Origin of the sequence: Bradyrhizobium sp. HKCCYLRH3099, assembly GCF_051167855.1 — a bacterium.
Classification (GTDB): Bacteria; Pseudomonadota; Alphaproteobacteria; order Rhizobiales; family Xanthobacteraceae; genus Bradyrhizobium.
The window spans coordinates 1-97,523 of record NZ_JBNPTW010000027.1 but is presented as its reverse complement, the minus strand read 5'-3'; the positions used below and the strand labels follow the sequence as shown (position 1 = coordinate 97,523).

Genomic DNA, 97,523 nt, shown 5'->3' with positions numbered 1-97,523 from the left:
CTCGATGCCCATGTTGCGGCCTCGCGCCAAAGCCAAAAAGAAGAAATTTGTGACGCAGTAGTACTAATCCGCCCTACGGACCGCGCTCATCCGCCTCACGCGCTACGCGTTAATCTCTGGCAGCAGATTAGCCGTAAATAGTGGCGCCATATCTCGAACGTGTGGCCACTGCGGCGTCAACGCGGACGGCCCATCACGAGCAGGAGCCCGCTGCTCCCAACCGCATTACTCGAACAGACTGGATCTGATCTGGCGCGCGTGATGCAGCACGCCTCGAATCTCGACCACGTCGTTCGACACGGTGTAGTAGATGAAGTGCGCTTGGAAACGAAACCGCCGCAAACCACGCCGGAAATCCTCGGCCGACTGGCCGATGGCGGGAAAATCCGCGAGCAATTCGAAGGTTCGGATCAGTCCGGACGCATACGCTTCCGCCTGATAGGCCCCGAACTCCGCCTCTGTGTAGTCGTAAATCTGCGCGAGCTGATCTCGCGTGCGTATCGTGAGGCGATAGCTACCCACGGCGCACAGCGGCGCGCTGCCGGGCAGCGGCGATGATGTCCTCGGCCGTCTCGTCGGTAAACGTCTCGCAATCGGGATGAGCGAAGAATTCCGCGAAGCGCTCAATTTGCTCTTCGCGTGTCAGGGCATTCCACTCTGCCAACTCCGCCGGGCGCGGCGGCATCGCCGAAGGAAATGCGCGGATCTTTGTTTCAGACATCGGTCGTTCCAGCGAGAGGGAACACGGTAGCATTTGTGGCGAGAGATATAGCATCCATCGGCGGACTTTGCGAGGTCGGCCCTGCCGCAGTCGCGCCAGTCGCAGCGCGGAGCAAGGCGCCCTACTCTGGCTGTCCTGATTTGCCCGACGAGCACCGTTGCGCCTTCCGACGGGTCTGAATCACTGCTGCGCCGTGTCGAAATCGGCTGCGCCGAACACCCGATTTCATCGTCGATCTCAATGAGATCGTCCGTTTCAAGAGGCCCCTCCAAAATAAAAAACTTCCGAAAATCAGCAACTCATGCGTATTCTGTCCGCGTTCCGGTCCGGATGAGGGGCGTACGCGTCGTCACGACACGTTGGATCGGCAATGCGGTGGACGTGAGGGCATCAGCGCGCCGGATGGTGCGGACGAATGATGCGCTTGCGGACGTGAAGTCGCGTGGTCCTGACACCCCGATGCTGGTGTCCCTCGCGCAATGCGCGAAAGCGTGTTGTCGCGACACGGTGGCCAACAAGCCCGGTGCACCGAGGAGATCGCGTATAAGCGTTAAAACCGCCGCGCAGGGAATGCCGGGTCGATCCGGCTGCACCTGTGGTACCTGCCGCCTGCATTTTTGTTCGCAGGCGGGCCATGGGTGAGGCCATCACCCGGCATTCCCTGCGCCCTCATCGTTGTTCGTGAGGGACGAACTAACAGCAGACCTCGGGCAGGATGTGCCGCGAGACTGCAGCCGCATGTCCGTGCTGTTTGAGAATGTGAAATCGACCACAGCGATGCTGCCGTAGGGTGGGCAAAGGCGCGCCTCCGCTTGAGCCACGAGCCCAACGCTGTCGCGCGCCGTGCCCACCGTGGCTGCCGCGCAGGCGGATACACGGTGGGCACGCAACCGCCCTGCGGGCGCCCGCTTTGCCCACCCTACGGACTACAAACTCCGCCGTCGTCCCGGACAAGCCACGACGCGCGCCAGCGCGGCTTGGCGCCGATCCGGGACCCATACGCCGCGGTCGTTGTGATGGGCAAAAAGCCAACGGCCAGCCTGCCTCAAACCGCTCCCTGGGGGTATAGATCCCGGCGTGCGCCGGGACGACAGCGGTGGTTGTTGCGCGAGAGGTGGCAATGGTGGGCACGGCGCGCGCTGGAGCCCAGGACGTGGCGTGCAATATAGCGAGCGCGCCTTTGCCCCAGCCGTCTCCAATCGACGCGCCGCGCCCTACCCGCCCGGCTGGTCGTCGTGCTCGGCTTGCGACAGTTCGGCGATGGCGAGGTCGCCGGTGTCGGCCATGCGGGCCTTCGCGGTGGTGGTGACGTGGGCGGCGAGCGCCGGCATGCGGGCGATCAGGGCGTGAAAGTCCTGCGCGTCGAGCACCAGCAGCCGCGTCTTGCGCGTGGCCCTGACGGTGCCGGAGCGCTTGGTCCGGTGCAGCAGCGCGATCTCGCCGAAGAAGGTGCCGTCGGCGAGCCGCACGCATTGCGTCGGCAGTTCAATCTCGACCTCGCCTGCGGTGATGAAATACATCGACGAGGCGACGTCGCCGCGACGGACGAGAATCTCCTCGGCCTCGATGGTCCGCGCCCGCAAGAGCCGCATGATGTCGGCGATCTCGGACGCCGAGAGATGCGAGAACAGCGGCACCCGCGCCAGCATGCCCCAAGTCACCACAAAGTCGCGCCGCTTCACCTCGTCGGCAAAGGCGTTGGAGATGATGGCGACCGGCAGCGCGATCATTGCGAGGCCGCCGATGATGGTGAACACTGAGATCGCCTTGCCGAGCGAGGTCACCGGCACGACATCGCCATAGCCGACGGTGCCGAGCGTCACGATCGCCCACCACATCGCGTCGGGAATGGTGCCGAACTTGTCGGGCTGCACGTCGCGCTCGACCGCATAGAGCAGCGAGGCGAACAGCAGCACCGCGCCGGCGAGGATCGCGAGGCAGCCGACCAAGGTGCGGCGCTCGGCCTGGATCGCCGCCAGCAGCGAGCGCATCGCCGGCGAATAGCGCACCAGCTTGAGGAACGGCAGCACCACGAGCACGGCGAGCGTGGCGTGGTCGCCGAACGCGAGCACGACAGCGGCCGGCAGGAAGGCCATGAGATCGATGATGCCGAGCGCGGAGAACGCATATTGCAGGCGGTCACGCAGTGGCGAGACATGTTGCGGCGTGTGGCCGGCGACGCTCCAGAGCCGGGCCACATATTCGAAGCCGAACACCAGCACGGCCATGACCTTCACCGCGGTAAAGGTCGGGCCGAACCGCTCGTCGAGATGCGGCACCGAGGCCAGCACCGTTGCCAGCACGTCGGCGAAGATCACGATGACGACGGCGCGCACGAAGCGCGAGCCGACCGAGAGCGGCAGATGGTCGTGCTCGAGCAGCTCGTAGAGCCGGTCCCGCAAATCGGGATCGGGCATGCGATCGGGATCGCGAACGCTCTCGCCCGGCCCGAGCTGCGGCACGATCAGCCGGCCTTGCTGATCGCGCTCTCGATCGCGGCCAGCGCAGCCTCCGCCTTGGATCCATCGGGACCGCCGGCCTGGGCCATGTCGGGACGGCCGCCGCCGCCCTTGCCGCCCAGCGCCTCGGACGCCGCGCGCACCAGCTCGACCGCGTTGAAGCGCGCCGTGAGATCGGCGGTCACGCCGACGACGACGCCGGCCTTGCCGTCCTCGCTGCGGCCGACGATGGCGACCACACCGGAGCCGAGCTGCTTCTTGGCCTCGTCAACCAGCGACTTGAGATCCTTCACCTCGACGCCATCGACCGCGCGGGCCATCAGCTTGATGCCGGCGACCTCGCGGATGCCGGAGGCGGCTCCGCCCGCCGCCGCACCGCCGCCCATCGCGAGCTTCTTGCGCGAATCCGACAGCTCGCGCTCGAGCTTCTTGCGCTCCTCCATCAGCGCCGTGATGCGCGCCGGCACCTCGTCGACGGTGGTGCGCAGCTCGGCCGCGGCGGCCTTGGCGAGCGCGAGATTGTGGTTGGCATGGGCACGGGCGCCACGCGCCGTCAGCGCCTCGATCCGGCGGACGCCGGAGGCGACAGCGCTCTCGGATGTCACCGCGATCAGGCCGATGTCGCCGGTGCGCTTCACATGCGTGCCGCCGCACAGCTCGACCGACCAGCCCATCGCGTTCGAGCCCAGCTCGCGCGCCGCGTTGCCCATCGAGACGACGCGGACCTCGTCGCCATATTTCTCGCCGAACAGCGCGCGCGCGCCGGCCTCGCGGGCGTCGTCGAGCCCCATCAGCCGGGTCGTGACCTCGGCATTCTCCAGCACGACGTCGTTGGCGATGTCCTCGACGCGGGCGAGCTCTTCCGGGGTGATCGGCTTCGGATGCACGAAGTCGAAGCGCAGCCGGTCGGGCGAGACCAGCGAGCCGCGCTGGGCGATGTGGTCGCCGAGCACCTGGCGCAGCGCCTCGTGCAGGATGTGGGTGGCCGAATGATTGGCGCGGATCGCCGAGCGGCGCGAGTGATCGACGTCGAGCTGCAGCGCGGTGCCGAGCTTGAGCGTGCCCTGCTCCACGGTGCCGATATGCGCGAACAAATCGCCGGCCTTCTTCTGGGTGTCGGTGATGCGGACGCGGACGCCCTCGCCGGTCAGCACGCCGGTGTCGCCGACCTGGCCGCCGGACTCGCCGTAGAACGGCGTCTGGTTGAGCACGATCGCGCCGCTCTCGCCGGCCTTGAGGCTGTCGACCTCGGCGCCGTCCTTGACCAGCGCGGTGACGGCGCCCTCGGCGGTCTCGGTCTCGTAGCCGAGGAACTCGGTGGCGCCGAGCTTCTCGCGCAGCGGGAACCAGACGGTCTCGGTGGCCGCCTCGCCGGAGCCGGCCCAGGCCGCCCGCGCCTTCGCCTTCTGCCGCTCCATGGCGTCGGTGAAGGAGGCCTGGTCGACGCTGATGCCGCGCGACTTCAGCGCATCCTGGGTGAGGTCGAGCGGGAAGCCATAGGTGTCGTACAGCGTGAAGGCGACGTCGCCGTCGAACATGTCGCCCTTGGAGAGCGAGGCCGACTTCTCGTCGAGGATGGCAAGGCCGCGCTCCAGGGTCTTGCGGAAGCGGGTCTCTTCGAGCCGCAAGGTCTCCTTGATCAGCCCCTCAGCGCGGATCAGCTCCGGATAGGCCTGGCCCATCTCACGCGTCAGCGCGCCGACCAGCTTGTGCATCAGCGGCTCGCGGGCGCCGAGCAGCTGGGCGTGGCGCATCGCGCGGCGCATGATCCGGCGCAGCACATAGCCGCGGCCTTCGTTGGACGGCAGCACGCCGTCGGAGATCAGGAACGACGAGGCGCGCAGATGGTCGGCGATGACGCGGAGCGACGCCTTCTGCGGGCCCTGCGGGTCGGCGTTGGTGAGGTCGGCGATGGCGCGGATCAGCGCGACGAACAGGTCGATGTCGTAATTGTCGTGCTGGCCCTGCAGCACCGCGGCGACGCGCTCGAGGCCCGCGCCGGTGTCGATCGACGGCTTCGGCAGGGGATTGCGGACCCCGCCCTCGAGCTGCTCGTACTGCATGAACACGAGGTTCCAGATCTCGATGAAGCGGTCGCCATCCGCCTCGGGCGAGCCCGGCGGGCCGCCCCAGATCTTGTCGCCGTGGTCGTAGAAGATCTCCGAACACGGGCCGCACGGGCCGGTGTCGCCCATCTGCCAGAAATTGTCCGAGCCGGCGATTCGGATGATGCGCGACTCGGGAAGGCCCGCGATCTTCTTCCAGAGCCCGAACGCCTCGTCGTCGTCGATATAGACGGTCGCGGTCAGCTTGTCCTTCGGGAGGCCGAACTCCTTGGTGACCAGCTTCCAGGCGAGCTCGATGGCGTTCTCCTTGAAGTAGTCGCCGAACGAGAAGTTGCCGAGCATCTCGAAGAAGGTGTGGTGCCGGGCGGTGTAGCCGACATTGTCGAGGTCATTGTGCTTGCCGCCGGCGCGGACGCATTTCTGCGACGTGGTGGCGCGGTTGTAGGGCCGCTTCTCGACGCCGGTGAAGACGTTCTTGAACTGCACCATGCCGGCGTTCGTGAACATCAATGTCGGGTCGTTACGCGGCACGAGCGGCGAGGACGGCACGATATCGTGGCCGTTCGCAGCGAAGAAATTGAGGAAAGTCGACCTGATCTCGTTGACGCCGCTCATAGCAATCCAATCGAAGAAGTCCGGGAATTCGGCGGCATTGCTTTTAGACAAGCGTCCCTCACGTGTCCAGAAACTGTGCAGAAACATCATGGGGTTGCTGCACGGCTCCTAAAGCTGGTTGAAAGCCATGGTGACGCGTTGACAGCTCGGTTGAGCTGGTGTTTTGTCGCCGCACTGACGTTAGTCGCGTCGGGAGAGATCGGTCTTCTGAGGTTCTGGTTGAACTTCAAGGGATCGGCGCCGAAGGAGCAACCGCCCCGGAAACTCTCAGGCAAAAGGACCCTCGCGACTTCAACTGCATCTGGAAAGAGGCGCTGGCCGGGCCTGGTCCCGGGAGGCGTCCGCCGACGGGATAATACTCTCAGGCACAGCGACAGATGGGGCTTCGATGGCGTTTTTCGGGACTGGTCCCGAGGAACCGCGCGAGGACCCCTGATGGCTGAACCGGCTGCTGCGACTTCTTCTTCCTCTCTCAAGCGAACGCCGCTGCATGCGCTCCATGTGAGCCTCGGCGGCAAGATGGTGCCGTTCGCGGGCTACGAGATGCCCGTGCAATACGCGCCCGGCGTGCTCAAGGAGCACCTCCATACCCGCGCTGCCGCCGGGCTGTTCGACGTGTCGCACATGGGCCAGGTCGCGCTGGTGCCAAAATCCGGCAAGGTGGCCGACGCCGCGGCCGCGCTCGAGCGGCTGGTGCCGCAGGATATCGTCGGCATCCCCGCGGGCCGCCAGCGTTATGCCCAGTTCACCAATGCCGAGGGCGGCATCCTCGACGACCTGATGGTGGCGAATTTCGGCGAGCACCTGGTGCTGGTCGTCAACGCCGCCTGCAAGGAGGCCGACATCCAGCTGCTGCGCGACGGCCTGTCTGACGTCTGCGACGTGCAGCCGCTGACCGACCGCGCGCTGCTGGCGCTGCAGGGGCCGAAGGCGGCAGGCGTGCTGGCGAAATTCTGTGCAGACGCGGAAGCCATGCGGTTCATGGATTCGGGCCCGCGCACCGTCGACGGGCTCGCCTGCTACGTCTCCCGCTCCGGCTATACCGGCGAGGACGGCTACGAGATTTCGGTGCCGGCCGACAAGGCCGAGCAGCTCGCCGAGGCGCTGTTGTCCGACAAGGACGTGCTGCCGATCGGCCTCGGCGCCCGCGACAGCTTGCGGCTCGAGGCCGGGCTCTGCCTTTATGGCCATGACATCGATACGTCGACGACGCCGGTCGAGGCAGCGTTGGAGTGGTCGGTACAGAAGGTCCGGCGATCAGGCGGCGCGCGCGCCGGTGGCTTCCCGGGCGCCGACAAGATCCTGGCGCAGTTCGACAGCGGCGCGGCGCGTCGCCGGGTCGGCCTGCGGCCCGAGGGCCGCGCGCCGGTGCGCGAGGGCGCGACGCTGTTCGCGACCGCCGACTCGACTGAACCGGTCGGCAAGGTCACCTCGGGCGGCTTCGGGCCGACGCTGAATGCGCCGGTCGCGATGGGCTATGTGCCGACCGCCCTCGCCGCGCTGGACACCCAACTATTTGCCGATGTGCGCGGCCAGCGGCTGCCGCTGCGCGTCGCCGCCACGCCTTTTGTCCCCAACACCTACAAGCGCTGAAGGACGTCCATGACCACGCTCTACACCTCCGACCATGAATGGCTCAGCATCGACGGCGATGTCGCCACCATCGGCATCACCGACTATGCGCAGGCCCAGCTCGGCGACGTCGTGTTCGTCGAGCTGCCGCAGGTCGGCCGCGCGCTGAAGAAGACCGAAGCCGCCGCCGTGGTCGAATCGGTCAAGGCCGCCTCCGACGTCTACGCGCCGATCACCGGCGAGGTGGTCGAGGTCAACCAGGCGATCGTCGACGAGCCGGCGCTGGTCAACACCGATGCCGACGGCAAGGCCTGGTTCTTCAAGCTGAAGATCGCCGACAAGGCCGAGCTCGGCGGCCTGATGGATGAGGCCGCCTACAAGGCGCACACGGCGTGAGAGCCGCGGTGCGGCGACACCCACCGCTGTCATCGCCCGGCTCGACCGGGCGATCCAGTACGCCGCGCCCCCTCCGCCTGATCTCGACAGCAGCGATTACTGGATGCTCCGCCTTCGCGGGGCATGACGAGGCATAGAGGATTGCTCATGACCACGCCGCTCAAGCCGCTCGATGATGCCGCCACCGACTTCGCCCGTCGCCATATCGGTCCCTCCCCGCGCGATGTCGCGGCGATGCTGGAGACCGTGGACGCGAAGAGCGTTGCCGAGCTGATGGCGCAGACCCTGCCCGGCACCATTCGACAGACCGCGCCGCTCACGCTGGAGCCCGCCTTGAGCGAGGTCGAGGCGATCGGCCACATGCGCGCGCTGGCGGCGCAGAACCAAGTCTTCACCTCGCTGATCGGCCAGGGCTATTCCGGCACGGTCATGCCGGCGGTGATCCAGCGCAACATCCTGGAGAACCCGGCCTGGTACACGGCCTACACGCCCTATCAGCCGGAGATCAGCCAGGGCCGGCTGGAGGCGCTGTTCAACTTCCAGACCATGATCTGCGACCTCACCGGGCTCGACGTCGCCAACGCCTCGCTGCTCGACGAGGGCACCGCGGCTGCGGAAGCGATGGCGCTCGCCGAACGTTCGTCGCACGCGAAGACCAAGGCGTTCTTCGTCGATCACAACGTTCACCCGCAGACGCTCGCCGTGCTGCGCACCCGCGCCGAGCCGCTGGGCTGGAAGCTGATCGTCGGCGATCCCGCGACGGATCTCGACAGCGCCGAGGTGTTCGGCGGGCTGCTGCAATATCCCGACACGACCGGCGCCTTGCGCGATCCGCGCGGCGCCATCGCCAAGCTGCACGACAAGGGGGCGCTGGCGATCCTCGCCGCCGACCTGCTGGCGGTGACCCTCGTCGCCTCGCCGGGCGAGCTCGGCGCCGACATCGCGATCGGTTCGGCGCAGCGGTTCGGCGTGCCGATGGGCTATGGCGGGCCGCACGCCGCCTACATGGCGGTGCGCGACGCGCTGAAGCGCTCGCTGCCGGGCCGCATCGTCGGCCTCTCGGTCGATTCGCGTGGCGCCCCCGCCTATCGGCTGGCGCTGCAGACCCGTGAGCAGCACATCCGGCGCGAGAAGGCGACCTCGAACATCTGCACCGCGCAGGTGCTGCTGGCAGTGATTGCCGCGATGTACGCGGTCTATCACGGCCCCGAAGGGCTGAAGGCGATTGCGCGCATGGTGCATCGCCGGACGACGGTCCTCGCGGCCGGCCTGCGCAAGCTCGGCTTCGCGCCCAGCAGCGACGCCTTCTTCGATACCGTCACCGTTGAGGCTGGTGGAAAGGCCGATTCGATCATCGCGCGTGCGGAAGGCGAGCGGATCAATCTCGGCCGCGACGGCGGCAAGCTGCGCATTGCGCTCGACGAGACCACGACGGCCGAGGTCGTCGAAGCCGTCTGGCGCGCGTTCGGCGGCGAGCTGTCCTACGCCGACGTCGAAGCTGGGGCGCGCGACGCCGTCCCGGCCGAGTTGAAGCGGCAGCGGCCTTACCTCACTCATCCGGTGTTCCACGCGCACCGCTCGGAGACCGAGATGCTGCGCTATCTGCGCAAGCTCGCCGACCGCGACCTCGCGCTCGACCGCGCGATGATTCCGCTCGGCTCGTGCACGATGAAGCTGAACGCGACGACGGAGATGATCCCGCTCACCTGGCCGGAATTCGCCAGCCTGCACCCGTTCGTGCCGCGCGCCCAGGCGGCCGGCTATCACGCGATGTTCGCCGACCTCCAGGACTGGCTGTGCCGGATCTCCGGCTATGACGCGGTGTCGCTGCAGCCGAACTCCGGCGCGCAGGGCGAATATGCCGGACTGCTGGCCATCCGCGGCTACCACGCCGCGCGCGGCGACAGCCATCGCACGATCTGCCTGATCCCCTCCTCCGCCCACGGCACCAATCCGGCGTCGGCGCACATGGTCGGGATGGAAGTGGTCGTGGTCGGCTGCGACACCGGCGGCAATGTCGACCTCGCCGATCTCAAGGCCAAGGCGGAGGCGCACAGCGCCAAGCTCGCGGCGATCATGATCACCTATCCCTCGACGCACGGCGTGTTCGAGGAGCACATCCGCGACATCTGCGACATCGTCCATGCGCATGGCGGACAGGTCTATCTCGATGGCGCCAATCTCAACGCCCAGGTCGGCCTCGCCCGTCCTGGCGACTACGGTGCCGATGTCAGCCATTTCAATTTGCACAAGACGTTCTGCATCCCGCATGGCGGCGGCGGCCCGGGCATGGGCCCGATCGGCGTCAAGGCGCATCTGGCGCCGTTCCTGCCGGTTCATCCGACCACGGATGGCGCAAGCGCGCATCCGGTCGGCCCGGTCTCGGCGGCGCCCTACGGCTCGGCCTCGATCCTGACCATCTCCTACATCTACATGCTGCTGATGGGCGGCGACGGCCTGACGCGCGCCACCGAGATCGCGATCCTCAACGCCAACTACGTCGCGGCCCGGCTCGATCAGCACTTCCCGGTGCTCTACCGCAACGAGCGTGGCCGCGTCGCGCATGAGTGCATCATTGATCCGCGCCCGCTCAAGCAGACCAGCGGCGTCACCGTCGACGACATCGCCAAGCGGCTGATCGACTACGGCTTCCACGCGCCGACGATGAGCTTCCCGGTCGCCGGCACCTTGATGATCGAGCCGACCGAGTCGGAGTCCAAGGCCGAGCTGGACAGGTTCTGCGACGCCATGATCGCGATCCGCAAGGAGATCGCCGCGGTCGAACAGGGCCGTTTCAAGATCGAGGCCTCGCCGCTGCGCCACGCGCCGCACACGGTGCACGACATCGCCGACGACGATTGGAACCGCGCCTATCGCCGCAGCGAAGGCTGCTTCCCGGAAGGCACCTCGCGCACCGACAAATACTGGTGCCCGGTCGGCCGCGTCGACAACGTCTATGGCGACCGGAATCTGGTGTGCTCCTGCCCGCCCGTCGGCGACTACGCGGAGGCAGCGGAGTAAGCGGCCTCGCAATCGCGCCAATGGACCACCTGCCACGGCTCGCGACAGTCGATGACGTGAGGCGTGTCAGGGTCCGGCGCGATCAGCACGCCGTGCCAGCGCCAGAGATTGGCGTTGGTCAATTCGGTGCCGCCCCACCAGCGCCGGATTGGATTGTGGACCGTAAAATCGTCCTCGCCGGCCAGGATGGCCTTGCCGAGCGGCGTCAGCGAAAGCGTGCTCGCCTTGTAGCGGTCGAGACGTTCACGACCGTGGTGCATCTCGATCGAGAATGGCCATTCGGCGAGGCCTGATATGACGGGCACCGGCGCCAGCGCCAGGCCGTCGAGCAAAGCACCCGCTTCCCAATAATCGAAGACGCGGCGTTGAAAGCGCTCCCGAAAGGGCGGAAGCACATCGAGCGGGTGCTCATAGCCCGCGGACAGCAATTCGAGGATTCGCAATTCCGAGGCTCCGAGGCCGCTCGTGTCGCCAGGAAGCTCATCGAGCAACTCCAGCACGCAGCGCCGAAGCTGCGGCAGCGCGCTGAGATCCTGCTTCAACAGGTCGAACCAAGCCTGCGGCGTCGGAGCTCGAAACGCCCGCCATGCGCGATGACCAAGCTCGAGATGCTCACGCGACACCGCGATGCCCATCGTCTGCTCGGCGATTTGCCAGGCGGGCGCATGAAGGGGGGTGTCGACATGCCGCAACACGATCTTGGTCGCGATCTCCGCGTGATGGCGGAGATAGTCCAACAACCAGATCAGGACCAACTGGTCGTTCGGTCGGGTGTCCATCCAGAGCTCGATACGATCGCAACGATCGACGATCTCGAGCAGACCCTTGCCGCGCACGCCGGCGGCCATCAGTTCGCGACGCGAGGCGAAATCCAACCAATGCGCCGCCTTCTGTCGCGGCGGGCGCGCGCCGAGAAAATTCGACAGCTCCGTATCGCACGGCAAAGGCCCCCACACGAAACGATGGAAAATCGGCACCACGAGATCGGCAAAGCCTCCTCTCCGCAGCGCACCGGCGCCGGGGTCATCGGCCGTGAGAATGAGGCTCGTCATCCGCTTGGCTCCGTCATCGCGCGATCGGCGCACGGCGCAGTCTGGCCGCCTGCAATCGGTCTAACCAAAAGTCGACGTCAGGCTCCTCGCGCCCTATCGGCCTCCCCGGTCCGGCGGCCGGCACACGCGCTTTCACCTGCTTGAACCCAGGAGGAAAGGACATCCATCAAGGCATGCGCGCTACGTCGATTGCCTCCGCCGGAGCCAGGCCAATCCACCAGAGCGCGAGATTGGGAAGCGTCGGGCGCCGGAACGTCGTCAAATCGACGTCTGCGGCGCCCGCGATGCTCGCTCTACTCCTCCGCCGGCTCCTCACCGTCGCCGTCGGCATCGCGCTCGGCGTTGCCGGCCAGGATCTGCTCGGCGATCAGACCGGAGTTCTGGCGGATCGCAGCCTCGATCTTCGCGGTCATATCGGGGTTGGCCTTGAGGAAGGTCTTCGAGTTCTCACGCCCCTGCCCGAGCCGCTGGCTGTCATAGGAGAACCAGGCGCCGGATTTCTCGACGATGCCGGCCTTGACGCCGAGATCGAGGATCTCGCCCATCTTCGACACGCCCTCGCCATACATGATGTCGAACTCGACCTGTTTGAACGGCGGCGCCAACTTATTCTTGACGACCTTGACGCGTGTAGAGTTTCCGATCACCTCGTCGCGCTCCTTGATCGCGCCGATGCGGCGGATGTCGAGGCGTACCGAGGCATAGAATTTCAGCGCATTGCCGCCGGTCGTGGTTTCGGGCGAGCCGTACATCACACCAATCTTCATGCGGATCTGGTTGATGAAGATCACCATCGTGTTGGACTTGTTGATCGAGGCCGTCAGCTTGCGCAGCGCCTGACTCATCAGGCGCGCCTGCAGGCCAGGTAGCGACTCGCCCATCTCGCCCTCGAGCTCGGCCTTCGGCACCAGCGCCGCCACGGAGTCGACGACCAGCACGTCGACCGCCCCCGACCGCACCAGGGTGTCGCAGATCTCCAGGGCCTGCTCGCCCGTATCCGGCTGCGAGATCAGCAGCTCGTCGATATTCACGCCCAGCTTGCGCGCATAGACCGGATCGAGCGCATGCTCGGCGTCGATGAAGGCGCAGATGCCGCCCTTCTTCTGCGCCTCCGCCACCGTGTGCAGCGCCAGCGTCGTCTTGCCCGAGGATTCCGGCCCGTAGATCTCGACGATACGTCCCTTCGGCAGGCCGCCGATGCCGAGCGCGATATCGAGCCCGAGGGAGCCGGTCGAGACCGTCTCGACATCCATCGAGCGGTCGTTCTTGCCCAGCTTCATCACCGAGCCCTTGCCGAACTGGCGTTCGATCTGGGACAGCGCAGCAGAGAGCGCCTTACTCTTATCCATGGAAGAACCTTCGACGATACGCAGGGCGGTGGCGGACATTGGCGCTCCTTATGGCGGGGATTCGCGGGATGGACAAACGGTTAACGAGGCCGGCCAGCAATCTTGAGATGAATGTACCCGATCTGTTCTTTGTTCGCAATATGTTCTTTCGCGCGTTTGCAGCCGTTCACAGCTTCCGCCAGAGGCAGCCCACATTGCCGCAGGAAAAAGTGGCTCAGCTCAAGAGCCGAGCCATGCGCAGCAAACGCGCCGCCAGGCAGCCATCCGGCACGCAGCGAGCTCACGATCGGGCACCAGCCTAGCCACGCGCGAACCGGCAGAGCACGCGCCAAGGAGGCCCTGACCACAACCAGACCGTGTTCCGGCACGCGGGAGCTGGACTGCGACAACACGCGCCTTGATGATGAGTTTGGAGATGGCGCCAGACACTTGCGCCGCCTGCCAGGTTCTGCCCTATCGTGGGGCATCTGCTCGCTCCTCGGACAGCTTCGAGCCGCATGACCATCTCCCCCGACACCATCACGCTGTGGCGCCCTGTCGGCCCCAAGGAACTTGCCTTGATCGAGGCGTCGGGCATGCGCGCGTTTCCGCCGCGGCTGCCGGAGCAACCCATCTTCTATCCGGTACTGACCGAGGACTACGCGGTGAAGATCGCGCGTGACTGGAACGTGCCCGCCAGCGGCAGCGGCCATGTTGTACGCTTCGACGTGCTGCGGGAGTTCATCGATCGCTATCCGGTGCAGCAGGCCGGTGGACGCGATCATCTCGAGTATTGGATTCCGAGCGAGGAGCTCGATGACTTCAACGCAGCCATCGTCGGCGCCATCACGCTCGTCAGAACATTTCCCTGAAACTATCAACTTCCTACACGCGTGCGCAGATCGCACATCCGTGGTTCTCCTGAGGGGAACGAAGTTCCATCGCCTCTTCTGCTTTTGTTCGGCTCATCTCGCAGGCAAACGCACGTCCAGAATGCAATTGACGGCGTGCACGGCGGCCGAAGCGCTTATGTGCGATGAGTTCCCATCGTCGTCGCCGCTGCAACTCCGCGGGCCTGCGACATCAAGACGGCGAGGACGTCCGCCGCTCGCACGTTCCCGAAGATGCCGCATGCGGCGCTCGTCTTATGTAGGTGATCGACCTCACTGATCCCTTGGTGCTCCCGAGATATTCAAGCAACCACCATTGTCATAAACTTGGGGTTGCGTTATAGCGTTCAGGTTGTCGGATCGTCGGAGCAAATTTTCACCAGCCCCGAATTTGTTTGTTCGTTTCGATAATGGTCGGAGCACATCCATCGGCGATGTGCTGCGGACCTGCCGCCTGCAACATCATTCCTTTGCAGGCGCCGTCACCGTAGGCGCAGGCCCTGAAACCATCAGCGCTGAAAGAAAGCCCCGGACGATGTCCGGGGCTTTTGACGTGATGCTCTGTGTCCCAAGAACATCTTGTCCGCAGCGACTGCGGCGCGCGCATGTCGATGCGACGAGCACACGACGCTGAGCGAGCGGCGATACAACCCTTGATTTGCCGCAAGGCGGGCAACCAGGTCGCGCGCTAAGATGAGCTGTCATTGCCGAACTGCCCTCGCCGGGAAGCTACGACGTTGACGCCGAGCCTCGGACCGCGGCGGTCCGAGGCTCTTTGCTCGCCTTCGGCTGCCGCTGGCGGCAGGTGGCCCGACTGTACAGCCTCGCTGCCCGTCCGGGTTGCGGCCGGGCCTCGGCCGGCCGTCCACCGTATTCTACCGGAATTGATCCAGGAGGGTTTTGCGCTTGAACTTGCGGTGCGTACATCAAACCCAGCGGCCTGGGGCGGTCAGGGCTCACCGGTTTTGGCAATGCCGCTCTATTTCTTTCGTATCCGCAATGGCCACTTCTCCGGCGCGTCCGAGTATGGGACAGAATGCGCCGATCGCAATGCAGCCTGGAAAGAGATGACCACGGTCTGCGCCGATATGGCCAGCAGCATCTCGCGCAAGCTCGCCGAAAACTCCGAGTGGCAGATGGAACTGCTCGATGAGACGCGACAGCCGGTGTTTCGGATCCGGATCGTCGCCGAGTCGCTCGATTAGGTCGTTCGGCGGGAGGCTTTTGCGCCGGGCGTGACACCTTGGAAGAGCTCCTCCGGAGCAGCGCAATTGAGGATTGCGCCGCGCCTCGCGGCGGGCTGTGATTTCCCGCGTGGTCTTGATTCAGATCAAATTGCCTGCCCCGGTCCTGGCAGAAGCTTGAATCTGTATGGGTAATCTGATCTTCAAATGTCCACGGACCGGGATGAACGTGCAGCATTGGCTGGAAGAGCCGAGGCCGGGCGATCCCACGAGCGCGTATGAGACCGTGGTCTGCAAGGCCTGTACGCGGCTTCACTTCATCAATCGCGATACCCGCAAGCTGCTCGGCGAAAAGGAATGACGCGCTGAGCCTTGGCGGTTCAGTCGGCGCTCGGCAGCCGCCGCATGGTGAACTCGATCGCCCCATCGGGAAGCTCGCGCCAGCTTTCGACGGCGCTCATGTACCCCGCCTTCGGGTACCGGGTCAGATAGTCGCGCGCCTTGGCGCGCGCCTCTTCCCGCGGCAGCGTGAAGGTGTCGCGCACATAGCCGTCGCCTCTTTGGCGCCGGGCTGCCATCCGGCTGGCAAGGTCCCGCGGGCGCAACCCCATCGACGAACTCCTCGGCGTTGCCACCCCGTCAATATAGACGAGGCGGCACGGAATCCGAGTCCGATGGTCCCGATTCGAAGTGCTAGGCTCCTGGCCTAGTTGGTGGTGGCGCCGGTCTTTGGCTTCTTGGCTGCCGTGGTCTTCACCGGCGGCGCCTTCGGCGGTTCCGCGGTGCGGACATTGCCCCAAGGATCCGCGGCGGACTTGGCGTCCGGAATCTTGCGCATCGTCTCCCTGTAGGCCTTGTCGCGCGCCGCTTCGGCCTCCTTTTCCTCGGGGGTCTTGGAGGGGGCGTCGGCCAGCAGATTGATATTGGGCATCTGCGCCACTGCGGGAACGGCCCAGCCGGTCAGCAAGGCGACCGTCATCGTCACGATCAGCTTCTTCATTGATTACTCCCCGGTATCGGGCCGCCTTATACCATCGCTCCACGGCGAGCCAAGGGCGGGCCACTCCCGCCGGGTCGGGCGCCATGTCGCACGATCGGCGTGCCGCCTGACCTCGCGCATGCGCCGCCTGTCCCCCGGCGCGCATTCATCATAGGTTCGCAACTCCGGCCTTTTCAAGCCGCCGGCCTGTCGCACGATGACCCGCGCCGCTGCGCGAACAGCAGGCCGGCCAGAACATGAATCAAAAGATGGAGGAGCCTGCCCGTGCCGAGCGATGCCCCGACCTTCACCATCGATGCGGCGCGCCGCATCCTCGATGACGTGTTCGCCCCCTGGATCAAGGATCTCGACCTTCGCGTCGAAGACATTGCGCCTTCTGCTCAGGGCGAGGCCGGGGCCATCCTGCGCCTGCCGTTTTCGCCACGGCTCTGCCGCGACAACGGCGTCGTGTGCGGCCAGGCACTGATGGCCTTCGCCGACACCGCGATGGTGATTGCGATGGTGACGGCGAGCGGCGGCTACCGGCCGATGACCACCGTCGATCAGACCACGCATTTCATGCGCGCGGCGGCGTCCTCCGACGTGCTGGCGGATGCGCGCGTTGTCCGCATGGGCCGCACCATGAGCTTCGGCCGGGTGACGCTGACCAGCGCCGGCGACGGCAAGCCTGTCGCGATGGTGTCGAGCGCCTTCGCGATGCTCTGAGCGCGGCTTCGGTGAATGCGGGGGTTAACAGAGCGTGAAAATGGCAGCTCTGGCCTCACGGATCGCATTCATTCCAACGAAACGCGGGCCTGATTTATTTTATCTGCTTTTGACGTGAAAGGTGACGGCATTCAGCACCGGGTTACAGGCCATGATCGAGACAGACAACAAACGCATCGCCCCCAGGCATCGTGTGCTCAAGCAGGGCAGGCTAGCGTTCGACGGTGGCGGCGCCGTGGACTGCATGGTCCGCAACATGTCGGACACCGGTGCGCGCGTGGAGGTGGTCAATCCGGTGGGCTTGCCCGGAGCCTTCACGCTGGTCATTCCGGCCGACAAGTTCACGCGGCGGTGTCACGCGGTCTGGAGCCACGACAAGCGGATCGGCGTCGCCTTCGATTGATGAATGCGCCGCCTACGCTTGGCGGCGCCGGCGCCAGCGCAACCATGCCAGCAGCAACGCCACCAGGACGACGAAACCTGCGCTGAGCGCACCGCCCGCAAACCTTCCGCCGGGACGATTGATCGTCCGCGACCACAGCGAGGGCGCTTCGCCGTCCCGCGCCAGGCGGAACGCCACGACCGCATCGCCCAATGAGGTGCCCGCCTCGGAATGGCCGCCGGCGGCGATCACGACATATTGCTCACCCTTCCATTGGTAGGTCATGGGATTCGCGACGCCAGGCGCCGGCAGGCGGCCCTGCCATAGCTCCCGTCCCGAGGCCGCATCGAACGCCCGCAGATAGGCATCCATCGCTCCGGTGAAGACGACACCGCCGGCGGTGACGACGACACCGTTGACGAGCGGCGTGCCCCATTTGAAGGCCAGCCCGAGCGGCGCACGATCCTCGGTGGTGCCGACCGTCGATCGCCACAGGATCCTGCCGGCCTTGAGATCGACGGCGACCATCTCGCCCCACGGCGGCCGGTTGCACAACAGACCGAGCTTCGACATGGCTACCGACCGCGTCACGGCGAACGGCGCGCCGCGCTGCAGTCCGAGATCCACGCCGCGATGCGGCGTCATCCGCTCGGCCTGGGCCCGCGGGATCAGCCTGACGATCTGAAGCGCGCGGCTGACATTGGCGTAGAGGATCTGGTGCACGGGATCGAAAGCCGCCCCGCCCCAGTTCACGCCGCCGCCGGTCATCGGAAAGAACAGCGTGCCCTGGGTGCTCGGCGGCGTGTACAGGCCGTCATTCCGCAACGGCGCGAGCTGATCGTCGCAGGAGGAATCGATCGCGCGCGGAACGGCCCTGAAAATCTCGTCGAGCGCGAAGCGCTGGTCCAGCAGCGGCGGCACGTGGGTCGGAAACGGCTGCGTCGGCGACAACGCTTCGCCCTCCGCGGCGCCCTGCGGCACGGCGCGCTCTTCCACCGGCCAGACCGGCTGTCCGGTGTCGCGGTCGAGCACGAACACGAAGCCCTGCTTGGTCGGCTGCATCACCACGTCGCGCGCGCCCTGCCCGGTCTCGATCCGCGCCAACGTCGGCTGCGCGGGAAGGTCGTAGTCCCAGACATCGTGATGGGTGGTCTGGAACGACCAGGCCAGAGTCCCACTGTCGGCGCGCAGGGCCACGACGGAATCGGCGTGCTTGTTGTCTCCGGGGCGCGCGCCGCCGAAGAAATCGGGGCTCGGCGAAGACGTCGGGAGGAAGACCAGGCCGCGCTCGTCGTCGACCGACATCGGCGCCCATACGTTGGCGTGCCCCGCCTGGATCCCATCATGGATCAGCGGATCGAAACTCCAGCGCAGCACGCCGGTGCGTGCGTCGAAGCCGCGGACCGTCCCCTTCGGTGCATCGAGCCTTTGATTGTCGGCGATCGACGAGCCGACCACCACGACGTCGCGGCCGACCACCGGCGCCGAGGTGATCTGGAATTCGCCCGGCCACAGCAAGTCCTTGGCGACGTCGATCCGGACCTCGCCCCCCTCGCCGAAGCCGGCACAGGGACGTCCGGTCCGCGCATCCAGCGCGATCAGCCGGGCATCGACCGCGCCCATGAAAAGCCTGCTGCGGCAGGGAGCATCGGCCGGCGCTGTCCGGTCGACCCAGGAGGTCACGCCACGGCAGGCATAACGATTGGCCGGACGCCGCCCGTCGCTGACCTTGGGATCGAAACGCCAGCGCTGCGCCCCCGTGCCGGGATCGAGCGCCACCACCTCGTTGAACGGCGTGCAGAACACCAGGCTGTCTTCAACCAGGATCGGCGTCGCCTCGAACTTGATGCGGAACGCGGCTGCCGGCGTCCGGCTCTCGAGATCTCCCGTGCGATAGTCCCAGGCGCGCAGCAGCCGGTCGACATTGGCCGGCGTGATCTCCGACAAGGGTGCGAACCGTGTCCCTCCGGCGTCGCCACCCCAATGCTGCCAGGACTGGGCCGGCGCCACCATGAGCTGGCTGCAGATGACCCCGATCCGGACCCGTTTTGGCAGCAGCGGCATGACCTCTTTCCCCCTCGGCTGTTCGCGTCCCAAGCGACGCACCGAAGGCATGAAACGCAGCGTTCCCAAGCCGATCCAGGCGGATGGGATGGACGGCGGTCCCGGTGGGACGAGCGGCCGGCGGCAATGACGACCGGCGGATAAGGGAAGACGAGCCCAAAGGCCGCAACCGCCAAGCAAGACGGCCGCCCTCAGGGCGGCCGCTGCGGGAACTCCGGTCGATGTAAGCAGTCAGTAGCCGTAGCCACGTCGCGGCGGGTAGTTCGACGGCCCCCGGCCATAGCCGCCGCCACCGTAGCCGCCACCAACACTGACGCCGAGGTTCACCGGCGGCACCACCCGGACCGGAGGTGGTGCATAGTAGGTCCGCGGCGGGGGCGGCGGCGCATAGACCACGACGTCGTCGCCGGGGTCGCGGCGAGTTGGGCGGCTGGCACGCTTCGGCGGATCTTCCTCGCGCTTTCGGGCCGGCTTCTCCTCGACGCGCTTCGGGGTTTCCGTCTTCCGGGGCGGCGGAGTCTGCGAGCACGGACAGGTCGGCCCTGCCGCGAGGTTGGCCGGCACCACCGGCGGGATCGCGGGGGCCGCGGCCACCACGGGCGTCACGACCGGACGATTGCGCAGCCGCTCGATCAGCTTGCGCGCGGTCGGCGTCAGATCGCTGTTCGGATAGCGGTCGAGAAAGCCCTGATAGGCCGCCACGGTGTTGATCAGCACAGCCTCGTTCCAGGCGGCCATCCTGTTGTGAAGGTCGAGCCACTCCCGCGCCTGCCGGCCGTAGGGCGGAGCGGTGTAGAGCGCCACGAAAGCCTCATAGGCTTCGACGCTGCCGTCGCCGACGATGATCTCGTTGGCGGACTCGATCGGCTTGCCCTGCAGGCTGCGCTTCCACTCGTCGACGCTGAGCTTGGCGACCGTGGGGCGCGGCCCGGCATTGGCGGCGTTCGCATCCGTCGACACCACGAAACGGAAATCTTCCGTCAGCGACGACGAATCCCATGGCGTCTGGCGGCCCTCGGTCGCCTTGTTGACGGCCACGCGGACCCGTTTGAACGCCTGTTCGATCGGCACGCCCGGCTCGCGCGCTGCCTGCAGCAGCGCGGTCGTGTAGGGGCTGTTGGCGCCGTTGCCGTCCTCGGCCTCGGCGCCGGGCGACGTCGAGTAGGACAGGAAGGTGCCCGGCGCGCCCGTCTTGGTGTCGACCAGCGCAAGGCCCCTGCCCGCGTTCTGATTGATGGACGGGAACGGATTGTTGCGGCACGCATCGAGCATCAGGATGCGCATCCGGCTCGGCACCGAATTCAGCGTGTTCAGGACATCGTTGAGGCGAACGGCCTGCAGGGGGATGTCGGCCTCCCGGCGCGGATCGACATCGACAGGCACGAGATAGTTCTCGCCGTCGATCTGCAGGCCATGACCTGCATAAAAGACCAGGGCCACCGTATCCGGTCCCTTGGCGGCGATCTTGGCGGCGAAGTCCCCCACTTCCCGGTTGAGGTCGCGCTGCGACAGGTCGGCGGCCGTCGTCACCTCGAAACCGGAATCGCCGAGCAGTTTCGCCATCGCCTTGGCGTCGTTGGCAGGGTTGGGCAACGGCGTCACCGCGCGATAGGACGACTGGCCGATCACCAGCGCCAATCTGCTGGTTTCGGCGGATGCTGCTGAAGCGAGGCCGGCCAACAGGCCGCCGGCCAGCAATGCGGCCCTGAGAGCGTGCCGAAACATGGGATCTCCAATCTGCTCATGCTATTGCCCATTGGTCGAGACGATCAACGGCGCGGTTCACTCATCCCGTGGCCAGCATCGAGCGGCGCAAACGAAACCGGGCGAGTTCCCGGCCTGATCCGCCGAACAACGCCCTCGTCCGAACTCTCCGCGTCACGAGGTGGCCATCGGACCTCTCTTGTCCGATAGATGCGCCAATCTGGATGTGATGTTCGTCACTTGACAACAAGCGGGACGGCAGCCGATGGCCGCGCATTTCGTCGGGGGAATGAGCACCGCCGTCGCATTTTACCGCACGCCCGTCAGGCTCTTTGAACTAAGGGACCCTGGTACCTTCAACGTGGACATTGTTAGTTCTTAGCTAACGCAAACACGGAACCGGCTAGCGAACGAATGGGTCAAATTTAACGTTTCCTGGGGATCATCTATCCGACTACGTGCATATTGCCCTGGGACTTGGTTCTTTCATGAACGTTCATCTCGTCGGCGATGACTCGGCCAAGCTCGCGCTGCTGCGAGGCATGCTGGCTGAACGCTGCTCGCTTACAACCGAGTTGATCTCGGATGCCGATCTCAAAGGCGGCAATATCGATGCCATCGTCGTTGCCGCGGATTTGCGCGACGTCGACAACATCACCGCATTGAAGGAAATCTCCGACCGGCTGTCGCGCATCCCGCGTCGAATTTTCCTGACCAACAACAAATCGCGCCTGTCGACCGTACAGGCCTATGCGCTCGGCGCCACGAGCGTGCTGTCGAGCACACCGAGTCGCAATCAGTTGCTGGGCAAGCTGCTCGATGCGCGGCCGAGCCCGGCTGCCAAGAGCGTCGTCGTGGACGACCGCCAGGCCGCGTTTACGGGTGCGGGCTGCATCGCGTCGATGTTTGCGGCGGTCCTGGGCGGTGCGGAGATCGACATCGAGGAGACGCGCCGCGCCGGCAAGCGGATCGCCGATTGCATCGCGGAAAACGGCCTCTCCGACTGGCTGGCCACCGTGCGCCGCCATCATGAAGGCACCTATCAGCATTGCCTGCTGGTCACCGGCGTCACGGTCGATTTCGGCCTGAGCCTCGGTGTCAACAGCACCGATCTCGAGCGGCTCTACATGGCCGCGATGTTTCACGACATCGGCAAGGCCAGGATTCCGCTCGCCGTCCTCGACAAGCCGGGCAAGCTCGATGGCAAGGAACGCGCGCTCGTCGAAACCCATCCGGCGGCCGGCTACGAAGCGCTGAAGGACAACACCGCGATCACCGAGGAAGTGCTGAAGGCGGTGCGCCATCATCACGAATTTCTCGATGGCAGCGGTTATCCGGACGGGTTGATGGCCAACAACATTCCCGACCTGACGCGCATCCTCACCATCTCCGACATCTTCTCGGCGCTGATCGAGTATCGCAGCTACAAGCCGGTGATGGCGCGCGAGAAGGCCTACGAGATTCTCCAGAGCATGGAGGGCAAGCTCGAAAAGCCGTTGATCGGCGCCTTCCGCGAGGTAGCGCTCATCCGCTGAATGCCGACGTGCTGAACGGGCCGTTAACGCAACGGCTCGAATTGTCGGGCGGCGACAAGCGTCTCTTGTGGGCTTTGCGCTAGTCTCTGCCGCACGCCGCGCGCGCAATCGCGCGCCGCCAGGGGACTTCGGGACGTGGCAGACATCATCGATCGCGCAATTGGGCCTGCTTCGACCAACATCAGGGAGCGGCACACGGAGCCGCTCGTGCGCGGCCTGGTGCCGCTCGAAAGTGCCTCCGAGCAGGCCTGGCGCGATCTGGCCGACCGCGCGCTCGAACCCAACGGCTACTATCTGCCCGGCTGGGAACGCGCGGTGAATGCCTCGGCCCGCGGCCGCACCGGCACCTCGGCGCTGTGCGCCTTCGACACGGACGAGCCGTCGCGCCTGATCGGCCTGATGCCGGTCACCTCGTTGTGGCGCGCCTACCGGCTGCCGCTGCCCGCTCTCGCCAGCGGCCATCCCTATGGCACCCTGTGCACGCCGCTGCTTGACGCCGACAGCGCGGAGGTGGCGGCAGCGCACCTGCTCGCCGCGGCCCGGCGCACCGGCGCACGTGCCCTCCTGCTGCGCGACATGTCCATCGCCGGCCCGGTCATGCAGGCCTTCGACGCCGTACTGCGCCGCGACGGCTTGCGCCCGCGAGTCCTGCAATCCTACGAGCGGGCGTTGCTCGATGCGACGGGGGATGGGGAGACGGTGCTGCAGGAAGCGCTGGGGGCCAAGAAGATGAAGGAGCTGCGCAGGCAGCGTCATCGGCTGGCCGAGCATGGCGAGATCAGGTTCGAGGTCGCGCGCGCGCCCGATGAAGCCGCTGCTGCGCTCGAGATATTTCTCGCGCTGGAGGCCGGCGGCTGGAAGGGACAGCGCGGCACGGCGCTGATCCAGCATGACGGCGACGCGGCGTTCATCCGCCGCGCGGTGCCGGCGCTCGCGCAGGAGGGCGCCTGCGAGATCATCCGTCTGCACGCCGGCGAGATCGCCGTGGCCGCGGGCGTCGTGCTGCGCCATCGCAGCCGCGCGTTCTTCTTCAAGCTCGGCGTCGACGAGCGCTTCGCGAAATACTCGCCCGGCGTCCAGCTGACGCTGGATCTGACGCGCCATCTCTGCAGCGATCCCGCGATCCGTTCGGCGGATTCCACCGCCGGCCCCGATCATCCGATGATCAATCCGATCTGGCGCGGCCGCCTGGCGATCGGTGACGTGCTGATCCCGCTCCACCAGCGCGATGCCGCCGTCGAACTCGTTCACGCCGCGCTGGCGGCGCGCCGCGAAGGATTGGCGCTGGCGCGTCGCGGGGTGCATCTGCTCCGCGCCCTGCGAAAAGGCCGGGCCGCTACTCGGCCGCCTCGGCATTGACCTCGGCCGACACCTGGCGGATGGCGCGCGCCAGCATCTGCGGGTCCTGCGCGCCGGACACCGCGTATTTCTGCGCGAAGACGTAGGTCGGCACGCCGGAGATGCCCTTCTCCGCCGCCTCCTGGGCCTGGGCCGACACAAGTTCGACGTCCTCGTCGGTCCCCAGCATCTTGCGGACGACATCAGGATTGAGCCCGATATCCGCGGCGGCCTGCACCAGCACCTCGGTGTCGGTGAGATCGCCGCCGTCGCGGAAGTACAATTCCATCAGCCGCTGCTTCATCTCCGGCGCCTTGCCGATCTCGCCGGCCCAGCGGATCAACCGGTGGCAATCGATCGTGTTGGGCTGGCGCGCGACCAGATCCGGCCGGTAGCTCAGCCCCTCCTGCTCGGCGGCCGCGACCACGCGGCCCGCGATGCCCTTGTAGGCCTCGACCGAACCGAACTTCGTCGTCAGATACTGCTCGCGGCTGATGCCCTCGCGCGGCACCCAGGGATTGAGGAAGAACGGCCGGTAGTTCAACGCGACCGGGACGTCCGGCACGAGCTTCAGCGCCTCCTCGATCCGGCGCTTGCCGATATAGCACCAAGGGCAGACGACGTCGGACACGACGTCGATGATCAGCGGCTTCAAGGTGCTCATGCCTCGCTCCGAGTTTGGCGTGCGGTTCACCCAAGATAAGGCCATACGCGGCCAGGACAAGCGGGAGTCACGGCGGGGTAACCATCTCCTTCAGCCTGCCGGCGGTGAGCTCATCGGCCGGGAAGAAGGTCTCCAGCGCCAGCTCCGACAGCGTGATGTCGACGGGCGTGCCGAACACCATGGTCGTCGAGAAGAAGCTCAGGACATCATCGCCCATCCGCAGCCGGAACGGGATCGCCACGCTATCGGCGGCGAGCGGCGCGGATCGCGCCGGCAGCGGATAGGATTTCAACTCCTGATACAGTTTCAGCAACTCGGCATCGGCGGTGGCCTCGCATTGCCGGTGCAATCGCTCCAGCAGATGTCCGCTCCATTCGGCGAGATTGGCGGTGCGTGAGGCGAGCCCGTCAGGATGCAGCGCCACCCGCAGCACGTTGAGCGGCGGCGCGAGCAGCCGCTCCGGAATGCCCGCGAGCAGCGGCGCAATCATGCGGTTGGCCGCAACGAGGTTCCAATGACGATCGACCGCGAGCGCAGGGTTCGGCTCATGCGCCTTGAGCACAAGGTTCATCGCCTCGCGCGCCGGCTTCAGCGCGGGATCGTCGAGGGAGCGCTGCTGGAACGCCGGCGCATAGCCCGCAGCGACCAGCAGCACGTTGCGCTCACGCAGGGGCACGTCCAATCGCTCTGCCAGCTTGAGGACCATGTCGCGCGACGGCGCGGCGCGGCCAGTCTCCACGAAGCTCAGATGTCGCGCCGAGATCTCCGCATCGAGCGCGAGGTCGAGCTGGCTGAGATGCCGGCGCTGCCGCCACTGCCGCAGATGCTCGCCGACATGAACGGGTTTGGCGCGGTCGGCACGCGCCGAAGCAAGCTGTGTCATGGACGGAAGACCTATCACGCAGACGTCAGCGCCACCATGACGTGCGAGGTAATCGAAATGCCTCCTCCGCCGGGCCATCGTCATCACCACAGGAGATGACCGATGAGCAAACCGGGCAAGTCCACGACCTTTCCATTCGGCGCCGTCAGCCGCTGGATGGCGGGACTTGCCACCTCGCTCCTGGCGCGCTCGCTCAACCTGCCGGAGCCGCTGCTGCACGTCACCGGCAGCCTCGTCTTCGCGCAGGTCACCGAGATCGAGATCCGGGCCGCACGCTCGCTGCGCCCGGCGCGCCTGCGCCGTCAGCTCCTCGCCTGGTTCCGTTGAACCGTCCACCGCCCCAAACGAAGGAGACCCGACATGATCACCTCGTCCACCCTGCTCCGCCGCGCCCTCATCGCCGATGCCGTGTTCAGCGGTGTCGCCGGACTCGCGCTGACCTTCGATGCATCGCCGCTCGCTGCGCTGATGCAACTGCCCGAGGCGCTGCTGCGGGAGACCGGCCTGTTCCTCATCGTCTATGCAGGCTTCGTCGGCTGGCTCGGCACGCGCGCAACAGTCGCAAAGCCGTTGGTCATGCTGGTGATCGCCGGCAATGCCGCATGGACGGTCGGCAGCATCGCGCTGTTGTTCTCCGGCCTCGTCACGCCGAACGTCCTGGGCGAGATCTTCATCGCGGCGCAGGCGGTCGGCACCGGCGTGTTCGCCGAGCTGCAGTATATGGGCCTGCGCCGCAGCGCCGGCGCGGTCGCGGCCTGAGGCCGATCGGTGGTGAGCGCCGGCCGGCCGTATCGACCGGCCAGGCGCTCGCCTCCGAACCGAAATGAGGACATGCGTGCCCGGCGTATCTCCTGCATAGTCGCGCATCGACAGGAGATCGCAGCGATGCAGCCGCAGGTCAGCGGAACGGAAGGCTACGCCGCCGAGGCCGATCAGTTGTTCGTGCGCTACGAAAACATTCCGCCGCAACAGGTGCACGCGGCGGTGCTTCATCTGCTGCCGAGGACGCCCGCCCGCGTGCTCGACATCGGCGCGGGGACCGGGCGCGACGCTGCCTGGTTGGCAGGCCTTGGACATCGAGTGGTCGCTGTCGAGCCGACTGAGGCGCTGCGAATTCGCGCGATGCGGCTTCATGCCTCGCCGGCCATCACCTGGATCGATGACAGCCTGCCCGACCTTGCGGCGCTGTCCGCCCGTGACGAGCCGTTCGATCTCGTCATGTTGACGGCCGTCCTCATGCATCTCGACGACGCGCAGCGGCGACGCGCGCTTCCCAACATCGCGACGCAGGTCGCGCCGGGCGGCACGCTGATCATGACTTTGCGGCACGGACCGATCCCGCCGGGCCGCCGAATGTTCGAGGTCGATGCGGCAGCGGTCGTTGCGCCGATGCGACAGCTCGGCCTGGACCTCGAGCTCAAACGTCAGACTGCATCGGTGGGCGTTGCGAACCAGGCCGCTGGCGTGAGCTGGACGACGCTGGCTTTTGCCAGACGGCCCTGACAGGCCGGCAAACCCCGCAAGCGGGATCAGGCCGCTTTCGCGGTGCTGGACTTGGTCTTGGGACGCTTGGTGAGACCGCCTGCGGCGCGCTTGGTCTTGCCACGAGTTTTGCCGCGGCTCTTGGCCGCCTTGTCCATGCTGGCCTTGGCCTTCGCCCGCTGCTTGGCCTTGTCCTTGGCGAGCTTCTCCGACTCTTTCCGGGACTTCTTCTCGGCCTTGCGCGCGTCCTTGGCCTTTTCCTTGGCCTTCTCCTGCGCCCGCTCGGCACGCGCCTCGGCCTTCTTCTTCGCGCGCTTCTTCTCGCAGGCCTCGCACTTGCAGCCGATCGGCTTCAGATAGGCTTTGAAATAGTCGGTGCCGTAATCGTAGTTGATCTCGTCGCCCGGCGCGATGTTCTTGATCGCCCGGATGAAGATCTTCTTCTTGCGCGGCTTGACGTCGGACTCGGCGTTCGGCTTGCAGGAGTGATTGATGTAGCGGGCGACGTTCTCGCGGATCGAGCCGTCGATGGTCCAGCGCTTGTCGAGCTCGAACAGATATTTGTTCTCGATCGCGTCTTCTTCCGCCTTTTTCGAGTCCAGCAACGGACCGAAATAACGGATGATCTTGGTGCCCTTCTTGATCGGCTGGGTGGCGAACAGGCCGAGCCCCGTCTTGGAGCGGCCGATGCGATAGGGTTTGGACGGCGGGATGACAGGCATGAGCGATGAGTTGAGATGGACCTCGCGAGGGGGCCGTTCTAGGATAAAATCGCGGCGCTGTCAGGTGTTTCCCACCGCTGCGGCGCGCCGTCCCCAGCTTGCAGCGTCGACTGCTCGACGAGTTCCTGACTTCACGGGCCCTCACATGTCCAAATGTCTCACCCTTGGCGCGGCGCTGCGAATCAGTGCTGCAGTCATGTTCTGCAGCGTGTGGATGAACCAGGCCGCGGCCGAGACCATCGCGAGCGCCTACACGTCCGCGGCGGAGAAGGATTGCCGTACGGTCGGCAAGCCCGAGGGGGACAGCTCGACCCAGACCTGCCCCGGCAAGGACGGCCTGATCGTCCTCGTCAACGAGGACGATCTGCGCCAGACCGTCTCGGTCGGTCGCAACGCCCGTGCCGCCGCCAAGGAGCCGGCCGCGGAGACCTTCTTTGGACCGTTCAACTCGGCCGGCCCCACGATCGAATGGCGGATGGCCGACCGCAAGCCGTTTGCGATCATCCAGCGCTGGCAGATCGCGGACAATGACGATCAGGGCAAGGCGGGTCCGACCAACAAGCCGATGCTGATCGTGACGCGGCTGCCGCCGGGCCCAGTGTGCCACGTCGCCTATATCGATGCCGCCGCCAATCCCAACGCCAACGAACTGGCGCGGCAGGTCGCAGATGAGAGCGCGCGCGGCTTCGCCTGCGGCAAGGACAAGGTGAAGGTCGCAGGCAACCGCGGCCGCGCCGTCGATCTGGCGCTCCCAAAGCGCTAGCCCTTCGTGAGTCAGGCACGCTTGTCCTTGAGCCGGTGATAGCGGGCGAGCAGCCGCTCGCCTTTCGCAGCGATCCGGCGGGCCGCCGCGACGGTCCGCGGCACCGGCTCGCCCCAGGCATGCGCCGACAGCGCAAGCCGCGTCGGCTGTCCGTCGGCATCGACCAGCGGCGGCAACTTCTCGCGCCCGTAGAACCGCACCGCCCAGCTGCCCTTGCGGCGCATCTCCTGCGGCGTCATTTCGGATGCCTTCTTGGTGACGCCCGGCTTGAGATGCGCGCCGTCGCGCTTCGCGAAGGCCTTGCGCCCGGCTGCCGTCAGTCCGCCGCGCGGATCTTTCTCGCGCGCGCGGCTCGCTGTCTTGCGCTTCGTCTTGCGTGCCCCGGAGCGGCCTGTGCTGCGCTTTGTCGCCCGCTTCGCGGTGTGCTTCTTGGACGACGCTGCCGCGCGCGTCGTCTTCGCTGTCTTCGACTTCGCGGTGCGCTTGCGACCGCTGGTCTTGGTCTTCGTGGCCTTCTTGGCTGCGACGCGCATGTTGTCGACTAGATTGGGATAGCGCCGGCCGGCGCGCTTGGCGCGCGCCTTGGCCTTGGCCTTTTCGGCCGGCGTCAGATGGGTGGAGGCCTTGCCGGCGCGCTTGCGCGGGTTGGCCTTGCTCCAGGGAGCGCGCGGTGTTCGTGCCATGCGCCACCAACGCATGACCCCTGCCCCGGTTTCCGCTGCGTCGAGCTACGCGCCCGGCGGCAGCTTCGGTACCGTGGCACGCAGCATCGCCTCCAACAGCGACTCGGCCGTCGTGCCCGCGGGCGAGCGGCGCAGGATGTCGGCGAGACGGCCATCGAGCAGCAGCATCGTATAGCCGTGCACAAGCGACCAGGCGCGTGCGATGGCGGCGGATTGTTCGAGCGACAATTCCTCGTCGCCCACATGGCCTTCGCCGCGCGACGCCACCGAACCGGCGAGGCCGGCGAACGAGGCTTCCGCCGCCTCGTGCAGCGAAGGCCGGGAATAATCGAGCCGCTCGGTCCGGAACATCAGCCCGTACATGCCGGGATTGGCCTGGGCGTAAGCGACATAGGCGCGCGCCCGCCCCATCGCGCGCTCGATCGGCGTGCCCGGCTGCTCGCCCGCCGCCTTCATGGCCGCGTTGAAGCGCGTGAAGCCGATCGCCGCGAGCTCGCTGACGAGACCGGTGAGATCGCCAAAGTGATGCGTCGGCGCCGCATGCGACACACCGGCCTCGCGCGCCACCGCCCGCAACGTCAGTCCGGCGAGCCCGTCGCGCTCCAGCACGCGCTCGGCCGCTTCGAGCAGCGCATCGCGCAGCGCGCCATGATGATAGGGCGCGCCCTGCTCGCCCGGGCTCGACGTACGGCGCGTTCGCGTCCGGACCTGTTCTGTCGCTATTCGGCGGCGCTGCGCCCGCACCTGATCGATCTTCGTGGTCATGAATCTCCTTATACAAACAATTTTGACAGCGTAAAGATTCGACTTGACCTGCCCCGGCCCTGTCAGTAGCTTTATCTTGACATCGTAAAGATAACTGCAAGAACCGGAGGAAGGCCGCGCCATGACCATCCAGTTGCAGAGCACGGCCCAGCGCCATACGCGGCGCGACAACATCGCGCCGATCCCGTTCGAGTGCGACGCGCCATTTCTCAAGATCACCGGCGAACTGCCGCGCGAGCTCAACGGCACGCTCTATCGCAACGGCCCGAACCCGCAATTCGACTCGCCCGGCGCTCACTGGTTCGTCGGCGACGGCATGCTGCACGCCTTCCATATCGAGAACGGCCGCGCCTCCTATCGCAACCGCTGGGTCCGCACGCCGAAATTCGAGGCCGAGCGCAAGGCCGGCCGCGCGCTGTTCGGCGGCTTCGGCCGCCGGCTCGCCGACGCGCCGGCCGACGTGACCGATGGCGGCGTCGCCAACACCAACATCATTTCCCATGCGGGCAAGCTGCTCGCGCTCGAAGAGGCGCACCTGCCGACCGAGATCGAGCCCGTCACACTCGCAACCAAAGGCTATCAGGATTTCGGCGGCCGCCTGCGCGGCGCCTTCACCGCGCATCCGAAGACCGATCCGGTCACCGGCGAATTGCTGTTCTTCGGCTACAACGCGAGCGGTCCGCTCACGCCCGCCCTGACCTACGGCACCGTCGATGCCGACGGCACACTCACACGCCTCAGCCGCTTCGAGGCGCCCTATGCCAGCATGGTGCATGACTTCATCGTCACCGCGAACCACGTGCTGTTTCCGATCCTGCCGCTCACCGGCAGCCTGGAGCGCGCGATGTCCGGCAAGCCGCCTTACGCCTGGGAGCCCGACAAGGGCGCCTATGTCGGCGTCATGAAGCGCGGCGGCGACGTCAAGGACATCGTCTGGTTTCGCGGCGATGCCTGCTACGTCTTCCACATCATGAATGCTTGGGACGACGGTGACCGCATCACAGCCGACGTGATGCAGTTCGAGGAGGCGCCGCTGTTTCCGCATCCCGACGGCCGGCCGACCGATCCGACGAAAGCCGTTGCGCGGCTGTGCCGCTGGAGCTTCGACCTCGCCGGCAACAGCGACCGCTTCACGCAGACCTATCTCGACGATCTCACCGGCGAATTCCCGCGCATCGACGACCGCAGGGCCGGGCTCGCGAGCCGCCATGGCTGGTACGCCTGCGCCAACCCGGACGGGCCGTTGTTCGGCGGCCTCTCCGGCCTTGCGCATGTCGACGGCGCCGGCACGCGGCGCGCCACGCATCTGCTGCCGGACGGCGACACCCTGTCCGAGCCGGTGTTCGTCCCGCGCAGCGCCGACGCCGCCGAAGCCGACGGCTGGCTGCTCAGCGTGGTCTGGCGCGCTGCGACCAACACCAGCGACCTCGCCGTGTTCAACGCCACCGACATCGGCCGCGGTCCCGTCGCATTGGTCCATCTCGGTCATCGGGTGCCCGACGGCTTCCACGGCAATTGGGTCGGAGCCTGAGATCATCGACAGAGCCTCCATTCAACCGGGCCTCACGTTATTTTGACACTGTCAAGATTCAGCTTGACCGCCTCACCGTCACCCCATAAGGTCATCTTGCCACTGTAAAGATTGGCTCGGGAGGAGCCGTCGATGACCCTGTTCCTGATTCTTGCGCCCTACGGCGTCTACGCCGCGCTGATGATGATGGTCTCCGCCACGCTCAGCCTGCTGGTCGGCGCCGGACTGTGTCTGGCGATCGTCGCGCTGGACATCGCCAAGGGACGGTCGATCAAGATTCTGGGACTCGGCTCGGCCGCGATCTTCGCGGCTGTAGCCGCCTACCTCACCGCCATCGAGCCGGCCATGAGCACCTCGGCGGTGCGGCTTACGGTCGACTGCGGCATTTTCGCGCTGTCGCTCGGCTCGATCGTGCTGCGCAGGCCGTTCACGCTGCAATACGCGCTGGAGGTGGTGCCGCCGGAAACCGCGGCAATTCCAGGCTTTCTGCGCGCCAATTACATCATCACCGGCGCCTGGACGGCGTCGGCGCTGTTGATGATCGTCGGCAACCTGATGACGCTCTATGTCCCCGGCCTGCCCTATTGGACCGGCCTCGCCATTGCCTTCGCTGCCCGCAACAGTGCACTTTATTTCACGCGCTGGTATCCTGAGTATCGTAGGACAAAGGACATCGCTGCGCAGACTGCCGCCGCAATGTCCGGCCAAGATCGATAAGTGTTGCTCTCCAGGGAGACAGGCGTGAAAGACGTATTCGTGAGGCTGACCGCAGATTTTCTCTCCGCCGCGGTCTTCTTCATTCTCTACCTCGCCACCGACGACGTCGTGCTGGCGACCGCAAGCGCCGTCACCGTCGCCATCGTCCAGGTGGTCTGGGCCCGAATCAAGGGTCACAGCCTCGGCTTCATGGCCTATGCCAGCATCGCCCTGGTCGTGGTGCTCGGCAGCGTCACGCTGCTCACCAACGACCCCCGCTTCATGTTCGCCAAGCCGGCCATCGGGCACTTTGCGATCGGCCTGATCATGCTCAAGCGCGGCTGGATGCTGCGCTACGTTCCGCCGATGGTGGCGGAGACCATTCCCGAATACGTCACCGTGGCCGGCTATGCCTGGGCGGCGCTGATGTTCGCGCTCGGCCTCGGCACGATCGGCGTGGCGATGACCGGCGACGTCAAGCTGTGGGCGATCTACATGGGACTCACCGCCGCCGCCAAGGTCGCGGCGTTCGCGCTGCAATTCATCGCCTTCCGTTTCGTGATCGCCAGCCGCCTGCGGGCGGCGCGGGCCTGATCGCCGCATTGGGCTTATCAGCGAAGATGCGCTATAGGGGCGGCCGAAGGCCCCCTCTAAGGCTGCTTCGGGGCCCGGGATGGCAACGCCAGGAGAACGATCGATGGCTGTGGACGGCAACTGGAATCTGACCTTGAACACGCCGATGGGCGAGCGCAGCGCGACCCTGAGCCTGAAGAGTTCAGGCTCCACGCTGACCGGCACCCAGGCGGCCGAAGGCGATTCCGCCGAGATCTTCGACGGCACCGTCAATGGCGACGACGTTTCCTGGAAGGTCTCGATCACGAGCCCGATGCCGCTGACGCTCGACTTCAAGGGCAAGGTCGCCGGCGACACCATCTCCGGCGAAATGGGCATCGGCTTCATGGGCAGCTTCCCCTTCACCGGCGCGCGCGGCTAAGCCGCGCTTTGTAGGGCGGGCAAAGGCGCGCCAAGCTGCCTGATCAAGGGCGAGACCGCACTCGCGCCGTGCCCACCATTGCTACCGCATGCGTCGACAGACGGTGGGCACACGGCCGCCTACGGCGGCCGCTTTGCCCACCCTACGCTTCTGCGCTCCATCGACTTGCTCCGCCGTCGTCCCGGCCCTGAGCCGGGACCCATACCCCCAGGGAGCCGTTTGAGGCACGCTGGCGATTGGCTTTTTGCCCATCACATCCGCCGCGGCGTATGGGTCCCGGCGCGAGGCCGGGACGACAGTGTTTTCTGCCCCAGGCAATCCTGCTTCACATTTCAAACAGCCCGGACAAGCGTCCGCATTCCCGCAGCGGATAACGCCCGGGTGATGCATCGGCATGCCCCTCGATCAAGGCGAAGGGCGCAGGGAAGGCCAGGCGTCGGCTGACGCCTGCGGCCCGCCTGCGAGAAAGAATGCAGGCGGCAGGTACCACAGGTGCAGCCGGACAACGCCCGGCCTTCCCTGCGCGGTGGTCTTCACGCTTATACGCAGTCTGCCTGGTGCGCCGGGCTTGTTGGCCACCATGCCGCGACAATGCTTGCGCATTGCCGCAGGGGACACCAGCATCGGGGTGTCAGCACGCTGCGACTTCACGTCCGCGCCATGCCGTTCGTCCGCGCATCCGAGGACACGCTGCGACATGATCGCGGCCACCGCTCCCCGCCCCGCGTGTCGTGACGATCGCGCGCAACGCCCCTTCGGTGGGACGGGATGCGGGAAGATAATCATGATTTCCGAAAATTGGCAAGTGATTTTTATTTTTCGGAACAGACTCGCGCATCGCCCGCGTGAGGTTTGATCTGACGGGCGCGACGACCCCTCCGCCGTCATTCCGGGGCGTGCGTCCGCCGCAGCTCGAAGAGCGAAGGCGGAGGCACGAGCCCGGAATCCATTTGGCGGCAGTTCGCGCGGCCTGATGGATTCCGGGCTCGCCGCGCTGCGCGCGCCGCCCCGGAATGACGGCGGAGGGCGTGGCCGCACCAGTGTCCACTAACTCAGAACCAAATCTGCATCGCCACCTCATGCGCATCGCGCGGCGGCTCGCCCTCCGGCACGCAGCCGGCGCCATCGCGGGCAGCGAGCGCCACCGCGCAGGCGTCGAGCACGTCGTCGGGCTTGGCGCCGGTGCCGCGGCGTGCATGGGTCAGCCAGTCGTCGATGGACGCGAAGCCCGCGGCAACCAACAGGTCGCGCCGCAGCCTGGCCCCCTGCTCCGTCTTCTTCGACGGCAGCGGCGCGCCGTTGAGGCGCAGGAACACCAGCTCCGGGTGCGCCTCGCGGATGTCGCGGTCGCGATGCGCGCGGACGAAGGCATCGACCTCCATGATCTTGCGGCCGAGATGCCAGAGCTGCCGCGAGGCGCGCGGCTGGCCGCGACGTGTGGCTTCGAGGTTCGCTTCATCCGGATCGGTGTAGTTCTCCCACAGCCAACGCCGCGCACCGGTGAACACGCGGGAGCGGTGCGGCGCGAGCTTGTCGCGCGCGAGCAGATCGCAGGCGCGGGTGCCGTCGTCGGTCATGCCGATCGGGATGTCGATGGCGGCGCGGGTGAAGGCGGATGCGAGGGCGGTGGCGATGTCAGCGGGGAACGCGATGTCGCGTTGATCGCCGTCGATCGACACGGCGACCCAACCGCGCGAGAAGCCGTCGAGGCCGAGGAAGCGGTCGGGATGCATCGCGTTCAACTATCAAAAGCGTCCTGGCGCGTTGCCTGTTTTTTCCAGCGAAGTGAGCTCAGCCACTCACGAGTTCGAGCCGAGCTCGCCACCACACCGGCGGTGCGCTCCCCTCCCCCTTGCGGGGAGGGGTCGGGGGTGGGGGTCTCCGGGCGATGAACTAGATGGAGGGCACATCGAAAGATCATCGAGAGAGCCTGTCCGTTTCGCACGTCGTGATCTGTTACCCAACGACAGAGCGGGATGTGTGGACCCCCACCCCCGACCCCTCCCCGCAAGGGGGGAGGGGAGCGCACCGTTCGGGCCGCAACATCACGGCTCCTACGCCCAGTTGGAGCATTCGTCACGCGGCACTCAGCTTGCCCACCTCCTCACGCCAACGGCCGGGATCGCTCCCGGCCGCTGCAGCACACACCACCCGAGCCTCGCCTCAGCCGAGGTTCAGCTCCTTGAAGAAGTCGTTGCCCTTGTCGTCGATGATGATGAAGGCCGGGAAGTCGACGACCTCGATGCGCCAGATGGCTTCCATGCCGAGCTCGGGATATTCGACGACCTCGACCTTCTTGATGCAGTGCTCGGCGAGGTTCGCCGCGGCGCCGCCGATCGAGCCGAGATAGAAGCCGCCGTGCTTCTTGCAGGCTTCGCGCACGGCCGGGGCGCGGTTGCCCTTGGCAACCATCACCATCGAGCCGCCGGCGGCCTGGAACTGATCGACGAAGGAATCCATGCGGCCCGCCGTGGTCGGGCCGAACGCGCCGGAGGCGTAGCCGTCGGGGGTCTTGGCCGGACCGGCGTAGTAGACCGGATGGTTCTTGAAGTAGTCCGGCAGCGGCTCGCCACGGTCGAGGCGCTCGCGCAGCTTGGCATGCGCGGCGTCGCGGGCGACGATCATGGTGCCGGTCAGCGACAGCCGGGTCTTGATCGGGTTCTTCGACAGCGTGGCGAGGATGTCCTTCATCGGCTGGTTCAGATCGATCTTCACGACCTCGCCGCCGAGCGCCTGCTCGACCTCCGGCAAATACTGCGCCGGGTGATGCTCGAGCTCCTCGAGATAGACGCCGTCCTTGGTGATCTTGCCGAGCACCTGGCGGTCGGCCGAGCACGACACGCCGAGACCGATCGGCAAGCTTGCGCCGTGGCGCGGCATGCGGATGACGCGGACGTCGTGGCAGAAATACTTGCCGCCGAACTGCGCGCCGACGCCGAGCGACTGCGTCATCTTGTGGATTTCCTGCTCCATCTCGACGTCGCGGAAGGCGTTGCCATCAGCGGAGCCTTGCGTCGGCAGCGCGTCGAGATAGCGCGCGGAGGCGAGCTTGACCGTCTTCATGCACAATTCGGCCGAGGTGCCGCCGATCACGATGGCGAGGTGATAAGGCGGGCACGCGGCGGTGCCGAGCGTCAGGATCTTCTCCTTCAGGAACGCCAGCAGCCGGTCCTTGGTGAGTACCGAGGGCGTCGCCTGGAACAGGAAGCTCTTGTTGGCCGAGCCGCCGCCCTTGGCCATGAACATGAACTTGTAGGCGTCCTCGCCTTCGGCGTAGATCTCGGTCTGCGCCGGCATGTTGTTGGCGGTGTTCTTCTCCTCGTACATCGAGAGCGGCGCGACCTGCGAGTAGCGGAGATTGCGGCGCAAGTATGCGTCGCGCGCGCCTTCGGAGAGCGCGGCCTCGTCGTCACCGTCGGTGATGACGTTGCAGCCCTTCTTGCCCATGATGATCGCGGTGCCGGTATCCTGGCACATCGGCAGCACGCCGCCGGCGGAGATGTTGGCGTTCTTCAGGAAGTCGAGCGCGACGAACTTGTCGTTCGGGCTGGCCTCGGCATCGTCGAGGATGCTGCGCAACTGCTTCAGATGCCCGGGGCGCAGGAAGTGGTTGATCTCACCGAACGCTGCTTCCGACAAGGTCCGCAGCGCCTCGCGCGAGACCACCAGCATGTCGCGTCCCAGCACCTTCTCGACCCGCACACCCTCGGTCGTGATCTTCTTGTAGGGCGTGGTGTCCGGCCCGAGCGGAAACAGCGGCGTGTGCTTGTAGGGCGGGACGGGCTTGGACTGGTCGGGGAAAGCGGTGGGCGCATTCATGGCGAATCTCGCAGGGGTTCTAAAGGCGGCCGCCCAAAGCGGTCTTGACAGGTCTGATATCACCCTGGCGTCGGGGCGCAACAGATGGTTCGGCATGGCCGTTCCGGGGCGGGACCATGCCACCTTTGGTCTGAATGATAGGTGGTTGTCGGGAGAGGACGGGCTCAGCGATCGGCGCGCCGTCGGCAGGAGCGGCCAGCCCGCTATCTCTCATGCGAGCCCTCGGCATCTCCACTTCGATCCTGGGCTCCGTGAAACACGGCAGTGACCAAAACCTATCCGGCGTGCCGATCGAATTCGTAGACTACGAGATACGGGAGCCGTGGAACGACCCACTCGAAGGTCCCAGGATCGCGGCCCAGACGGCCCATCGACGGAAACGAGATCAGCAACTCGATGCTGCCCAGCAATCGATCGACAACGGCCTTTGCTGCCGCAGGACTGTCCTGTGAAATCCAACTGAAGATGCCTTCGATGTCGGCAATGGCCTGATCGTCGAAAACGAGCTTCATAGAGGGATCAGGATCCTAGCCTGCCGAGGCGATCCCGCGCTTCCGCGTGGGACACGATCTTTCGATCGGGATTGGCCCGTCGACGTCGGACTTCCTCAAGCTGGGTATCCGTCAGGCGGACGTCGCGCATGTGCTTAACGTAGTCCAGGAGCGCACCGGCAGCAGCGTTCTGATCGTCTGCGGACAGCCTTTGAACCTCCTGCAAAGCCTGATCGAGTAGTCTTGTCATCATCGAAACATAGCAGCTTCATCAGAGAACGAAAAGCGCGGCCAATCGAACTCTGATGTCGGATCGTCGCGCATCAGCCGAACATGCGAAACGAATTGCACGAGGCTGCTGAATTATGTAACCTCAGATTGTTGTCATAATCATTTTCGTCCTGGAGGCGTCATGACCCGAGGTCTCTGTGTTGCAATCACGTTCGTCCTGGCCTTGATCACCCTGTTCCCCGCTTCGGCCGGCGCCGTCGGTCCCGGGCGCGCGTGCGGCGGCTTTGCCGGCATCCCATGCAATGCTGGCCTGTATTGCGAGTTTCCGGCCGGCCAATGTGGCCGGTTCGACATGATGGGCGTGTGCCGCCGCAAGCCGACATTCTGCACCAAGATCTACATGCCGGTGTGCGGCTGTAACTTCCAGACCTACGGCAACGACTGCGAACGCCGCGCCGCTGGCGTTTCGCTGTCGCATCCCGGCCGCTGCTGGTTCTGAGCGAGCGATCGCGCCGCTGCCGCCCGGCCCCGTGACCGCGGTCCGTCAACACGCGGTCAATTTGGCCGACGATCTTGTGCGGCCGCGGCGCATCGCGCTTGCATGACCTTCGCGCGCAGGCTTCAATGGCGCGGGGGTATTTTGAATGCAGTCTTCTCGTGTGTCCTACGGCCGGTGTTCATTTGGCCGCAACATCATCTTTGCCATTCTCATTGCGCTCGGCGCGATGCTCGCACCGCAGGCGGCGCGGGCCGATCGGTGCGACGACGTCGCCAAGGAGCTCAGGAACGGCATCGAGGGCATCAAGATCGGCCAGACGGCGGCCGGCACCGTTTATCTCGCGCATCCGAAGGCGCGCGAGATCACGCTCGGCTGCTCGTCAAAGAATTTTTCCAACCAGCTGTTCGGGAAAACCGACCGCAAGCCGCCGCCGGCCTTCGTCGAGCTGATGGCGAGCGCGGCGGCGATCGTGTTCACGCTGCCGAAGGACGACATGGTGCGCGGCGTCAACCGCTGCTACCGCCGGCTCGGCATCTTCCGCGGCGACGACGTCCCCAGCCGCTACCGCCGGCTCGATATGCGCTGCACCCGGACCAAGACGGAATCCTCGATCACGATCACCCGCAGCAAGGATCAATAGCCGCGGACCCGGGTGCCGCCGGTTTCTGCGAAGCCATCAGCAAGCCGTTCACTATTGGCGGCCGCCACTCACAGTTGCAGACAATTCGAGCGATCCGGTTGACGCTTCCTTCGCTGGACATGGCCACGCTCGGGCCAACACCAAGCGAGGAGCTGGACCATGTCCGTTTCGAGCGTTTCGTCGTCATCAGCGCCGCCCTCACCGCCGCCGGTCTCGATCGAGACGAACAAGCCTCAGACGCAGCAGGCGCAGAGCCAACAGACGCAGTCGTTCAAGCCGGACAAGACCGGCGACGAAAACGCTGCCGAGAACAAGGCGCAGCGCCCGCCGCTGCCGCCCGGTCAGGGCACGCGCGTCGACATCATCGCCTGACGACCCCACACCCTCAGGCCAACTTCGTATGACGGCGGCGCCTTCGGCGTCCGCCGTCATACGTGCTACGCATCCAGCGCCTTGTAGTGGCGGAAGATGCCGTCCTCGTTGAAGGGGATGCGGCGCTCGCTCTGCAGATAGGCTGCGATGTTCGGCCTGGCGGCGACGCGGTCGTGCAGCGCGACGAGGCCGGGAATGTGACGTTCGAACGCGGCCATCCGGTTGGGGAACGCGTAGCGCAGGCCGGCGATGATCTGGAACAGCGACAGGTCGACATAGGTCAGCTTGCGGCCGGTGACGTAGGCGCCGCCGCTCTTCGCCAGGATCTGCTCGAAATAGCCGAGGAATTTCGGCACCCGTTCATTCCAGAACTCGGCGGTGCGCTTCTTGGCGGGCGCGCGCTGGTCCTCGTAGTAGAGCGTCGGGCCGAGCGGGTGATGCGTGTCGTGGATCTCGACGACGAAGTCGGTGATCGTGAGTTGCAGCTGATGCACCCAGAGCTGGCCCGCCTCGGCCTTCGGCGCGAGGCCATGGCGGCCGCCGAGGAAGAACAGGATGTTGGCGGTCTGGCCGATGACGCGGCGGCCCGCTTTCAGGAAGGGCGGCGCGAAGGGCGGCGTGGCGCTGTCCGCCTCCAGCATAGCGGTCATCGCCGCGATGCCCTCCTCGCGCGCCACATCACGATAGGAGGCGCCCGCCTCCTCCAGCGCGAGCCGGACATATTCGCCGCGGCCCTGGATCATCGGCCAGTAATACAACTCGTAACGCATGGGCCATCCTCGAGGTGATGCGCCCATACGATGCGAGGGAGACGGACGCGCGGTGTCAGTTCGCCGCGAAGCAGTATAGCAGGCCGTCGCCACCGGTGCTCTTCAGATCGGCCTGGGAACAGCCGCCGTCGGGACCGCGCGAGGGATGCGAGGTGTTCCACGATCTCGACGGCTCGTCGTCGCGCAGCCCGATGCGATCGGAATGGCCGACCATCGCAGCGCCTTGCGTGGAGCTCGTCCAGTTGCGGCAGGTGCGGTCCTCGCCGGCCGCAAAGGCCGTTCCGTCGGCCTGGGAACCCGTGAGCACATCGTGGCGGTTCGGCGTGTCGCCGCGGCCGTTGATGACCTCGCCCTTCTCGCTCAGCGCCGTCTGCTTGGTGAGGTTGTTGGATGCGCCGTGCAGGTCCGCGACGTCCTTGGCGACGACCACCCCCTTGGCGTTCTGCCACGGACCCTTGCCGATGCGATCGCGCGCGTTGACCGCGGGCTGGCCATCGGCGGCCTGCGTCGAGAGATAGGCGCGCCAGGTCTTGGCCCCGGCGCCAGCGGCTTGCGCCAGGATCTGGCAGTGCTTGTCGGCGCCGGCGAGGCCGCCGAGATCGCCGCCCTTGCCGGGGCCGTTGCTGGTCAGGAAGAAGCTCATCTCTGCGCTCTGGGCCGAGGCGGTCGCGATCGGGCCGGGTGCTGCGGCGAGCAGCGCGCCCGCGATCATGATGGTGCGGAGCGGTGTCATGATGTCCTCCCTCTTGGACGATGTGTGTTGGACGGTGTTGGCGCATCGCTTGGACGCGATGTCGTTCGTGAGCATGGAACCCGTCGAAGGCCGGATTATTCCGCCTCCGCCAGCGCAAAACAAAAGCGCCGCGGATTGCTCCGCGGCGCGTGATGTTCGTTCCTATCGCTCGGCTCAGCTGACCTGCTGGATCGCCGAGACCTGCCAGTCGGCGCCGGGGTGGCGCAGGAAGGTCCAGATCTCCGTGACCTCCTGCGGCTGGTCGGAGCCGTCGACCACGCGGCCCGAGGCGCGCTCGATAGTCTTGTCGGCGAGCGTGAACCGCATCGCCACCGTGGCGTAGTCGGCACCATCCTCGCGCCAGGACTCGGCGAGGTCGCCCTGCAGCAGCTTCACGCCGGTGACCTTGTTGACCACGCCGCGCGCCTGGTTCTGCTCGAGGTCGCGCTCGAAATACGAGGCCATCTCGGGCGTCGACAACAGGCGGAGGCGGCCGACATCCTCGTTCGACCAGGCCGACTGGATCTCGCCGAGCAGCCGCTCGAACGCCTCGTAGTCGGCCGGCTGGATCTGCAGCGGCGGCTGGTTGCTGCCACCACCGAAGCCGCCGAACCCGCCGCCAAGACCCCCACCGAGGCCGCTCAGGCCCGAGCGCAAGCTCTGCTGACTGTCATTGGAGCCCGGCGCCGGGCCGGCTGCATAGGCCGGCTGGTTGCGGCGCTGCCACCAGGACATCGCGAACCGGACCACCAGCACCACCAGCAGGACCTGCAGGATCAGGCCGATGATCGAGGCAAAGCCGCCGAGACCAGAGAACAGGCCGCCGCCGAACAGCATGCCGAACAGGCCCGCACCGAGGAAGCCGGCGGCGAGGCCGCCCAGCATGCCACCGAAGCGTCCGCCGAACAGGCCGCCGCGCGCGGGCGCCGCCGTGTTCATGCCAGGCTGGCCCGGCTGGGACATGGTGCGATTGAACTGCGACGCCGATCCCGGCGCGGTTGCGGTCGGAGGCGGCGCGGAGAACGTGCGCGTGCCGCGGGAGCCCGAGCTGGAGCCGCCGCCGATCCGGGCGTCGGCCGCCGAGACGGCGAGCACCGTCGGCAGCGCCAAGGAAAGGGCCACGGCCATCGCCTTGAGGAGGCCGCTTTTGCGCTGCATGAAGCTCATCATTGTTTCCCATCAGTCCCCGGAATGGGGATGCCCGTAATGTGGGCACAACCCGCGAAAAGGGAAGGCGGCACGAGGCCGCGCGGCTGCGGCGCTGGGTCGCGGCATGAACGCGCTCGTCCGCCTTGTCCGGGTACCCTGGTAACCTATTGCGGAGCCATGGTTTCCTTCACCGCCGCGACCAGCTGGCTGAGCGTGAAGGGTTTCGGCAGGAAGGCGAATTGCTGGTTTTCCGGCAGGCTCTTCTCGAACGCATCCTCGGCATAGCCCGAGACGAAGATGATCTTGATGTCGGGATTCTTCTCCCGCATCACCTTCAGCAGCGTCGGTCCGTCCATCTCCGGCATCACGACGTCGGACACCACGAGATCGAGCTCGCCGTTGCATTCCTCGAGCGCCTCCATGGCCTCGATGCCGTTCGACGCCTCGATGACGCTGTAGCCGCGCGAGCGCAGGCCGCGCGCGTTCAGCGCCCGCAGGCCCTCCTCGTCCTCGACCAGCAGGATCGTCCCCTGCCCGGTCAGGTCGGCACGCGGCTTCGACGCCTCGGCGGCGGGTGCCGCGTCCTTCGCCGCGCCGTTGGTGGCCTGCGGCTCCGGCTGGACCTCGGGCACGACGATGTGGCGCGGCAGGAAGATCTGGAACGAGGTTCCCTTGCCGAGCTCGCTGTCGACATAGATGAAGCCGCCGGTCTGCTTGATGATGCCGTAGACGGTCGACAGGCCGAGGCCGGTGCCCTTGCCCACTTCCTTGGTCGAAAAGAACGGCTCGAAGATCTTCTCGCGGATCTCGGCGGGAATGCCGGTGCCGGTGTCGCTGATCTCGATCTTGACGTAGTCGGCGACCGGCATGCCCTTGTAGCCGCCCTGCGCGGCCTCGTCGGACGTGACGTTGGCGGTGCGCACCGACAGCTTGCCGCCGTCCGGCATCGCATCGCGGGCGTTGACCGCGAGGTTCACGACCACCTGCTCGAACTGCGAGACGTCGACCTTGACCGGCCAGAGGTCGCGACCGTGCACGAGGTCGAGCTTGACCTTCTCGCCGATCAGGCGGCGCAGCAGCATCGTGAGATCCGACAGCGCGTCGCCGAGGTCGAGCACCTGCGGCCGCAAGGTCTGGCGGCGCGAGAACGCGAGCAGTTGCCGCACGAGCGTCGCGGCGCGCGTCGCGTTCTGCTTGATCTGCATGATGTCCTGGAACGACGGGTCGGTCGGCTTGTGCGCGTTCAGCAGGAAATCGTTGGCCATCATGATGGCCGACAGCACGTTGTTGAAGTCGTGGGCGATGCCGCCGGCGAGCTGGCCGACCATCTCCATCTTCTGCGACTGGTTGATCTGGGTTTCCAGCGCCCGCCGCTCGGTGGTCTCGAGCAGATAGACGATCGCAGCTTCCGTCTCGCGCTCGTCCTCGTCGACCGCGGTGACGAAGAACTGGCCGAAGCGCTCCTTCGCGCCCTCCAGCATCACTTCGACCGGCGGAATGTCCGCCTGACCTTCCGCCGCCTGGTTGATGGCAGCGATCAGCAGATGCCGGTCACGCTGGCTGACGGTGCGGAAGATCGATTTCGCCGCGGCGACGTCGCCGCTGACGCTCTGCGCCAGCTTGGCGTAGCGCGCATTGGCCCGGACAACCGCGCCGCCGCGGTCGACGGTCGCGATCGCCATCGGCGTGTGGTCGAAGAAGCGCATGAAGCGCACCTCGGCGGCGCGCTCCGGATCGGAGCGCTCGTCGCGGGCGCGGCTGATGACCAGGGTGCGCGAGGCGCCCGGCTTGCCGTCGGCGCCAAAGGCGAGCTTGTGATAGAGCCGCGCCGGCATGGTCTTGCCGCCGCGCATCTTCAGGTCGATGTCGAACACCTCGGTGCGGACCTCGCCGGGCACCGCGACGATCGAGGTCAGAAGCGAGGCGCCGTCACCGGAAACGACGTCGGCGAGCTTCAGCCCGCCGGACCCGATCTCGGCGAGATCGTAGTCGAGCCAGTTGGCAAGCGTCGCATTGACGTAGACCAGGCTGCCTTCCGGATTGACCGAGAAGAAGCCGCACGGCGCGTGGTCGAGATATTCGATCGCGTGCTGCAGCTCCTGGAACACGTCCTCCTGGCGCTCGCGGTCCCGCGTGATGTCGGCGATCGACCACACCGCATAGCGGGCGTGGCGCTTGGTCTGGCCGAGCGGGCGCACGCGCATGCGCAGCCAGCGGCCCTGGCCGCCTTCGGCCGCGGTGATGCGCACCTCTTCCTGCTGCCGCTTGCCCTCGCGCGCGGCCTTGAGCAGGCGGAACACGGCCTCCGACACATCGGGATTGCCGATGAACACGCGCTCGACGGGCCGCGCCTCCTGCGGGCTCGCCGCCCCGGTCATGCTGAGATAGGCGGCGTTGGCGTAGACCACGTGACCCCGCGGGTCGGTCACCGCGAGGCCGTCGAAGGCGTGATCGGCGATCGCGCCCATCACAGGATCGTCGGTCGCCTTGTCGGCGAAGCGGACGATGCCGGCGGCGAAGGCGAACAGGTTGAACAGGCCGACGGTCGCGAGCAGCGACAGCAGGCCGAGAATATAGGGCTGCGCCTGGTTGCGGCCGATCGTCATCAGCGCGATCGCCACCGCGACGAGGCCGAACGCGACCAGCAGGATCAGCAGAATGCTGCCGCTGCGGCGCGGCCGCTCCGGCAGGCTCACCTGGTCCGGTGACGCTTCGTTGTCTTTCTCGGCGCTCATGGCTTGAGGACGCGACCTGTCGGCTGGGAGCCCCAGCCCGTTCACGCGGCTCCCGCCCCCAACTGCCTGAATCGACGGGTCAAGCGCAAGCCCGTCAAGCCGATATTCCATGATTTATCCGTATTTTGCGGCCCGTTCCGGGTCCGAATCGGTTGTCATTGCGGGCGCCCCGAGAGGTTGCGCCGCAGCCCCATCACGTAGCCGATGATCTCCGCGACCGCGTGATAATGTTCCACCGGGATCTCCTCGTCGATCTCGACGGTGGCATACAGCGCGCGGGCCAGCGGCACGTTCTCGACGATCGGGATGTCGTGCGCCTTGGCGATCTCGCGGATCTTGAAGGCGATGTTGTCGACGCCCTTGGCGACGCAGACCGGCGCCGACATGCCGCGCTCGTAGGACAGCGCGACCGAGTAGTGGGTCGGGTTGGTGATGATCACGGAGGCCTTGGGAACCGCGGCCATCATGCGCTTCTTCATGCGCTGCTGGCGGATCTGCCGGATGCGGCCCTTGACGTGCGGATCGCCTTCCGACTGCTTGAACTCCTCCTTCATCTCCTGCAGCGACATTTTCTGGCGCTCGTACCACTGCCGGTACTGGAACAGATAGTCGCCGATCGCGACCAGCGCGAGCAGCGCGACGACCGAGCCCATCAGGCGCGTGGTCAGCGAGATCGTCACGCCGAGCAGCTCGGCGACGTCCATGTGCAGCAGCGATTCGAGCCGCAGCCGCTCCGGCCACAGGATCATGACCATGACCGTGCCGAGCAGAATGAGCTTGAACAGGCCCTTGGCGAAATTGGCCGCCGCCTGCTTGCCGAACAGCCGCTTGGCGCCGGCGAGCGGCGAGATCTTGGACAGCGTCGGCTTCAGCGGCTCGCCCGACCAGACCAGGCGGTGCTGCATCATGTTGCCGGCCACGGCCGCCAGCATCACCATCAGGATCGGCACGCCGATCGCGGCGATCACGGCGAACGACAGGCTGCGCGCCAGCGCGAGCAGGCCCGCACCGTCGGTGTGGATCATCCAGGAATTGGCGATCAGGTTGCGCATCGGCACCAGCACGGCGGTGCCGATCGAGCCCGAGAAGGACGACATCACGAGCGTCGCGGCCGCGATCACGAACCAGGTGTTGAGCTCCTGGCTCTTGACGACGTCGCCACGCTCGAGCGCCTGGTCGAGGCGTTTTTGCGTCGGGTCTTCTGTTTTGTCCTCGGTATCGCCCTCGTCCGCCACCGGTCAGGCTCCCCTCACCGCGGCATCAGCTCGCGCAGGACGCCTTCGAAATAGCCGAGAAAGGTCCCCATCATCGCGGCCAGCACCAATCCGAAGATCAGGAAGCCGATCAGGATCGAAAGCGGCGCGCCGACAAAATATACCTGCATCTGCGGCATCAGCCGCGCCAGCACGCCGAGCCCGATGTTGAAGACCAAGCCGAACACCAGGAACGGCGCCGACAATTGCAAGCCGATCTTGAACGACGCCGTGAACGCCTTGGTGGCCAGCGCGGCGACGTCGCCGCTCGGCACCAGGTCGCCCGGCGCGAAGATCTTGTAGCTGTCGCTCAGCGCCGCGATCACCAGATGATGGCTGTCGGTCGAGAACAGCATGGTCACGCCGAGCATGGTGAGGAAGTTGCCGATCAGCACGCCCTGCTGGCCCTGCGTCGGATCCACCGCGGTGACGAAACCGAGCCCCATCTGCTGCGCGATCACGGAGCCGGCGACCTGCAGCGCCGACAGCGTCACGCGCGCGGTCGCGCCGAGCACGATGCCGATCACGATCTCGTGCACCATCATCACGAGCAGCGGCGCCATCGCCTGCAGGTCGATCTGATAGGCCTGACGGTGCAGCGGCATCACGATCATGGTCAGCAGCAGCGCGGTGGCGAGCTTGATGCGGACGGGGATGTTGACCTCCCCCAGGCCCGGCAGCAGCATCACCATGGCGGCGACGCGCGCGAAGACCAGCATGAACACGGCAGCGAGCGCCGGAAGAAAGGAGATATCGATGCGCATCGTCCGCCGTTCCGGCCCTTTCGGCCGCGGGCTGATGCGGCACGACGGTCTTCGAGGAGACAGCCTGCGACCAGGCGGCCTGCGCGCCGGCCCGCACAGCCGACTGCGCACGATCGAAAGCTGCGGCGCCCCCCGCACCGCCTCTCACGACCGCTCGCAGCGACCTCGCACAGGCCAGCTCTGCAGCGCCGGACATTGCCTCATCCGCCGATGATTCGCGACGAGATCCGCATCATCTGCTGATGCATCGCGTCGGCCATGAACGGCAGGGCCAGCAGCAGCGTGACGAAGATCGCGATGATCTTCGGCACGAACACCAGCGTCTGCTCCTGGATCTGCGTCAGCGCCTGGAACAGCGAGACGACCACGCCGACGACCAGGCCGACCACCATGAGCGGCGACGAGACCAGCACGATGGTCCAGATCGCATCGCGCGCCACATCGAGCGTTTCGGCACCGGTCATGTCGTGTCAATCCTCATTGTCGGTCGGTTTCGGCGGATGGCGCGCAGCATCGATGCGCCGGCAGCAACGGACGGCACCTCTCCGAACGGCCCGGGGCGCGCATGGCGGCCGGGCGCGTTCGGAGCAGCGCCTAGATCGTCATCTTCATCACGTCTTCATAGGCCTGGATCACGCGGTCGCGCACCGAGACCAGCGTGGACACCGCAACGTCGGTCTCGGCGACCGCGGTGACGACATCCATCACGTTCGCCTTGCCCGAGGCCATCGCGACCGCCTGGCTGTCGGACTTTCGCCCGGTCTCGACGACGCTGCTGATCGCATCCTTCAGCACCGCGCTGAATGACGGACCACCCTTGTCGCCTCCGGCGCCATTGCCGAGGACGTCACGCACGCGTGCGAGTCCGCCGAAGGCGTTGCTCGTACCACCGGTATCGAGCACGCGGGCGGAGTTTGCATAGGCATTCGCTGCGGAGATTGGGGAGGCCATGACTTTCGTTCCTGTCCTAGGTCTTCAGAATGTCGAGTGTGCGTTGGATCATGCGGCGCGTGGCGCCGATGATGTTCAAATTCGCCTCGTAGGACCGCTGTGCATCACGCATGTCGGTCATTTCGATGAGCGGATTGACGTTGGGGTACTTGACATTGCCGGACGCGTCCGCGGCCGGGTTACTGGGGTCGTATTTGACGCGGAACGAAGATTGATCGGGCACCACCTTGCCGAGCGCCACCACCTTGGCGTCGAGCGCACGGTCGAGCGCCGAGGTGAAGGTCGGGACCTTGCGGCGATAGGGATCGCCGCCGGCCTTGGCGGCGGTGGAATCGGCGTTGGCGATGTTCTCGGAAATGACGCGCATCCGCCCGGCCTGCGCACGCAGTCCCGACGTTGCGATGCTCATCGAGCGCTGGAAATCGCTGGTGTCGTTTGCCATGCTTGTCTGTCTCCGTTAGCTCCGGCTCAGCCCTTGCCGATTGCAGTTTTCAACAGACGCAGGCTCTTGCCGTAGAGCGAGGTCGCGGCGGCATAGTCCATCTGGTTGGCGGAGACCTTCAGCATCTCCTCCTCGAGGCTGACGGCGTTGCCCGCCGGCCTCGTTTGAAATCCGACCTTGCGGTTCTGGTCGAACGTCGCGGCATCGCCCGACGACGGCGTGATGTGCGCCGTGCTGGTGCGCGTCAGCGACAGCGGCGCAAAGCCTCCGACCGCCTGGCCGGCCGAGTTGAACTTCGGCTCAACGAGATCCCGCGGCTTGAAATTCGGCGTATCGGAATTGGACACGTTCTCGGACAGCACGCGCTGCCGCTCCTGATGCCACTGCATCTTGGTCCGCAACGCCGACAGCACGGGGAGATCGTTGATGGACATTGCAACTGCTCGTTAGTGTCCGACTATCGGACGGATTCGGTAGGTAGAAATTGCCGCGCTTATGGTTAACAGGGAGTTAAGAAGTGGTGCGCCGCCCCCCGGGACAATCCCGGGGTTTTGACGATTTCTTAGGAAAGTACCGCCCTTCGAGCGGGAGGCTGCTTCAATCCGGGACGCTGTGCCTCGCCAAGAAGTCGTTTTGGCCCGGCCGATTCATGGGTTATTAAGACACCGCACGGCAGTTCCTGCCGTTATGCGTTAACAGGTTGGTTCCGGTTCTGAAGCTCCGTTCGCTGCCGGCGATGCGTTGGACAGACGAGAGACTTCGAAAGGACGCGGTATTTGCCGGGGACAGAGATGCAGGCACTGACGTTCTTTTTTGCTTTTGTAGCCGTGCTGGCGCTGATCGGCCTGGCTGCCTGGCTGGTCCGCCGATTCGCAGGGAATCGCCTCGGCACCAATCCGAATCGCGGCCGCATGCCCCGGCTCGCCGTCATCGATGCCGCCGCCGTCGATGGCCGCCGCCGTCTCGTGCTCGTGCGGCGTGATAACATAGAGCATCTTCTGATGATCGGCGGACCGACCGACATCGTGGTCGAATCGAACATCGTGCGCGCCATGCCGGCGCGCGAGCAGCTGCCGCAACGGCCCGGCCTCAACGCCGAACCGCCCGCCGCGCGCATCGCGCCACTTCCGGATGCACCGGCATGGAGCGACAACGAGCCGAAGGCCGAGGCCGCCGAGCCGGCGGAGCCGCAGATGCCGGAGCCGCCGGCCCGTCCGCTGCGGCCGTCATTCATCGATGAGGTTCGCCGGGCCGCACCGGCTGCTGCCGAGCGCCGCGAGCCGCCGCCGTTCCCGCAGGAACCGCCGCTTTCCCCGCGCCGGGTCGCGGAGCCCCGCCAGGACATTCGTGGAGAGATGCGAGGAGAGCCACGCGGTGGTGACGAGCCGCGGCTGGAGCCTCGCCCGGAGCGAGCGCCTCGCGGCGAGCCGGCATTGCCGCGCGCGCTGCGTCCGGCCGAGCCGCAGCGCCCGGCGGACGCGCCGCGTCCCGAGGGCCCCCGGCTGCCGCCGGTGCGCGCGGCCGAACGGGCAGAGCGCGCCGAAAGGACCGCCGAGCGCGCGGAACGCGCGGCGGCGGCAGCACCTCCGCCGCCGCCCGTTGCCCAGATGCCGTCGCCGCCCGCCGCTCCGCCTCCGCCGCCGATGGACCAGAGCGCCGAAGCCAATCTGGCGGAGATGGCGCAACGTCTCGAGGCGGCGTTGCGGCGTCCGTCCGCCGAGCCGGCTGCTCCGCCCACGAGCGGCCCGGCCGTGCTGCGCCAAGCGCGCAGCGAGCCGGCTCCGGGTGCTGCCGCTCCCGCCAAGACCAACTTCGAGAACCTGGAGGACGAGATGGCTTCACTGCTCGGACGTCCGAAGTCCTCGCAGTGAGATCGCTGCTCTCCCCGCGTAGAGTTCTTTTCATTGCTGTCCTGATTGGCACCGGCGCTTTCGCGGGGAGCGCGGCCGCGCAGGATATCAGCATCAATCTCGGCGGCGGCACCGGCGGCGGCGTCACCGAGCGGGCGGTCCAGCTGATTGCCCTGCTCACGGTGCTGTCGATCGCGCCGTCGATCCTGATCATGATGACCTCGTTCACGCGCATCGTGGTCGTGCTGTCGCTGCTGCGCACTGCGATGGGCACAGCGACGGCGCCGCCCAACTCGGTGATCATCGCGCTGGCGATGTTCCTCACGGCCTTCGTGATGGGACCGGTGCTGCAGAAATCCTATGAGGATGGCGTGCGACCGCTGGTCGAGAACCAGCTCGGCGTCGAGGACGCGCTCCAGCGCGCCTCCGTGCCGCTGCGCGGCTTCATGCAGAAGAACGTGCGCGAGAAGGACCTGAAGCTGTTCATGGACCTCTCGGGCGAGCCCCCGCCGGCCACTCCGGACGAGTTGTCGCTGCGCATCCTGGTGCCCGCCTTCATGATCTCGGAGCTCAAGCGTGCCTTCGAGATCGGCTTCCTGCTGTTCCTGCCGTTCCTGGTCATCGACCTCGTCGTCGCCTCGGTGCTGATGTCGATGGGCATGATGATGCTGCCGCCGGTCGTGGTGTCGCTGCCGTTCAAGCTGATCTTCTTCGTCCTGGTCGACGGCTGGTCGCTGGTGGCGGGCAGCCTCGTGCAGAGCTACGGCGGGTAGAGCCGGCGACCGACTGCTCATGCTGCCGGCGCGAGCCCCGCTCCGCCGCGTCGATCGATGGATCGTCCGACCTCCCTCCCCGCCCGGCTCGCGCGCACGTCTTCGCGGCGGGGGGATTTCTCATCGCGCTGCTGGCGGCCGGGTGATCGCGCCGGACGATCGACGTATCGCGCTCATCCGTTTCGGCGTTGTCATGCCCGAGATGATTCCGCGACAGACTGAGATTGGTCGAATGCGATCGGCCTGCCGCTTGCGGGGAGAGCGAGCGCGCACCGTCCGTGCCTCCAACGGCATGGCTCCGACGTCGAGATGTGAGGATCAACACATCAGGCGCTGCGCGACGAAGATCGACGCACACGCGCATCGTATCGGCCGCACAACGCACGCACAAAAAGGCACGCACAAAAAGAAAAGTCTCCGGCACTTGGGGAGCCGGAGACGAAGGCGGGTCTTGGAAAGATGATGAATGACGGAATCGTAGTCGCTCGCGCGGCAGCCGTGAAGCCAGAAATTTACGACACGCTCTTGGGATTGAACACACCGAGCAAACCGGGAATTTTTCCGTAGCGAATGAGGAAGGTTCGGACATCGCGGCCACCACGTGGCAACAATTAGTTGATGCAGGCCTTCCCACGCAGCGTCGCGCCTCGTCTTTCTTGACGCTCGCTTTCATCGGACTCTACGATGATCGCAGGATCCGAGAGAGATCCAGGGAGGAACGACATGAAGGTGAGAGAGTATCCGCGGCACGGAGCGCGTGCAGCTCTGGGCGCGGCCATCGCGCTATGCGTGACGCTTGCCATTCCGGCAAGCGGACAGGCTGAGGAGCTGACGCCGGACCGCATCAAGGCGACGATGTCCGCGGTCGACAGCGCGATGATCAAGGCCAATGCCGCGACGTCGAAGGATTGGCCGACCATCGGCCTCGACTACGGCGAGACGCGCTTCAGCAAGCTCGACAAGATCAACACCGACAACGTCAAGGATCTCGGACTCGCCTGGAGCTACAATCTGGAGTCCGAGCGCGGCATCGAGGCGACGCCCGTCGTGGTCGACGGCATCATGTATCAGACGGCGTCGTGGAGCGTCGTGCATGCGATCGATGCCCGCACAGGCAAGAAGATCTGGACGTTCGATCCCGGCGTCAAGCGCGAGCTCGGCTACAAGGGCTGCTGCGACGTCGTCAATCGCGGCGTCGCCGTCTACAAGGGCAAGGTGTTCGTCGGCGCCTATGACGGCCGGCTGATCGCGCTCGATGCCGCGACCGGCCAGAAGGTCTGGGAAAAGGACACGCTGATCGATCACGAGCATTCCTACACCATCACCGGCGCGCCTCGTGCGTTCAACGGCAAGGTGGTGATCGGCCAGGGCGGCGCGGAGTATGGCGCGCGCGGCTACATCACCGCCTATGACACCGAGACCGGCAACCAGCTCTGGCGCTGGTTCACGATCCCCGGCGATCCCTCGAAGCCGTTCGAGGACGAGTCGATGGCCGCGGCGGCGAAGACCTGGGACCCGTCGACCAAATACTGGATCAATGGCGGCGGAGGCACGCCATGGGATACGATCACCTACGATCCCGAGCTGAACATGGTCTATCTCGGCACCGGCAACGGCGCGCCGTGGAATCGCAAGATCCGCAGCCCGTCCGGCGGCGACAACCTCTATCTCGCCTCCATCGTGGCCTTGAACGCCGACACCGGCAAATACATCTGGCACTATCAGGAGACGCCCGGCGATCACTGGGACTACACCTCGACCCAGCCGATGATCCTGGCCGACATCGCCATCGACGGCGCGCCGCGCAAGGTGATCCTGCACGCGCCGAAGAACGGCTTCTTCTTCGTGATCGACCGCACCAACGGCAAGTTCATCTCGGCCAAGAACTTCGTCGATGTGAACTGGGCGACCGGCTATGATGCTAATGGCCGTCCGATCGAGGTGCCCGCCGCGCGCGGCGATGATCCCTACGACTCCATTCCGGGCCCCTATGGTGCGCACAACTGGCACCCGATGTCGTTCAATCCGCAGACCGGCCTCGTCTATCTGCCGGCGCAGAACATCCCGGTGAACCTCACGCCGGAGAAGAACTTCGTCAACAACGCCCCGACGCCCGGCAAGTTCGGCGGCGTCACAGCGTGGAATCTCGGCTTCGCCTTGAACGCGACGCCGCCGAAGGCGCCGGCATTCGGGCGGCTTCTCGCGTGGGATCCGGTACAGCAGAAGGAGGTCTGGCGGATCGAGCACGCCTCGCCGTGGAACGGCGGCACGCTGACGACGGCCGGCAATCTCGTCTTCCAGGGCACCGCGGACGGCCGCTTCGTCGCCTATGACGCCCGCAACGGCAAGATGCTGTGGGAGACCCCGACGGGCACCGGCGTGGTCGCTGCGCCGTCGACCTACATGATCGACGGCGTGCAATATGTCTCGATCGCGGTCGGCTGGGGCGGCGTCTACGGCCTCGCCGCGCGCGCCACCGAGCTGCGTACGCCCGGTACCGTCTACACCTTCGCGGTGGGCGCCAAGGCGAAACTGCCGGAGTTTGTGAAGTACCAGACCGAGGGCCTGCTGCAGGGCGTGAAATATGACCCCAAGGACGTGCCCGAGGGCACCGCGCTCTATGTCGCCGCCTGCGCCACCTGCCACGGCGTGCCCGGCGTCGACCGCGGCGGCAACATCCGCAATCTCGGCTACGTGCCGGCCGAGGAGATCATCAAGCTGAAGGACATCGTGTTCAACGGACCGTTCCGCGACCGCGGCATGCCCGACTTCACCGGCAAACTGAAGGAGGAGGACGTCGTAAAGATCCAGGCCTTCATCCAGGCGACGGCCGACGCGATCAGGCCGAAGAAGTAGCGGGCGCCTGCCAGAGCATGGCTTGATCCCGAGCAAAATGACCGGAGCCTGATCGGGCTCCGGTCACCATCCGCTGATCAGACGCCGACGCATGGCGCGGAGCCGAGCTCATCCGGCAACGTCGTATTGCCTGCTCAGTTCGTCGCCGATCTTCACCAGCATCGCCACGCTCTCCGGATAGCCGGGGCGTGTGGCGGTGCCGGGATCGGCCTTGGCGCGAAACTCCCATTTCGTGCCCCAGCGCAGCACCGAAATCGCCATCCCCGTCGGGCAGTCGGCGCGCGCCTTCAACTCGTCCTTGGCCAGCGCGATCAATTCGGCTTCGGTCTTGGTCGGCTTGGTCATGTGATCAGGCTCCGAAGCTACGTGGTGTGGCCTCAACGCCCGGCAATCGCCTGCTTGACGCCCTTGATCCGCGGCAGGCTGCCCGTCTGGTCGGACTCCAGCTTGGCGGCGTCCTTGCCTTCCGGCTTGCCGGTCGCATCGGGGAAGCGCGCGCGCATGTCGCGCAGAAAGCCGTCGAGCGTATCCACGCTCGCCGCCATCTTGGCGATCTGGGCGAACTCGGCGCTCGAGCCGCTGGCCGGCTTGCTGGCGACGTCGAACGCGAGCTTGTCGGCCTCGCCGGTCATCAGCGGCGCATATTTTTCACGGAAGCGGGCAAGACCGATCGCATCATCCGCCAGGGCGTAGCCGACCACGGCGCGCAGGATGTCGCCGCGCTCGGCCGGATTGAGCGGGCGGAAATCGCGCCAGCGGTCACCGTAATACAGCTCGATCTGCTCGGACGCCTCGCGCCAGCGCCGCGACGCCCAGTAGATGTCGGAGCGCAGCCGGATCGCCTCGCGGCCGCCGACATTGGTGATGATGTCGAGCCCGAGATCGTGCCGGCCGATGTCGCTGTTGGCGCGGGCCTCGAGCAGCAGCCGTTGCTGGCGCAGCTCGCCCGAGAGATCGGCGATGCGGGTGGTGCGCAGCGCCTCCAGCGCGCGATCCGGCTTGCGGTTGGTCAGATAGACCATGGCGAGGCGCGCGGCCACCTGGGCGCGCGCGGCGCCTTCCAGCCGGTGATCGACCTGGTACTGCAGCAGCTCGGCGGCCTGATCGAGCAGATCGATGCCGACCAGGCGGTCGGCGAGCTTGCGGATCATCTCGTCGCCGCGCCGGCCGATCGGGGTCAGCTCGCGGTAGCCATAGAACATGCTGAGCGCATCCACCGGCGGCAGCTCGTCGGCCTTGCCGCCGAGGAACAGCTGCGAGAACAAGCGCTGCGACGCATCCTGCGCCTGCCGCGCCATCTCGGAATTGGGCATCATCCGGGTGGCCTGGCGCGCGGCTTCGAGCGAATCCGCGTAGCGGCCCGCCTCCTCGTACATCTGCGCCATCATCTGCAGGGCCTGGACCTCGATGACATCGCCGCGCCAGATCGCCTGCAGCGTCTCCAGCTCCTTCAGCGCTTCGGCCGGCTTGATCTCGCCGCGCTTCTGCAGAAGCTTGATCTCGAGCAGCTTGGCTTCGGCGGCCGCCATGCGGTCATTGGAGTTCACCGCGAAGCGATAATCGTCGAGCGCATCCTTCTCCTGCGCCATCGCCTCGGCCAGCCGGCCGCGCAGCACGGCGATGTCGGGCTTCATGTCCGCGGGCACGCCGATCACGTCGAGCTCGGCGCGGCGCTTGGCGGCGCCGGCGAAATCCTTGATCTCGAGCGCCGACTTCATCGCGTCCGCGATCACGATCCGCTGCAGGTCGAGCGGCAGCGACGCGATGGCAAACTCGACATTCTTCAGCTTCTCGCGCGCATCGGCGAACTTGCCCTGTCGCGCATAGGCAAGGCCCTTCCACATCTGCGAGTCGAAATTGTTGCCGATCGAGGAGGTCGCGAGATCCTTCAGCCCCTGCTCCGGCCGGCCCATCAGGATGCTCGCCACGGCATGGATCATCAGCATGGCGGTTTCGTCGGTGCGCGGGTCGCTGTCGGAGATCATCAGGTTGGTGATGCCGCGCGCCTCCGGATACATCCCGCGCGCCATGTAGAAGCGCGCCAGCGCCAGCCGCGCCTGGGCGCGGCGTTCGGGCTCGGCATTGGCGGCCGCCTTGATCAGGAGATCGAAGCGCGGCCCGAACGGCTGGGTCTGGTTCTGCTGCCATTCGTCGATGTCGAACATCGGCCTGACGGCGGTCGGCGCCCGCTCCGGCGAGAAGCCGATCGAGGACAGCGTGAGGCCGCCGGGCCGTCCCAGGATCACCTTGTCGGGCGCGATCTCGACGGCGACGTCGTCGGAGTTCGGACGCACCGCGATGCCGTGCACGGAGTCGAGCAGCGACAGGTCGACGAAGTCCTGGCGCTTGATGAAACCGCGGATCGGCGGCGGCGCGGTCACCACCAGCAGCGTATCGCCGGCATCCGGGTCGGTCAGCCGGTGCAGCATGCCGGCACCGGGGTTGGCGAGCGGCACCATCACATTGGCGAGCGCGGGATCGGTGACGTTGCGCATCACCATCAGCGGCTGCTGGTCGGTCTGGCCCTTGTCGGCGAACGACAGCGTCCAGCTGCGGCCGCCGTCGTCGCTGCCGAGCGAATGCATCTGCGGCCGGTTGAGGCGGATGCGGATCGCCTGGCCCTTGTCGAGCGGCATGCGGCTGGCCTCGCCGACGATGGCACCGCCCTTTGCCCGGATCGGCTCGACGTCGAGCGGCCTCGTGGTATCGAACACCATCCACACGGTGTCGCCACGGCGGAACAGCGCCGCCGGCGTCACCTGGCCGAAGCCGAAGGTGAGCCGCAGGCCGTCGCTGTCGCGCAGCGCCTCCAGCGTGGCGGCGCCGTTTGCGGCCTTCTCAACCGGCTTGGCCGCGTCGGGCTTGGCGGCTTCGGGTCTGGTCGCTTGAGGCTTGGCGATTTCGGGCTTCGCCGTCTCCACCTTGGCCGCTTCCATGCTCGCCGGCTCGGCCTTTGCGGCTTCGGACTTCGCGGGCTCGGCCTTCATCGGTTCAGCCTTGGCCTCGGGAGCTGCTTCCGCGTTCGCGGGAGCCGCCGCGGCGGCAGGCTGCGCGGGCTCGGTCGCCGGAGCCGCGATCGCGAGCTTGGGCTCCGGCTTCATCTCCTTGGCGATGGTTTCCGAGGTCGGCGGAACGATCTCGGGCTGCGCTGCCGCCTTCGGCTTGTCGCCATTCGGCTTCTCGCCGTTGGATTTCTCGGCGGCGGCCGCCTTGACGCCCGGCAGCGTGTCAGAGGAGACCGCGGCCACCTTCTTGTCGGGCTGCACATAGGCGATGTCGACGTTGTAGTTCTTCTCCTCGCGGAAGGCACGGACGTCGACCTCGCCGATCAGGCCGATCTCGACCACGGTCTTGCTGCCGTCGATGCGCTGGTTGATCGCGGCGACGTTCGGCGGCGACACGATCTTGGCGTCGGCGAGATCGAAGTTGAGCGGCGCCGAGAAGAACAGCGACATCTTCTGATCGTTCATCACCGAGGAGATACCGACGCCGTCGGGAATCTCGAACACGAAGCGCACGAAGGTCGGCTGCACCAGCGCGCGTACGCGGATCGGCGGCCGCTTCTTGGATTCGGCTTCGGCGCGCTGCAGGCGCAGCGCACGTTCGGCGGCGCGGGCGCGCTCGGCCAGCTCGCGCACGACCTCGGCGGGCAGCGGCGGCGGCGGGCCGGTCCAGCTGTCCGGCAACAGGTCGATGAAGACGCGCTCGCCCGCGACCATCGTGTTGACGCGCACCTTGCGCGACAGCGACAAGCGCAACGCCGACCCGTCGGGATCACCGCGCGCCGAGGAGATGTAGTCCGGCGCCGCATCGACCCAGCGATCGATCGGCACGTTGGCGGCGCGGTCGAACCTGATCAGCAGGATGGAGCCGGCCGTGGTGACGTCGGCGCCGACATCCTCGGTGAATTTCAGCACCAGCCGGGCGTAGCCGTTCTGGGCTGAGAGGCTCGCCTCGCCCGGCACCGGCGCAGCGCCGGCCGCGACCGTCGAGAGCACGAGGCCGATGACGATCGCCGACAGCAGGGCCAGCCCGGCGCGCAGACGCGCGCGGGCCCGGGACCGCAATCCGATGGATGACGTGCGCGCCATGGTCAGAAGTTCCAGTTCGACAGCCGCAGGACGTGACGGATACGCCTGCCCCGCCACGCCGGAAGTCTAGGATCCGGCGTTTAAGGGCGCATTAAACATGCGGTTTCAATTGCTCTTCACCGGCACGATCTTGCCTTCGATCTTCGGCAGCTCCGCACTCGCTTCCGGCTTTTCGGCGCCTGCGCGGCGCGCGAGCTCCACGGTCAGCCGCTCGGCGGCTTCCGGCGTCATCAGGCCGAGAATGTCCGACATCTTGCGCGGCGCGATCTGCGAGGCGATCTCGATCAGCACCGACATCTCGAGCCGGTCAAACACCTTGGCGGCGTCTTTCGGCTTCATGCCCTCGTACATCGTGACGATGCTCTTGAAGCGTGCGTTGTCGGCCTCCGCCTTGGCGGCCTGCGCGCCGGAGATACGCCCCTCGATCGCCTTCATCTCCTCGGTCTTGGACTGGATGCGCTGCTCGGCCGCCCGCAACAGGCTCTCGCGAATGTCGATCTCGCGCTGGCGCGCCTCGAGCTCCTGGCGGCGCGACTGCAGCCGCTCGAGGATCGCCTTCTCCGCCGGCGACACCTGCTGCTGGTTCTCCTCGGGCTTGATGACGATGCCGTCGGGCTTGGTGTCGGGCGCCGCCGGCTTCGGCGCCTCCTCCTTCTTCTCTTTCGGAGCGCCGTGGGTCGAGCCGGTGATGATGTCGTTGTCCTCGCGGCCGGGGTAGCCCAGGTTCTCCTGCGCCCAGGACCGCTTGGAGCTCTTCGGATCGTAGTCGAACACGTAGCCGCCATCGATCACGAGGCCAGCCACCTTCAGCACCGCGAGGCAGGCCACCGCGATCAGGACGACGGGAATGACGCGGATGTTACGGAACGCATTCATGCGGCAAGGCCACCAGTCCTTCGACGTTCAGAGAATGCCTGGGCCGCGGCGGCAACCGCCTTGGCGCCGGAGACGCGGACCGGCTCGGTCGTGATCGCCGGCACCGGCGCCGGCTCGGGCGCGGCCTCAGGAGCAGTGATGGGACGCGCGGCGCTGGCGATGCGCGACAGCCGGCGCACGACGCCGTCGCTCTCGGCGAGCTGCTTGCGGAGCTGATCGGACATCTGCGTCGCGGCCGCGAGCTGATTGCCGAGATTGTCGTTGACGTCGCGCACCGCGAGCTTGAGGCCGCCGATCGCCCGCTCGGCGATCTCGGTCGCGGTGATCAGCTCGGCGATGACGGCCTTCAGCGAATGCTCGTCCGCCTTCAGGCGCTTCAGCCTGGAGTTCAACAGCATGCAATAGCCGATGGTGAGCACCAGAAGGACCGCCACCAGACTTTCGATGATCAATCCGAGCGAGTGGTTCATTGGGCCTCCATCATCTTGTTCTGGCCTTCGGAGCCTTCGAACATCGCAAGCGTCGTATTGGGCTTGCGCAAATTCTTGGTGACACGGATCGCGACGCGGTCGCCGACCCGGCCCATTCGCCCCTCCGTCAGCATCGTGCTGCCGCAGCGGACCGCGACCAGCGCGTCGGGACGAATGTCGAGCGGCAGCGTGTCACCGACCTTCAGCCGCATCAGCTGCTTCAGCGGCACGTCGGCCTCGTAGAGCACGGCGTCGACGGCGATCTCGGCCTGCGCGATCTCGGTCGCGAAGTGGCCTTCCCAGACGGGATCACGGCCGAACTTCTCGCCCATGAACATCTGCAGCAGGACCGGGCGGATCGGCTCGATCGTCGCATAGGGCAGCAGCAGCTCGATATTGCCGCCGCGGTCTTCCATGTCGATCCGGAGTTTCACGAGGATCGCGGCATTGGCCGGGCGGCTGATCGCGGCGAAGCGCGGATTGGTCTCGAGCCGGTCGATGGTGAAGCGCACCGGCGACAGCGGCCGGAACGCCTGCTCGGCGTCGCTCAGCACCACCTCGATCAGGCGCTTGACGAGATTGGTCTCGATCGTCGTGTAGGGGCGGCCCTCGACGCGCAGCTGGGTGTTGCCGCGGCGGCCGCCGAGCAGCACGTCGATGATCGAATAGATCAGCGTGGAATCGACGGTGGCGAGGCCGAAATTCTCCCACTCCTCCGCCTTGAACACGCTCAGCACCGCCGGCAGCGGAATCGAGTTCATATAGTCGCCGAATCGCACCGAGGTGATGCGGTCGAGCGAGACTTCGACGTTGTCGGAAGTGAAATTGCGCAAGCTCGTCGTCATCAGCCGCACCAGGCGGTCGAAGACGATTTCGAGCATCGGCAGACGCTCGTAGGACACCATCGCCGAATCGATGATGGCGCGAATGCCGGAGTGGTCGTCGAGATTGACCTCGCCCGCGGTGAAGCCGAGGAGATTGTCGATCTCCTCCTGCGACAGCACCCGCTCGCCGCCGTTCTTGGTGGCGCCGAAATCGCGGCTGCCGTCCTCGACCATCGCGGCCCATTGCAGGGCCATCGATTCCGTGAGTTCGTTGGCTGCTGCGGCTTCCGCGGCCTCTGTGGGATCCTCGGAATCAAGCGAGGCTTCCCATTGCGCGGCTATCGCATCTTGGTCGACTGGATCGTTGCCCGCCATGGTCGTTGCGCTTTCCGTGCCTTACTGAATCACGATTTCCTTGAACAACACCGCGTTGACCTGGTTGGGCGCCAGCGCGACGTTGACCCGCTTGGTGAGCTCCTCCTTCAGCCGGAACAGGCCCGCCGAGCCGTTGAGGTCGCTCGGCCGGAGCTCGCGCAGGTAGGTCTGGAAGATGTCGGTGACGCGCGGCAGCGTCGGCTTGATCGACTCGACCTGCTTCTCCTCCTTCACCTCGAGAACGATCTTCACTTTGAGATATTGGACGCGGTCGCCGGGATTGCCGACGAGGTTGACCAGGAGGTCCGGCACCTCGACGAAGGACGGCGGCTTCGGCGGCGGCGCCTCGGCGTGATGCTCGTCGGCCTTGTGGCTGAAGAAAAGGAAGTAGGCCGCACCGCCGATACCGAGCAGCGCCAGCACACCGACGACCATGATGATGAGCTTGAGCTTGCTCTTCGGCGCGGCTTGCTCCTCGCCTTCAGCTGCTCCGCCTTCATTCTCAGCCATGGCCTTCGGATCCCCTTCGGAAAGTCGAACCGATGCCGCCAGAAAGCTTACGACGCGAAACAATCGCTCCCAGCGCATCTGCGCTTCGTTGAGTGAACGCTACGGTAACAATGGTTAACGGAAGCTTTCTTTTGGGAACACGGTGGGAAAATCTTGCCGGGCAATTATGGTTAGCGAGACGTTATTGCCGGGCGTTTCGGACCCCATCCAAAATCTAATGAATTGATTTATTTGAGATTTTAGAGTTGGCACGGCTTTCGCTGTACCTCTTGCGAACCCGCCGGCTTGGGAGAGCCGAACGGTTCGCAGAAGACCCGCTTCAGACGCCTTGGGAGAGGCATCGGATGCGGGATTCGTTAAGAGGGGAGATCGACCGGTGGAGAATGCGCTTCTCATCGGATTGTCGCGGCAGATGGTGCTGGAGCGACAACTCGACGTCGTTGCCAACAACGTCGCCAACGTCAACACCAACGGCTTCAAGGCCGATCAGCAGCTGTTCGAGGAGTATCTCTCCTCCGGCGCGCATGAAGACAATTTTCCGGGCGCCGCCCGCAAGGTGGCCTATGTCCAGGATCGTGGCACCTATCGCGACTTCTCGCAGGGCTCGATGGAGCGCACCGGCAACGCGCTCGACGTCGCCATCACAGGCGGCGGCTTCCTGACGGTGCAGACCGCCGCCGGCGAGCGCTACACCCGCGACGGCAGCCTGCACATGAACAATATCGGCCAGCTCGTCACCGCGGCCGGCGACCCCGTGCTCGGCACCGGCGGCCCGATCGTCTTCCAGCCGACCGACCACGACATCAACATCTCGCCGGACGGCACCGTGACGGTGGTCGAGGGCGTCAACCGCACCGACTCGATCCGCGGCAAGCTGCGCATCGTCAACTTCGCCGATCCGCAGAAGGCCCAGAAGCAGGGCAACAACCTCTACGCCGCCGTCGACGGCGCCGCGCCGCAACAGGACACCAAGTCGACCGTCCAGCAGGGCTACATCGAGAAGTCGAACGTCAGCGCGGTCGGCGAGATGAGCAAGATGGTCGAAGTGATGCGTGCCTACACCCAGGTCGCCAACATGCTGCAGGTCCAAAGCGACATGCGCAAGAGCGCGATCGAGAAACTCGCCGACGTTCCGGCCTGACCGCAGAGATTGAAGGAGACATAAGATGCAGGCGCTTCACACCGCTGCGACCGGAATGGCGGCCCAGGAACTCAACGTCCAGGTGATCTCCAACAACATCGCCAACCTGCGCACGACCGGCTTCAAGAAGCAGACCGCGGCGTTCCAGGACCTGATCTACGAGCACATGCGCCGGGTCGGCGCGCAGTCCTCGGACCAGGGCACGATCCTGCCCGTCGGCATCGACATCGGCGGCGGCGTCAAGACCGTCGGCACGCCGCGCTCGATGACGCAGGGCACGCTATCGCAGACCGGCAACGATCTCGACCTCGCCATTTCGGGCGAAGGCTTCTTCAAGATCCTGATGCCGGACGGCACCTTCCAGTACACCCGCGACGGCACCTTCCAGATGGACAATCAGGGCCGCATCGTCACCGCCCAGGGCAACCCGGTGCAGCCGACCATCACGATCCCGCAGAACGCCTCGGGCATCACGGTCAACGCGCAGGGCCAGGTCTCGGTGACGCTGCCGGGCTCGACCACCTCGAACATCATCGGCCAGCTCCAGGTCACCCGCTTCATCAACAAGGCCGGCCTGCAGCCGGTCGGCAACAACCAGTTCACCGACACGCCGTCCTCCGGCGCGCCGCAGGACGGCGTCGCCAACCAGGACGGTCTCGGCAGCATCACCCAGGGCAGCCTGGAGCAGGCCAATGTCGACGTCGTCAGCGAGATGAGCGAGCTGATCGCCGCCCAGCGCGCCTATGAGATGAACGCCAAGGTCATCTCCGCCGCCGACCAGATGATGCAGTCGACCACCGCGTTGTTCCGCTGAGGCCTGGGAGATCATCATGATGACCCGCACCGCCCGTCCCATCCTGCTCGCCGCCGCCCTGCTCGCCTCGACCGCGCTCCAGGCCTTCGCCGGCGAGGCCGACAACCAGATCAAGGCGCCCGTGCTGCGCGCCAGCGTCAATGTCACCGGAGACATCGTCCGCGTCGGCGACCTGATCGACAACGCAGGCGTCGCCGCCAACGTCGCCGTGTATCGCGCGCCCGATCTCGGCACCACCGGCGTGCTGCCGGCCGCGCAGGTGATCGCGACGCTGCGTACGCACCAGGTCATCGGCGTCGAGGTCCGCGACATCAAGGAGGTCGCGGTCACCCGGTTGGCCCGCGCCGTCGACGCCAAGGAGATCAGCACGGCCGTCGCCCAGGCGCTCGATCACCGCAACGGACTTGGTGATGCGGCCAACCTGAGCATCAGCTTCGACCAGCCGGTGCAGGACCTGAAGTTCGACGCGTCGAGCAGCGGCCCGCTGGCGCCGACCAACGTCCGCTTCGATCCGCGCAGCGGCCGCTTCGACATCAGCTTCGAGCTCGCTCATGGCAACGGCGCCAGCCCCACCAAGCTGCGCTACAGCGGTGTCGCGATCGAGACCGTCGAGGCTGTCGTGCTGACGCGCAACATTGACCGCAACGAGATGATCCGTTCCGGCGACCTGCAGGTCGAGCGGCGGCCGCGCGCCGAGCTTGGCGGCGCGGAGCCGGCCTCGCGCGAGCTCGCGGTCGGCATGCAGATGCGTCGCCCCGCCCGCGCCGGCCAGGCGCTGAAGACTACCGATCTCGCCAAGCCGGACCTGGTGCAGCGCGACCAGGCCGTCACGCTGATCTACCAGACCGCAGGCATCTATCTGACCACGCGCGGCAAGGCGCTGGAATCGGGCACCGAGGGCGACGTCGTCAGCGTGCTCAACCTGCAGTCCAAGCGCACCATCACCGGCCGCGTCACCGGGCGCGGCCAGGTCTCGGTCGACATCGCCGTCGCCAAACCGGCGCAGACCTCCGAGGCCGAGATCGCAGCCCCCGTCTCCGTCGCCAGCCGCCTTCCCTCCTCCGCCACTCCGAAAGCCGAGTAAGTTTCATGTCGAAGTTCAAGTTTGATGGTCAGGGCGTTTCGGGGCTGCGGCGGGTCGCGCTGATCTCGGTGTCGTTCGCGGTGCTGTCGGTCGCGGGCGGCTGCTCCTCCATCGACCGCCTCAGCCAGATCGGCGAGCGGCCGAAGCTGACGGAGATCGACAATCCGACCACGCAGCCGGGCTACAAGCCGGTGCAGATGCCGATGCCGAAGCCCGAGACCGTGTCCTACGCGCCGAACTCGCTGTGGCGCAACGGCTCGCGCGCCTTCTTCAAGGACCAGCGCGCCCGTCAGGTCGGCGACCTCCTGACTGTCACGGTCAGCATCTCCGACAAGGCCAATTTCGCCAACGAGACCCAGCGCAGCCGCACCAACAAGGAAGACTCGGGGATCACCGACTTCATCGGCTCGAAGACGCTCGGCGCCACCGGCCAGAACATTCTGCCCGGCCGCATCCTCACCGCCGACGGCACGTCGTCCTCCGACGGCAAGGGCACCATCCAGCGCTCGGAATCCTTGACCACCAGCGTCGCCGCCGTCGTGACCCAGGTGCTGCCGAACGGCAATCTGGTCGTGGAGGGCAAGCAGGAGATCCGGGTCAATTACGAGATCCGCGAGCTGATCGTGGCCGGCATCGTCCGGCCGGAGGACATCCAGAGCGACAACACGATCGACTCGACCAAGATCGCCCAGGCCCGCATCTCCTATGGCGGCCGCGGCCAGATCACCGACGTCCAGCAGCCGCGCTACGGCCAGCAGGTCATGGACATCCTGCTGCCGTTCTAAGGCGAACGCGAACATGACGGACCGGGCGGGTCTCGCCCGGTCGCTCAAGAGGGCCGCCGACGCCTCCCCCGTCGGCCATCGAAACGAGGACGATCATTCACCACGAAATCCTTCCCCCTCGGGAGGGTCGGAAAAGGATTGGCCGAGCGCGACACTGGTCATGACGATGACCTCGCAGCCGCCGCCCCGCTTCCGAGCAACGAGCTCCCACATTGCCCAATGCGAACCTAGGCGCGGCGGGTAATGTATACGCGGCCTCCGGTAGCTCCCCTGCCGGAGGCCGTGTTCGTTTGTGGGGATGGCGCTTCCCTATGGGCGGCCGGCCGCATTCCTCAGGCCGGTGAGGCCGGCTCCGGCATCCCCTGGCGAGTTAGCTGCTGTCCACTCGGTTTCTTGTGCAAGGAGCGCGCAGGATCCCGCTTTTGTAGTTGGCTAAGGGCCAAGTCAGCTGACCGACATGCCAAGCCGGTCCAGCATTCGCTTTCCCATCACGAAGGCCCGAGCATCGCCGCGCTCCATCATGGCCCTCGCTGCAACGCCGACGCGGGACCTAAGGTCCGGGAGTCGATCGAGATCGACATTGTCCAGGATGCGGGTGCCGTAGAGACGCAAGGCATCGTCGAGCCTACGGGCCAACTGGTCATGCCCGCTTTGCCCGGCTTCCTGATCTGGCCGCTCTCCAACCATCTTCATGGGCACCTTGCTTCCGGGGATAACACGCTCGCGTATTGAAAGAGACCAGGCTCGCCAGCTTACCCACCCTTCCCGAGAGGGTGGGTGCGCTGAAAACCTCCGGCCGCGTTGCCAATGTCGTTTAGCACTGCTGGTCGAATAGCGAACCGCGGGCACATTGACGCTCGGTCCACCACGAATTATGTTCTCCATATGTTCCATTGGAGCAGTTTTTGAAACGCAAACCTCTGCAATTGCAAAACGTACCAAAAATGGTACTCTGATGAAGCGTTTGCCGGCCTACTTTTATACCCTTGCATCCGGTCGGGAGCCGGTTCGAGATTGGCTTAAGGAATTGCCGATTGAGGATCGCCGGATCGTCGGCGAGGACATCAAGGATGTCGAGTTCGCGTGGCCGATTGGTCTGCCTTTATGTCGGCCTTTAAGTCATGGACTGTGGGAGGTTAGAAGCAACCTTACACAGGGCCGGATCGCTCGTGTGATCTTCTGCGAGCGCGACGGTCGGATGATCCTGCTTCATGGCTTCGTCAAGAAAAGTCAGAAGACGCCGGCATCAGACCTGACGCTGGCGATCAAACGAATGAGAGACATGTCCTGATGCGGACTCCGAAGACCACCGGCAAGGTCGGCTCCGCCTTCGACGACTTCCTGAAGGAGGAAGGCCTCTACGAGACCGTCACGGCGCGGGCGATCAAGCGCGTGCTGGTGCGACAACTCGAAGATTTGATGAAGCGCGAGGCGATCTCCAAGACGGAGCTGGCTGCCCGCATGGAGACCAGCCGCGCCCAACTCGACCGGCTGCTCGACCCTGACAATGAGTCCGTCACGCTCGCCACACTGGCCCGCGCCGCAAAGGCCGTGGGACGTCATCTGCGGATGGAGCTCATCTAGCTCACGATCAGCAAAGGCGGGGTCGTCAGCCTTCGATCGGAAGCCCGCGGGCATCACTCGAACGCCGCCTCGACCACGCCCAGCCCGTCCAGCTCCATCCGCACCCGGTCGCCGGGCTTGAGCCAAATGGTCTTCACCAAGCTGCCGGTCAGCACCAGTTGCCCGGCCTCGAGCCCGTCGCCGCGCGCGGCAAGATGATTGGCGAGCCAGGCAAGCGCATGCAGGGGATGTCCGAGCACATCGGCGCCGGTGCCCTGCCCGGCCAGAGCACCGTTCACGAAGGCACGGCCCTGCACGGCGGCGAGGTCGCCTGCCGCATCGCGCGGGACGGCGGGGCCGAGCACGCAGCCTGCGGCGAAGAAATCATCCGCCACCAGGGTCGGGGCGCCCATGCTCTCCCATTGGACGTAGCGGTCATCGACGATCTCGATGGCTGCATGGCAGTCGCCGATCGCGTCCCCGACATGGGCGATCGTGAACGGCGCATCCAGCGGCAGCAGGTCCTTGGCGAGCCGCACCGCGATCTCGCATTCGACGCCGACGCGCACGAAATCGGCCGCGCGCAGCGCCACGCCCGAGGCGTGAACGCCGCTGGCAAACACGCCACCGGCACAGGGATGCGGAATGCCAATATAGTCCTGCATCACCTTGCTGGTGCAGCCGATCTTGTAGCCGGCGAAATCGCCGACGTGCTCTGCGAGCAGCCAGTGAACCTCATGCTGGATCTCATAACCGGCCGCTTCATCCTTCGGCTGAAGGTGAGCCGGCAGCGCCGCCAATGGCGTCCTGTCGCGGCGGGCCGCCACGATCAGTTGTGCGGCGGCCAGGACGTCGTCTGCTCCCATGGTCGTTCAACTCCGGCTGCCAGCCGCCCGAAGCGGCCTCTCAGATCTTATGGTTAACAGTCTGTCACGACTTAGCTTTTGCCGTCCAATTCATCTTCTGGCGCGGCAGCTTCGCGCAGCGTTCGAAGCGTCCTCCGCGGTTGAGACGATGCTTGAGCTGCATCACGGCCGCACCAGGCCGAGCCTCGAGAGGCTCTCCGCGGTCGCGATGATGATCTCATCATTCGGTCGCGGATTCCAGCCGAGCAGGCGCCGCGCCTTGTCACTGGTGGCGGCACGGCGGAGGCCCAGCAGCGGCTTGACGTCCCGCAACTGCGGGACGCCGAGCGCCACGATGCGGGCCAGCCAGTTCGGCATCTCGAACCGCGGCGCGCGCCGTCCCGCCTCGCCCATCCGCAGCCGCAGCACCGCGGCAATCTCGATCACCGACAGCGGCGGTCCGGCCACGGCCAGGAACCGTTCGCCGCTCGCGGAAGGCGCGGTCATCGCGCGCAGATGCAGGTCGGCGACGTCGCGAACGTCGACCAGGCCGAGATGGATTTTCGGCGCGAGCGGCGCCCGGCCCTGCATCAACGCCTGCACGAGCGCGATGGACGGCGAAAAATCCGGGCCCAGCACCGGACCAAGCACCGCGACGGGGCAGATGCTCACAAGCTCCAGCCCTGCGCCCTCGCGGGTGACAAAATCCCACGCGGCGCGTTCGGCCAGCGTTTTCGACTTCGGGTAAGGCTGCACGTCAGGACCGGCGAGATCGCTCCAATCGGCCTCGTCGAAGGGTGTCGTGCGCGGCGGATGGCCATAGGCGACGGCGGAAAACGACGAGGTCAGCACCACGCGCTTCACGCCGGCCTCGCGCGCCGCCCGCAACACCCGCAAGGTGCCGTCGCGCGCCGGCACGATCAGCTCGTCCGCGTTGCTCGGCACGTAATCCGGCAAGGGCGAGGCGATGTGGAGGACGTAGTCGCAGCCGGCCGCCGCGGCGGACCAGCCGTCATCGCTGGTCAGGTCGGCCGCATGGAACGCGACCGCCCCGGCATCGGCCGTACCACCGCGCCGCAGCATCGCCCGGACCTCGCTTGCGCGATCGAGGCTGCGCAAGGTGGCGCGGACGCGATGCCGGGCGGCCAGAAGTTGCAGGATGGTGTGGACCGCGATGAAGCCGGAACCGCCGGTGACGAGAACCTCGCTCATCGCAACAGTCTCTTGATCAGCTGCATCAGCCCTGCTCCGCCGCTCGTATCCCGGCGAAACCTCATCGCAGGGTGACGTGGCAGGGCGATGTCAGCGAGCACCGATGCTCAGGTGACGCTGCCGGCCGCGGCGACATCAACGGGCTCGCGCGCATCCAGCCAGGGCAGCTCGAACTGGCAGATGAGACCGTTCTCGGAGAAGGTGCGCTGCAGATGCTTGACGGTGCGGGTGAGCAGCCGGCTGCCGAAGCCGACCACTGCGGGCTCATGGGCCGGCGGCCCGCCCGTCTCTTGCCAGCGAACGTGCAGCGCGTCGGGTCCCAACGACCAGCTGACGTCGACACGTCCGTCCGGCGTGGTCAGCGCGCCATACTTGCTTGCATTGCAGGCCATCTCATGGATGACCAGCGCGAGCTGGGTGGTCAGCTCGACGGGCACCAGGATCGCGGGCCCGCTGGTCGAGAGCTGTTCGCGCGCACTGACGAACGGCGCCACCTGGCCGGCGACGAGCGCGGCGAGGTCGGCGCCCTGCCAGTCGTTCTCCGCCAGGCTGGTGTGAACCGTCGCCAGCGCGTGCAGGCGCAAGGTGAAATCGCGGACCTTGGCGTCGTGCCGCGGCAGCAGCTGATGCGCCAGCGACTGCACCACGGCCAGGCTGTTCTTGACGCGGTGAGCCAATTCGTGGACCAGCAGATCGCGCTTGCGGTCCGCCTCCTTGGCCGCCGTCACGTCGATGTTCACGCCGATCATCAGGTCGGCGCCGCCGTCGCCGCGCAGCAGTCGGGCCCGGCCCTCGATCCAGCGCAGGCTGCCATCCGGCAGCGCGACGCGCCATTCGGAGTCGAGCTTGCCGGTGATCAGCGCCCGCTTGTTGTCCCGGTCGGCGCGCGCCCGGTCCTCGGGATGGACCAGCGCCAGCCAGTCATCATAGGTGCCGGGGAACGTGCCGGGCGCGAGGCCATAGAGCTCTTCGATCTCGTCGGACCATTGGCTGGTCCCGGAGCGACCGTCCCAGATGAAAGTCCCGAGCCGCCCATATTTGGCGGCCAGCTTGAGCTGCTCGGCAGTTCGCGACGCGTCGTCCCTCGCCTTGGCGAGCATCCGGAAGTTATCCTGAATGATGCGCTCGCTTTCGGCCTGCGCCTTTTCCGCCGCGGCCAGCCGTGCGTTGAGCGCGCGGACCTCCGGCGGGTCGGAGGGCGCGGCCTCGCCGGGGATGGCGCGCTTTCGGGCGATGCTGTCGAGCGGGCGCGCAATGCTGCTGGCGATGCCCGCGGCCAGCAACAGCGCCAGCGCGCAGATGCTCGTCGCCGCGATGGTCGCGGTCTTCACGGTGGAAGAGACCGCTTCGGCAAAGGCGCCCTGCTTGATGCCGACGCCGATGGTCCAGTCGCTCAGTTGGGGATGCGCATTGGCGTTGATGATGCTGTCCCCCTCGATCGAGGGGAATTCGGCGATCCCTTCGACCCTGGCATGGGCGCGCCAACCTGCCGATGCCGGCTGGCCGGTGGAGGTCGCGTTCTTCGGGATGCGCGAGACGTAGCGCCCCTGGCTGTCGATGATCCCGACGAGCCAGTTGGCCGGCAACTGCTGCTGCGCCAGCAGCCGCGTATAGCTCGCGGCCGGCATGGCGATCGACAGGCAGCGGAACGGCTTGCCGTCCCTGAACACGGGGACATCGACGGTCGCCACCCACTCGCCCGAGTTCGGCCCCGTGAACAGGTCGGAGATGGAGGGCCGTCCGGTCGCGAAGGCGCGCTCCTGCGAGCGCCGGCCTTCCGGCGTGCGCTCGCCGAGCGGCTTGCCCGGAGGCGCGAGCGTGTTGAGCAGCAGCCGGCCGCTCGCGTCAGACACAATGATCCAGCCGTCCCCGGTCACCAGCCCGACCCGGCGCGCCTCCGCTTCGAAATCCGTGAGGTCGGCGGCAGCGAGGTCCGGCGACTTCGCCAGCACCTCCGCCAGCGCGATATAGCGCCGCAGCTCGGCGTCGACGGCTCCGGAGATGGTCTGTGCCGCATAGGACAGACCGCGCCGGATCGAGCCGTCCGCCGACTGCTGCATGGAGGCGATGACATAGGCGATCAGCCCGACGCAGGGCAGGAACAGAATTCCGGCCAGCAACAGCAGGCGGCCTTTGATGGTCAGGGCCCCATAGCAACGCTGCGCCGTGACGAGCACGCCGCCAAGCAAGGTCCCCGGTCTGTCCAGCTCGCGCATGATCCCCCGCGGCGAGTTCCTGATCGGAACGGCCACCAATTCCGCAAAACGCGAAAAGTTCCTGAAAGGACGGGATGATCTGCGGAACGACAGTGTCCGGCCCCGCAACCGAGGTCGCGTCAACAGTGAGGCCGGCCCTCAGCGCCAAAGCCGCTGGCGCGTCCCCGGCACTTCAGCCAATGCTCGAAGATGCGGCCGCTCCCGGCGGGCGGCCGCAGTCCAGGCTCGGTCAGGTCAGCGCCGCGACTACTCGTCGCGATAGACCTTTTCACGCTTTTCGTGGCGTTCCTGCGCCTCCACCGACAGCGTGGCGATCGGACGGGCTTCGAGCCGCTTCAGCGAAATCGGCTCGCCGGTCTCCTCGCAATAGCCGTAGGTGTTGTCTTCGATGCGCTGGAGCGCGGCGTCGATCTTGGAGATCAGCTTGCGCTGGCGGTCGCGGGCGCGAAGCTCGATCGCCCGGTCGGTCTCCGACGACGCGCGATCGGCGAGGTCGGGATGGTTCACGTTCTCCTCCTGCAGAGCCTGCAGGGTGAGCTTCGATTCGCGCAGGATCTCCTCCTTCCATGCCAGCAGCTTGGCGCGAAAGTACTCGCGCTGGCGTTCGTTCATGAAAGGCTCTTTTTCGGAAGGTTTGTAGTTCTTCAACTTTTCCAAGGTCAGCCCATCTGTACGTGCTGGCGCCGGTCTCGGCACCGGCGGACGGAATACGCCCGTTCGCGGCCGCGTTATATAGCGGCCTCATGTGACAGACAATATTTCCATCGGCACGGACCGCCCGCCGGTCGGCCGGTTGCACAGACAAATTCGGCCCTGCCCGGCGGGACGGCTCCGGGGAGGCTAATAGCCGACCGTGAAACGGGCCCTCCGGTGCGCCGGACGCTCGATTTCGTCGGCCATTGCGACCGCGAAGTCCTCGAAGGTGATGAAGCTCTTGCCTTCGGCATCGACCAGCAACTGGTCCGTTCCGAGCCGGAACTTGCCCGTTCGGGCGCCGAAATCGATCATTGCGGACGGCGACAGGAAGGTCCAGTCGAGCTCGGTCTCCTGGCGAAGGCGATCCAGGAACGCCGCCCCCTTCTCCGCCTCGGCCTTGTAGATGGCAGGAAAGCCCGGCGTGGTCACCAGCCGCACGCCGGGTGCGACCTCCAGCGAGCCGGCGCCGCCGACCACGAGGTAACGAGATACGCCGGAATCCCTGGCCGCCCCGATCAGGGTCTCGACATCGCTGGCGGAGAAATGGATGGAGCTGATCGCCACGTCATGGCCCTTCCAGATCCGCGCCAGTTCGGCCCGATCGTTGGCGTCGCCCTTCACGGCGGTGACGTTGGCGTGCTTTTCGATCTTGTCCGGGTTCCGGGCGATGCCGGTGACCTGATGGCCGCGGCTGGCCAGCTCGGCTGTGATGCGGGATCCGGCACGGCCGGACGCGCCGGCAACGGCGATCTTCATTCGAAACTCCTCTGTTCGAGATTCACGATCCGGACCCGAGGCTCTGGACGAGGCGTCCCAGTATCCGATAGTGACTAGATAGCGGAATGAACGCTGGTGTTAAGAGAGCACTCTGAGATCACCTGGTCACGCCGGAGTAACCGATGAGAGCCGCGAACGTCTATTCGGCCGACTGCCCCACCCGTCAGATCCTCGATCGCGTCGGCGACAAATGGGCGGTGCTGATCCTGATCCTGCTGCGCAACGAACCGTTGCGCTTCAATCAGTTGCGCAGGGCCATTGAAGGCATTTCGCAGAAGATGCTCTCGCAAGTGTTGAAGAGCCTGGAGCGCGACGGCCTGGTGCGACGGCGCGCGATCGCAACCGTTCCAGTGACGGTTGAATATTCGATCACGTCGCTTGGACTGACCCTGGCTGCCGCGGTCGATCCCCTGCGCGACTGGGCCGAGCAGCATCTGAAGGACGTCATGGCCGCACAGCGGCGCTACGACGCGCAAGCGTCGTCGAAGGCCGCTTAGTCGCGTCAGCCCTGTCCCGCCTTGGCGAGCTCGACCTCGACGCGGAGTTCGATCTCCGAGAGGATCGCATCGAGCCGCGTGTCGCCGGAGGTCTGCTTCAGCTCGGCCGCCGCATCGCGCAGCCGCAGCGCCATCGTGGTGTCGAGCTTGCCGGACAAGAGCGACAGTTTGAGATCGTCGAGCACGTCCAGAGCGCGCTTGCCGCGCTGGACCGAGCGCTTGCGCCGCTCGGCCGGATCCTCCTCGATGCCCTGCAACGCCAGCAGCGCGTCGATATTGGCGGTCTGCTTCGGCGCGAGTGTCGCGCGCGTGTCCTGCGTGGTGCCGATGTCTGGCAGCTTGAAGCCGCCGGAGGACGTCTTACGCGTGGAGCTGGTCGACGTATTCAGCGTCGTGCCGTTCGGTCCATAGATGCGCATCGGTCTCTCCCCGCAAGCTCTGCGTGTCGGTGCGGAGATTGGCCGCGTCGTGGTTAACGGTGCGTAAATGGCCCGGCAAATTCTGCCGGGGCGGCAGCTTCGTTCCTCCGGAATAGCCCGGGATCGTGACAAGGCGCGCGATCGATTTCACAATCTATCAATGAGTTAGCCCAGAGCATCGCGCTGGCACGGCCCTCGCATAGTTAACGCCGATCATGCGGTCATGGGAGTGGCCACCTGATCACCTGCAGAGTTCGAGGGGAGCATAGGATGCGACGCGTCCGATCTACGCGCCTGTTTCAGGCCGCTTGCGCCGCCATGCTGGCGCTGGCCTCTACCGTCATGTCCGCGCATGCGACGTCGCGGATCAAGGATCTCGCCAATATCGAAGGCGTGCGCCAGAACCAGTTGATCGGCTACGGCCTTGTGGTCGGCCTCAACGGCACCGGCGATACGCTGAACAACATCCCGTTTACCAAGCAGTCGCTCCAGGCGATGCTCGAGCGGATGGGCGTCAACATTCGCGGCGCCACCATCCGCACCGGCAACGTCGCGGCCGTGATGGTGACCGGCAACCTGCCGCCCTTCGCCACCCAGGGTACGCGGATGGACGTGACGGTGTCCGCACTCGGCGACGCCAAGAACCTGCAGGGCGGCACCCTGCTCGTCACCCCCCTGCTCGGCGCCGACGGCAACGTCTACGCGGTCGCGCAAGGCTCGCTCGCGATCTCCGGCTTCCAGGCCGAGGGCGAAGCGGCCAAGATCGTGCGCGGCGTGCCGACGGTCGGCCGCATCGCCAACGGCGCCATCATCGAGCGCGAGATCGAGTTCGCGCTGAACCGGCTGCCCAACGTCCGCCTGGCGCTGCGCAACGCCGATTTCACCACGGCCAAGCGCATCGCGGCGGCCATCAACGATTTCCTCGGCGTCAAGACCGCCGAGCCGATCGACCCCTCGACGGTGCAATTGAGCGTTCCGCCGGAGTTCAAGGGCAACGTCGTCGCCTTCCTGACCGAGATCGAACAGTTGCAGGTCGATCCGGATCTTGCCGCCAAGATCGTCATCGACGAGCGCTCCGGCATCATCGTGATGGGCCGCGACGTCCGCGTCGCCACCGTCGCCGTGGCGCAGGGCAACCTCACCGTGACGATCTCCGAGAGCCCGCAGGTCAGCCAGCCCAACCCGCTGTCGCGCGGCCGCACCGTGGTCACGCCGCGGACCAGCGTCGGCGTCACCGAGGAAGGCAAGAAGTTCGCGGTGGTGAAGGATGGCGTCTCGCTGCAGCAGCTCGTCGACGGCCTCAACGGCCTCGGCATCGGACCGCGTGACTTGATCAGCATCCTGCAGGCCATCAAGGCCGCCGGTGCGATCGAAGCCGACATCGAGGTGATGTGATGGCCACCTCCTTCGTCGACTCCTACAACGGCCGCGTCGCGCTCGCGATGCCCCGGGCCGCGGCGATCACGACGCCGCGCACCGATCTCGATCTCGCGGAAGCCCTGACCAAGGTCTCGCCCAAGGCCCAGGCCAAGGCCAAGTCGACCGCGACCGACTTCGAGGCCATGTTCCTCAACAGCATGTTCTCGCAGATGACCAACGGCGTGAAGGGCGAAGGTCCGTTCGGCGACACGCCCGGCACCGGCGTCTGGCGTTCGATGCTGACCGAGCAATATTCCAAGAATTTCGCCAAGGCAGGCGGCGTCGGCATTTCCAACGATGTCTTCCGCACCCTCATCCTGCAACAGGCCGGCAACAGCAACGCCGGCAGCAACGGCAAAGCGTAGATGTTCGCGTGACAAGCGCGTGGGCCGCGAAAGGCTCACGCCGAAGGGAGTTATGAATGACCGTACAGGGCCAGGCGAAGAAGACGACCTACACCGCAGCCGCGACCGCCGCGGAGGCACGCGCGCTCGCCGACGAGATGGTCAGCGTCATGAGCGAGCTGATCGCGGTCATCGAGCAGGAGACCGAGCTGGTGCGCGCCGGCAAGCTGAGCGAAGGCATGGCGTTCGGACCGCGCAAGACCGAACTGTCGCGGCACTACGTCACCACGGTGGGCCGCCTCAAGGCCAGCCAGGCCTTCATGAAGCAGACGGCGCCGGAGCTGCTCGGCACTCTGCACCGTCATCACGACACCTTCCGCGCGATGCTGCAGGTGAACCTGACGGTGCTCGCGACCGCGCACGCCATTTCGGAAAAGGTGGTGCGCGGCGTCAATGCCGAGGTTCAGCGCAGGAATGTCCCGAGCACCTACACGGCCGGCGGCCGCCGCGCCACGCCGGGCGCCCGCCATCTGACCCCGCTCGCCGTCAGCCGGACGCTCTGAGCCTCCCAAGCGCCCGGTGATCCCCGGCCGAGCCGCGCCGCCCCGAACGGGCCGCGCGGCTCGCGTCGTTTACGGTCGAATAATCTTAAAACCCCCGGCCGAATCACAACGCGCCGTTCATCCTATTTCCTAACATAACGTTGATTGGTCATCGGCATAGTTGCCAACGGGATGGGTAGGGAATTGACTCGATGGCCATGAGGAGGCTGCCATGAGTTCCGATTTCAGCGTGAGACCGGTGGGGGCGCCTGCGTCCGTCCCGATAGTCCAACCGTCGAGCCCGGCGGTGGTGAGCGCTGTTCCAACGGACCTTCCTCCGAGCCAGACCGTGACCGCGGCCGAGCCCGGCGTGCCCGTGCGAAACGACATTCCGACGAATGTCCCCAACGACCTCTCGGTGTCGCGCCAGGCCTATTACGATCGCGCTGCCGCCGCTTTGGTGTTCCAGGTCGTCAACCGCAAGACCGACCAGGTCGTCGCGCAATATCCGGACGAAGCCGTGCTGCGGCGGCGGGCCTACTTCAACACGCTCGACCTGCAGAAGGATCTGCAGAAGGCCGACGTGCCGCGCGTCACCGCCACCGACCGCACGGCCTGAGTCCCTGTCGGTCCGCTAGATCGATCGCTGCCGCTTGCACGCCGCCCAACCGGGCGGCGTCATTGTGTCGACCGGCAGAATGTCGAATGCCGGGACCAGCGCTTTTTTCAAGAAGCAAACGAATTGCGAGCTCGGCTGATCGGGCCGGCTTGCCGGCGCATCGGTCGCTCCGCTGGCTGCATGCGAGCGGATAGAGAGCCACGGCGCACTCGAGCGGATCATTCGCAATGCCGAGCACGCTCGGCTTACATGATGGAGGGGCCTTCAATCGAGCGGCCCTGCCCGGCGATGGATCGCTTCAGCTGCGGCCCGACAGGCCGGCTGCGATGTGGCAGTTGATATCGATCAGCGACTTCAGCTTCGCCGGATCCGGATCCATCTGCATCTCGATGGTCTGCTTCATGACGAACACGCCGATGTTGGCGATGTTCTGGCGAATGTCCATCGGGTTGGGATTGTCGTCCATCTCCATGGCGCTCATGAAAATCGTCCACAGACGACGATTGAACAGCAGCGCCTTGTACATGTTGCGGTCGGGACCGTTCCAGTTCGCTTGCACTTCCTGCAGCTGCCGCGCGGCCTTCAACAATGCCTGAGCTTCGATCTCCCGTGGTGACGCCGTCGTCTGCGACGTACGGGCATAAGCTTGAGCGGCATATGACATCAACTACTCCGGACTGACGCGGGGACACGACCAAACTGCCCGGATTTTGTACGTTGAGTGCCTTTAAAATATGGTTAGCGGGCGTTAGCGGAATTGGCATCATCGCGTCACGGAACACCGCAAAAAAGCCGTGCTTGCAGCACGTCTTAACGTGTGACGAACGCATGCCGTCAAAATTTCCAGAACGCATTCGCGACGAGGTCATCACGATATCGAACAGCGAATGCGGCCGCGCAAGCTCATCGCGCAACCCGCTCCTCCACCACCGCGCAAGATTTGCGGACAACTCGCCAGCGAGATCGAAAACGAAAGCGGCGGGCCATGCCCGCCGCTTGAGACGCTTGATGAAGCTGATCGCTTAGCGCAGCAGCTGCAGCACGCTGGCCTGCGACTGGTTGGCCAGCGCGAGTGCGGAGACCGCGATGGACTGGCGGGTCGACAGCGCCTGGCTGTTGGCCGCTTCCTCGTTGGTGTCGGCCAGCGTCAGGTTCGACGAACCGGTCTGCAGCACGTTGATCAGGTTCTTGTTGAAGTCCTGACGAATCTGCACGATCGAGAGGTTCGAACCGAGCGACGAGGCTTCGGAGCGGATCGCCGTCGATGCGGTGTTCAACGTCGACAGCACCTGGTTGGCTGAGTTGCTGTCGAGGAAGTCGGTTCCGACCACCAGCGAAGACAGGCCGAGACCGGTGCTGTTGAACGTCACGCCGGTGATGTTCAAGGTCGACCGGCCGGTCTCGTTGAACGTCAGCTTCAGCGTGTCACCGTTGAGCAGGTTGATGCCGTTGAAGGACGCGTCCTGCGCGGTGGTGTTGATCTGCGCCAGCACGTTGTTGTACTGCGCGATCAGGCCTGCACGGGTGGTCTGCGAGTTGGTGTCGGCCACCGGCCCCGAGGCGGTGACGCCGTTGAACGCCGCGCCCACGGTCGTGGAGGAGCCGGCGACCGCGCCGATCGTCGACGATGCCGCCTCGTTGGTGGTCAGGATCGTCAGCTGCCCCGTCGTGCTGAGGCTCGCCTGCAGGTTGTTGGCCGCGAGCGCGGTGTTCAGCTGGGCCAGGGTCGAGATCTGCGAGGCGCCTGTGCCGAATGTGATGTTCGTCGCTACGCCGCCTCCTGTCGAAGCGATGGTCAGCGTCTGGCCTGTCAGCGCCGGTGGATTTCGAGTAACTGGGCTGCCGACGGAATTCAATCCGAGCTTCGCCAGCGCTGTGCCACCAAGAGTGAGATCCTGCGCCGTACCTGTGGCAATGGCTATGGCGCCGCCAGACACCGAGGACGGCGTTGCGCTGGCGCCGGTCACCGAGTCGATCGCAGCCAGCAGGTTGCTGACCGTATCGCCGACGCCGATGTTGGTTCCGGCCGAGACCGAACCGGCGACGAAGGTGAACACCACGCCGTTGACGGTCAGCGTGTCGCCCGTGGTGATGCCGGTTGCGAGATTGTTCGACGTGGAGGTCGCGGTGCCCGACAGCCGGGTCGTGCCGGTGATGGCGACGGCGGTGCTGAGATTGTCGTTGTTGACGACTGTGCCCGTCGCGAATTTGTTCGACGAGCTGCCGAGCAGGTTGTTGGCCGTGGCGCCCGGAATGACCGCGGAGGTCACGCTCGATTTGGTGGTGTAGCCCGTCGGGGCCTGGAGGACCTGGCTCGCGATCGACTTGGCGCTGTCGACCAGCTTCTGGAGCGAGGTAAGACCGGTATTCGCGGCCTGGAGAACCTGGACACCGTTACCAATGCTGTCGAGCAGGTTCGCAATGTCGCTCGCACGGTTGTTGAGCGATTGCGCGGTGAAGAATTCGGTGGGGTTGTCGAGCGCCGTGTTGACCTTGTTGCCCGTGGCCAGGTTGTTTTGAGTCGTGGCCAGCAGCGATGCAGTGTTTTGCAGCGCCAGCAGGTTTTGGCGAACCGAAGCCGAGAGAACAATACCGGACATGTGTGTGAAACCTTCCTAGTTATTCACCAGGCGGTTTTAGTACAGGTACTTTTAAAACATGGTTAATGGCGCTTTAAATTTCTTGCTTAACGACTGGTTGCCACCCTTCCCTATGCCCTCATCCCGTGTCCAGGAGCCGTAATGATACGGTCCGGGCGGCCGGATCAGGCGCAAAAAAAGCGGCGGGGTTTCCCCCGCCGCTTCCGATGTTTGTGTGAGAACGCCGTACCTTAGCGGAGAAGCTGCAGCACGCTGGCCTGCGACTGGTTGGCGAGCGACAGCGCGGACACCGCGATCGACTGGCGGGTCGACAGCGCCTGGCTGTTGGCCGCTTCCTCGTTGGTGTCGGCGAGCGTCAGGTTCGACGAGCCGGTCTGCAGAACGTTGATCAGGTTCTTGTTGAAGTCCTGACGGATCTGCACGACCGAGAGGTTCGAACCCAGCGTCGACGCCTCCGAGCGCAGCGTGGAGCTTGCCGTGTTCAGGAGGTTGATCGTCTTGTTCGCCGAGTTGTTGTCGAGGAAGTCAGTCCCCGCGGTCAGGTTCGACAGACCGAGACCGGTCGTGTTGAACGTGACACCGGTGATCGACAGCGTCGACTTGCCGTTCTCGTTGAACGTCAGCTTCAGCGTATCGCCGTTGAGCAGGTTGACGCCGTTGAACGAGGCGTCAGCCGCGGTGGTGTTGATCTGCGCGAGCACGTTGTTGTACTGCGCGACCAGGCTTGCACGCTGGGACTGCGCGGTGGAGTCGACAACGGGAGCCGCCACGGTGGCGCCGTTGAAGATGCCGCCGGTCTGCGTGGCCGAGCCGCCGAGGGTCGCGATCGTCGACGACGCCGCATCGTTGGTGGTCGAGATCGTGATCTTGCCCGTGGCCGAGTCGAGCGCCGCCTGCAGGTTGTTGGCCGCAAGCTTGGTGTTCAGATCGTTCAGCGACTTGACCTGTCCTGTCCCCAGCCCGAACGTGATGTTCGTTGCCGTACCTCCGCCGGTTGCCGCGATCGTCAACGTCTGGCCAGCCAGACCGTCGCCGATTGTCGACAGACCGAGCTTCGCCAAGGTGCCGGAGCTGCCCGAGACGGTCAACCCTGCGGCCGGAGCCGTCAGCGTGATCGCGCCCGCGCTGAGCGAGGCGGTGACACCGGCCTGCGTCGAGATGGCCGACAGCAGGTTGGAGACGCTGTCGCCGATGCCGATGCTGGTACCGGTCGAGGTCGTGCCGGTGACGAAGGTGAAGGTGGTGCCGTTGACGACCAGCGTTTCACCGGAGGTGATGCTGGAGGCCAGGTTGTTCGACGCGGTGCCTGCCGTGCCGGACAGCTTGGTCGAGCCGGTGATCGCCGAGGCGCTCGAGGTGTTGTCGTTGTTCACGACCGTGCCGGTCGCCGAGCTCGCGCTCGAGCCCAGCAGATCGCTGGCGGTTGCGCCGGTCAGCGCCGAAGACGCCACGTTCGACTTGGTGGAGTAGCCGACCGAGCTCTGCAGCACCTGGTTGGCAATCGACTTGGCGCTGTCGACGAGCTTCTGCAGCGAGGTGATGCCGGTATTGGCGGCCTGCAGAACCTGCACGCCGTTGCCGATGCCATCGAGCAGATTGGAGATGTCGGAAGCGCGGTTGTCGAGACCCTGGGCGGTGAAGAAGTTGGTCGGATTGTCGAGAGCCGAGTTGACCTTCTTGCCCGTGGAGAGATTGTTCTGGGTGGTGGCGAGGAGCTGAGCCGTCGACTGAAGCGAGAGCAGATTCTGACGCACCGACGCCGAGAGAACAATACCTGACATTTTCATACCCTTCTGGTGTGAAACAAACTGCCCGATCCATTCAGGATCCGAGCGAAGCCCGTGGTTGAACTCACCAGCGGGCGACGGGATCAAGGTAAATGGCAGTGGCTAACAAAGGGTGAAGTGGCGGCGGCGGATGCACCTCCCGCAAACCATGATCGGCGCGGCGCCGCGAACTGATTCGCGGCGGATACCATTGAAAACACCTCATATTTGCCCGGCGGGCGCGGCCGTTTACCGGCTGTTAACCATGTTGGGAAAGGATTGGTGCGCGCCGACCGATCGAGCGCGCAGACTCCCCGCGCGACTTCACCAGCAGCCGGGCTGATCACCCGGTCTCGACGGAGCAGGTTCGGCGCCGCGCCGACCGCGGCAACGGAGAAACAGAATGGCCCTGAAAGTCGAACTCAAGCCGCATGAGCGCATCATCATCGGCTCCTGCGTGATCACCAACACCGACCAGCGCGCGCGCCTCCTGATCGATGGCGAGAACATTCCGATCCTGCGCGAGAAGGACATTCTGACGCCGGAGACGGCCGATACGCCCGCCAAGCTCGTCTATCTGGCCGTGCAGCTGATGTATATTTCGCCGGGCGCCGACGCCGATCACGGCACCTATTTCAACCTGCTGCGCGACATCATCACGACCGTTCCGAGCGCCTGGCCGATCATCGAGGCGATCAACGGCCATATCCTCAATGGCGATCTGTATCAGGCGCTGAAGGAGGCCAAGAAACTCGTGGCCTACGAGAAGAAGCTGATCGAACAGGCTGAAGCCGAACAACCCGACCAGGACAAGCCGGTGAGCTCGGCGGCCTGATTGGTTTCAGCTCGACTCTGGAAAGCGAAAGCCCGGCTCGCGGACGCGACGCCGGGCTTTGCTTTGCCTGCGACCGCGACGCACGCTGCACTCCTTTGAGCGATGTCGGGACAAAATAAAAAGAACGGCGGGGTTGCCCCCGCCGTTCTCGATTTCGATCCTGCCGTTCTGGCGGATCAGCGGAGCAGCTGCAGGACGCTCGCCTGCGACTGGTTGGCGAGCGACAGCGCGGACACCGCGATGGACTGGCGGGTCGACAGCGCCTGGCTGTTGGCCGCTTCCTCATTGGTGTCGGCGAGCGTCAGGTTGGACGAGCCGGTCTGCAGCACGTTGATCAGGTTCTTGTTGAAGTCCTGACGGATCTGCACGACCGAGAGGTTCGAACCCAGCGTCGAGGCTTCGGAGCGAAGCGTGGAGCTTGCGCTCGTCAGCACGCCGATCACCTTGTTCGCCGAGGCGTTGTCGAGGAAGTCGGTGCCCGAGGTCAGCGTCGACAGGCCGAGACCGGCCGAGTTGAACGTGACACCGGTGATCGACAGCGTCGACTTGCCGTTCTCGTTGAAGGTCAGCTTCAGCGTATCGCCGTTCAGCAGGTTGACGCCGTTGAACGAGGCGTCGCTCGCCGTCAGGTTGATCTGCGTCAGCACGTTGTTGTACTGCGAGACCAGGTTGGCGCGCGCCGTCTGCGCGGTCGAATCGGCCACCGGAGCGGCGATTGTGGCGCCGTTGAAGGCGTTGCCGCTGACGGAGAACGCCGTGCCGCCGATGGTGCCGATCGTCGACGACGCCGCATCGTTGGTGGTCGAGATCGTCAGCTTGTTGGTGGACGAGTCGAGCGTCGCCTGCAGGTTGTTGGCTGCGAGCTTGGTGTTGAGGTCGTTCAGCGACTTCACCTGCCCCGTCCCTAGCCCGAACGTGAAGCTGGTCGCCGTTCCTCCGCCCGTCGCCGCGATCGTCAGCGTCTGGCCCGCCAAGGCGTTGCCGGTGGTCGACAGGCCGAGCTTGGCCAAGGTGCCGGAGCTGCCGGAGACGGTCAATCCTGCCGCCGGAGCGGTCAGCGTGATCGCACCCGCGGTCACCGAAGCGGTCACGCCGGCCTGCGTCGAGATCGCCGACAGCAGGTTGCTGACGGAATCGCCGATGCCGATGCTGGTGCCGGTCGAGGTCGTGCCGGTGACGAAGGTGAAGGTGGTGCCGTTGACGACCAGCGTTTCACCGGAGGTGATGCCGGTCGCCAGGTTGTTCGACGCCGTGCCTGCGGTGCCGGACAGCTTGGTCGAGCCGGTGATCGCCGAGGCGGACGAGGTGTTGTCGTTGTTCACGACGGAGCCGGTCACCGAGGTCGCGCTCGAGCCGAGCAGGTCGTTCGCGGTTGCGCCGGTCAGCGCCGACGAGACGACGTTCGACTTGGTGGAGTAGCCGACCGCGCTCTGCAGCACCTGGTTGGCGATCGACTTGGCGCTGTCGACGAGCTTCTGCAGCGAGGTGATGCCGGTGTTGGCGGCCTGCAGAACCTGCACGCCGTTGCCGATGCCATCGAGCAGATTGGAGATGTCGGAAGCGCGGTTGTCGAGGCCCTGGGCGGTGAAGAAGTTGGTCGGATTGTCGAGAGCCGAGTTGACCTTCTTGCCCGTGGAGAGGTTGTTCTGGGTGGTGGCGAGAAGCGTAGCCGTCGACTGGAGCGAAAGCAGATTCTGGCGCACCGACGCCGATAGGACGATACCTGACATTTTCATACCCTTCTGGTGTGAAACAAGACCCGATCCCTTCGAGATCGGGTGAAGCCCGGCGGCTTGGCGACCGGAGCGACGGGCGTCACGGTGAAGGGCAGTGGCTAACAAACGCTGAAGCGGTTGTAGGCCGGCGCTGCTTCAATCGGTAGAATAGGCCATTCGGCGTGTCGTATCGTCGCACAGGCGCGCGAAAGCGCCCGTTGAAAAGGTTCAGAGATTCACCAGACGCGCGTGATCTTCACTACGCGTCAACCACCTTTGGAAACCGTAAGACACGCGTCATCGCGCGCTCGCCGGTGGTAATCATCGACCAGCGCAGCGGACTGAAACCATCATCTGCAATCACAGCGAGAGTGGCGGCGCCTCCACCTCGATCAACGGCATCAGGCCCGCGGCGCGCCGGCGGCCGAACATGAGGACCGCATCGACCAACCGATCAATGTCGCGCGCTTCGGTGCGATGGTTGACGATCGCCGCGCGGATCGCCAAGCGTCCGTCGATCATCGTGGTCGACGGCGCGGCCATGCCGGATTCGTGGATATCGGCAACGATCTCGCCGTTCAGCGCGTCGGCCTCATCTGCACGATAGCGGAAACAGACGATGTTGAGATGGACCGGGGCGAGCTGCTCGAGCTCCGGCTCGGCGCGCACCCGCGCTTCGAGGTGGCGCGCGAGCTCACACGTCTTCTCGATCACGGCGCCGAGCGCGTCGGTGCCGAACGTCCTCAACGTGAACCAGGTCTTCAGTGCGCGAAAGCCGCGCGACAGATCGGGGCCGAGATCGCACGGCCATTCGGTGCCGGCGGCAAGCCCGCGCGTCTCGCGACGCAGATAGGCGGCGGGCGCCGCGAAGGCGTCGCGATGCATTTTCCCATCGCGCACGAGCAGGAATCCGGCGTCGTAAGGCACCTGCCCCCATTTGTGAAAATCGAGCGCCAACGAATCTGCCTGCTCGATGCCGGCGAGTTTCGGCGTAAGTGCGGGCGCCAGCATCGCAAGCGCGCCGAACGCGCCATCGACGTGGAACCAAAGCCCTTCGCGACGACAGACTTCCGCCACCTCCGTGAGATCATCGATCGCGCCGATGTCGACGGTGCCCGCGGAGGCCACGACGAGAAACGGATGCAGGCCCGCCGCACGGTCCTGCGCGATCGCCTCGCGCAGCGCCGCGATGTCGATCCGGTGCGCCTTGTCCACCGCGATGCTGCGCAGCGCATCGCTGCCCATCCCGCAGATGTCCATCGCCTTGGCGATGCAGCCATGCGCGGCCCTGGATGTGTAAACACGCAAGCGTCCGCCCTGCCCGGCCAGTCCCGCCGTGCGAACGGATGCGCCCAGCGCCGCGCGCCGCGCAACCAGCACCGCCATCAGATTGGCCATCGACGTACCGGTCACGAAGATGCCGCTCGCGCCTTCGGGCAAGCCGAACAACTGCCGCGTCCAGTCGACGACCTCGCGCTCGACCTCGATCGGCGCATGGTCGCGGCCGCCGAGATTGGCGTTCAGTCCGGCTGCGAGCATCTCGGCGAGCATGCCGACGACGGTGCCGCCGCCATGCACCCAGCCCATGAAGCCGGGATGAACATTGCCGGTGGCATGCGGCACGACGCGTTCGGTGAAATCGCGATAGACGTCGGCGAGTTCGGTCGGCGCATGCGGCAACTCGCTGCGGAAGCTTTGCCGCGTCGCCGGCGACATCGGCTGCCACACCGGCCGGTCGCGGATGCCGGCGACGTAGTCGATCATGTCGTCGAGCATGCGATGACCGAGCGCACGGACCTCGTCCCAGTCCCGCGGGTCGAGCGCAGCTCCCGGCCGCAACGAAGCCTCGTTGCGCAGCTCCGTGGTCACGCAGCCTGCTCCGCGCGCGCCGCGGCGCGCTTCGCGATCATCTCGGCGAATGCCGCGAAGATCTTCCGCATCTGCGGCGGCTTGTAGGGGAAGATATCGGGCGGATCCATGTTGTGGACGACGGCCGTGTTGTCGGCCTCGAACACCAGCAGCGCGCCCTCCTTCGTTTCAGCGCAGTCGATGATGAAGTAGTCGAGGCCGACGCGCGCGGCGATGGCATCGAGCACGCTGCGATGGCGGCGGCCGAAGCCGATGTCGAAGGTCTGCATGAAGGTCGCCTCTTCGAGGCGCTTGCTCTCGCTGCCGGACATGTTGGCGTTGAGGTACCAGATGTCCCAGCGCTTCGCGATCGCCATGTGGCAGGCATAGGCCGTGCCATCGACGAACACGACGCGGTATTTGCGGAACTGGCCGTCCTCGCTGGCATAGTCGACGAAGCGCGACAGGAAGAATTCCTGTTCGTCGCGCTCGTCGAGATAGAGCGAGAGCTCGAGCGGCTCCTCGACCTTCTCGAGGCCGACACCGGCATGCGAGCCGCGCGGACGCACGATGAGCGGAAACACCAGCGAACTGTCGAGATCGGCGATCCATTCGCGTTCCTCGGCGATCTCGACCAGACGGTCGCGATCGACGGGAATCGTCGCCGGAATGACCAGCCCTTCGATGCCGGCCAGGAGCGCGTGCAGCTTGTCGCGATCGAGATGCCAGATCCGCTCCGGCGGATTCAGCAGCGAACGCGGCCAGCGCGCCGCGACCGCGTCGATCTCGCGCAGCGCATGCTGGCAATCCTCGGAGTCGGAGGCGATCACGATGGCGACGTCGTGCGCCGGCAGCGGCGCCATGAGATCCGTCCCCGGCACGACATAGAGCAGCAGCAGCTCGATATCCGTGTCCTCGAGCAGGAATTCGATCGGCGTGTTGCTGCCCATGTCGGTGGACGCCGCGAGCGCCAGCACGCGCAGCCGCGGCGGCGTGTCCTGGCGGATCACGCGGTAGAGCTGCTGCGCCTGCAGCACGTCGTGCTGGATCGCGAGCCCGGATGATTTCTCGCCGATCAGCTGCGCGACGAGCGCGAGGTCGAGGCCTTCGCCCGGCGTGGCCGTGCCGTCGAGCAGCTTGCCGAGCAAGGCCGCCCACATCGGCTTGAGATCCTGGCCGTCGAACGCGGCCTTGGCGAGCTTGGCCATGCCGATGCGGTCGGCACATCCTGCGCCGGGCGCCTCGGCCAGCGCGAGCAGATCAATCGGCATTGCAGATGTCCCTGAGATCCTGGCTGCTCAGCTCCGACACGAGCAGCTCTGTTTTGGCGACGATGTCGACCACGCGGTCGATGTCGGCTTCGAGATTGACGCGCGCGGTGGTGTGGTCGTCGCACCAGGCTTCGGTCACCTGGCGCGCGCCGATGCACAGCCGCAGCGCGGCGGTCGGCGCCGCGCCGGGGCGTTCGATCCTGACGGGCTGACCGACCAGGCACTGGCGCGCGGCGACGTCAGCCATGGAGCCGCTGAAGCGGCTGCCGAGATCGTGTTGGAGCGCGCGATAGACCGCCTGCGTCTCTCCGAGATCGAGCAGTTTGCCGTCGCGCTGAAGCGCGAACGGAAAGATCGTCGGAAAGCCGAACTCGTCGCCGTCTTCGTCCGCCGCGACTGAACCTGCCGCGATCGGCCGCAACACCGGCGACAGCATCAGCAGGCTCGTGATGGTCTCGCCGAGTTGCCGGATCGCCATCCGGCGGAATGCCGCGGGCACGGCATGATAGGCGGCGATCTCGTCGAGCGCGGCCTCCCAGCGCAGCCATTGCCCGATGTTGGCGCGCGGCGCCGAGCGCGCGCGCAGATCCGTCCAGGCGACCGGCCAGTCGCTGCGGCCGACATAGTCGAACAGGCCCGGCGCAACGGGATTTCCCCCGCGCAGCGCCGCCGACACCAACGGCGGAACCAGGAGCGCGCCGCTGAAGGCCGGTCCGCCAAAGAACTTCGAGCCGGAGATCAGCACGAGATGACCGCGCGCCAGATGGTCGCGCAGCCACGCCGCGCCGAGCCGCATCTGGCAGGCGTCGACCACGATCTGGACCCGATCCGGCCAGCGCCGCGACACCTCGTCCAGGCACGCCATGCCCGGCGCGCGCCAGCCGAGCTTGGACGCGTCCATCACCTGGAGCAGCACGCTGCGCCCGTCGCGCACCAGCGCCTCGACCGCGTCGAACACGTCGGACTGAATGTTCCTGCGCGGCTGCAGCGATGCGCCGTCGAGCAGCGGCACCGACACCGCCTCGCCCGCCAGTCCGTCGATCGGTCCGTCCTTCGTCACCGTCAGGCCGCCCGCGGTCCGTGTGCTGAAGTGACGGCCGCGCGCGCTCGCCGCGGTGCCGCTCCCGGTCTGATCGGAGCCGACGACCACGCTGGTGACGGCATCGCCCAGCAGCGCTCGCGCGAGCGCCAGCGCATGCAGCTGCGAGTCGGTGCCGGAGGGCGAGAAGACGATGCCGACGTCGTCGTCCAGGCCGAATTGTTGTCGCAACTCGCACCGCATCTCCTCGGTGCGCAGGTCCAGCGCCGCGTCGAGGCCAAGCGAAATCGCCGCATGCATCAATTGCTCGCGCGCGAGCTCGACGCGGGCATAGGCACGCTCCGAGATCGGCGACGCCGTGCTCGACGAAAAGCACAACAGATCGGGCGCAGGCGATGGTCCGCAGCCATAGGCGTTGCGGCCCCAGGGGCGGTCGAGCGACAGGCGGGCATCGCCGCCATCGATCAGAAGATCGCCAAGCAACGCAAAGAGATCGCGCAGTCCTGTCGCCGCGCCGTCGCGCCGCGCATGACCCGAGAGCCAGGAGACGTCGGGCCGAGTTGCCGCCGGCATCATGCTGATGTCACGCGGCGTCGACAGCGGCAGCGGTCGGAACCGCGATCGCCGAGGCGAATTGCGAGGCGACGTTGCCGTGGAACACGGACGGGCCGACGTGATCGAGACGGCTGTCGAGATCAGCCCAGATCTCGCCGCCGAGATCGGTCCAACGCTTGCAGAACGCGAAATCCTCGCTGAGATAGGTGCCGGTTTCCGGATCGATCAGGCATTCGAACAGCGCGAAGCGGTTCGGGCTGCCAGCCAGCGCATCCTGGGAATGCTCACGGAAGAACTGCAGCGGCGCGTAAGCAGGATGTGCGATCATCGCCTCGATGACGCGACGGCGGATCATCAGGAATCCGGTGCCGGCATAGCGGACGCGGGTGAAGCCGTTGACCACGGCGACATGGTCCGGATTCTCGATCTCGAGCACATAATCCAGCGAAGCGGCCGGCACGTCCATGCGGTTGGACTGGATGGCGCGGCGCGCCTTGGTCCAGTTGACCTTCTTGATCGGATAGACGCCGGCGACCATGTCGCCGCCGGATTCGATCAGGCGAAACACCTGCTTCGGCGTGAATCCGATATCCGCGTCGACGAACAGCAGGTGCGTCGCGGTGGGATCGTTGAGGAACAGCGTGACCAGATTGGCCCGAGCCCGGGTGATCAGCGCATCGCCGTCGCGCATATGCACGGTCAGGCCGACGTTCGACGTCGCGCGCAGCTCGCGCTGCAGGGCGAAGATCGAGCTCGCATAGATGCTCGACACCTGGCCGCCGAAACACGGGGTGGCGATCACCAGGTGAATCCGCTCGTCGGTCACGTCACTCACGTCAGCCTCCAGACAAAGAGGCTCTCGCCCCAGATCTGAACAAAAGCTAAAGAGACGTGGTTAACGAAAGCCTAACCGCCGCCTCCCCCGTCGTTCTACAGGTACTTGACCAGCGTCAGCTGGGCGAGCATTGCCGTGGTCTGATAGGACGCCTGCAGATTGGTCTGCAGCTGCAAGAGCTGGCTCGCCACCTCCTGCTGCGAGATGCCCTCGGTCTGGTCGACCAGGCTCTGCATCGCCGCCTTGGCCTGGGTCTGGCGCGCCGTCGCGTCCTTCATCGTGGTCTGGGCGTTGGCGAAGTCGGTCTGGATGTCCGAGATCGTCTGCTGGCCGAGCTGCGGCGTCAGATTGGCGGCAATGCGCTGGCTCAGCGCGCCGATCTGCTGCCCGGCATTGGCGCCCGCCGGCGGCGTCACGACCGCGGCATAGACCGCGGTCTGCTGCACGAGATTGCGGATCGCATACTCGTTGCCCTGGGCGCCGAACTGGATGCTCTGCGCGGTGTCGATGCGGATGGTCGCGCTCGACCGCGCCGAACCGGGACCGCTGTTGCCGGTGTACCAATTGACCGTGTTGGCCGAACCGTTGACCAGGCTGGTCGCCGACGCCAGCGGCGAGCCGGACACCCGCAACGGCGGCGTCGGAGCCGTCACGGTGCCCGAGAAGCCCAGCGCGGACAGCGCGCCGGCGTTCGAGCTCGTCAGCGAGAAGCTGGCGGCATCGTCGGTCCGCAAGGTGATCACCCCGCCGCTGACCGTCGAGGCCTTTGAGGTGCCGCTCAACGTGTCGATCTTTCCGAGCAGCGTCTGCACACTGTCGGTAATGTTGATCTGATTGTTGCCGTTGGCGCCGGACGCGACGAAGGTCAGCGTCTGCCCGTTCACCGTGAGGGTGTCGCCACTTGCGAAGTTCGTCGCGATCGAGTCGGTGCTGGCCGCGCCCGACAGCAGGGTCGCGCCGGTGATCGGCGCCGGAATCGCCGCCTTGTTGTTGACGGCGGTCCCCGACACGGAGCTCGCGGTGTTGAAGAAATTATCACCCGCGGTGACCGCCGAGGCCGCTACCAGCGAGGTGTTGGCGAGCGTCGTCAACGCCGTGTTCAGCGCCGCGTTGAGATTGGCCGACGTCGCAGCCGGCGTGGCGCCGATCGCAAACGTATTGGCGGGCGCCGGCGTCGTGGTCGACGCCGTCAGCTTGATCGCCTCCGAGGTGCCGTCGGGCAGTTTGAAGGTGAAGCTGATCTGGTCACCCGCATTGGGATTGCCGGCGGTGAGGTCGACCGAGATGCCGGCCGGCGAGCCGGACGGTCCGGTCACGGTGGCGTTGGTCAGCGTCGAATTGACGTTGCTGAGCTTGAAGCCGAAGGGCGAGCCGGCGACGTCCTCCGCAAGCGTGATCGGCATCGTCGCCGAGGCCGACAGATTGAGGCGGCCGAGGCCGTTGAGCCCGAGATCGGCCTGCTGCCGCTCGGCGATGACCTGCTTCAGGCCGGCCTGTGTCGGCGTGCCGTTGAGGATGTCGTCGGCGGACGCGATCGCCGGCCGGTCGGTGGCGGTGCCCGAGAAGATGAAGCGGTCGCCGACCTGGGTGTTGAGGATGCCGGTGATCGCGGACAGGTTCGACGAGGCCGTCAGCTGGCCGGTGGTCTGACCGGTGCTGGTCAGGTTCTGCGGCGTCGCCGCGGCGCCGCTCTGGATCTGGCTGCTGATCTTCGACAGCGACTGCAGCGAGGTGTTGACCGCGCCGATGACCGTATTGACGTGGGTCATCGTCAAGGTGAACGACGAGATGTTCGACAGCTGCGCCCGCGCCGCGATCGCAAACCCCTCGTCCGGACCCATGCCGGCATAGTTGTTCGACTTGACGCCGCTGGAGAGCTGCGTCGAGAGGTCCGCAAGCTGGTTGGAGATGTTCCGCACGGACAGGCCGAGCAGAGACGTTCCGTAATTGACACTGCTGATCGACATCTTACACGCGCCTTACTGATAGGCCTGGAGCAGGCTCTGCATCATGCTTTGCACGACCGACATGATATGGGCGTTGGCCGCGTAGGTGTTCTGGACCTGGATCAGGTTGGACATCTCGCTGTCCATGTTGACCCCGGCGGTGGCGTTGAACTTTTCCTTGAGCGTGCTGACGACGACGCTCTGGCCCTGGCTGAGCTGGGTCGCGAGGTTGGCGGCGCTGCCCTGCTGGCTGACGAATTGCTGCAGATAGCCGGTCACCGTGCCCTGGAACGGCTGCGCGGCCGAGCCGAGCCCGGTAGTCGGCGAGTAGCTGAAGGTGGCCGATGTCAGCTGCGCGAACAGGAAGTCCGGCCGCGTCGCGTCGCCTGCGGGCGTCTGCGGTGAGGTCGAATAGGTCGACAGCTTGGTCGCATCGTTGAGCAGCGCCGGATTGACGTTGAGCCGCCCGGCGAGCCCGGTCATCTGGCTGCCCGTCGAGGTGATCTTGCCGGTGTAGAGCGCGCCGCCGTCGGTGAACACCGGCAGCTGCGCATTGCCACTGGCCAATGTCTGGACCGTGACCGTCGACGACGCCGACTTCACCGTCGCCTGGCTGGTGCCGTCATCGGTGATGCGCAGCGTCGTGCCCGAGGGATTGGAGAATTGCAGATGCGCCGATCCCAGCGCGCTGTTGAGCTGCGACACCACAGAGGCCATGCCGAGCGAGAAGTCGACGCCAACATAGGACGGGTTGGCGCCGGTCGCGTTCTGCAGCGGCAGCGCGGCGGGATCGTTGACGTTGACGATCTTGACCTGGCGCTGGATGTTGCTCGAATCCGTATACGTCAGGTTGATCGTGTTGCCGGCCAACAGGCCGGTGGTCGAGACATCGAAGCCGGCCGGCGGACCCGTGACCGCGGTGCCCGCCGTGGTCTTGTCCGATAGCGCCGACGCCACCGTCGCCGCAAGCTGGTCGACCTGGGTCTGCGCCTGCACCAGGGTCTGGTCGCGCAGCTTGAGATCGGCTGCGATCTGGCCGGAGTTCAGGAGATTGTTGGAGACGACGTCGAGCGACACGCCGTTCGACAGCTTGATGTTGAGCTGGCCGACGCCGGTCTTTGTCGGATCGCTGTTGTAGAGCGAGGTCGCATCGAGCGTGCCAGGCGAGGAGAAGGTGAATTCCGAGGACAGCCCGGCGCCGACGAGCTGGATGCCGGAATTGGTGAACACGCTGACGCCGTTGGTCGAGTCCGACACGACACGGATGTCGACATATTTGGACAGCGTGTCGATCGCGTTGTCGCGCTGGTCCTGCAACGTCGCCGTCAGCGGATCCGACGGGGCGAGACCCTGAAGCTGCGTGTTCAACGTGGCGATCTGCTTGATCGCCGCATTGGCCTGCGTCACCGAGTTGCCGATGTCCTGCTCGACATTGGTGCGCAGCGTCTGGATGCCCTTGGTGGTCGCGTTGAGCTGCTGCGCCACGCCCTGCGCCGCCGACAGCGCCACCGATTGCGCCGACTGATTGCTCGGATTGTTCGACAGCGATTGCAGCGCCGTCGTGAAATTGTTGAGCGCCGTCTCCAGCGTGCCGCTGCCGCCGGGCGTGCCGTACACGCTCTGCAGCTGCGTCAGGATGTTGGCCATCTGATTGGCATAGGCCCCGCCCGAGGTCTCGGTGCGGAGCTGGTTCTGCACGAACAAATCGAGCTGACGGTTGACGCCGGTCGTCATCACCGTCGAGCCGAAGCCGCCAGAGGCGACTTCGATCTGGTTCGGGTTCTGTGCGACGTAGCCGGGCGTGTTGGCGTTGGCGACGTTCGACGAGATGATCGAGAGCGCCGCCTGCGTCGAGCGCAGGCCGGACATCGCGGTGGCGAGGGCTGAACTCAAACCCATGTTCGTTTGCCTTATGTCAATTCAACTGCCACGTGGCCGCGCGTCAGCGCAGCACGTTCAGAAGATCCTGCACCATCGAATTGGCGGTGGTGATCACCTTGGTGTTCGCCGAATAGGCCTGCTGGGTCACGATCAGCTTGGTGAACTCGTCGGCGATGTCGGTGTTCGAGCCTTCCAGCGAGCCGCCCGAGATCTTGCCGGACGCGCCGATGATGGCCTGGCCGGACTGGTCGGTCGCCTCATAGGCGCCGCCGTCGAGCGCCTTCAGGTAGTTGGTGCCGTTGAAGTGCGACAAGGTCACCTGGGCCAGATTGATGGTCTGGCCGTTGGAGAAGGTGCCGGTGACGATACCGCTGTTGTTGACGGCGACCGACTGCAGCTGGCCGGCGGCAAAACCGTTCTGCGAGATCTGGTTGATGGTCGCCGAGCCGATCGTGCTGGCATATTGCGTCAGTGCGCCCGACGAGATGTTCAGGCTCACGGTGCCGAGCGTGGTGCCGTCGACCACGACATTGGGAATGGAAATGTTCGAGCTCGTCGGCGACACCAGCGAGCCGTCGGAGGCGAACACGAAGTTGGTGCCGACGTTCTGCCAGGCCACGGTCGAACCGGTCGCCGTCGAATTGGTCTGATAGAACAGGTTCCAGGTGTCCTTGTGGCCGGTGCCGAGGGTCGCGCTGTCGGTCTTGCCCCAGCGCAGTTGCACGTTCACCGGAGTACCCGCGGAGTTGTAGGTGGTGACCGCGCCGCCCGAGATCGTCTCGTTGTTGAAGTTGGTGAGGTCGTTGCCGATGACGATGCCGGTACCCGCGCTTGCCGTTCGCGTCAGCGACACCGGCGATGTCAGGCCGAGCGCGGTGAAGCCGCCCGATGCGCTGCTCAAGGTCCAGTCCTCGCCGCTGCCCGAGTGCAGCGTAATCTTGCCGGCGGTGATAGTCGGCTGCACGCCAGTGACGGTCGCGATCTTGGCGAGCAAGGTGCCGACGGAATCGCCGACATTGATCTGGTTGCCCGAGGCGCCCGACGCGACGAAGGTGAAGGTGACGACGTCGCCCGCGCTGCCGGTCAGGGTGATGGTGTCGCCGGCGGTGAAGTTGGTGGTGATCGAGTCGGTCGCCGCGGCGCCCGACAGCAAGGTCGAGGTGGTGATGTTGGCCGCGTTCTTGTTGACCGCGGTGCCGCCCGTGGTGGTGGCGTCGGCGTAGAAATTGGTGCCGACCGGCAGCGGCACGTTGGACAGGTCGGCCGAGTTGAGGCCGCCGGCCGCGACCAAGGTGCCGGTCGCCGCGTTGCCGCTCGCGCCGGTCTTCGGCTGCGTCGGCAGGTTGGCGGCGTATTGGATCGCGGTGGTCGCCTGTGCCGGCACGAAGTTGTTGGCGAACTGCAGCACCGTCGGCACGTTGCCGGTGGCGTTGCCGGTCTTGGCGTCGACCGCGACGCCCATCAGATAATAGCCGGCGCCGTTGATCAAATTGCCGTTGGCATTGAGCTGGAAGTCGCCGCGGCGCGTGTAGTTGGTGACGCCGGTGAAGACCGGCACGTTGTCGACGACCGACGAGGCCTTCTGCACGTTGAAGAAGCCGTCGCCGTTGATCGCCATGTTGGTGGCGACCGACGAGGTCGAGACCGTGCCCTGGGTGGTGATCGTCGCCTTGGCGAAGGCGGTCACGCCGCCGGCGTTCTGCCGGGTCGGATTGGTGGCGTTCGGAATGAGGTCTTCGAAGCTGGTGCCGATGCCCTTGTAGCCAACGGTCGAGGCGTTCGCGATGTTACCGGAAATGTTCTGCAGCGCGAATGATTGAGCGGACAGTCCGCTCACCGAGGTGTTCATCGCGTCGAAGATACCCATACCATTCTCTCCACATTGACCCGGCGGCCGGTCCGCCCAAGGCCGCGTTTTCGTGGAGAGCTGTCGCAATCACCGTGCCAGTTATGAATGTGATGCGAAATCAACGGCTTGCGAAATAACAACGTCAAGAAACCGTCGGCAGGAGTGGTGAACAATTGCCGAGCCGGCAGTTCTTGCCGGGCCGGGACGCGCCCCAGCGCGCTCCGGCTCAGCTGAATTTGCACAGCATCCGGCGCGTCGTCAGACCCGCATCTGGAGCCTTGAACGGACGCGCCGGCGAGACCAGGCGGAGATTCTTCAGGTCGACGACGGATTGGCCGGATGGAACACCAGCGACAGTCCGTCCATGCAGTAGCGCAGACCGGTCGGCTTCGGGCCGTCGTCGAAGACGTGGCCGAGATGACCGCCGCAGCGGCGGCAATGCACCTCGGTGCGGATCATGCCGTAGGTCTTGTCCTGGCGGGTGCCGACGGCGTTGTCGAGCGGCTTGAAGAAGCTCGGCCAGCCGGTGCCGCTGTCGAATTTGGTCTCCGACGAGAACAGCGGCAGGTCGCAGCCGGCACAGGCGAAGGTGCCCTTGCGGTGCTCCTTCAGCAGCGGGCTGGTCCAGGGCCGCTCGGTGCCCTCCTTGCGGAGGATGTCGAACTGCTCCGGCGTGAGCTGCGCGCGCCACTCGGCCTCGGTCTTCTCGATCTCGAACTTCTCGGCGGCGCGGGCCGGGGCGGAGCCGCCGAGCCAGCGCAAGGCAGCGAAGCCGAACAGACCGGCAGCGGTGGTGAACATCAGGCGGCGATCGATCATGGACGTCTCCGTACGGCGGTTGTGACCGGATTTACGGGCGAGATGTCGCGAAGTTACGCCAGGCGCGGTCCTGAAGGCTCACTTTCTTGCGAGCTAGCCGCCCTCCCCGGCCTCGGGCCGGCGGTCGAGGTCGGACGGCTGTGGTCGCAGCGGCAGGCGTGAATTGGGTCGCTCGGCTGCCCGGCGGCGCGCTTCGGCAGCCCTGATCTCCCGCGCGCGCTCCTGCGCCCGCGCCCGCTCGCGATGTCGCGCCAAGGTGCCGGCGGCGGCGGCGCGGCCGCGGATCCAGAGATTGACGACCTGGCCGGCGACCCGGCCGCTGACGCCGCCGGCCCAGACCAGCTCGAACGGCGAGAACAGCTTCCAGCGGTCGTCGCCCGCCAGGATGCCCTGCGCGATCAGTTGCCCCGCCATCGCCGAGGTGTTCATCCCCTGCCGGCCGAAGCCGCTCGCGACCCATAGGCCTTTGCGCAATTGTCCGATCTGCGGCATGCCGTGCACGGTCTGCCCGGTGACGCCGCCGAAGGTCTCGGTGATCTCGACCTTGCCGAGCTGCGGAAACACGGTGCGGATCCGGCGCTGCAGCGCCGAGGCAAAGCCGCTCGGCCGCGCATTCCAGGTCGTCTCCGGACTCGCCCACATCAGCCGGTCGCCCTCGACGATGCGGAAATGATCGATGCCGTCGGTGTCCTGCACCGATCCCTGGAACGCGATCGCCTCAGCCAGCCGCTCGCCGAGCGGCGCAGTCACGCCGCCATAGCGCCACACCGGCAGCAGCGTATCCGACAGCCGCTGCAGCGGCGCGCCGAGATGGATGTTGCCGGCCAGCACGATATGCGACGCCCGCATCCGTGCCGACGGCGTCACGATGCGCTTGCGCACACCCGACGCATCGATGCTGACAACAGGCGTATCCTCGAAGATCCGCGCGCCGGCGCGATGCGCCAGCCGCGCCAGCGCGTGGACATAAGCGCGGCCGTCGAGCTGGAACGCCTTCGGATAATGCACACCGTGGAAATAGCGCTCGGTCTTCAGCTCGGTCCTGACCCGCTCGACCTGCCAGCCCTCGACCTCGGTGTCGAAATCCTCGTGCAGCATCTGCAGCCGCCGGATCAGCGCATCACCGGCATCGACGTTGGAAACTTCGAGGGCGCCCTCGCTCAACGCCATGTTCGGCATGGTCGCCGCCTGCGCGCGGAGGAATTCGGCGCCCGACCACGACAATGCCCACAGCGCGCGGGCATGCTTCAGCCCGACGCGCTCGATCAGGTCCGGAAGCGCCAGGTCGAACCCCGGCAGTACGGTGCCGACCATGGCGCCGGAGGCGTTCCATCCGACCTGCCGCCCTTCCAGCACCGCGACGCTCGCGCCCTGCCGGGCGGCGCACAGCGCCACCGTCAGCCCGGCCAATCCCGCCCCGACCACGCAGACATCGACATCGAGGTCGAAATTCAGCCGGCTGCGGACGAATGCCCCTGCGGCATCCGCGTCATCGTTCACGCTTGTGGAAGTCTCGCTCATGGCGTTTTCTTAGCGAACCCTGTGCCGGTCGTCATGACGCTTTTAATGGCGATAAAGAGACGTGGTACAGCCTGACCCAGCCTGAACGATTCGAGACCGGATTCCATGCGCCGATTGATGCTGCTGCGCCACGCCAAGACCGAGACTGACGCGCTATCCGGCCGTGACCAGGACCGCCGTCTCGACGAGCGCGGGCACCAGGATGCCGCCATCATCGGCGACTTCATTGCGAGCCGGCCGCCGGCGCCGGAACTGGTGCTGGTCTCGACCGCGGTCCGGGCGCAACAGACCTGGGAGCTCGCGCGCGCCGCGATGCAGGACCGCGTGCCCGCCCCGCAGGTGGAATCCGTGGCCGAACTCTACGCCGCCGAGCCAATGCAGATCCTGCATCAGATCCGGCTTGCCGCGGCGTTCGATCCGAAACAGCTGCTCGTGGTCGGCCACAATCCCGGCATGCACGAGCTGGCGCTGGCGCTCACCGGCCGGGGCGACGCCGAGGCGCGCCACGAGCTGATGCGCAACATGCCGACCTCCGGCCTTGCCGTGTTCGACTTCGACACCGACGATTGGGGCGATGTGAGCTTCGCCCGCGGCAACCTGCTGATGTTCGTCACGCCGAAGCTTCTCAAGCACGGCTCGGTCGATTGAGCGGCGGCGTCGATTGACAGCGAGGTTCCCTCGGGCGCGTAATGTCGCCGACAGAGAGGAAGCCTTGCGATGTTCAACTCGATCCTGGTTCCGATCGATCTGGCCGACACCGACCTCGCCAAGCCCGCCATCGCCACGGCCGCCACTTTGGCCCAGACCTGGAGCGGCATGGTGCACCTGCTCAACGTGATGCCGATGACGCCGGTGATGCTGGCCGAATACGTGCCAGCCGATTTCGACGCGCAGCAGCGTGAGACCGCCGAGGAGGCGCTGTCGATCGTCGCCCGCGAATCCGGCATCCCCACGGAGCGCATCAGCTACACGGTGCGCCAGGGCGGCATCTATCACGAGATTTTGGAGGAAGCCGCCAAGGTGAAAGCCGACCTGATCGTGATGACCTCGCACCGCCCGGCGATGCGGACGTATTTCCTCGGCAGCAATGCCGGGCACGTGGTGCGGTACGCGAAGTGCTCGGTGCTGGTGGTGCGGCCGTGAGTGTCTGAGCGATGCGCTCGTGCAGGTAGCTACAAACGGGCCTGCTATCTGGCTACGAGTCGCAGCACGCGGTTCAAATGACGACAAGCCTCGTTGTAAGGCAAAACTCGTCCCGCAACGGCGGTGAGCTCCCCTCCCCCTTGCGGGGAGGGGTTGGGGGTGGTCCAAACCGGCTACATAGGTGACAGAACAAACCGACGACATGGGTGACAGGTTGAGGTGATCGGCAGGAGGACTT

The 97,523-nt window shown here is 66.0% G+C and carries 93 protein-coding genes and 1 riboswitch; of the genes, 39 read left to right on the top strand and 54 right to left on the bottom strand.

The window, feature by feature from the left end:
- Positions 1-225 precede the first annotated feature (225 nt).
- The 4 genes from ACQR1Y_RS33235 to alaS form a co-directional block, all read right to left on the bottom strand.
- On the bottom strand, positions 226-522 hold the full coding sequence (locus ACQR1Y_RS33235) for a type II toxin-antitoxin system RelE/ParE family toxin (RefSeq protein ID WP_434860985.1): 297 nt from the start codon (positions 520-522) through the stop codon (positions 226-228).
- Complete coding sequence (locus ACQR1Y_RS33230; protein WP_434860984.1) at positions 515-721, bottom strand: hypothetical protein; 207 nt, start codon at positions 719-721, stop codon at positions 515-517. Before ACQR1Y_RS33230 ends, ACQR1Y_RS33235 begins: the two co-directional genes overlap by 8 nt.
- 1,214 nt (positions 722-1,935) lie before the next feature.
- Positions 1,936-3,183 (bottom strand): cyclic nucleotide-gated ion channel, encoded by a 1,248-nt coding sequence (locus tag ACQR1Y_RS33225; protein ID WP_434879714.1) that lies wholly within the window; start codon positions 3,181-3,183, stop codon positions 1,936-1,938.
- Positions 3,184-3,185: 2 nt separating this feature from the next.
- Positions 3,186-5,861, bottom strand: a complete 2,676-nt coding sequence (alaS, locus tag ACQR1Y_RS33220; RefSeq protein ID WP_434879766.1) for an alanine--tRNA ligase — start codon at positions 5,859-5,861, stop codon at positions 3,186-3,188.
- Between the two features lie 180 nt (positions 5,862-6,041).
- Positions 6,042-6,154: riboswitch (glycine riboswitch) on the top strand.
- Between the two features lie 142 nt (positions 6,155-6,296).
- Between alaS and gcvT the strand changes: the two genes are divergently transcribed.
- From gcvT to gcvP, 3 genes are all read left to right on the top strand, one after another.
- The gene (gene gcvT / locus ACQR1Y_RS33215; protein ID WP_434879715.1) at positions 6,297-7,454 is read left to right on the top strand and encodes a glycine cleavage system aminomethyltransferase GcvT; all 1,158 of its coding nucleotides are present in this window, start codon (positions 6,297-6,299) and stop codon (positions 7,452-7,454) included.
- A 9-nt stretch (positions 7,455-7,463) separates the two neighbouring features.
- On the top strand, positions 7,464-7,829 hold the full coding sequence (gene gcvH / locus ACQR1Y_RS33210; RefSeq protein ID WP_006610141.1) for a glycine cleavage system protein GcvH: 366 nt from the start codon (positions 7,464-7,466) through the stop codon (positions 7,827-7,829).
- A 147-nt stretch (positions 7,830-7,976) separates the two neighbouring features.
- Positions 7,977-10,850, top strand: coding sequence for an aminomethyl-transferring glycine dehydrogenase (gene gcvP / locus ACQR1Y_RS33205; RefSeq protein WP_434879716.1), 2,874 nt, complete (start codon positions 7,977-7,979; stop codon positions 10,848-10,850).
- On the opposite strand, the gene ACQR1Y_RS33200 is transcribed toward gcvP, so the two are convergent.
- Together ACQR1Y_RS33200 and recA are read right to left on the bottom strand one after the other, a co-directional pair.
- Positions 10,829-11,902: a DUF1835 domain-containing protein gene (locus tag ACQR1Y_RS33200; protein ID WP_434879717.1), complete on the bottom strand. Its 1,074-nt coding sequence runs from the start codon at positions 11,900-11,902 to the stop codon at positions 10,829-10,831. The two genes, gcvP and ACQR1Y_RS33200, sit on opposite strands and share 22 nt — an antisense overlap.
- A gap of 293 nt (positions 11,903-12,195) precedes the next feature.
- Positions 12,196-13,290 (bottom strand): recombinase RecA, encoded by a 1,095-nt coding sequence (gene recA / locus ACQR1Y_RS33195; protein WP_315720995.1) that lies wholly within the window; start codon positions 13,288-13,290, stop codon positions 12,196-12,198.
- A 458-nt stretch (positions 13,291-13,748) separates the two neighbouring features.
- Between recA and ACQR1Y_RS33190 the strand changes: the two genes are divergently transcribed.
- The 3 genes from ACQR1Y_RS33190 to ACQR1Y_RS33180 all read left to right on the top strand — a co-directional run bounded on the left by ACQR1Y_RS33190 (position 13,749) and on the right by ACQR1Y_RS33180 (position 15,665).
- Positions 13,749-14,102 (top strand): ADP-ribosylation/crystallin J1, encoded by a 354-nt coding sequence (locus ACQR1Y_RS33190; protein ID WP_434860978.1) that lies wholly within the window; start codon positions 13,749-13,751, stop codon positions 14,100-14,102.
- A gap of 989 nt (positions 14,103-15,091) precedes the next feature.
- Positions 15,092-15,325 (top strand): DUF6894 family protein, encoded by a 234-nt coding sequence (locus ACQR1Y_RS33185; RefSeq protein WP_434861068.1) that lies wholly within the window; start codon positions 15,092-15,094, stop codon positions 15,323-15,325.
- Between the two features lie 166 nt (positions 15,326-15,491).
- Positions 15,492-15,665 (top strand): hypothetical protein, encoded by a 174-nt coding sequence (locus ACQR1Y_RS33180; protein WP_434879718.1) that lies wholly within the window; start codon positions 15,492-15,494, stop codon positions 15,663-15,665.
- A gap of 19 nt (positions 15,666-15,684) precedes the next feature.
- Here ACQR1Y_RS33180 and ACQR1Y_RS33175 read toward each other — a convergent pair whose 3' ends face one another.
- Both ACQR1Y_RS33175 and ACQR1Y_RS33170 read right to left on the bottom strand, forming a co-directional pair.
- Entirely contained in the window at positions 15,685-15,915 is a 231-nt protein-coding gene (locus ACQR1Y_RS33175) for a hypothetical protein (protein WP_434860977.1), read from the bottom strand.
- 95 nt (positions 15,916-16,010) lie between these two features.
- Positions 16,011-16,304, bottom strand: coding sequence for a hypothetical protein (locus ACQR1Y_RS33170; RefSeq protein ID WP_434860976.1), 294 nt, complete (start codon positions 16,302-16,304; stop codon positions 16,011-16,013).
- Positions 16,305-16,568: 264 nt separating this feature from the next.
- Between ACQR1Y_RS33170 and ACQR1Y_RS33165 the strand changes: the two genes are divergently transcribed.
- Both ACQR1Y_RS33165 and ACQR1Y_RS33160 read left to right on the top strand, forming a co-directional pair.
- Positions 16,569-17,009, top strand: a complete 441-nt coding sequence (locus ACQR1Y_RS33165; protein WP_434879719.1) for a PaaI family thioesterase — start codon at positions 16,569-16,571, stop codon at positions 17,007-17,009.
- 151 nt (positions 17,010-17,160) lie between these two features.
- Positions 17,161-17,412 carry a PilZ domain-containing protein gene (locus ACQR1Y_RS33160; RefSeq protein ID WP_434861067.1) on the top strand — a complete coding sequence of 84 codons (252 nt, stop codon included), beginning with the start codon at positions 17,161-17,163 and terminating at the stop codon, positions 17,410-17,412.
- 12 nt (positions 17,413-17,424) lie between these two features.
- Here the strand turns inward: ACQR1Y_RS33160 and ACQR1Y_RS33155 are convergent, their stop codons facing one another.
- Positions 17,425-19,404 carry a pyrroloquinoline quinone-dependent dehydrogenase gene (locus tag ACQR1Y_RS33155; RefSeq protein ID WP_434879767.1) on the bottom strand — a complete coding sequence of 660 codons (1,980 nt, stop codon included), beginning with the start codon at positions 19,402-19,404 and terminating at the stop codon, positions 17,425-17,427.
- A 282-nt stretch (positions 19,405-19,686) separates the two neighbouring features.
- Complete coding sequence (locus ACQR1Y_RS33150) at positions 19,687-21,180, bottom strand: caspase family protein (protein WP_434879720.1); 1,494 nt, start codon at positions 21,178-21,180, stop codon at positions 19,687-19,689.
- A gap of 467 nt (positions 21,181-21,647) precedes the next feature.
- Here ACQR1Y_RS33150 and ACQR1Y_RS33145 point away from each other — a divergent pair, with 467 nt between their 5' ends.
- Together ACQR1Y_RS33145 and ACQR1Y_RS33140 are read left to right on the top strand one after the other, a co-directional pair.
- Positions 21,648-22,694 (top strand): HD-GYP domain-containing protein, encoded by a 1,047-nt coding sequence (locus tag ACQR1Y_RS33145; RefSeq protein ID WP_434879721.1) that lies wholly within the window; start codon positions 21,648-21,650, stop codon positions 22,692-22,694.
- Between the two features lie 135 nt (positions 22,695-22,829).
- Positions 22,830-24,053 (top strand): GNAT family N-acetyltransferase, encoded by a 1,224-nt coding sequence (locus ACQR1Y_RS33140; protein ID WP_434879722.1) that lies wholly within the window; start codon positions 22,830-22,832, stop codon positions 24,051-24,053.
- On the opposite strand, the gene ACQR1Y_RS33135 is transcribed toward ACQR1Y_RS33140, so the two are convergent.
- Together ACQR1Y_RS33135 and ACQR1Y_RS33130 are read right to left on the bottom strand one after the other, a co-directional pair.
- Positions 24,031-24,696, bottom strand: coding sequence for a DsbA family oxidoreductase (locus tag ACQR1Y_RS33135; protein ID WP_434879723.1), 666 nt, complete (start codon positions 24,694-24,696; stop codon positions 24,031-24,033). The genes ACQR1Y_RS33140 and ACQR1Y_RS33135 overlap by 23 nt on opposite strands.
- A gap of 67 nt (positions 24,697-24,763) precedes the next feature.
- Positions 24,764-25,579 carry a helix-turn-helix domain-containing protein gene (locus tag ACQR1Y_RS33130; protein ID WP_434879724.1) on the bottom strand — a complete coding sequence of 272 codons (816 nt, stop codon included), beginning with the start codon at positions 25,577-25,579 and terminating at the stop codon, positions 24,764-24,766.
- A gap of 102 nt (positions 25,580-25,681) precedes the next feature.
- On the opposite strand from ACQR1Y_RS33130, the gene ACQR1Y_RS33125 reads away from it, so the two are divergent.
- From ACQR1Y_RS33125 to ACQR1Y_RS33115, 3 genes are all read left to right on the top strand, one after another.
- Positions 25,682-25,906 (top strand): hypothetical protein, encoded by a 225-nt coding sequence (locus ACQR1Y_RS33125; RefSeq protein ID WP_434879725.1) that lies wholly within the window; start codon positions 25,682-25,684, stop codon positions 25,904-25,906.
- Between the two features lie 33 nt (positions 25,907-25,939).
- Positions 25,940-26,338, top strand: coding sequence for a hypothetical protein (locus ACQR1Y_RS33120; protein ID WP_434879726.1), 399 nt, complete (start codon positions 25,940-25,942; stop codon positions 26,336-26,338).
- Positions 26,339-26,464: 126 nt separating this feature from the next.
- A complete protein-coding gene (locus ACQR1Y_RS33115) occupies positions 26,465-27,082 on the top strand; it encodes a class I SAM-dependent methyltransferase (RefSeq protein WP_434879727.1) in 618 nt (205 codons plus the stop codon).
- Positions 27,083-27,108: 26 nt separating this feature from the next.
- On the opposite strand, the gene ACQR1Y_RS33110 is transcribed toward ACQR1Y_RS33115, so the two are convergent.
- Entirely contained in the window at positions 27,109-27,783 is a 675-nt protein-coding gene (locus tag ACQR1Y_RS33110) for an SET domain-containing protein (protein ID WP_434879728.1), read from the bottom strand.
- Between the two features lie 214 nt (positions 27,784-27,997).
- Between ACQR1Y_RS33110 and ACQR1Y_RS33105 the strand changes: the two genes are divergently transcribed.
- Positions 27,998-28,546 carry a hypothetical protein gene (locus tag ACQR1Y_RS33105; RefSeq protein WP_434879729.1) on the top strand — a complete coding sequence of 183 codons (549 nt, stop codon included), beginning with the start codon at positions 27,998-28,000 and terminating at the stop codon, positions 28,544-28,546.
- An 11-nt stretch (positions 28,547-28,557) separates the two neighbouring features.
- Here the strand turns inward: ACQR1Y_RS33105 and ACQR1Y_RS33100 are convergent, their stop codons facing one another.
- Positions 28,558-29,229: a DUF6321 domain-containing protein gene (locus ACQR1Y_RS33100; RefSeq protein ID WP_434879730.1), complete on the bottom strand. Its 672-nt coding sequence runs from the start codon at positions 29,227-29,229 to the stop codon at positions 28,558-28,560.
- 45 nt (positions 29,230-29,274) lie between these two features.
- Positions 29,275-29,994 carry a TetR/AcrR family transcriptional regulator gene (locus ACQR1Y_RS33095; RefSeq protein ID WP_434879731.1) on the bottom strand — a complete coding sequence of 240 codons (720 nt, stop codon included), beginning with the start codon at positions 29,992-29,994 and terminating at the stop codon, positions 29,275-29,277.
- Between the two features lie 121 nt (positions 29,995-30,115).
- Between ACQR1Y_RS33095 and ACQR1Y_RS33090 the strand changes: the two genes are divergently transcribed.
- The 4 genes from ACQR1Y_RS33090 to ACQR1Y_RS33075 all read left to right on the top strand — a co-directional run bounded on the left by ACQR1Y_RS33090 (position 30,116) and on the right by ACQR1Y_RS33075 (position 33,215).
- On the top strand, positions 30,116-31,525 hold the full coding sequence (locus ACQR1Y_RS33090; protein ID WP_434879732.1) for a carotenoid oxygenase family protein: 1,410 nt from the start codon (positions 30,116-30,118) through the stop codon (positions 31,523-31,525).
- Positions 31,526-31,657: 132 nt separating this feature from the next.
- Positions 31,658-32,242, top strand: a complete 585-nt coding sequence (locus tag ACQR1Y_RS33085; RefSeq protein WP_434879733.1) for a hypothetical protein — start codon at positions 31,658-31,660, stop codon at positions 32,240-32,242.
- A 24-nt stretch (positions 32,243-32,266) separates the two neighbouring features.
- The gene (locus ACQR1Y_RS33080; protein WP_434860960.1) at positions 32,267-32,815 is read left to right on the top strand and encodes a septation protein IspZ; all 549 of its coding nucleotides are present in this window, start codon (positions 32,267-32,269) and stop codon (positions 32,813-32,815) included.
- A gap of 103 nt (positions 32,816-32,918) precedes the next feature.
- Entirely contained in the window at positions 32,919-33,215 is a 297-nt protein-coding gene (locus ACQR1Y_RS33075) for a hypothetical protein (protein ID WP_434860959.1), read from the top strand.
- A 1,052-nt stretch (positions 33,216-34,267) separates the two neighbouring features.
- Here ACQR1Y_RS33075 and ACQR1Y_RS33070 read toward each other — a convergent pair.
- From ACQR1Y_RS33070 to ACQR1Y_RS33060, 3 genes are all read right to left on the bottom strand, one after another.
- Positions 34,268-34,948, bottom strand: coding sequence for a DUF429 domain-containing protein (locus ACQR1Y_RS33070; RefSeq protein ID WP_434861065.1), 681 nt, complete (start codon positions 34,946-34,948; stop codon positions 34,268-34,270).
- A gap of 430 nt (positions 34,949-35,378) precedes the next feature.
- On the bottom strand, positions 35,379-37,034 hold the full coding sequence (locus ACQR1Y_RS33065; RefSeq protein ID WP_434879734.1) for a fumarate hydratase: 1,656 nt from the start codon (positions 37,032-37,034) through the stop codon (positions 35,379-35,381).
- Between the two features lie 275 nt (positions 37,035-37,309).
- Positions 37,310-37,546: a type II toxin-antitoxin system RelE/ParE family toxin gene (locus ACQR1Y_RS33060; protein WP_434879735.1), complete on the bottom strand. Its 237-nt coding sequence runs from the start codon at positions 37,544-37,546 to the stop codon at positions 37,310-37,312.
- Between the two features lie 46 nt (positions 37,547-37,592).
- Here ACQR1Y_RS33060 and ACQR1Y_RS33055 point away from each other — a divergent pair, with 46 nt between their 5' ends.
- The 4 genes from ACQR1Y_RS33055 (at position 37,593) to ACQR1Y_RS33040 (ending at position 39,267) form a co-directional block, all read left to right on the top strand.
- On the top strand, positions 37,593-37,766 hold the full coding sequence (locus tag ACQR1Y_RS33055) for a hypothetical protein (RefSeq protein ID WP_434879736.1): 174 nt from the start codon (positions 37,593-37,595) through the stop codon (positions 37,764-37,766).
- A 171-nt stretch (positions 37,767-37,937) separates the two neighbouring features.
- Positions 37,938-38,255 (top strand): hypothetical protein, encoded by a 318-nt coding sequence (locus ACQR1Y_RS33050; RefSeq protein WP_434879737.1) that lies wholly within the window; start codon positions 37,938-37,940, stop codon positions 38,253-38,255.
- 226 nt (positions 38,256-38,481) lie between these two features.
- On the top strand, positions 38,482-38,895 hold the full coding sequence (locus ACQR1Y_RS33045; protein ID WP_434861064.1) for a hypothetical protein: 414 nt from the start codon (positions 38,482-38,484) through the stop codon (positions 38,893-38,895).
- 159 nt (positions 38,896-39,054) lie between these two features.
- Positions 39,055-39,267 (top strand): hypothetical protein, encoded by a 213-nt coding sequence (locus tag ACQR1Y_RS33040; protein ID WP_434860954.1) that lies wholly within the window; start codon positions 39,055-39,057, stop codon positions 39,265-39,267.
- 65 nt (positions 39,268-39,332) lie between these two features.
- Here ACQR1Y_RS33040 and ACQR1Y_RS33035 read toward each other — a convergent pair whose 3' ends face one another.
- The 10 genes from ACQR1Y_RS33035 to flgB form a co-directional block, all read right to left on the bottom strand.
- Positions 39,333-40,037, bottom strand: coding sequence for a glutathione S-transferase (locus ACQR1Y_RS33035; protein WP_434879738.1), 705 nt, complete (start codon positions 40,035-40,037; stop codon positions 39,333-39,335).
- 55 nt (positions 40,038-40,092) lie between these two features.
- Positions 40,093-40,770 carry a lectin gene (locus ACQR1Y_RS33030; RefSeq protein WP_434879739.1) on the bottom strand — a complete coding sequence of 226 codons (678 nt, stop codon included), beginning with the start codon at positions 40,768-40,770 and terminating at the stop codon, positions 40,093-40,095.
- A 174-nt stretch (positions 40,771-40,944) separates the two neighbouring features.
- Positions 40,945-41,928 carry a Tim44 domain-containing protein gene (locus ACQR1Y_RS33025; RefSeq protein WP_434879740.1) on the bottom strand — a complete coding sequence of 328 codons (984 nt, stop codon included), beginning with the start codon at positions 41,926-41,928 and terminating at the stop codon, positions 40,945-40,947.
- Between the two features lie 155 nt (positions 41,929-42,083).
- Positions 42,084-44,654 (bottom strand): cell cycle histidine kinase CckA, encoded by a 2,571-nt coding sequence (cckA, locus tag ACQR1Y_RS33020; protein WP_434879741.1) that lies wholly within the window; start codon positions 44,652-44,654, stop codon positions 42,084-42,086.
- Between the two features lie 155 nt (positions 44,655-44,809).
- Entirely contained in the window at positions 44,810-45,889 is a 1,080-nt protein-coding gene (gene flhB, locus ACQR1Y_RS33015) for a flagellar biosynthesis protein FlhB (protein WP_434879742.1), read from the bottom strand.
- Positions 45,890-45,903: 14 nt separating this feature from the next.
- Positions 45,904-46,671 (bottom strand): flagellar biosynthetic protein FliR, encoded by a 768-nt coding sequence (gene fliR, locus ACQR1Y_RS33010; protein ID WP_434860948.1) that lies wholly within the window; start codon positions 46,669-46,671, stop codon positions 45,904-45,906.
- Between the two features lie 200 nt (positions 46,672-46,871).
- On the bottom strand, positions 46,872-47,135 hold the full coding sequence (gene fliQ, locus ACQR1Y_RS33005; protein WP_434860947.1) for a flagellar biosynthesis protein FliQ: 264 nt from the start codon (positions 47,133-47,135) through the stop codon (positions 46,872-46,874).
- Positions 47,136-47,265: 130 nt separating this feature from the next.
- Complete coding sequence (gene fliE / locus ACQR1Y_RS33000; protein ID WP_434860946.1) at positions 47,266-47,622, bottom strand: flagellar hook-basal body complex protein FliE; 357 nt, start codon at positions 47,620-47,622, stop codon at positions 47,266-47,268.
- A gap of 16 nt (positions 47,623-47,638) precedes the next feature.
- Complete coding sequence (flgC, locus tag ACQR1Y_RS32995) at positions 47,639-48,064, bottom strand: flagellar basal body rod protein FlgC (RefSeq protein ID WP_434860945.1); 426 nt, start codon at positions 48,062-48,064, stop codon at positions 47,639-47,641.
- A gap of 26 nt (positions 48,065-48,090) precedes the next feature.
- Positions 48,091-48,498, bottom strand: coding sequence for a flagellar basal body rod protein FlgB (flgB, locus tag ACQR1Y_RS32990; protein WP_434860944.1), 408 nt, complete (start codon positions 48,496-48,498; stop codon positions 48,091-48,093).
- 357 nt (positions 48,499-48,855) lie between these two features.
- Here flgB and ACQR1Y_RS32985 point away from each other — a divergent pair, with 357 nt between their 5' ends.
- From ACQR1Y_RS32985 to ACQR1Y_RS32975, 3 genes are all read left to right on the top strand, one after another.
- Positions 48,856-49,935 carry a flagellar biosynthetic protein FliO gene (locus ACQR1Y_RS32985; RefSeq protein ID WP_434879743.1) on the top strand — a complete coding sequence of 360 codons (1,080 nt, stop codon included), beginning with the start codon at positions 48,856-48,858 and terminating at the stop codon, positions 49,933-49,935.
- Positions 49,932-50,687: a flagellar type III secretion system pore protein FliP gene (gene fliP / locus ACQR1Y_RS32980; protein WP_434860942.1), complete on the top strand. Its 756-nt coding sequence runs from the start codon at positions 49,932-49,934 to the stop codon at positions 50,685-50,687. Before ACQR1Y_RS32985 ends, fliP begins: the two co-directional genes overlap by 4 nt.
- Positions 50,688-51,410: 723 nt before the next feature.
- Positions 51,411-53,543 (top strand): PQQ-dependent dehydrogenase, methanol/ethanol family, encoded by a 2,133-nt coding sequence (locus ACQR1Y_RS32975; RefSeq protein WP_434879744.1) that lies wholly within the window; start codon positions 51,411-51,413, stop codon positions 53,541-53,543.
- A 108-nt stretch (positions 53,544-53,651) separates the two neighbouring features.
- Here the strand turns inward: ACQR1Y_RS32975 and ACQR1Y_RS32970 are convergent, their stop codons facing one another.
- From ACQR1Y_RS32970 to fliL, 6 genes are all read right to left on the bottom strand, one after another.
- Positions 53,652-53,888, bottom strand: coding sequence for a hypothetical protein (locus tag ACQR1Y_RS32970; RefSeq protein ID WP_434879745.1), 237 nt, complete (start codon positions 53,886-53,888; stop codon positions 53,652-53,654).
- A 32-nt stretch (positions 53,889-53,920) separates the two neighbouring features.
- Positions 53,921-57,634: a tetratricopeptide repeat protein gene (locus ACQR1Y_RS32965; protein ID WP_434879746.1), complete on the bottom strand. Its 3,714-nt coding sequence runs from the start codon at positions 57,632-57,634 to the stop codon at positions 53,921-53,923.
- A gap of 105 nt (positions 57,635-57,739) precedes the next feature.
- Positions 57,740-58,510, bottom strand: coding sequence for a MotE family protein (locus ACQR1Y_RS32960; RefSeq protein WP_434860938.1), 771 nt, complete (start codon positions 58,508-58,510; stop codon positions 57,740-57,742).
- Positions 58,507-58,980 (bottom strand): DUF6468 domain-containing protein, encoded by a 474-nt coding sequence (locus ACQR1Y_RS32955; RefSeq protein ID WP_434860937.1) that lies wholly within the window; start codon positions 58,978-58,980, stop codon positions 58,507-58,509. The genes ACQR1Y_RS32960 and ACQR1Y_RS32955 overlap by 4 nt, the downstream gene beginning before the upstream one ends.
- A complete protein-coding gene (gene fliM, locus ACQR1Y_RS32950) occupies positions 58,977-60,179 on the bottom strand; it encodes a flagellar motor switch protein FliM (RefSeq protein ID WP_434860936.1) in 1,203 nt (400 codons plus the stop codon). The genes ACQR1Y_RS32955 and fliM overlap by 4 nt, the downstream gene beginning before the upstream one ends.
- 21 nt (positions 60,180-60,200) lie before the next feature.
- Entirely contained in the window at positions 60,201-60,689 is a 489-nt protein-coding gene (gene fliL, locus ACQR1Y_RS32945; protein WP_434860935.1) for a flagellar basal body-associated protein FliL, read from the bottom strand.
- 376 nt (positions 60,690-61,065) lie between these two features.
- Here fliL and flgF point away from each other — a divergent pair, with 376 nt between their 5' ends.
- The 4 genes from flgF to flgH are packed head-to-tail and all read left to right on the top strand — an operon-like array spanning position 61,066 to position 64,513.
- Positions 61,066-61,830 (top strand): flagellar basal-body rod protein FlgF, encoded by a 765-nt coding sequence (flgF, locus tag ACQR1Y_RS32940; RefSeq protein WP_434860934.1) that lies wholly within the window; start codon positions 61,066-61,068, stop codon positions 61,828-61,830.
- Between the two features lie 25 nt (positions 61,831-61,855).
- Positions 61,856-62,644, top strand: coding sequence for a flagellar basal-body rod protein FlgG (flgG, locus tag ACQR1Y_RS32935; RefSeq protein ID WP_434860933.1), 789 nt, complete (start codon positions 61,856-61,858; stop codon positions 62,642-62,644).
- Positions 62,645-62,660: 16 nt separating this feature from the next.
- Positions 62,661-63,728, top strand: coding sequence for a flagellar basal body P-ring formation chaperone FlgA (flgA, locus tag ACQR1Y_RS32930; protein WP_434879747.1), 1,068 nt, complete (start codon positions 62,661-62,663; stop codon positions 63,726-63,728).
- A 5-nt stretch (positions 63,729-63,733) separates the two neighbouring features.
- Entirely contained in the window at positions 63,734-64,513 is a 780-nt protein-coding gene (gene flgH / locus ACQR1Y_RS32925; RefSeq protein ID WP_434860931.1) for a flagellar basal body L-ring protein FlgH, read from the top strand.
- A 444-nt stretch (positions 64,514-64,957) separates the two neighbouring features.
- Here the strand turns inward: flgH and ACQR1Y_RS32920 are convergent, their stop codons facing one another.
- The gene (locus tag ACQR1Y_RS32920) at positions 64,958-65,206 is read right to left on the bottom strand and encodes a hypothetical protein (protein ID WP_434879748.1); all 249 of its coding nucleotides are present in this window, start codon (positions 65,204-65,206) and stop codon (positions 64,958-64,960) included.
- 262 nt (positions 65,207-65,468) lie between these two features.
- On the opposite strand from ACQR1Y_RS32920, the gene ACQR1Y_RS32915 reads away from it, so the two are divergent.
- Positions 65,469-65,804 carry a type II toxin-antitoxin system RelE/ParE family toxin gene (locus ACQR1Y_RS32915; protein ID WP_434879749.1) on the top strand — a complete coding sequence of 112 codons (336 nt, stop codon included), beginning with the start codon at positions 65,469-65,471 and terminating at the stop codon, positions 65,802-65,804.
- A complete protein-coding gene (locus ACQR1Y_RS32910) occupies positions 65,804-66,097 on the top strand; it encodes a helix-turn-helix domain-containing protein (RefSeq protein ID WP_434879750.1) in 294 nt (97 codons plus the stop codon). The genes ACQR1Y_RS32915 and ACQR1Y_RS32910 overlap by 1 nt, the downstream gene beginning before the upstream one ends.
- Before the next feature lie 53 nt (positions 66,098-66,150).
- Here the strand turns inward: ACQR1Y_RS32910 and ACQR1Y_RS32905 are convergent, their stop codons facing one another.
- The 5 genes from ACQR1Y_RS32905 to ACQR1Y_RS32885 form a co-directional block, all read right to left on the bottom strand.
- Complete coding sequence (locus tag ACQR1Y_RS32905; protein ID WP_434879751.1) at positions 66,151-66,942, bottom strand: 2-keto-4-pentenoate hydratase; 792 nt, start codon at positions 66,940-66,942, stop codon at positions 66,151-66,153.
- Between the two features lie 162 nt (positions 66,943-67,104).
- A complete protein-coding gene (locus ACQR1Y_RS32900; protein WP_434879752.1) occupies positions 67,105-68,133 on the bottom strand; it encodes an SDR family oxidoreductase in 1,029 nt (342 codons plus the stop codon).
- 107 nt (positions 68,134-68,240) lie between these two features.
- Positions 68,241-70,349 (bottom strand): sensor histidine kinase, encoded by a 2,109-nt coding sequence (locus ACQR1Y_RS32895; protein WP_434879753.1) that lies wholly within the window; start codon positions 70,347-70,349, stop codon positions 68,241-68,243.
- A 246-nt stretch (positions 70,350-70,595) separates the two neighbouring features.
- Complete coding sequence (dksA, locus tag ACQR1Y_RS32890; protein ID WP_172114412.1) at positions 70,596-70,961, bottom strand: RNA polymerase-binding protein DksA; 366 nt, start codon at positions 70,959-70,961, stop codon at positions 70,596-70,598.
- A gap of 228 nt (positions 70,962-71,189) precedes the next feature.
- Positions 71,190-71,801 (bottom strand): NAD(P)-dependent oxidoreductase, encoded by a 612-nt coding sequence (locus ACQR1Y_RS32885; RefSeq protein WP_434860925.1) that lies wholly within the window; start codon positions 71,799-71,801, stop codon positions 71,190-71,192.
- Positions 71,802-71,944: 143 nt separating this feature from the next.
- Here ACQR1Y_RS32885 and ACQR1Y_RS32880 point away from each other — a divergent pair, with 143 nt between their 5' ends.
- Entirely contained in the window at positions 71,945-72,319 is a 375-nt protein-coding gene (locus tag ACQR1Y_RS32880) for a winged helix-turn-helix transcriptional regulator (protein WP_434860924.1), read from the top strand.
- 5 nt (positions 72,320-72,324) lie between these two features.
- On the opposite strand, the gene ACQR1Y_RS32875 is transcribed toward ACQR1Y_RS32880, so the two are convergent.
- Positions 72,325-72,738, bottom strand: a complete 414-nt coding sequence (locus ACQR1Y_RS32875) for a flagellar assembly protein FliX (RefSeq protein ID WP_434860923.1) — start codon at positions 72,736-72,738, stop codon at positions 72,325-72,327.
- Between the two features lie 270 nt (positions 72,739-73,008).
- Here ACQR1Y_RS32875 and ACQR1Y_RS32870 point away from each other — a divergent pair, with 270 nt between their 5' ends.
- The 4 genes from ACQR1Y_RS32870 (at position 73,009) to ACQR1Y_RS32855 (ending at position 75,662) form a co-directional block, all read left to right on the top strand.
- Positions 73,009-74,133, top strand: coding sequence for a flagellar basal body P-ring protein FlgI (locus ACQR1Y_RS32870; RefSeq protein WP_434860922.1), 1,125 nt, complete (start codon positions 73,009-73,011; stop codon positions 74,131-74,133).
- Positions 74,133-74,522: a flagellar assembly peptidoglycan hydrolase FlgJ gene (flgJ, locus tag ACQR1Y_RS32865; protein ID WP_434879754.1), complete on the top strand. Its 390-nt coding sequence runs from the start codon at positions 74,133-74,135 to the stop codon at positions 74,520-74,522. The genes ACQR1Y_RS32870 and flgJ overlap by 1 nt, the downstream gene beginning before the upstream one ends.
- Positions 74,523-74,578: 56 nt before the next feature.
- The gene (locus tag ACQR1Y_RS32860) at positions 74,579-75,064 is read left to right on the top strand and encodes a hypothetical protein (RefSeq protein WP_434860920.1); all 486 of its coding nucleotides are present in this window, start codon (positions 74,579-74,581) and stop codon (positions 75,062-75,064) included.
- Between the two features lie 211 nt (positions 75,065-75,275).
- A complete protein-coding gene (locus ACQR1Y_RS32855; RefSeq protein ID WP_434879755.1) occupies positions 75,276-75,662 on the top strand; it encodes a hypothetical protein in 387 nt (128 codons plus the stop codon).
- 298 nt (positions 75,663-75,960) lie between these two features.
- On the opposite strand, the gene flaF is transcribed toward ACQR1Y_RS32855, so the two are convergent.
- From flaF to ACQR1Y_RS32840, 3 genes are all read right to left on the bottom strand, one after another.
- On the bottom strand, positions 75,961-76,326 hold the full coding sequence (gene flaF, locus ACQR1Y_RS32850) for a flagellar biosynthesis regulator FlaF (RefSeq protein ID WP_434860918.1): 366 nt from the start codon (positions 76,324-76,326) through the stop codon (positions 75,961-75,963).
- A gap of 358 nt (positions 76,327-76,684) precedes the next feature.
- Entirely contained in the window at positions 76,685-78,262 is a 1,578-nt protein-coding gene (locus tag ACQR1Y_RS32845; protein WP_434860917.1) for a flagellin, read from the bottom strand.
- Positions 78,263-78,492: 230 nt separating this feature from the next.
- Positions 78,493-80,043, bottom strand: coding sequence for a flagellin (locus tag ACQR1Y_RS32840; RefSeq protein WP_434879756.1), 1,551 nt, complete (start codon positions 80,041-80,043; stop codon positions 78,493-78,495).
- A gap of 388 nt (positions 80,044-80,431) precedes the next feature.
- Here ACQR1Y_RS32840 and flbT point away from each other — a divergent pair, with 388 nt between their 5' ends.
- Complete coding sequence (gene flbT / locus ACQR1Y_RS32835; RefSeq protein WP_434879757.1) at positions 80,432-80,863, top strand: flagellar biosynthesis repressor FlbT; 432 nt, start codon at positions 80,432-80,434, stop codon at positions 80,861-80,863.
- A 176-nt stretch (positions 80,864-81,039) separates the two neighbouring features.
- Here flbT and ACQR1Y_RS32830 read toward each other — a convergent pair whose 3' ends face one another.
- From ACQR1Y_RS32830 to ACQR1Y_RS32785, 10 genes are all read right to left on the bottom strand, one after another.
- Complete coding sequence (locus ACQR1Y_RS32830) at positions 81,040-82,593, bottom strand: flagellin (protein WP_434862438.1); 1,554 nt, start codon at positions 82,591-82,593, stop codon at positions 81,040-81,042.
- Positions 82,594-82,938: 345 nt separating this feature from the next.
- Positions 82,939-84,447 carry a pyridoxal phosphate-dependent decarboxylase family protein gene (locus ACQR1Y_RS32825; protein WP_434879758.1) on the bottom strand — a complete coding sequence of 503 codons (1,509 nt, stop codon included), beginning with the start codon at positions 84,445-84,447 and terminating at the stop codon, positions 82,939-82,941.
- On the bottom strand, positions 84,444-85,634 hold the full coding sequence (locus tag ACQR1Y_RS32820; protein WP_434879768.1) for an ATP-grasp domain-containing protein: 1,191 nt from the start codon (positions 85,632-85,634) through the stop codon (positions 84,444-84,446). Before ACQR1Y_RS32820 ends, ACQR1Y_RS32825 begins: the two co-directional genes overlap by 4 nt.
- A gap of 52 nt (positions 85,635-85,686) precedes the next feature.
- The gene (locus ACQR1Y_RS32815; RefSeq protein ID WP_434879759.1) at positions 85,687-87,312 is read right to left on the bottom strand and encodes a hypothetical protein; all 1,626 of its coding nucleotides are present in this window, start codon (positions 87,310-87,312) and stop codon (positions 85,687-85,689) included.
- A gap of 7 nt (positions 87,313-87,319) precedes the next feature.
- The gene (locus ACQR1Y_RS32810; RefSeq protein WP_434862435.1) at positions 87,320-88,126 is read right to left on the bottom strand and encodes a hypothetical protein; all 807 of its coding nucleotides are present in this window, start codon (positions 88,124-88,126) and stop codon (positions 87,320-87,322) included.
- A 95-nt stretch (positions 88,127-88,221) separates the two neighbouring features.
- Positions 88,222-90,093, bottom strand: coding sequence for a flagellar protein (locus ACQR1Y_RS32805; protein WP_434879760.1), 1,872 nt, complete (start codon positions 90,091-90,093; stop codon positions 88,222-88,224).
- 12 nt (positions 90,094-90,105) lie between these two features.
- Positions 90,106-91,971, bottom strand: a complete 1,866-nt coding sequence (gene flgK, locus ACQR1Y_RS32800; RefSeq protein WP_434879761.1) for a flagellar hook-associated protein FlgK — start codon at positions 91,969-91,971, stop codon at positions 90,106-90,108.
- Between the two features lie 43 nt (positions 91,972-92,014).
- On the bottom strand, positions 92,015-93,820 hold the full coding sequence (locus tag ACQR1Y_RS32795) for a flagellar hook-basal body complex protein (protein WP_434862432.1): 1,806 nt from the start codon (positions 93,818-93,820) through the stop codon (positions 92,015-92,017).
- A gap of 297 nt (positions 93,821-94,117) precedes the next feature.
- Positions 94,118-94,621 (bottom strand): peptide-methionine (R)-S-oxide reductase MsrB, encoded by a 504-nt coding sequence (gene msrB / locus ACQR1Y_RS32790; RefSeq protein WP_434879762.1) that lies wholly within the window; start codon positions 94,619-94,621, stop codon positions 94,118-94,120.
- 93 nt (positions 94,622-94,714) lie between these two features.
- Positions 94,715-96,142, bottom strand: a complete 1,428-nt coding sequence (locus ACQR1Y_RS32785; RefSeq protein WP_434879763.1) for an NAD(P)/FAD-dependent oxidoreductase — start codon at positions 96,140-96,142, stop codon at positions 94,715-94,717.
- Between the two features lie 105 nt (positions 96,143-96,247).
- Between ACQR1Y_RS32785 and ACQR1Y_RS32780 the strand changes: the two genes are divergently transcribed.
- Entirely contained in the window at positions 96,248-96,790 is a 543-nt protein-coding gene (locus ACQR1Y_RS32780; RefSeq protein WP_434879764.1) for a SixA phosphatase family protein, read from the top strand.
- Between the two features lie 69 nt (positions 96,791-96,859).
- A complete protein-coding gene (locus tag ACQR1Y_RS32775) occupies positions 96,860-97,285 on the top strand; it encodes a universal stress protein (protein WP_434879765.1) in 426 nt (141 codons plus the stop codon).
- Positions 97,286-97,523 lie beyond the last annotated feature (238 nt).

What these genes read in the sequence shown, in the direction of transcription:
- ACQR1Y_RS33230 (WP_434860984.1), bottom strand. Translation starts at nt 721, where the DNA reads ATGTCTGAAACAAAGATCCGCGCATTTCCTTCGGCGATGCCGCCGCGC.
- alaS (WP_434879766.1), bottom strand. Translation starts at nt 5,861, where the DNA reads ATGAGCGGCGTCAACGAGATCAGGTCGACTTTCCTCAATTTCTTCGCT.
- gcvT (WP_434879715.1), top strand. Translation starts at nt 6,297, where the DNA reads ATGGCTGAACCGGCTGCTGCGACTTCTTCTTCCTCTCTCAAGCGAACG.
- gcvH (WP_006610141.1), top strand. Translation starts at nt 7,464, where the DNA reads ATGACCACGCTCTACACCTCCGACCATGAATGGCTCAGCATCGACGGC.
- gcvP (WP_434879716.1), top strand. Translation starts at nt 7,977, where the DNA reads ATGACCACGCCGCTCAAGCCGCTCGATGATGCCGCCACCGACTTCGCC.
- ACQR1Y_RS33200 (WP_434879717.1), bottom strand. Translation starts at nt 11,902, where the DNA reads ATGACGAGCCTCATTCTCACGGCCGATGACCCCGGCGCCGGTGCGCTG.
- recA (WP_315720995.1), bottom strand. Translation starts at nt 13,290, where the DNA reads ATGTCCGCCACCGCCCTGCGTATCGTCGAAGGTTCTTCCATGGATAAG.
- ACQR1Y_RS33190 (WP_434860978.1), top strand. Translation starts at nt 13,749, where the DNA reads ATGACCATCTCCCCCGACACCATCACGCTGTGGCGCCCTGTCGGCCCC.
- ACQR1Y_RS33185 (WP_434861068.1), top strand. Translation starts at nt 15,092, where the DNA reads ATGCCGCTCTATTTCTTTCGTATCCGCAATGGCCACTTCTCCGGCGCG.
- ACQR1Y_RS33180 (WP_434879718.1), top strand. Translation starts at nt 15,492, where the DNA reads ATGGGTAATCTGATCTTCAAATGTCCACGGACCGGGATGAACGTGCAG.
- ACQR1Y_RS33175 (WP_434860977.1), bottom strand. Translation starts at nt 15,915, where the DNA reads ATGGGGTTGCGCCCGCGGGACCTTGCCAGCCGGATGGCAGCCCGGCGC.
- ACQR1Y_RS33170 (WP_434860976.1), bottom strand. Translation starts at nt 16,304, where the DNA reads ATGAAGAAGCTGATCGTGACGATGACGGTCGCCTTGCTGACCGGCTGG.
- ACQR1Y_RS33160 (WP_434861067.1), top strand. Translation starts at nt 17,161, where the DNA reads ATGATCGAGACAGACAACAAACGCATCGCCCCCAGGCATCGTGTGCTC.
- ACQR1Y_RS33155 (WP_434879767.1), bottom strand. Translation starts at nt 19,404, where the DNA reads ATGGTGGCGCCGGCCCAGTCCTGGCAGCATTGGGGTGGCGACGCCGGA.
- ACQR1Y_RS33150 (WP_434879720.1), bottom strand. Translation starts at nt 21,180, where the DNA reads ATGTTTCGGCACGCTCTCAGGGCCGCATTGCTGGCCGGCGGCCTGTTG.
- ACQR1Y_RS33145 (WP_434879721.1), top strand. Translation starts at nt 21,648, where the DNA reads ATGAACGTTCATCTCGTCGGCGATGACTCGGCCAAGCTCGCGCTGCTG.
- ACQR1Y_RS33135 (WP_434879723.1), bottom strand. Translation starts at nt 24,696, where the DNA reads ATGAGCACCTTGAAGCCGCTGATCATCGACGTCGTGTCCGACGTCGTC.
- ACQR1Y_RS33130 (WP_434879724.1), bottom strand. Translation starts at nt 25,579, where the DNA reads ATGACACAGCTTGCTTCGGCGCGTGCCGACCGCGCCAAACCCGTTCAT.
- ACQR1Y_RS33125 (WP_434879725.1), top strand. Translation starts at nt 25,682, where the DNA reads ATGAGCAAACCGGGCAAGTCCACGACCTTTCCATTCGGCGCCGTCAGC.
- ACQR1Y_RS33120 (WP_434879726.1), top strand. Translation starts at nt 25,940, where the DNA reads ATGATCACCTCGTCCACCCTGCTCCGCCGCGCCCTCATCGCCGATGCC.
- ACQR1Y_RS33115 (WP_434879727.1), top strand. Translation starts at nt 26,465, where the DNA reads ATGCAGCCGCAGGTCAGCGGAACGGAAGGCTACGCCGCCGAGGCCGAT.
- ACQR1Y_RS33110 (WP_434879728.1), bottom strand. Translation starts at nt 27,783, where the DNA reads ATGCCTGTCATCCCGCCGTCCAAACCCTATCGCATCGGCCGCTCCAAG.
- ACQR1Y_RS33105 (WP_434879729.1), top strand. Translation starts at nt 27,998, where the DNA reads ATGAACCAGGCCGCGGCCGAGACCATCGCGAGCGCCTACACGTCCGCG.
- ACQR1Y_RS33100 (WP_434879730.1), bottom strand. Translation starts at nt 29,229, where the DNA reads ATGGCACGAACACCGCGCGCTCCCTGGAGCAAGGCCAACCCGCGCAAG.
- ACQR1Y_RS33095 (WP_434879731.1), bottom strand. Translation starts at nt 29,994, where the DNA reads ATGACCACGAAGATCGATCAGGTGCGGGCGCAGCGCCGCCGAATAGCG.
- ACQR1Y_RS33090 (WP_434879732.1), top strand. Translation starts at nt 30,116, where the DNA reads ATGACCATCCAGTTGCAGAGCACGGCCCAGCGCCATACGCGGCGCGAC.
- ACQR1Y_RS33085 (WP_434879733.1), top strand. Translation starts at nt 31,658, where the DNA reads ATGACCCTGTTCCTGATTCTTGCGCCCTACGGCGTCTACGCCGCGCTG.
- ACQR1Y_RS33075 (WP_434860959.1), top strand. Translation starts at nt 32,919, where the DNA reads ATGGCTGTGGACGGCAACTGGAATCTGACCTTGAACACGCCGATGGGC.
- ACQR1Y_RS33070 (WP_434861065.1), bottom strand. Translation starts at nt 34,948, where the DNA reads ATGCATCCCGACCGCTTCCTCGGCCTCGACGGCTTCTCGCGCGGTTGG.
- ACQR1Y_RS33065 (WP_434879734.1), bottom strand. Translation starts at nt 37,034, where the DNA reads ATGAATGCGCCCACCGCTTTCCCCGACCAGTCCAAGCCCGTCCCGCCC.
- ACQR1Y_RS33060 (WP_434879735.1), bottom strand. Translation starts at nt 37,546, where the DNA reads ATGAAGCTCGTTTTCGACGATCAGGCCATTGCCGACATCGAAGGCATC.
- ACQR1Y_RS33050 (WP_434879737.1), top strand. Translation starts at nt 37,938, where the DNA reads ATGACCCGAGGTCTCTGTGTTGCAATCACGTTCGTCCTGGCCTTGATC.
- ACQR1Y_RS33045 (WP_434861064.1), top strand. Translation starts at nt 38,482, where the DNA reads ATGCTCGCACCGCAGGCGGCGCGGGCCGATCGGTGCGACGACGTCGCC.
- ACQR1Y_RS33040 (WP_434860954.1), top strand. Translation starts at nt 39,055, where the DNA reads ATGTCCGTTTCGAGCGTTTCGTCGTCATCAGCGCCGCCCTCACCGCCG.
- ACQR1Y_RS33035 (WP_434879738.1), bottom strand. Translation starts at nt 40,037, where the DNA reads ATGCGTTACGAGTTGTATTACTGGCCGATGATCCAGGGCCGCGGCGAA.
- ACQR1Y_RS33030 (WP_434879739.1), bottom strand. Translation starts at nt 40,770, where the DNA reads ATGACACCGCTCCGCACCATCATGATCGCGGGCGCGCTGCTCGCCGCA.
- ACQR1Y_RS33025 (WP_434879740.1), bottom strand. Translation starts at nt 41,928, where the DNA reads ATGCAGCGCAAAAGCGGCCTCCTCAAGGCGATGGCCGTGGCCCTTTCC.
- cckA (WP_434879741.1), bottom strand. Translation starts at nt 44,654, where the DNA reads ATGAGCGCCGAGAAAGACAACGAAGCGTCACCGGACCAGGTGAGCCTG.
- fliR (WP_434860948.1), bottom strand. Translation starts at nt 46,671, where the DNA reads ATGCGCATCGATATCTCCTTTCTTCCGGCGCTCGCTGCCGTGTTCATG.
- fliQ (WP_434860947.1), bottom strand. Translation starts at nt 47,135, where the DNA reads ATGACCGGTGCCGAAACGCTCGATGTGGCGCGCGATGCGATCTGGACC.
- fliE (WP_434860946.1), bottom strand. Translation starts at nt 47,622, where the DNA reads ATGGCCTCCCCAATCTCCGCAGCGAATGCCTATGCAAACTCCGCCCGC.
- flgC (WP_434860945.1), bottom strand. Translation starts at nt 48,064, where the DNA reads ATGGCAAACGACACCAGCGATTTCCAGCGCTCGATGAGCATCGCAACG.
- flgB (WP_434860944.1), bottom strand. Translation starts at nt 48,498, where the DNA reads ATGTCCATCAACGATCTCCCCGTGCTGTCGGCGTTGCGGACCAAGATG.
- ACQR1Y_RS32985 (WP_434879743.1), top strand. Translation starts at nt 48,856, where the DNA reads ATGCAGGCACTGACGTTCTTTTTTGCTTTTGTAGCCGTGCTGGCGCTG.
- ACQR1Y_RS32975 (WP_434879744.1), top strand. Translation starts at nt 51,411, where the DNA reads ATGAAGGTGAGAGAGTATCCGCGGCACGGAGCGCGTGCAGCTCTGGGC.
- ACQR1Y_RS32970 (WP_434879745.1), bottom strand. Translation starts at nt 53,888, where the DNA reads ATGACCAAGCCGACCAAGACCGAAGCCGAATTGATCGCGCTGGCCAAG.
- ACQR1Y_RS32965 (WP_434879746.1), bottom strand. Translation starts at nt 57,634, where the DNA reads ATGGCGCGCACGTCATCCATCGGATTGCGGTCCCGGGCCCGCGCGCGT.
- ACQR1Y_RS32960 (WP_434860938.1), bottom strand. Translation starts at nt 58,510, where the DNA reads ATGAATGCGTTCCGTAACATCCGCGTCATTCCCGTCGTCCTGATCGCG.
- ACQR1Y_RS32955 (WP_434860937.1), bottom strand. Translation starts at nt 58,980, where the DNA reads ATGAACCACTCGCTCGGATTGATCATCGAAAGTCTGGTGGCGGTCCTT.
- fliM (WP_434860936.1), bottom strand. Translation starts at nt 60,179, where the DNA reads ATGGCGGGCAACGATCCAGTCGACCAAGATGCGATAGCCGCGCAATGG.
- fliL (WP_434860935.1), bottom strand. Translation starts at nt 60,689, where the DNA reads ATGGCTGAGAATGAAGGCGGAGCAGCTGAAGGCGAGGAGCAAGCCGCG.
- flgG (WP_434860933.1), top strand. Translation starts at nt 61,856, where the DNA reads ATGCAGGCGCTTCACACCGCTGCGACCGGAATGGCGGCCCAGGAACTC.
- flgA (WP_434879747.1), top strand. Translation starts at nt 62,661, where the DNA reads ATGATGACCCGCACCGCCCGTCCCATCCTGCTCGCCGCCGCCCTGCTC.
- flgH (WP_434860931.1), top strand. Translation starts at nt 63,734, where the DNA reads ATGTCGAAGTTCAAGTTTGATGGTCAGGGCGTTTCGGGGCTGCGGCGG.
- ACQR1Y_RS32920 (WP_434879748.1), bottom strand. Translation starts at nt 65,206, where the DNA reads ATGAAGATGGTTGGAGAGCGGCCAGATCAGGAAGCCGGGCAAAGCGGG.
- ACQR1Y_RS32915 (WP_434879749.1), top strand. Translation starts at nt 65,469, where the DNA reads ATGAAGCGTTTGCCGGCCTACTTTTATACCCTTGCATCCGGTCGGGAG.
- ACQR1Y_RS32910 (WP_434879750.1), top strand. Translation starts at nt 65,804, where the DNA reads ATGCGGACTCCGAAGACCACCGGCAAGGTCGGCTCCGCCTTCGACGAC.
- ACQR1Y_RS32905 (WP_434879751.1), bottom strand. Translation starts at nt 66,942, where the DNA reads ATGGGAGCAGACGACGTCCTGGCCGCCGCACAACTGATCGTGGCGGCC.
- ACQR1Y_RS32900 (WP_434879752.1), bottom strand. Translation starts at nt 68,133, where the DNA reads ATGAGCGAGGTTCTCGTCACCGGCGGTTCCGGCTTCATCGCGGTCCAC.
- ACQR1Y_RS32895 (WP_434879753.1), bottom strand. Translation starts at nt 70,349, where the DNA reads ATGCGCGAGCTGGACAGACCGGGGACCTTGCTTGGCGGCGTGCTCGTC.
- dksA (WP_172114412.1), bottom strand. Translation starts at nt 70,961, where the DNA reads ATGAACGAACGCCAGCGCGAGTACTTTCGCGCCAAGCTGCTGGCATGG.
- ACQR1Y_RS32885 (WP_434860925.1), bottom strand. Translation starts at nt 71,801, where the DNA reads ATGAAGATCGCCGTTGCCGGCGCGTCCGGCCGTGCCGGATCCCGCATC.
- ACQR1Y_RS32880 (WP_434860924.1), top strand. Translation starts at nt 71,945, where the DNA reads ATGAGAGCCGCGAACGTCTATTCGGCCGACTGCCCCACCCGTCAGATC.
- ACQR1Y_RS32875 (WP_434860923.1), bottom strand. Translation starts at nt 72,738, where the DNA reads ATGCGCATCTATGGACCGAACGGCACGACGCTGAATACGTCGACCAGC.
- ACQR1Y_RS32870 (WP_434860922.1), top strand. Translation starts at nt 73,009, where the DNA reads ATGCGACGCGTCCGATCTACGCGCCTGTTTCAGGCCGCTTGCGCCGCC.
- flgJ (WP_434879754.1), top strand. Translation starts at nt 74,133, where the DNA reads ATGGCCACCTCCTTCGTCGACTCCTACAACGGCCGCGTCGCGCTCGCG.
- ACQR1Y_RS32860 (WP_434860920.1), top strand. Translation starts at nt 74,579, where the DNA reads ATGACCGTACAGGGCCAGGCGAAGAAGACGACCTACACCGCAGCCGCG.
- ACQR1Y_RS32855 (WP_434879755.1), top strand. Translation starts at nt 75,276, where the DNA reads ATGAGTTCCGATTTCAGCGTGAGACCGGTGGGGGCGCCTGCGTCCGTC.
- flaF (WP_434860918.1), bottom strand. Translation starts at nt 76,326, where the DNA reads ATGTCATATGCCGCTCAAGCTTATGCCCGTACGTCGCAGACGACGGCG.
- ACQR1Y_RS32845 (WP_434860917.1), bottom strand. Translation starts at nt 78,262, where the DNA reads ATGTCCGGTATTGTTCTCTCGGCTTCGGTTCGCCAAAACCTGCTGGCG.
- ACQR1Y_RS32840 (WP_434879756.1), bottom strand. Translation starts at nt 80,043, where the DNA reads ATGTCAGGTATTGTTCTCTCGGCGTCGGTGCGTCAGAATCTGCTCTCG.
- flbT (WP_434879757.1), top strand. Translation starts at nt 80,432, where the DNA reads ATGGCCCTGAAAGTCGAACTCAAGCCGCATGAGCGCATCATCATCGGC.
- ACQR1Y_RS32830 (WP_434862438.1), bottom strand. Translation starts at nt 82,593, where the DNA reads ATGTCAGGTATCGTCCTATCGGCGTCGGTGCGCCAGAATCTGCTTTCG.
- ACQR1Y_RS32820 (WP_434879768.1), bottom strand. Translation starts at nt 85,634, where the DNA reads ATGGCCAAGCTCGCCAAGGCCGCGTTCGACGGCCAGGATCTCAAGCCG.
- ACQR1Y_RS32815 (WP_434879759.1), bottom strand. Translation starts at nt 87,312, where the DNA reads ATGATGCCGGCGGCAACTCGGCCCGACGTCTCCTGGCTCTCGGGTCAT.
- ACQR1Y_RS32805 (WP_434879760.1), bottom strand. Translation starts at nt 90,093, where the DNA reads ATGTCGATCAGCAGTGTCAATTACGGAACGTCTCTGCTCGGCCTGTCC.
- flgK (WP_434879761.1), bottom strand. Translation starts at nt 91,971, where the DNA reads ATGGGTTTGAGTTCAGCCCTCGCCACCGCGATGTCCGGCCTGCGCTCG.
- ACQR1Y_RS32795 (WP_434862432.1), bottom strand. Translation starts at nt 93,820, where the DNA reads ATGGGTATCTTCGACGCGATGAACACCTCGGTGAGCGGACTGTCCGCT.
- msrB (WP_434879762.1), bottom strand. Translation starts at nt 94,621, where the DNA reads ATGATCGATCGCCGCCTGATGTTCACCACCGCTGCCGGTCTGTTCGGC.
- ACQR1Y_RS32785 (WP_434879763.1), bottom strand. Translation starts at nt 96,142, where the DNA reads ATGAGCGAGACTTCCACAAGCGTGAACGATGACGCGGATGCCGCAGGG.
- ACQR1Y_RS32780 (WP_434879764.1), top strand. Translation starts at nt 96,248, where the DNA reads ATGCGCCGATTGATGCTGCTGCGCCACGCCAAGACCGAGACTGACGCG.
- ACQR1Y_RS32775 (WP_434879765.1), top strand. Translation starts at nt 96,860, where the DNA reads ATGTTCAACTCGATCCTGGTTCCGATCGATCTGGCCGACACCGACCTC.